Annotated in this window: 81 protein-coding genes and 2 pseudogenes (2 of these 83 running past the window's edge); 42 read left to right on the top strand and 41 right to left on the bottom strand. The window is 64.0% G+C overall.

Features of this window, described 5'->3' with window-relative positions:
- The 3 genes and pseudogenes from SAB01S_RS09825 to SAB01S_RS18830 all read left to right on the top strand — a co-directional run.
- On the top strand, nt 1-348 hold the final stretch of the coding sequence (locus tag SAB01S_RS09825; RefSeq protein ID WP_062732875.1) for a LysR family transcriptional regulator. It extends 537 nt beyond the left edge of the window; the window shows 348 of its 885 coding nt (coding positions 538-885); its start codon lies off the left edge, out of view; the stop codon is at nt 346-348.
- Between the two features lie 125 nt (nt 349-473).
- Nucleotides 474-1,162 (top strand): annotated as a pseudogene (locus tag SAB01S_RS18835) (UxaA family hydrolase); the annotation flags it as partial.
- 87 nt (nt 1,163-1,249) lie between these two features.
- Entirely contained in the window at nt 1,250-1,984 is a 735-nt protein-coding gene (locus tag SAB01S_RS18830; RefSeq protein WP_369405242.1) for a hypothetical protein, read from the top strand.
- Between the two features lie 55 nt (nt 1,985-2,039).
- Here the strand turns inward: SAB01S_RS18830 and SAB01S_RS09815 are convergent, their stop codons facing one another.
- The 4 genes from SAB01S_RS09815 to SAB01S_RS09800 all read right to left on the bottom strand — a co-directional run bounded on the left by SAB01S_RS09815 (nt 2,040) and on the right by SAB01S_RS09800 (nt 13,007).
- Nucleotides 2,040-3,668 carry a DUF5597 domain-containing protein gene (locus tag SAB01S_RS09815; RefSeq protein ID WP_062732874.1) on the bottom strand — a complete coding sequence of 543 codons (1,629 nt, stop codon included), beginning with the start codon at nt 3,666-3,668 and terminating at the stop codon, nt 2,040-2,042.
- Nucleotides 3,669-3,762: 94 nt separating this feature from the next.
- Complete coding sequence (locus SAB01S_RS09810; protein ID WP_062732838.1) at nt 3,763-6,804, bottom strand: glycosyl hydrolase family 28-related protein; 3,042 nt, start codon at nt 6,802-6,804, stop codon at nt 3,763-3,765.
- Between the two features lie 77 nt (nt 6,805-6,881).
- The gene (locus tag SAB01S_RS09805; RefSeq protein ID WP_245646451.1) at nt 6,882-9,782 is read right to left on the bottom strand and encodes a TonB-dependent receptor plug domain-containing protein; all 2,901 of its coding nucleotides are present in this window, start codon (nt 9,780-9,782) and stop codon (nt 6,882-6,884) included.
- A 195-nt stretch (nt 9,783-9,977) separates the two neighbouring features.
- On the bottom strand, nt 9,978-13,007 hold the full coding sequence (locus SAB01S_RS09800; RefSeq protein ID WP_062732873.1) for a glycosyl hydrolase family 28-related protein: 3,030 nt from the start codon (nt 13,005-13,007) through the stop codon (nt 9,978-9,980).
- 221 nt (nt 13,008-13,228) lie between these two features.
- Between SAB01S_RS09800 and SAB01S_RS09795 the strand changes: the two genes are divergently transcribed.
- Nucleotides 13,229-13,708 carry a gluconokinase gene (locus SAB01S_RS09795; RefSeq protein ID WP_174525639.1) on the top strand — a complete coding sequence of 160 codons (480 nt, stop codon included), beginning with the start codon at nt 13,229-13,231 and terminating at the stop codon, nt 13,706-13,708.
- 12 nt (nt 13,709-13,720) lie between these two features.
- Here the strand turns inward: SAB01S_RS09795 and SAB01S_RS09790 are convergent, their stop codons facing one another.
- Together SAB01S_RS09790 and SAB01S_RS09785 are read right to left on the bottom strand one after the other, a co-directional pair.
- Complete coding sequence (locus SAB01S_RS09790) at nt 13,721-14,398, bottom strand: FadR/GntR family transcriptional regulator (protein ID WP_021227314.1); 678 nt, start codon at nt 14,396-14,398, stop codon at nt 13,721-13,723.
- Between the two features lie 43 nt (nt 14,399-14,441).
- Entirely contained in the window at nt 14,442-15,788 is a 1,347-nt protein-coding gene (locus SAB01S_RS09785; RefSeq protein ID WP_062732835.1) for a GntT/GntP/DsdX family permease, read from the bottom strand.
- A 285-nt stretch (nt 15,789-16,073) separates the two neighbouring features.
- Here SAB01S_RS09785 and SAB01S_RS09780 point away from each other — a divergent pair, with 285 nt between their 5' ends.
- The 6 genes from SAB01S_RS09780 to SAB01S_RS09755 all read left to right on the top strand — a co-directional run bounded on the left by SAB01S_RS09780 (nt 16,074) and on the right by SAB01S_RS09755 (nt 23,818).
- Nucleotides 16,074-16,379, top strand: coding sequence for a response regulator transcription factor (locus SAB01S_RS09780; protein ID WP_083951265.1), 306 nt, complete (start codon nt 16,074-16,076; stop codon nt 16,377-16,379).
- Nucleotides 16,380-16,441: 62 nt separating this feature from the next.
- On the top strand, nt 16,442-17,542 hold the full coding sequence (locus tag SAB01S_RS09775) for a Gfo/Idh/MocA family protein (protein WP_062732834.1): 1,101 nt from the start codon (nt 16,442-16,444) through the stop codon (nt 17,540-17,542).
- Complete coding sequence (locus SAB01S_RS09770; RefSeq protein ID WP_062732833.1) at nt 17,539-18,546, top strand: SMP-30/gluconolactonase/LRE family protein; 1,008 nt, start codon at nt 17,539-17,541, stop codon at nt 18,544-18,546. Before SAB01S_RS09775 ends, SAB01S_RS09770 begins: the two co-directional genes overlap by 4 nt.
- Before the next feature lie 114 nt (nt 18,547-18,660).
- Complete coding sequence (locus SAB01S_RS09765; protein ID WP_062732832.1) at nt 18,661-20,316, top strand: glycoside hydrolase family 43 protein; 1,656 nt, start codon at nt 18,661-18,663, stop codon at nt 20,314-20,316.
- Nucleotides 20,313-21,887 carry a glycoside hydrolase family 43 protein gene (locus tag SAB01S_RS09760; protein WP_062732831.1) on the top strand — a complete coding sequence of 525 codons (1,575 nt, stop codon included), beginning with the start codon at nt 20,313-20,315 and terminating at the stop codon, nt 21,885-21,887. The genes SAB01S_RS09765 and SAB01S_RS09760 overlap by 4 nt, the downstream gene beginning before the upstream one ends.
- A gap of 35 nt (nt 21,888-21,922) precedes the next feature.
- Nucleotides 21,923-23,818, top strand: coding sequence for an NPCBM/NEW2 domain-containing protein (locus SAB01S_RS09755; RefSeq protein WP_062732830.1), 1,896 nt, complete (start codon nt 21,923-21,925; stop codon nt 23,816-23,818).
- Here the strand turns inward: SAB01S_RS09755 and SAB01S_RS09750 are convergent.
- The 4 genes from SAB01S_RS09750 to SAB01S_RS09735 all read right to left on the bottom strand — a co-directional run bounded on the left by SAB01S_RS09750 (nt 23,787) and on the right by SAB01S_RS09735 (nt 28,761).
- Nucleotides 23,787-25,022 (bottom strand): cation:proton antiporter, encoded by a 1,236-nt coding sequence (locus tag SAB01S_RS09750; protein ID WP_062732829.1) that lies wholly within the window; start codon nt 25,020-25,022, stop codon nt 23,787-23,789. The two genes, SAB01S_RS09755 and SAB01S_RS09750, sit on opposite strands and share 32 nt — an antisense overlap.
- 27 nt (nt 25,023-25,049) lie before the next feature.
- Nucleotides 25,050-26,960 (bottom strand): sialate O-acetylesterase, encoded by a 1,911-nt coding sequence (locus tag SAB01S_RS09745; protein WP_245646444.1) that lies wholly within the window; start codon nt 26,958-26,960, stop codon nt 25,050-25,052.
- A 95-nt stretch (nt 26,961-27,055) separates the two neighbouring features.
- Nucleotides 27,056-28,063: a cupin-like domain-containing protein gene (locus tag SAB01S_RS09740; protein WP_062732827.1), complete on the bottom strand. Its 1,008-nt coding sequence runs from the start codon at nt 28,061-28,063 to the stop codon at nt 27,056-27,058.
- Nucleotides 28,064-28,080: 17 nt separating this feature from the next.
- Entirely contained in the window at nt 28,081-28,761 is a 681-nt protein-coding gene (locus tag SAB01S_RS09735) for a SapC family protein (RefSeq protein ID WP_062732826.1), read from the bottom strand.
- Nucleotides 28,762-29,091: 330 nt separating this feature from the next.
- Here SAB01S_RS09735 and SAB01S_RS09730 point away from each other — a divergent pair, with 330 nt between their 5' ends.
- A complete protein-coding gene (locus SAB01S_RS09730; RefSeq protein WP_245646442.1) occupies nt 29,092-31,914 on the top strand; it encodes a TonB-dependent receptor in 2,823 nt (940 codons plus the stop codon).
- A gap of 63 nt (nt 31,915-31,977) precedes the next feature.
- Nucleotides 31,978-33,522: a tryptophan halogenase family protein gene (locus SAB01S_RS09725; protein ID WP_062732824.1), complete on the top strand. Its 1,545-nt coding sequence runs from the start codon at nt 31,978-31,980 to the stop codon at nt 33,520-33,522.
- An 18-nt stretch (nt 33,523-33,540) separates the two neighbouring features.
- Here SAB01S_RS09725 and SAB01S_RS09720 read toward each other — a convergent pair whose 3' ends face one another.
- Entirely contained in the window at nt 33,541-36,060 is a 2,520-nt protein-coding gene (locus SAB01S_RS09720; RefSeq protein WP_245646441.1) for a glycoside hydrolase family 9 protein, read from the bottom strand.
- Between the two features lie 227 nt (nt 36,061-36,287).
- Between SAB01S_RS09720 and SAB01S_RS09715 the strand changes: the two genes are divergently transcribed.
- The 3 genes from SAB01S_RS09715 to maiA all read left to right on the top strand — a co-directional run bounded on the left by SAB01S_RS09715 (nt 36,288) and on the right by maiA (nt 40,678).
- Nucleotides 36,288-38,906: a glycoside hydrolase family 3 C-terminal domain-containing protein gene (locus SAB01S_RS09715; protein ID WP_157078308.1), complete on the top strand. Its 2,619-nt coding sequence runs from the start codon at nt 36,288-36,290 to the stop codon at nt 38,904-38,906.
- A gap of 50 nt (nt 38,907-38,956) precedes the next feature.
- Entirely contained in the window at nt 38,957-39,934 is a 978-nt protein-coding gene (locus tag SAB01S_RS09710) for an alpha/beta hydrolase (RefSeq protein WP_062732823.1), read from the top strand.
- 108 nt (nt 39,935-40,042) lie between these two features.
- Entirely contained in the window at nt 40,043-40,678 is a 636-nt protein-coding gene (gene maiA / locus SAB01S_RS09705) for a maleylacetoacetate isomerase (RefSeq protein ID WP_157078307.1), read from the top strand.
- Between the two features lie 12 nt (nt 40,679-40,690).
- Here maiA and SAB01S_RS09700 read toward each other — a convergent pair whose 3' ends face one another.
- From SAB01S_RS09700 to SAB01S_RS09685, 4 genes are read right to left on the bottom strand one after another with little or no spacing between them, the layout of a single operon-like run.
- The gene (locus SAB01S_RS09700) at nt 40,691-41,560 is read right to left on the bottom strand and encodes a glucosamine kinase nucleotide-binding domain-containing protein (protein WP_062732822.1); all 870 of its coding nucleotides are present in this window, start codon (nt 41,558-41,560) and stop codon (nt 40,691-40,693) included.
- Complete coding sequence (gene dld / locus SAB01S_RS09695) at nt 41,557-43,257, bottom strand: D-lactate dehydrogenase (RefSeq protein ID WP_062732821.1); 1,701 nt, start codon at nt 43,255-43,257, stop codon at nt 41,557-41,559. Before dld ends, SAB01S_RS09700 begins: the two co-directional genes overlap by 4 nt.
- Nucleotides 43,254-44,405 (bottom strand): N-acetylglucosamine-6-phosphate deacetylase, encoded by a 1,152-nt coding sequence (gene nagA / locus SAB01S_RS09690; protein WP_062732820.1) that lies wholly within the window; start codon nt 44,403-44,405, stop codon nt 43,254-43,256. Before nagA ends, dld begins: the two co-directional genes overlap by 4 nt.
- Complete coding sequence (locus SAB01S_RS09685; RefSeq protein WP_062732819.1) at nt 44,402-45,457, bottom strand: SIS domain-containing protein; 1,056 nt, start codon at nt 45,455-45,457, stop codon at nt 44,402-44,404. Before SAB01S_RS09685 ends, nagA begins: the two co-directional genes overlap by 4 nt.
- A 114-nt stretch (nt 45,458-45,571) precedes the next feature.
- Between SAB01S_RS09685 and SAB01S_RS09680 the strand changes: the two genes are divergently transcribed.
- Genes SAB01S_RS09680 through SAB01S_RS09665 form a run of 4 tightly spaced genes read left to right on the top strand, consistent with a single transcriptional unit; the run spans nt 45,572 to nt 49,745 of the window.
- Nucleotides 45,572-46,474, top strand: a complete 903-nt coding sequence (locus SAB01S_RS09680; protein ID WP_062732818.1) for an N-acetylmuramic acid 6-phosphate etherase — start codon at nt 45,572-45,574, stop codon at nt 46,472-46,474.
- 3 nt (nt 46,475-46,477) lie between these two features.
- Nucleotides 46,478-47,212 carry a GntR family transcriptional regulator gene (locus SAB01S_RS09675; protein ID WP_009823566.1) on the top strand — a complete coding sequence of 245 codons (735 nt, stop codon included), beginning with the start codon at nt 46,478-46,480 and terminating at the stop codon, nt 47,210-47,212.
- Nucleotides 47,209-48,714, top strand: a complete 1,506-nt coding sequence (locus SAB01S_RS09670; protein WP_245646440.1) for an MFS transporter — start codon at nt 47,209-47,211, stop codon at nt 48,712-48,714. The genes SAB01S_RS09675 and SAB01S_RS09670 overlap by 4 nt, the downstream gene beginning before the upstream one ends.
- A 5-nt stretch (nt 48,715-48,719) precedes the next feature.
- On the top strand, nt 48,720-49,745 hold the full coding sequence (locus SAB01S_RS09665) for a serine hydrolase domain-containing protein (RefSeq protein ID WP_439646666.1): 1,026 nt from the start codon (nt 48,720-48,722) through the stop codon (nt 49,743-49,745).
- On the opposite strand, the gene SAB01S_RS09660 is transcribed toward SAB01S_RS09665, so the two are convergent.
- The 3 genes and pseudogenes from SAB01S_RS09660 to SAB01S_RS18825 all read right to left on the bottom strand — a co-directional run.
- Entirely contained in the window at nt 49,736-50,029 is a 294-nt protein-coding gene (locus SAB01S_RS09660) for a type II toxin-antitoxin system RelE/ParE family toxin (RefSeq protein WP_062732816.1), read from the bottom strand. The two genes, SAB01S_RS09665 and SAB01S_RS09660, sit on opposite strands and share 10 nt — an antisense overlap.
- Nucleotides 50,017-50,202 (bottom strand): CopG family ribbon-helix-helix protein, encoded by a 186-nt coding sequence (locus SAB01S_RS09655; RefSeq protein WP_236616892.1) that lies wholly within the window; start codon nt 50,200-50,202, stop codon nt 50,017-50,019. Before SAB01S_RS09655 ends, SAB01S_RS09660 begins: the two co-directional genes overlap by 13 nt.
- 21 nt (nt 50,203-50,223) lie before the next feature.
- Nucleotides 50,224-50,295: pseudogene (locus SAB01S_RS18825) on the bottom strand (hypothetical protein); the annotation flags it as partial.
- Between the two features lie 432 nt (nt 50,296-50,727).
- Between SAB01S_RS18825 and dacB the strand changes: the two are divergent.
- Complete coding sequence (gene dacB, locus SAB01S_RS09650; protein WP_062732815.1) at nt 50,728-52,170, top strand: D-alanyl-D-alanine carboxypeptidase/D-alanyl-D-alanine endopeptidase; 1,443 nt, start codon at nt 50,728-50,730, stop codon at nt 52,168-52,170.
- Between the two features lie 3 nt (nt 52,171-52,173).
- Here the strand turns inward: dacB and SAB01S_RS09645 are convergent, their stop codons facing one another.
- Nucleotides 52,174-54,558, bottom strand: a complete 2,385-nt coding sequence (locus SAB01S_RS09645) for a penicillin acylase family protein (RefSeq protein ID WP_062732814.1) — start codon at nt 54,556-54,558, stop codon at nt 52,174-52,176.
- A gap of 405 nt (nt 54,559-54,963) precedes the next feature.
- Here SAB01S_RS09645 and SAB01S_RS09640 point away from each other — a divergent pair, with 405 nt between their 5' ends.
- On the top strand, nt 54,964-57,810 hold the full coding sequence (locus SAB01S_RS09640) for a TonB-dependent receptor plug domain-containing protein (protein ID WP_062732813.1): 2,847 nt from the start codon (nt 54,964-54,966) through the stop codon (nt 57,808-57,810).
- A 143-nt stretch (nt 57,811-57,953) separates the two neighbouring features.
- On the opposite strand, the gene SAB01S_RS09635 is transcribed toward SAB01S_RS09640, so the two are convergent.
- On the bottom strand, nt 57,954-59,603 hold the full coding sequence (locus tag SAB01S_RS09635) for an N-acyl-D-amino-acid deacylase family protein (protein ID WP_245646439.1): 1,650 nt from the start codon (nt 59,601-59,603) through the stop codon (nt 57,954-57,956).
- Nucleotides 59,604-59,768: 165 nt separating this feature from the next.
- Between SAB01S_RS09635 and SAB01S_RS09630 the strand changes: the two genes are divergently transcribed.
- The 4 genes from SAB01S_RS09630 (at nt 59,769) to SAB01S_RS09615 (ending at nt 64,054) form a co-directional block, all read left to right on the top strand.
- Complete coding sequence (locus SAB01S_RS09630) at nt 59,769-60,653, top strand: LysR family transcriptional regulator (protein ID WP_062732812.1); 885 nt, start codon at nt 59,769-59,771, stop codon at nt 60,651-60,653.
- A gap of 94 nt (nt 60,654-60,747) precedes the next feature.
- Nucleotides 60,748-61,779, top strand: a complete 1,032-nt coding sequence (dgcN, locus tag SAB01S_RS09625) for an N-acetyltransferase DgcN (RefSeq protein ID WP_062732811.1) — start codon at nt 60,748-60,750, stop codon at nt 61,777-61,779.
- 5 nt (nt 61,780-61,784) lie between these two features.
- Nucleotides 61,785-62,777: an N-acetyl-D-Glu racemase DgcA gene (gene dgcA / locus SAB01S_RS09620; RefSeq protein ID WP_062732810.1), complete on the top strand. Its 993-nt coding sequence runs from the start codon at nt 61,785-61,787 to the stop codon at nt 62,775-62,777.
- 2 nt (nt 62,778-62,779) lie between these two features.
- Nucleotides 62,780-64,054, top strand: a complete 1,275-nt coding sequence (locus SAB01S_RS09615) for a dicarboxylate/amino acid:cation symporter (protein ID WP_062732809.1) — start codon at nt 62,780-62,782, stop codon at nt 64,052-64,054.
- Here the strand turns inward: SAB01S_RS09615 and SAB01S_RS09610 are convergent.
- The 5 genes from SAB01S_RS09610 to SAB01S_RS09590 all read right to left on the bottom strand — a co-directional run bounded on the left by SAB01S_RS09610 (nt 64,038) and on the right by SAB01S_RS09590 (nt 69,144).
- A complete protein-coding gene (locus SAB01S_RS09610; protein WP_062732808.1) occupies nt 64,038-65,456 on the bottom strand; it encodes an NAD(P)(+) transhydrogenase (Re/Si-specific) subunit beta in 1,419 nt (472 codons plus the stop codon). The two genes, SAB01S_RS09615 and SAB01S_RS09610, sit on opposite strands and share 17 nt — an antisense overlap.
- Nucleotides 65,456-65,740: an NAD(P) transhydrogenase subunit alpha part 2 gene (locus tag SAB01S_RS09605; RefSeq protein WP_062732807.1), complete on the bottom strand. Its 285-nt coding sequence runs from the start codon at nt 65,738-65,740 to the stop codon at nt 65,456-65,458. The genes SAB01S_RS09610 and SAB01S_RS09605 overlap by 1 nt, the downstream gene beginning before the upstream one ends.
- 85 nt (nt 65,741-65,825) lie before the next feature.
- Nucleotides 65,826-66,947 (bottom strand): NAD(P) transhydrogenase subunit alpha, encoded by a 1,122-nt coding sequence (locus SAB01S_RS09600; RefSeq protein ID WP_062732866.1) that lies wholly within the window; start codon nt 66,945-66,947, stop codon nt 65,826-65,828.
- A 234-nt stretch (nt 66,948-67,181) separates the two neighbouring features.
- On the bottom strand, nt 67,182-67,943 hold the full coding sequence (locus SAB01S_RS09595) for an SDR family NAD(P)-dependent oxidoreductase (RefSeq protein ID WP_062732806.1): 762 nt from the start codon (nt 67,941-67,943) through the stop codon (nt 67,182-67,184).
- A gap of 16 nt (nt 67,944-67,959) precedes the next feature.
- The gene (locus tag SAB01S_RS09590) at nt 67,960-69,144 is read right to left on the bottom strand and encodes an acetyl-CoA C-acyltransferase (RefSeq protein ID WP_062732805.1); all 1,185 of its coding nucleotides are present in this window, start codon (nt 69,142-69,144) and stop codon (nt 67,960-67,962) included.
- Nucleotides 69,145-69,247: 103 nt separating this feature from the next.
- Between SAB01S_RS09590 and SAB01S_RS09585 the strand changes: the two genes are divergently transcribed.
- Nucleotides 69,248-69,889 (top strand): TetR/AcrR family transcriptional regulator, encoded by a 642-nt coding sequence (locus SAB01S_RS09585; protein ID WP_062732804.1) that lies wholly within the window; start codon nt 69,248-69,250, stop codon nt 69,887-69,889.
- Between the two features lie 21 nt (nt 69,890-69,910).
- Here SAB01S_RS09585 and SAB01S_RS09580 read toward each other — a convergent pair whose 3' ends face one another.
- From SAB01S_RS09580 to SAB01S_RS09560, 5 genes are all read right to left on the bottom strand, one after another.
- Nucleotides 69,911-71,224: an oligogalacturonate lyase family protein gene (locus SAB01S_RS09580; RefSeq protein ID WP_062732803.1), complete on the bottom strand. Its 1,314-nt coding sequence runs from the start codon at nt 71,222-71,224 to the stop codon at nt 69,911-69,913.
- Nucleotides 71,225-71,241: 17 nt separating this feature from the next.
- A complete protein-coding gene (locus tag SAB01S_RS09575; RefSeq protein ID WP_062732802.1) occupies nt 71,242-73,932 on the bottom strand; it encodes an exo-rhamnogalacturonan lyase family protein in 2,691 nt (896 codons plus the stop codon).
- Nucleotides 73,933-73,952: 20 nt separating this feature from the next.
- Nucleotides 73,953-74,651: a DUF6250 domain-containing protein gene (locus tag SAB01S_RS09570; protein WP_062732801.1), complete on the bottom strand. Its 699-nt coding sequence runs from the start codon at nt 74,649-74,651 to the stop codon at nt 73,953-73,955.
- Nucleotides 74,648-77,347, bottom strand: a complete 2,700-nt coding sequence (locus tag SAB01S_RS09565) for a TonB-dependent receptor (RefSeq protein WP_245646438.1) — start codon at nt 77,345-77,347, stop codon at nt 74,648-74,650. Before SAB01S_RS09565 ends, SAB01S_RS09570 begins: the two co-directional genes overlap by 4 nt.
- 218 nt (nt 77,348-77,565) lie before the next feature.
- Nucleotides 77,566-79,035: a diguanylate cyclase domain-containing protein gene (locus tag SAB01S_RS09560; RefSeq protein ID WP_062732799.1), complete on the bottom strand. Its 1,470-nt coding sequence runs from the start codon at nt 79,033-79,035 to the stop codon at nt 77,566-77,568.
- Nucleotides 79,036-79,254: 219 nt separating this feature from the next.
- Between SAB01S_RS09560 and katG the strand changes: the two genes are divergently transcribed.
- Nucleotides 79,255-81,462 (top strand): catalase/peroxidase HPI, encoded by a 2,208-nt coding sequence (gene katG, locus SAB01S_RS09555; protein WP_062732798.1) that lies wholly within the window; start codon nt 79,255-79,257, stop codon nt 81,460-81,462.
- A gap of 45 nt (nt 81,463-81,507) precedes the next feature.
- On the opposite strand, the gene SAB01S_RS09550 is transcribed toward katG, so the two are convergent.
- From SAB01S_RS09550 to SAB01S_RS09535, 4 genes are all read right to left on the bottom strand, one after another.
- A complete protein-coding gene (locus tag SAB01S_RS09550) occupies nt 81,508-84,462 on the bottom strand; it encodes an LpqB family beta-propeller domain-containing protein (protein WP_062732797.1) in 2,955 nt (984 codons plus the stop codon).
- Between the two features lie 13 nt (nt 84,463-84,475).
- Nucleotides 84,476-86,350 carry a gamma-glutamyltransferase family protein gene (locus tag SAB01S_RS09545; protein WP_062732796.1) on the bottom strand — a complete coding sequence of 625 codons (1,875 nt, stop codon included), beginning with the start codon at nt 86,348-86,350 and terminating at the stop codon, nt 84,476-84,478.
- Between the two features lie 65 nt (nt 86,351-86,415).
- Nucleotides 86,416-87,372: a FecR family protein gene (locus SAB01S_RS09540; protein ID WP_062732795.1), complete on the bottom strand. Its 957-nt coding sequence runs from the start codon at nt 87,370-87,372 to the stop codon at nt 86,416-86,418.
- Nucleotides 87,308-87,895: an RNA polymerase sigma factor gene (locus tag SAB01S_RS09535; RefSeq protein WP_269078221.1), complete on the bottom strand. Its 588-nt coding sequence runs from the start codon at nt 87,893-87,895 to the stop codon at nt 87,308-87,310. The genes SAB01S_RS09540 and SAB01S_RS09535 overlap by 65 nt, the downstream gene beginning before the upstream one ends.
- 744 nt (nt 87,896-88,639) lie before the next feature.
- Here SAB01S_RS09535 and SAB01S_RS09530 point away from each other — a divergent pair.
- Together SAB01S_RS09530 and SAB01S_RS09525 are read left to right on the top strand one after the other, a co-directional pair.
- Entirely contained in the window at nt 88,640-91,699 is a 3,060-nt protein-coding gene (locus SAB01S_RS09530; RefSeq protein WP_062732865.1) for a TonB-dependent receptor domain-containing protein, read from the top strand.
- Nucleotides 91,699-93,531: a gamma-glutamyltransferase family protein gene (locus tag SAB01S_RS09525; protein WP_062732794.1), complete on the top strand. Its 1,833-nt coding sequence runs from the start codon at nt 91,699-91,701 to the stop codon at nt 93,529-93,531. The genes SAB01S_RS09530 and SAB01S_RS09525 overlap by 1 nt, the downstream gene beginning before the upstream one ends.
- A gap of 22 nt (nt 93,532-93,553) precedes the next feature.
- Here the strand turns inward: SAB01S_RS09525 and SAB01S_RS09520 are convergent, their stop codons facing one another.
- Entirely contained in the window at nt 93,554-94,015 is a 462-nt protein-coding gene (locus SAB01S_RS09520) for an Lrp/AsnC family transcriptional regulator (RefSeq protein WP_062732864.1), read from the bottom strand.
- A gap of 130 nt (nt 94,016-94,145) precedes the next feature.
- Here SAB01S_RS09520 and SAB01S_RS09515 point away from each other — a divergent pair, with 130 nt between their 5' ends.
- Entirely contained in the window at nt 94,146-95,198 is a 1,053-nt protein-coding gene (locus SAB01S_RS09515) for a Leu/Phe/Val dehydrogenase (protein WP_062732863.1), read from the top strand.
- A gap of 238 nt (nt 95,199-95,436) precedes the next feature.
- Complete coding sequence (locus tag SAB01S_RS09510) at nt 95,437-95,679, top strand: hypothetical protein (protein WP_062732793.1); 243 nt, start codon at nt 95,437-95,439, stop codon at nt 95,677-95,679.
- A gap of 59 nt (nt 95,680-95,738) precedes the next feature.
- Here the strand turns inward: SAB01S_RS09510 and SAB01S_RS09505 are convergent, their stop codons facing one another.
- Nucleotides 95,739-96,002, bottom strand: coding sequence for a hypothetical protein (locus SAB01S_RS09505; protein WP_031298633.1), 264 nt, complete (start codon nt 96,000-96,002; stop codon nt 95,739-95,741).
- A gap of 38 nt (nt 96,003-96,040) precedes the next feature.
- The gene (locus SAB01S_RS09500) at nt 96,041-96,715 is read right to left on the bottom strand and encodes a DUF4197 domain-containing protein (RefSeq protein ID WP_062732792.1); all 675 of its coding nucleotides are present in this window, start codon (nt 96,713-96,715) and stop codon (nt 96,041-96,043) included.
- 138 nt (nt 96,716-96,853) lie between these two features.
- Between SAB01S_RS09500 and SAB01S_RS09495 the strand changes: the two genes are divergently transcribed.
- The 5 genes from SAB01S_RS09495 to SAB01S_RS09475 all read left to right on the top strand — a co-directional run bounded on the left by SAB01S_RS09495 (nt 96,854) and on the right by SAB01S_RS09475 (nt 100,630).
- Nucleotides 96,854-97,720, top strand: coding sequence for a 2-dehydro-3-deoxygalactonokinase (locus tag SAB01S_RS09495; protein ID WP_062732791.1), 867 nt, complete (start codon nt 96,854-96,856; stop codon nt 97,718-97,720).
- On the top strand, nt 97,717-98,349 hold the full coding sequence (locus SAB01S_RS09490; protein WP_062732790.1) for a 2-dehydro-3-deoxy-6-phosphogalactonate aldolase: 633 nt from the start codon (nt 97,717-97,719) through the stop codon (nt 98,347-98,349). Before SAB01S_RS09495 ends, SAB01S_RS09490 begins: the two co-directional genes overlap by 4 nt.
- A 147-nt stretch (nt 98,350-98,496) precedes the next feature.
- On the top strand, nt 98,497-98,799 hold the full coding sequence (locus SAB01S_RS09485; RefSeq protein WP_062732862.1) for a hypothetical protein: 303 nt from the start codon (nt 98,497-98,499) through the stop codon (nt 98,797-98,799).
- Nucleotides 98,796-100,307, top strand: a complete 1,512-nt coding sequence (locus SAB01S_RS09480; protein WP_062732789.1) for a PepSY-associated TM helix domain-containing protein — start codon at nt 98,796-98,798, stop codon at nt 100,305-100,307. Before SAB01S_RS09485 ends, SAB01S_RS09480 begins: the two co-directional genes overlap by 4 nt.
- Nucleotides 100,304-100,630, top strand: a complete 327-nt coding sequence (locus tag SAB01S_RS09475) for a DUF3325 family protein (protein WP_062732788.1) — start codon at nt 100,304-100,306, stop codon at nt 100,628-100,630. The genes SAB01S_RS09480 and SAB01S_RS09475 overlap by 4 nt, the downstream gene beginning before the upstream one ends.
- Before the next feature lie 4 nt (nt 100,631-100,634).
- On the opposite strand, the gene SAB01S_RS09470 is transcribed toward SAB01S_RS09475, so the two are convergent.
- Nucleotides 100,635-101,999 carry an ATP-binding protein gene (locus SAB01S_RS09470; protein WP_062732787.1) on the bottom strand — a complete coding sequence of 455 codons (1,365 nt, stop codon included), beginning with the start codon at nt 101,997-101,999 and terminating at the stop codon, nt 100,635-100,637.
- Nucleotides 101,996-102,724, bottom strand: coding sequence for a response regulator (locus SAB01S_RS09465; RefSeq protein WP_021227251.1), 729 nt, complete (start codon nt 102,722-102,724; stop codon nt 101,996-101,998). Before SAB01S_RS09465 ends, SAB01S_RS09470 begins: the two co-directional genes overlap by 4 nt.
- Nucleotides 102,725-103,092: 368 nt before the next feature.
- Here SAB01S_RS09465 and SAB01S_RS09460 point away from each other — a divergent pair, with 368 nt between their 5' ends.
- The 3 genes from SAB01S_RS09460 to SAB01S_RS09450 are packed head-to-tail and all read left to right on the top strand — an operon-like array spanning nt 103,093 to nt 108,732.
- Nucleotides 103,093-104,223 (top strand): efflux RND transporter periplasmic adaptor subunit, encoded by a 1,131-nt coding sequence (locus SAB01S_RS09460; protein ID WP_174525636.1) that lies wholly within the window; start codon nt 103,093-103,095, stop codon nt 104,221-104,223.
- Nucleotides 104,224-104,230: 7 nt separating this feature from the next.
- Nucleotides 104,231-107,371 carry an efflux RND transporter permease subunit gene (locus SAB01S_RS09455; protein WP_062732786.1) on the top strand — a complete coding sequence of 1,047 codons (3,141 nt, stop codon included), beginning with the start codon at nt 104,231-104,233 and terminating at the stop codon, nt 107,369-107,371.
- Nucleotides 107,368-108,732 carry an efflux transporter outer membrane subunit gene (locus tag SAB01S_RS09450; RefSeq protein ID WP_062732785.1) on the top strand — a complete coding sequence of 455 codons (1,365 nt, stop codon included), beginning with the start codon at nt 107,368-107,370 and terminating at the stop codon, nt 108,730-108,732. Before SAB01S_RS09455 ends, SAB01S_RS09450 begins: the two co-directional genes overlap by 4 nt.
- 252 nt (nt 108,733-108,984) lie before the next feature.
- Here the strand turns inward: SAB01S_RS09450 and SAB01S_RS18645 are convergent, their stop codons facing one another.
- Together SAB01S_RS18645 and SAB01S_RS09445 are read right to left on the bottom strand one after the other, a co-directional pair.
- The gene (locus tag SAB01S_RS18645; RefSeq protein WP_169802555.1) at nt 108,985-109,287 is read right to left on the bottom strand and encodes a hypothetical protein; all 303 of its coding nucleotides are present in this window, start codon (nt 109,285-109,287) and stop codon (nt 108,985-108,987) included.
- 42 nt (nt 109,288-109,329) lie between these two features.
- Nucleotides 109,330-110,823, bottom strand: a complete 1,494-nt coding sequence (locus tag SAB01S_RS09445) for an MFS transporter (RefSeq protein WP_062732784.1) — start codon at nt 110,821-110,823, stop codon at nt 109,330-109,332.
- Between the two features lie 235 nt (nt 110,824-111,058).
- On the opposite strand from SAB01S_RS09445, the gene SAB01S_RS09440 reads away from it, so the two are divergent.
- The 3 genes from SAB01S_RS09440 to SAB01S_RS09430 form a co-directional block, all read left to right on the top strand.
- Nucleotides 111,059-113,020 (top strand): glycoside hydrolase family 127 protein, encoded by a 1,962-nt coding sequence (locus SAB01S_RS09440; protein ID WP_062732783.1) that lies wholly within the window; start codon nt 111,059-111,061, stop codon nt 113,018-113,020.
- Nucleotides 113,021-113,154: 134 nt separating this feature from the next.
- Nucleotides 113,155-115,314 carry a catalase gene (locus SAB01S_RS09435; protein WP_062732782.1) on the top strand — a complete coding sequence of 720 codons (2,160 nt, stop codon included), beginning with the start codon at nt 113,155-113,157 and terminating at the stop codon, nt 115,312-115,314.
- Nucleotides 115,315-115,339: 25 nt separating this feature from the next.
- Nucleotides 115,340-115,343: the 5' portion of a hemerythrin domain-containing protein gene (locus SAB01S_RS09430; protein WP_062732781.1), read on the top strand. 536 nt of this gene lie beyond the right edge of the window; the window shows 4 of its 540 coding nt (coding positions 1-4); its start codon is at nt 115,340-115,342; its stop codon lies beyond the right edge, outside the window.

Below are 115,343 nucleotides of genomic sequence, written 5' to 3'. Positions count from 1 at the left end.
GTTGAAGATCTCGACCGCCATGACTGCGTCGCTGGCACAAGCCCGACATGGCATTTCAAAGTCGACGGCAAAACGCTGCTTTACCGGCCCAACGCTCGTTTTCGCTGCAATAGCGGCCATGCGGTGGTGGATGCGTGCCTCGCGGGCATGGGCATTTGCCAGCTTCCGGAATTTTATGTTTTGCCGCATATTCGCAGCGGACAGCTGAGGCTGGTCCTTCCTGGCTTAAGGCCGGACGAAGAACCGATTTGGGCCGTTTATCCCCGACGCCGGCATTTGATGCCAAAAATTCGGGCGGCCATCGATCATATCCGCGATCAGATGTCGGCGGAGATGCGCTGCATCTAAACGCGACCGCGGCGCGGTCGTAGCAATCACGTATGAGAACATATCGTCTGGAAGAATGGGGTTTGTCGTCGCGCACTTGCCTTTGCCCTTCCTATATGTGAACCGATGGTCCGATATGGAGGACGATGACCGTGGTTCCTGCGCTGCGCATAGCGACTAATGACGACGTCGCCGTCGTAACCCAGACCGTGGCTGCGGGCGACGCTGTTCTGGGCGTGGCCGTGCTTGACCCGATTCCATCGGGCCATAAGCTGGCGTTGCGCGACCTTGCTGTTGGTGAACCGGTGCGCAAATATGGGCAGGTCATCGGCCAGGCGTCCCGGTTCATTCCGGCTGGTGCGCATGTGCATTCCCACAATTTGACAGTCAGCGGCTGTGCAGCGACGCCATCAACGTCACTTCCGCCCTCCCCCGCCTGCCCGGTAGCGCGCCCTTGTCCCGAAAGGACGACGTTCGATGGCTATCTGCGCGCCGATGGACAGGTTGGGACGCGCAATGTCATTGGCATCATCGCCAGCGTCAATTGTGCGGCGACGGCGGTGCGCCGGATCGCGCGCAAGTTTGAACGGGACCTTCCCGGCTCCATCGACGCCGTCGCTCCCTTCACGCACAGCAGCGGCTGCGGCATGGCGAAGTCCGGGGACGGCTTCGAAGTCCTGGAACGGACCTTGGCCGGCTATGCCCGCCACCCGAATTTCGGCGGTATGCTGATGCTGGGGTGGGATGCGAAGTCGCCCAAATCGACGAGTTGCTGGACCGTCACGGCTTGAGCGCCGGCCCGCGCCTGCGCAGGCTGACGATCCAGGACGCCGGCGGCACGGCGGCGGCTATCGATCAGGGAACCGCCATCGTCCAGGAACTGATCGAGGAGGCTGCGGCCGATAGTCGGCAGACCCGCCCGGTGTCCGACCTTGTTCTTGGTCTGCAATGCGGGGGATCAGACAGCTGGTCCGGCGTGACCGCGAATCCGGCGCTTGGGGTCGCGACCGACCTGCTGATCGCGGCCGGCGGATCCGCCTATCTGTCCGAAACCCCCGAAATTTATGGGGCGGAGCATCTGTTGATGGCACGGGCAGCTGATCCGACCGTCGTCCGCGCGCTTCAGGACAGGATTGCCTGGTGGGAAAGCTATGCAGCGCGCAACGGCGCCAGCCTCGACAATAATCCTTCGCCCGGCAACAAAGCGGGCGGCCTCACGACTATTTTCGAAAAGTCGCTGGGCGCGATCGCAAAGGCGGGCAGTTCTCCGCTGGCGGATGTGCTGCTCTACGGAGAGCCGCGGCGCGCGCATGGCCTGAGTTTCATGGACTCGCCAGGCTACGACCCCTGTTCGGCAACCGGTCAGATCGCATCGGGCGCCAACGTCCTGGCTTTCACGACCGGGCGGGGGTCGGTGTTCGGGTCACAGCCTGCGCCATGTCTGAAACTGGCCTCCAACGCCGCTCTTGCGCGCGGAATGGCGGACGACATCGATATCGATTGTTCGCCCATCCTGGACGGCATGTCGCTCGAAGACGTAGGCGCTTGGATCTACGAGCGCATCCTATCCACCGCGTCCGGCGAACCGACCCGCTCGGAGATTATCGGCGTTGGCGATTTCGAGTTCGTGCCCTGGCAACTGGGCGCGTGGATGTAATCGCCAGTGCGAGAGATGATAGGGACGGCTTTGGCATGCCCCCCCTGTCGCTCCGTTATCGATAATGGCCCATTATGATTTTCAGAACCTGCGGCCGGTCCGTCAGGTTCAAACCATAGTCGGTCTGGTCGCCATTCCATATCCGCTTCATCTGCCAAGTCCCTTGTTTGAAGCGGCCTTCCTCGACCCGAAGCATGATAGCGTTAGGCGGAGAGCCAGGCGCGGGTTCGAACGTGACACGCACATGATCACCGATCAGCAGGAATTCGTCGGCCGATAATTGAATCAGGGCAAAACCGCCAACCGGCTCAGCGGCCGCAGGCGGCGGTTCGGCGGCAAAGGCTTTCCATTCCTTCATGCCGAACTGCCATTGGTCCCACTCCCCAGTGATTTTCCAGTTTCCCATGATGGCGGATACAGCCGACCCATCGTCAGGCTTTGCGCGTCCCCAGGTCGGGTGGGCATAGGACAAACGCGCCCAGTCCCGCATCATCGATCCGACCATGGCGTACGGCAAAGCAAATGCGCCGATAATCTCATCATCCAACGCCTTGGCCCCAAGAGGGTAATTGAAATAGCCGCTGCGATCCATGCCGAAAGGCGCAAAGCCGATCGCCCCTCGCCCGATCGCCTCGTAAAAATACCGTGCGAACGGAAGGGAATTGCCGATTTCCGGCACCATCAGCGCATTGTCAGGCCGCGCATATTTGTCGAGATATTGGACGACGTTGGCACTTTTGGCGTCATAGATGTCCGGCGCCTGGAAATCGACGGATGGGGCGGCGGCCTTCCAGATATCAAGAACATCCTGCTGTGGCCCGCCGCTCGCCACGCCGGTTGGATCGGGGACGTTTGACGGCCCCGCCAATGACGCATTGACATACATTGGCAGAGCCTTGATCGCTTTCCCCGCGCGCGCGACCTCCTCGACATAGGCTGCGATATACCAGCTGTTGAATGCGCGGTCAGCCTGATCTCCAAAAGCGCGTGCCCATGTGCCTCGTTTACCCGTCGCGCGTGACAATGGCTCCGGTATCGGCTTGGCGAAAAGGCGATTGCCCTCCGCACCATAGTCGCGCGGAACACGGTAGCTGCCGGTTTCATTTTCAACCTGAACCATGATGACGCTGTTCTGCGCATCATGATCGCGCAGATATTCCATCAGCTTGACGAAAGCCGTCCGATCGGCGGCCATTGTCTGCGCGCCATGGGGGCTCAGCACATCATGGTCTTTGCCCTCTTTCGTCTTCATCCGCGGAAAGCGCTTGCTGTCCAACTTCACCCAGTCTGGTGTGTAACCGTATCCGGTGTTTTTCCAGGTTCCAAACCACAGCAAAATCAACCGCTTGTCATGCTCTCGCGCCTGCTTCAGCAGTGTATCGAGATAGGAAAAGTCGAACTTGCCCTCGACAGGCTCGATCTGCTGCCACGCAACCGGGATCTCCAGCGTATTGGCGTGAATTTCGTCCAGCACGGGCCAGACCGTATCCAACATGGTCGGATAATTGACGGCATTATTGGCCTGAGCGCCCAGAATCAGAAAAGGGGCGTCATCGACCAGGAGGGCGTGTCGGCCGTCCCCGCGTTCCAGCCGCGGCAAAGACGTTGCTGCATCCGCCGACTGTGCGGCTGTGGCGAGGGAAAAGAGCAGGGCCATCGCGGCGAGGCCAAAGACACGGTGCATCATCTTTCTCTTCGCCGCTTGCCTGCGCTATGGATCAGCGTGATTTCGCATGGGCAGTCATGTGATGACCGCTTTCGCATCGCAGCCTGTCCCTTTACGCCTCAGGCGTCCGCGTGGCGTACAGGGCATGATGCGTGAGGATGTAGAGCGTCCTGCCGTCCTTGCCGCCAAAGACCAGCTGCAAAGGTCGCTCGGGCACGTCTATCCGTCCAATCTCCTTGCCGCCGGGCGCGTAGACGAAAATCTGGCCATTGGCGACATAGACGCGTCCCTGCGCATCGGTGGCGACCCCTTCCCCGCCACGGTTTGCGAAGGGCTTGAGATCGGTCAATGTGCCACCTGCACCCACCACCCCGCTATAGGTGCGGTTCTCCGATCCGTTGGTGACGAACAGCCTTTCGCCTGGCGGCGCCTGAACGAAGCCATAGGTGTCGAGTGCATCGGAAAAGCGGCGGCCGCGATGATCCGTCGGACCTTGGGAAAAGACGCGAAATGCCGGAAGCGCGACAGAGCCATCGGGCGAGACAAACTGAAGCGCCTTGGGCTTGGCCATGTCGCGTGCGAACATTTCCTGGAGCGTCGTGAAACGATAGGTGTCGGGGTCGATCTGGTCGCGAAATTCGCCGTTGTTCCACCAATTGACGGGCATGGTGACGATCGCGTCCTTGCCCTGCGCGACCGGTGTCGGCGCAATGACGGTTATCTGCGTCTCGGGCGTGCCGGGCTTGAAGCTGTAGACCGTACCATTGCGTCCCTGCGAGGAGAGCACCAGCAGATTGCCGGATTTGTCGATCGTCAGATTGACAGGGTCGAGCGCGGCGTCGCGGACGATCTCCAGTCTCCCATCCTCGGACCAGCGCCAGATGCGCTGAAACTGCCGATCGATGAAGTACAGCCTGCCCTCTTCATCCACTGCGCCGCCGCCGATCGAATGAAAGTCATCGGCCAGTTTTTCGACCGGCGCGCCAAGGCGGGACGGTTCGGGAGCAGCAGGATTATCCGTCACGTCGAGCACGGCAAATTCGCGTTCGCGCACGTCGATGCCGTGGGTCACGTCTTGAATCGCGTTGGAATAGGGAAATTTGGTGACGCGCAGGAATGTCGCGCAGCCATTTTCGTCGCAGGTGCCAAGGCCGCTCTCGCCATTCACATGAACATTGCGAAAACGAATGTCGCGCACATTATACAAGGTGACGGCCGCCGGCGCGGCCTTGCGCGTGCGGGTGACGCGATAGCCGTGAAAATTGGCAACCAGGATATTGTCGGAGTCACGAATTTCCAGCGCAGTGGCGTCACCGCTTTCACCCCCCTCACCTTCGGTCTGCGGGGCCAGCAATTCCCAGTTGGACACCCGGTTCAGCGTAATCTCGCTGCGGACATGATGTTCGACAGACGCCTGAATGATCCGTCCGGGCGTTTTCGTGTCGGAAATCAGGATGCCGGGATGCGCGAAGGTGCTGGGACTCCATATATTGGCGAAGGTGCCGCCGCCGCCCTGCGTCACCCACAAGCTGGCATATTGCCCGTCCCAGCGCCGCGCCGCATCGGGGTCGCCCGTCGCGTTGTTGTTATAGGGATTGACGCGCGTGCCATCGAACAGGTTGGTGCCATGCCCGCCCTGGAATTTGACGTCATTGACCATCGACTTCTCGCCGGCCTTCCACAGCAGGGCGGTCGCCCGCTGGTTGGCGCCGTTGCTATTGATGCCGATGCCCTGGACGATCGCATCGCCGCCCTGTGCGCTTTCGATGACGGCCTTGGGCGCGCCGACGCCTTGAAACCCTGGCGACCCGTCCGGCAGAACGATCTGCGTCAGGCTGGGGTGCAGGCCCACCAGTACCGTGTCGGGGCGCAGGCGCAAAGTGTCACTGACGCGATAGAAGCCGGCTGGCAGGTAGACGACGCGATGCGTGTCGATCGCCCGTTGCAACGCGTCGGTGTCATCCGTCCGGTCATCTCCCTTCGCGCCCAGCGCACGCACGCTGACCCAGTCGCTGACCGGGGGCAGCGCGCGGATCGCGGTATCGCTCGCTTTTGGCAGGGCATTGAGCGCTGTCGCCTTCATGGCGGTTTCATAGGTGCCCATGCGCCCCGTGCCGGGCAGGGTCAGCCCATAGGTGAAGCTGTCGACCTTATAGGCGGCGCCCGCTCCTTGCTGGGTGCGGCCACTGTCCCGGAAATGCGCGAACACAGGCATGTTGGCGACCACCACATTCTGGAAGCCAACCTGCGTGTAGACATTCTCCTCGTTGGAGATGATGACGCCGGCCCTGGAGACATTTTCAAAGCGCATGTCCTGGCCCCACAGCCAGTCGCCATAGCCCTTGTCGATTTCGATGCCGACCGGCGTGTCGCGAATTGATACATTGACCATGGTCAACCCGGCTTCATGCTCCCGAATGGCGGCGTCGCGCTGCCCTTCAAATGTGGAGTCGACAAGGGCAAAGGGCCAGGCAGGGGAGGTTTTCTCGGCCAATATGCCATAGCGTCCGCCATAAAAGTGCAGATCCTCGGCTTCATTGGCGACATGATAGAGCCCGGCCAGCCCGGACCCGATGTGGAAGTCCGCGTGGGACACGAAACTATGCTGTGCCGAATGAAATCGGATTGCCGTCGCGGCCGGATTGCCATCCAATATGCGAAAATCGACATTGGCGAGCGCGGAGTAGAAGGTGCCGGGGTTGGCGTCGGCAATATCCTTGTTGAACGGAACGCTGCCCGCTGGCGGAAACGCCGCGGCCGGCGTGCCCTTGTCGGTCTGGCGCTGGCTGCCAGTGAACATCAGCATATGGGCGACGCCCCGCTGAAATCCGGGCGTGTTCGCGCCAAGGAGGATGACGGGTCGCTGCGCGCCGATGCCGAAAAGCCGCACGCCGGGATAAAGGAACAATGTCCGGCTGATGCGATAGGTGCCGGCGGGCAGGAAAACGATACCGCCCCCGGCAGTCGCGGCCTGGTCGATCGCCTGCTGGATCGCGGCGCTGTCATCGGCGCGGCCGTCGCCTACGCCCTTCACCGTCACGGCACGCGGCTCGTCCGGGGCCGTCACATAGACGGATGGCGACGCCAGCACCGGCTGCGCGCCCGCCAGGCACAGCAGCATCGATGCGCAGGCTCCACTCAATCCGTATTTCATGCAATGCTCTCCACTGGGAAAAATATGTCCCGGCCGTGCAGGGCCGGGACAGGTGGGTGGGGACAGGGAATATCAGATCAGAAGTTGAAACGGACGCCTGCACGATAGATGCGGCCCAATGTGTCATAGAGCGCCGGGTTGATGTCCAGACCGGTGTTGGTCTGCGGCGATGCCACGGGATCCTTGTCGAACAGATTGTCGACCTTGCCATAGATCGATACCTGATCCGTGATCTTGTAGGTCGCGCCAACGTCCATGTAGAAGGCGCCCTTCATTTTGTTGTAGTTGATCGTCGGGTGGTTGCCGGTCGATGCGGGGCAGCTGGACTGACAGACGATATATTGATTGCCGAAGGTGCCGTCGCTGAACCAGCGTTCCTGCACCGTCAGTGTCAGCTTGCCCGTATCGTAGGTCTGGACCGCCAGCCATTTCCAATCGGGCGTGGCGCCATTGTTGGCGCCCGCCTGATCCACCGGATCGACGCCGGCGATGCCGGCATTGACGATGAACTCGCGGATGTGGGTGCCCAGCGCACGGACGGTGAAGGTGCCGGGCAGGCCGAGCGGCTGTTGCCACTGATAGCTTGCCTCTATGTCAAAGCCGCTGGTCTTCCACGACGCCAGGTTGAACGGCTGGACGTTGACGAAATTCTGCTGCTGGTTCGCATTGTCGAGGCTGAAGCCCCCGCAGAAGGCTTGATTGCCTTCGAAGCAGAATTGCACGATCTGCTGCGCGGACAGGCTGGACACAACGCCATTCAGCTTGATGTTGTAATAGTCGAAGGACAGGCTGAGGCCCGGCGCCCAGGATGGCCGGGACAGGACGATGCCGACCTCGGTGTTGCGCGCAATTTCCGGCTTGAGGTTCGGATTGCCGATCGTGTTCTGGAAGGTCGACACAGCGACGTTGCGGAACGGATCGTTGAAGTTGGGCAGCGTCGTCACCGTCGGCGCGGCGAACAGCTCCGACAGGTTGGGCGCACGCACGTCGCGCGACGTGACGGCGCGCAGGCGAATGCCATCCAGCGGCGTGTCCCAGGTGCCGCCGACCTTCCAGGCCCAGACCGTGCCCGACGTGCTATAATGGGTGCCGCGACCCGCCGCGTTCAGGTTCGCGCGGCCCGCCCCCTGGCTGTCGAACAGCGGCAGGTTGATTTCAAGGAAGCCTTCATAAACTTCATATTTGCCGCGGCCATTTTTATAATTACCCGCCGCCCAGTTGCTGCCAAGGTCGGAATTGAGCAGCGGATCGGCGGGGTAATTCTCGTCATTCGGACTGAGTGGCGACACGCCTGCGCCATAGGGATCGGCGTTGACGCGATAAAATTCGCGCCGATATTCGCCGCCGAACGCCACCGCGAGCGGCCCTGCCCACAGTTCAACCGGTTCACCCGAAAAGTTGGCGCTGACCACGTCCTGGGTCAATTTGGTGTGCTGGAAGGGGCCATTTTCGTGCGGCGCGACATAGGCCAGCGCTGAGGCGGAGGGGGTGAAGTTGCCAAAGATGTTCATCGGCACGCAGCCATTGGCCCGCGCCACCGGGTCGCGGCATACGACCGCACCGTTCAGCGTGATCGCATCGGCCGCCGCGACATAGCGATTTTGCAGGACGATATCGCGTACCCGAATGTCGGAGATCGTGATGCCATGTTCATAATAGGCGTCATAATTCCAGTCCGTGCCGCCGAGGCCGAACTGCCCCTTAAGGCCGCCAACGAAGCGATATTGCTTGCGATCGGTATAGACCTGCGGGTCGGGCAGTTGGGCGTTGGAAGAGCCGAAACCGAAGCTGGTGATGCCAGCCGCCGCGCACTGATCGCGGATCGTCTGCGGCAGGAAGGCATTGTCGCACTGGACGGTCAGGTTGGCGCGCCCATAGCCGGGGCTCGGCTGGTTGTTGGTCTTCACCTGCGCGATATTGACCGTCAGATAGGCTTCATTGTTATCGGCAAAGTCATAGCCAAGGCGCGTATAGCCGTTGATCCGCTCCAGCGATGATTTAAGCGATGCGCCCGAACCGGGCGCGCCCGACAGGTCGCCACCCTGGCAGAAGCTGTTCCCCTGAAAACAATTGCTGACCCGGCCATTGCCGAGCGGCTGACCATTGGATCCATATTGGAAATTATAGGGCGTGCCGTTCGCGTCGAAAGCGATGCCCTGAAGCGGACCATTGTTGATCAGGCCATAGCGGGCATATTGGTAGGGCTGCGCATAATCGCCATAGACATATTGCGGCAGGCCGTTGTTGGTCTGGCCCGTGTTGAACAGCGTCGTGGCGCGATACCAGTCGCGGCTGCCGGCGAGATCGGTGCCGAAGTCGCCTGCGCCCACGCCTCCTTCATGGTCATATTCGCCGCTGACGACGAAATGCAGCCGACCATCCATCGCCGATGTGCCATAGGCCGCCTGGACGAGCGCGGTTTCATCGTCGCCATATTTGGTGATGCTGCCCAGGATATTGCCCTTGAACCCTTCAAATCGGGTGTCGGTGATGAAGTTGACGACGCCGCCAACCGCGTCCGATCCGTAGGAAGCCGATGCGCCGCCCGTCACCACGTCGACCCGCTTCACCAGCAATTGCGGGAACATCGAAATGTCGGGGACGCCGGTCACGTTTGCGCCGACAACACGCTGGCCGTCGAGCAGTGTCAGCGTCCGAATGGTGCCAAGGCCGCGCAGCGAGAAGGACGAAAGGCCCTGCTGACCGCTCGACGTGCTGAATGTCCCGGTGGCTGCGCCGGTCGACCCTTGCAACGAGGGCAGCTGCGCGATGGTGTTGAACACATTGGGCTGCGCGTTGTTGGCGATCTGCTCTTCGCCGATCACCGTGGTCGGCGTCGGCGCGGTGAAGCCGCTGGTGGTGATGCGCGACCCGGTAACGACAATGTCCGCGGCGCTCTGCGCCGATGTCGCTGCGGATTCGTCCTGAGGGGCGACGTCGGCGACACTTTGTGCGTGCGCCAGGCCCGACAAGGACATGATCGTTACCGCTACCAAACTGGCGCCCATGCAATGGCGGATAATGGACTTCCTCACCTTCCTTGATCCTTCCCTCTGTCGGCCACCCTCCCCGGGTTGGCCACGCCTTGTGCGGCGATTATCGGTTTCCCTATCGTAACAGGGCTTCTAGGGCACTTACGACATAGGTCGTAGACGCTACGAAACCGCCGTTTTTCATGGCTTTGCTGCGTAAAGCGCGTGATGCGTCAGGATGAAGAGCGTTTGCTTGTCAGGACCGCCGAACAGGATTTGAAGCGGACGATCCGGCACGTCGATCCGACCCTTCTGCGCGCCGTCGGGACCGTAGACGAAAATCTGTCCATTGGCGACGAAGACGCGCCCCTGCCCGTCCACGGCAACGCTTTCGCCGCCGCGATTGGCGAAGGGCTTGATATCAACAAGCGACCCACCCTTCCCGATCGTCCCGCTATAGGTCTTATTTTCCGAAGCGTTGGTGACGAATATCCGTTCACCCATTTTACCGCTCACGAAGCCATTGGCGTTAAGCCCGTCGGACCAGCGCCAGCCGGTATGATCGATCGGCCCCTGTTGCCAGACCCGAAACGCCGGGAGCGCCAGGCTGCCGTCGGGGGAAACATATTCCTGCGCCTTGGGAGTGCCAACATCGCGGGCGAACATTTCGGCCAGTGTCGTGAACTCATAGCTTTTGTGATCCAGCTGGTCACGAAATTCGCCATTGTTCCACCAGTTGACGGGCAGCAAGGTACGCTTCTGGCTGGCAGGCCGCACCGGGGTCGGCTTGATGAGCGTCAATGCGTCGAGCGGTCCTTCGGGATCGATCGAATAGACCCCGGCCTTGGGGCCAAGCGAGGAGAGTATGAGCAGATGCCCTGATGCATCCACCGCCAGATTGACCGGGTCCAGCGCCTGATCGCGCACGATCTCCAGACCCTTGCCCTCGCTCCAGCGGTGAATGCGCTGGAACCGTCGGTCGATGAAATACAGTGCGCCCTTGGTGTCCACAGCCGCCCCGGAAATGGACCAGAAGCCATCCTCCAGCTTCTCGACCGGGGCCATGCTGGGTGTGGGCGCTGGAATCGCCCGGTCGGCCGCGCCGATGTCGAGCTTGGCAAACTCCCGCTCCTGCACGAACAATTTGCGCGAGACATCCTCGATCGCATTGTCGAACGGATATTTGCTGGCGCGCAGGAAGGTGCCGCATCCTTCATCGTCGCAGGTCGCATAGCCGCTTTCGGCGTTCACATGGACATTGCGAAAGCGGATATCGCTGGAATTATACAGCTTCACTGCGCTCTTTTCCGGCGCGTAGGTCCGGGTGACGCGATAGCCGTGATAATTGGCGAACAGCAGGTTTTTCGAATTGCGAATGTCGAGCGACACGGCGTCCGGTCCGTCACCCACTTCCTGCTCGGTCTGGGGCGCCAAAAATTCCCAGTTCTGCACATTGTCGAGCACGAACTCATTGCGGGCATGATGTTCGACCGACATTTCATAGACATGGCCGGGCGTGCTGGTGTCGCTGATGTAGAAGCCGGCCTGGGCGAAGCTGTTGGGGCTCCATACGTCCGCAAAAGTGCCGCCGCCGCCGTCCGTCACCCAGATGCTGGGATATTGCGCATCCAGCCGATGGTCGGTCACCGGGTCGCCGGTATGGACCGTCAATGTCCCCAGCATCTTGCCGTCTGCGGTAGGCGTGCCGCCACCGCCCATGATCTTGAGGTCTTCCACCAGGCTCTTTTCGCCTGACCGCCACAGCAGCGCCGACGCGCGCGGATTGACCCGACCCGTAAACAACCCCAATCCCGACAGGATATTATCCCCGCCCTTGCGGCTCTCCAAGATCGGCAGCACCGATCCCAGCCCGGCATGGCGCGGGTTTTCGTCGGGGATATAAAGCTGCGTGATGGCGGGATGCAGACCGATGAGAATGCTGTCCGGCCGCAAAGTCAGCTTGTCCGTGACCTTGTAGAAGCCGGTTGGAAAATACAGGATCGGATGGGCATTGATCGCCTTTTGAATAGCGGCGGTATCGTCTGCCTTGCCGTCGCCTACGATTCCCAGCGTTCGGACATTGACCCAGTCTTGCATGGGCGGCAGGTCGCGAATGGCAGGCGTGCGTCGCGCCGGCAGTGCGGGCAGCGCCTCGATCTCGGCATCGGTGCGATATTCGCCGACATGGCCCAGGTCCGGCACCATCAAGCCGTAGGAAAAGGACGCGACCTTATAGGCATCGCCCTTGCCGTCGACCGTGCGTCCGCTTTCGCGGAAGCGCGCGAAAACCGGGCTGTTCTTTGCCAGCGCATTTTCAAAGCCGATTTGGGTGAAAACATTGTTTTCGTTCGAAATGACGACGCCCGCCCGGCTGACATTTTCAAAGCGGACATCCTTGCCCCACAGGCTGTCGCCATAGCCCCGGTTTACTTCGATCCCCACCGGCGTATTGCGGATGGCCACATTGACCAGGGTCAGGTCCACCTCATGCTCGCGGATCGCGGCGTCGCGCTGACCATCGAAGGTCGAATCGATCAGCGTGAATTGCCAGGCGGGGGAGGTCTTTTCCGTCACGATGCCATAGCGGCCGCCCTGGAAATGGACATTTTCGATGATGTTGCCTGCCTGATAAACGCCGGCAAATCCGTCCCCCAGGCGAAATTCCATATGGCTGAGGAAGGCGTGCTGCGCCATGTGGAAACGCACGCCGGCCGCTGCGGGATTGCCCGCGCCAATCTCTATGTCGACATTGCTCATCGCCGAATAGAAGGTGCCGGAATTGGCGTCGCGTACGACCTTGTCGCGGGGAACGATGGTGGGCACCGGCACGGGCACATCGCCGACGCGATATTGATCCCCGCCGCCAAAGACGATCATGGTCGACACACCCTGCTGGAACCCGGGAGTCCTGGCTCCTAGCAGGATGACGGGCCGCGTCGGACCCACGCCATAGATGCGCACGCCGGGAGGCACGACCAGCGTGCGGCTGATGCGATAGGTGCCCGACGGCAGGAAGACCATGCCATGACCCGTCTTGTCCCGCGCGCTATCGAGCGCTCGCTGGATTGCGTCGCTGTCGTCCGCGTGGCCGTCGCCCTTGCCCGCAACCGTAATCGCGCTCGGTTCCTGGGGGGCGGTGGGAAAGACCGATGGCTCGGCGGCGTGAGCCGAACTTACACCCGCCATCGCGGTTGCGGTCAAAAGCGCCGCCATGATGCTGCGTCCGATCATCATCGCCTCTCCCAAAATCATTGCATCCAGGGATCAGGGCTAAAGGAGCATGATGACGGGGGCACTTGCGACAAAGGTCGTAGTTTTCAGGGGTTGGCCCGCGCTCCTATAGCATGATCCCACATAGCGACGCCTGTGCAGGGGTTTCGCACCGATTGCGAGGACCTGCTTTGCCGCCCCTACCAGACCCTGCTGCCACGCCGAATTTTGCCGCCATCGTGATGGGGGTCAGCGGCTGCGGCAAGTCCACACTCGGATCGCTGCTGGGGGCGGCACTCGACGCGCCCTTTCTGGAAGGCGATGACTTCCACGCGCCCGAGGCGGTGGCCAAGATGCGCGCGGGCTGCCCCCTGACCGACGAGGATCGCTGGCCCTGGCTCGATCGCATCGGCTTGGCTGCCAATGCCGCCGTTGAAACCCAAGGCCGCACGGTGATCGCCTGTTCCGCGTTGCGTGCGGCCTATAGGGCGCGGCTGCGCGCCGCCATTGCAGCGCCCGTGCGGTTCATCCTGCTGGAAAATAGCCGCGAACGCCTGCTCGCAAGACTGAAGTCTCGGGCCAACCATTATATGCCTACCAGTCTGCTCGACAGCCAGCTGGCAACATTGGAGCGGCCAGGTCAGGATGAAGACGCCATGATCCTGAATACAGACGCGGACCCCGCCGCATTGCGGGATGCAGCGCTGCACTGGCTGCGCTGATCGACCAGAGCGTCAGGGCATCAGACGCCGGCGTCCCTCCCACAAATGCCAGCGCATCGCCAGCGCCGCGCCCTCAGGGTCCTGCGCGCGAATGGCGGCGACGATCACTTCATGTTCTCGCAGCATCGTTTCAACGACCTCCGGGGGCCGGGACCGGGAAATATCGACGCCTGCGCGCATGATCTTTTCGACATCGGGCCACAGCGCATCGAACGCCTGGATGAAGGCGGGATTGCCGGTCGCCGCCGCGATCCGCCGGTGCAGGTCCATGTCTTCGGCATGGGCTGGCTCACTGGACAGCAAAGCCTCGCGCAGCAACGCCATGCCTTCCTCCACATGCGCCATTTCCTGCGCGGTTCGGCGGGTTGCCGCCAGCCGGGCCGCCTCCGCCTCCAGCACGAAACGAACTTCATAACTGCCCAGCGTCGTGGACAATTCGCTCATCGGCATGAAGGCTGCCAGCCGCTCGGAAGGCCGGCTCTTGACGAAGGACCCGGCGCCTCGCCGCGCCTCCGTAATGCCGTCCGACGCCAGCCGCACCAGCGCTTCGCGCACGATGGCGCGCGATACGCCAAAGGTTTCCGCGAGCTTCGCCTCTGACGGCAGGCGCGCGCCGACTTCCAGATCCTCCGACTTGATGATCTCGACGATGCCGGCATAGGCCTGATCGGACAACCGGATCTGGCTCATGACGTCGCTCGTCCTGCTGCGATGGCCATTGCGGCTCCGCTCCCTACATTATGCTGCTCGCCAGCATTACCAGCAGCAGGCCGACCACCGCCACCACAGTTTCCATGATGGACCAGGTCTTGAACGTCCCTGCCATATCGGTGCCGAGATAGCTTTTCACCAGCCAGAACCCGGGATCGTTGACATGGCTGAAAAATAGCGATCCCGCCCCGATCGCCAGCACCATCCATTCAGGGTCCACGCCGGACGCGGAAACCAGCCCTTGCATCACGCCGGCCGTAGTGATCGTCGCCACCGTCGCCGAACCGGTCGCCAGGCGGATGCAGACCGATACGCCCCAGGCCAGTACCAGCGGCGAGATTGCGCCGCCGTCTGCCAACCTCACCAGAAGGTCGGACAGGCCGGCGGTCACCAGCACCTGCTTGAGCGCGCCTCCTGCGCCGATCGCCAGGATGATGCCGCCGGCCGGGGTCATCGCCTCGGTCCAGATCGCGCCCTGAATCCGGCTTTCGGTGATGCGCCGACCAAAGAGCAGCGGCAAGGCCACCAGCGTCGCGACCAGCAACGCTACGACGGGATCGCTTACCCAGGCCAGCCAGGTGAAGTGCGCGGCCACGGGCGCGGGCATCAGGGCAACCGCCTGTCCTGCGGCGATGAGGACGACGGGCAGCAACACGGCCGTCAACGCCCGTCCCACTGATGGCGTCGGCACATCGGCCCGGACCGGATCAAGCAGGGGGGGGCTGAGCTTCACGCCCGGGGCGGTGAAGCGTGCCAAGAGCGGACCCGCGATGATCGCGGTCGGAATCCCGACGATCAGCCCATAAAGAAGAGTAAGGCCCAGATTGGCGCCCAAAGCATTAACGGCCAGCAAAGGCCCCGGATGCGGTGGCACCAGTGCATGAACGACGGACAGGCCCGACAGCGCCGGCAGCATGAGGCGCAGCTTTGCCGTGTCGCCATTCTGACCGGCCGGCAAAGCCGCCGCCGCTGACGCGACGATCGGCAATAGCAATACCAGCCCGGTCTCGAAAAACAGGGGCAGGCCTATGACGATGGCCGTCAGAAGACTTGCCCAGGGCGCGCCGCGCGCGCCGGAGAGTCGCAACGCCGCGCGGGCAAGACCGCCGGCGCCATCGGAGAGTTGCAACATGGCCCCGAGCCCGAGGCCGAGCGCGACCACAAGTCCGGTGCCGCCAAGGATCGCGCCCGCGCCTTTTTCGACGGCCTTGGCTGTTTCCTCCATGGGAAGTCCGGCCAGAAGGCCAACCGTAAACGCGCCGCAGAGCAATCCCACGAAGGGATGCAGTCGTCCGCGGATGATCAGGATGATGGAAAGCGCAATGCCGATGATGGCCGCTGCGATCAGCCGATAATCGGCCGGAGTCACAGCCGCAGCCCTTTCAGACAGTGCAGGCCGCGATCAAGTCGACGCAATGCCATCGTCATCCTCTCCCCCAATGTTGTCGCTATCCTCAGACTCGCCGCAAACCGGTGATTAACGGTTGAACCTGTTGGACAGGTTTACTGCGTTTCAGGACGATATCCAGATAAAATATGCTTTTCTGCAATATTTCTGCTTGAACCTGTATGACTAGTCCTCATAAGATATCGCTAACGAGTCAGGTTCAGAAGCTCATTGATATTTTCCGGATCGGAAACAGGGAGAGGGAAGATGCACGTCGCCTCGAATCCGCACGGCTATCGCGTTCACGACAACGGCGCACCCGCGCCGGCAGCTGTCACGCCGCCTCGCCTGACGCCCACCCAGATGAAAGTGATGCGCTGCGTCCACTCAGGCCTGCTCAACAAGCAGATCGCCTATGAGCTCGGCATGGCCGAAGCGACGGTGAAGGTCCATATGACTGCCCTGATGCGCAAGCTCAACGTGCGCAACCGCACGCAAGTCGCGATCATCGCCAATTCGCTCGCCTGGCTGCCGGACGCCTCCGATCGATCGCTCAGCAAAATGGCTGACTGAACGGGTCGTTCCAACCTGTTACAGGGCGAAATAAGGCGCTTGGCGCAACGGGAGGATAAGTCATGGACGGATCGCGACGATCGGCATTGAAAACGGTTGGCGCGGGTTTGGCCCTCTCCGCCATCGGCGCGGGAGCAGCCCGGGCCGCGCAGCGACCGATAGGCTATGCGATAGTCGGGCTTGGCACTTACGCGACGCGACAGATCATGCCCAATTTTGCCGGCTGCGAACATGCGCGCTTGGTGGCGCTGGTCAGCGGCACGCCCGAGAAATTGCAGCGCTATGGCGAGCAGTACAATATCCCCGCTACGCACCGCTACAACTACGCTAATTATGATCGCATCCGCGATAATCCCGACATTGACGTGGTGTATGTCGTGCTGCCCAACAGCATGCACGCGGAATATAGCATCCGGGCGGCGCAGGCGGGCAAGCATGTCATGTGCGAAAAGCCGATGGCCATATCCGTGGCCGAATGCCACGCGATGATCGACGCCAGCCGCAAGGCGGGCAAGCTGTTGATGATCGGCTACCGGTCGCGCTTCGAGCCCTATAATCGTCTGGCCATTGACCTGGCGCGGCGCGGGCATGTCGGGCCGACGCGCATCATCACCTCCGAACATGGTTTCCCCATCCAGCCCAACCAATGGCGGCTCGATCGCCCGTTGTCGGGTGGCGGGTCGCTGATGGACATCGGTATCTACAGCCTCAACGCAACGCGCTATCTCAGTGGGGAGGAACCTGTGTCGGTCAGCGCGATCGAGGCGACCGACCGGTCCGACCCCCGCTTCCGCACCGTGGAGGACCGGATCAGCTTCCTGCTGCGCTTCCCATCGGGTATCGAGGCGACCTGCGTGTCGAGCTATAGTTCGGCGCATAATGCCTATCGCGTGGTCAGCACCCAAGGCTGGATCGACATGGAGCCGGCAACCCCTTATGAAGGCCATGCCATGCGCATCCGGAAGGACGGCATTGTCACTCCGCGTGTCCTTCCTGCCCCGGCCAAGAACCAGTTTGCCGGGCAGCTTGACCATCTGGCCGAATGCATCGTGAATGGCACCACGCCGATCGTGCCGGGAGAAGAAGGCCTCGCCGACCTGCGCGTTATCGAAGCCATTTATCGTTCGGCGGCGGAGGGGCGCACCATCGCCATGACCGCATGATCGGCCGCCGGACCATCCTCGCCGGCTTGGCCACGAGTCCGCTCACGCCCATGCTGGCACAAGCGGCGGGCGGCATGGCCGCGCCCCGCATTGACCGGCTCGATCCGGCGCTCGATCGCATCCTTGCGCCGGACGCGCAGGTAAAGGTCATCGGGCGTGGCTATCGCTGGGCCGAAGGGCCGGCCTGGGTGCCTCAGGGCGATTATCTGCTGTTCAACGATCCACCGTCCAACATCCTGTATCGCTGGACAAAGGCGCAGGGCGTCACGCCCTTCCTGTCCCCGTCTGGTTTGCAGACAATTGTGCCAGAGGGAATAAGGGAGCCGGGCCTCAACGGCATTGCGATCACGCCTGGCGGCATGTTGGTAGGCGCGGACAGCGGTACGCGCGCCATCGTCCAGATCGACTTGCGCACTAAGCAGCGCACGATCCTGGCGGATCGTTATGAAGGCAAGCGTTTCAACAGTCCCAACGATCTGTGCGTAGCGCCGTCAGGGGCCATCTATTTCACCGATCCGCCCTATGGCTTGGCGCAGGCGGACGAATCGCCGCTGCGCGAGCTGGATTTCTGCGGGCTGTTCCGGCTTGATCCCGACGACGCCGTCACATTGCTCGATCGCAGCCATCGCCGCCCTAATGGCGTTGGCCTTTCGCCCGACGGCGCCACGCTTTATCTGGCGCTGTCCGACGAGAAACGTCCGCAAGTGCTGGCCTATCCGCTCGATGCAAAAGGCCAGGTGGGCAGCCCCCATCTGTTTCTCGACATGCATGCCCAACTTGCCGCCGGCGAGCCGGGATTGCCAGATGGCATGGATGTGGCGCCGGATGGTCATGTCTTTGCGACCGGGCCGGGTGGCGTCCATGTCTGTGCGCCCGATGGCCGACGTCTGGGTGTCATACGTACGGGCAAGGCGATCGCTAATTGCTGCATCGGAAACACGGGCAAAAGTCTGTTCCTGACGTCCAGCGATATGCTGGCCGTCGTTCCTTTGCGTCTATCCTGATTGACGGATCGCACTGGCCCGTTCCGCTCGACAAGCGAAAGTGATAGCGCTATCAGTCTTAGCGGACGCAGTTAAACGGGAACCGCCGCGCCGTCCGAAGGGGAGAACATGCCGATGCGCCATCGCAGGAAAGCCTTATGTGCAGCGCTCTTGCTGAGTATATCGAGCGCCCTTCCTGCCGCCCCAGCGCGGTTTGACCAGTTTCGCTACAGTGGCGAGGCGGATAAAGGCGTCGCGCCGCAAGAGGGCGAATTTCGCAATCCCATATTGGCCGGCTACTATCCCGACCCTTCGGTGACGCGGGTCGGCGACGACTATTATCTCGTCAACAGTTCCTTTGCGCATTTTCCGGGTCTGCCGATTTTCACGTCGAAAGACCTTGTGCACTGGACCCAGATCGCCAACGCAATCGACCGCCCCAGCCAGCTCGACTTTTCCGGCCGGCGCATCTCGCAGGCCGTCTTCGCGCCTGACATCAGCTGGCACGACGGCCGCTTCTACATCGTCAACACCTGCGTTGAATGCGGCGGTAACTTCGTCATCACAGCAGACGATCCGGCCGGTCCCTGGTCGGACCCCGTCTGGCTCCCCTTCGAAGGCATCGACCCGTCCCTCTATTGGGAGGGGGACAAGGCCTATATCGTCAATAACCGCGCGCCCGACGAGCCGCCCCGCTATGACGGCCATCGCGCCATCTGGATCCAGGAATATGACTGGCGCGCCGGCAAAATGGTGGGCGACAGTACGCAACTGATCACCGGCGGTGTCGACATCAGCAAAAAGCCCGTGTGGATCGAAGGTCCGCATATTTTCCGCAAGGACGGCTATTATTATCTGACCGCAGCAGAGGGCGGCACCAGCGTCAATCACTCGCAGGTCGTGTTGCGCGCCAAATCCCTGCGCGGCCCCTATGTGCCGTTCGACCAAAACCCCATATTGACGCAGCGCGACCTTGATCCCGCGCGCCCCGACGCCATCGGGTCCGCCGGTCATGCGAAGCTGGTGCAGACGCAAAAGGGCGACTGGTGGGCGACATTTCTGGCGGTCCGGCCCTATGCCGATGATTATTATAATATCGGCCGCGAAACATTCCTGCTGCCCGTGACATGGAAGGACGGCTGGCCGATCATCTTGCCGAAAGGCGAGGCCATTCCCCATACGCTCAAAGCCCCCGACCTTCCCCCGCAATCCGCCCCGGCGCTCCCCACCAGCGGGGACATCGCCTATACCGAAACATTCGATGGCCCCAAGCTGCCGATGCAGTGGATCGGCATTCGCACACCCAAACAGCCTTTCTATCGCCTGAGCAACGGCATGCTGGAACTGGACAGCGGGGCGCCGCTCGGCGACCTCGATGGCGTGCCGGCGTTCATCGGACGGCGGCAGCAACATATAAACGCCACTTTCTCAACGACGCTGCGCTATGTTCCGGAAAAGGATGGCGACCGCGCGGGCCTGGCGGCGGTGCAAAGCGATCGCAGCAACCTCTTCTTCGGCGTGACCCAGATTGCGGGTCGACCTATGCTCGCGCTCTATACCCGTGATGCGGCGGATGCCGATAGGCTGGTGCAATCGGCCCCTCTCACGACAGACCGCCCCATCACCCTGACCATTCGCATGACCGGTGGAACGATGGGATTTGATTATAGTGTCGGCGGCCGCGCTCAAACGCTGGCGGACGATATCGATGCCACCTTGCTCAGCACCAAAAAGGCTGGCGGCTTCGTCGGCACGGTGGTCGGGCCTTATCATTATACGCCCGCGTCATGAGCGGACGGACATGGGCCCACCTCTGCGCGCTGTTGCTGGCCGCCGGCCTTGCTGCCCCGTTGCCCGCGCAGGTCTGGCGCTCGGATCAGGGCGATGGCACCTATCGCAATCCCGTGCTCTACGCCGACTATCCTGATCCCGACATCATCCGGGTTGGGGAAGATTTCTATTTCGTATCGACCACCTTCGCCAATGCGCCGGGCGTCACCATCCTTCATTCGAAGGATCTGGTGAATTGGCGGATCGCAAGCCATGTTGTCGATCGGCTGGATGGCGATCCGCGCTATGATCTGACCCAAGGCAATGCCTATCGCCGGGGCTTCTACGCCGCCAGCCTGCGCTATCATGATGGCCACTTCTACGTCGCGGTGACGCCCGTCGGGCACAAGACCCGCATCTATCGCGCAAAGACGATCGCCGGTCCCTGGACCTACAGCGAACTGGACCGCGAGGCCTTCGATCCCGCTCTGTTCATCGACGATGATGGGACCGCCTATCTTGGCACCTCCATCGGCAGCGACGGCACTGTCACGCTGTTGACGTTGACCAAGGACCTGACCGCGGTCACCGCCGCGCGCAAAGCCTATTACAACAAGGGCGCGGAAGGATCGAAGATCATCCGCCACAATGGCTATTATTATCTCTTCAACGCCATACCCGGCAAGCTGGCGATGACCGTATCGCGCGCGCGCAGCCTGTGGGGTCCTTGGGAAACGAAGCCGTCCATCGACGACAGGACCGGGGGCCATCAGGGCGCGATCGTCGATATGCCCGATGGCAGCTGGTATGGTTTCGTCATGGTCGACGCGGGCGCGATCGGCCGCATGACCAATATCAGCCCGATTTTCTGGAAGGATGGCTGGCCCTGGTGGGGAACGCCCGATCGACCCGATGTCGTCCCCGAACGATCGCCCAAACCGATTGCAGGGCATGGCTTTTCCGAACCGCCGTCGTCCGATGATTTTTCGGCCAAAAGACTAGGATTGCAATGGCAGTGGAACCATAATCCGGATGACAGCAAATGGTCGTTGACCCAGCGGCCCGGCTTTCTGCGGCTCCACGCCACACGGTCCGACGGCATCTGGACGGCACGCAATACGCTGACGCAAAAGGCGCAGGGACCGCGCATGCGTGCGATTGCAAAGGTCGATGTGCAGGGCCTCCAGCCGGGCGATCTCTGCGGTTTCGGCAGCTTTGGCAAATATAGCGCGCAACTCTCCGTGGTCGGAGCTACCGACGGCCAGCGCAGTGTGCGGATGCAGATCACGGAAAGCACGCAGGACGGTCCGCAAACCGACGTCCGCGTGCCCGCGCTTTCCCTGGATGCGGCGAGGGTCTGGCTACGCGTCGACCTGGATTTTCAGTCCAATTTCGGCCGGTTCGCCTATAGCAGCGACAATCGGCAATGGCGCGATGTGGGCAGCCCCTTTCCGCTCGCTTTCGATTGGCGAACGGGTACCTTTCAGGGCCAGCAGATTGCCCTGTCCTGCTATAATCCGGGTTCTTCCGGAGGCTATATGGACGTCGACAGCGTCACGCTCATGCCGCTCGCTGACGCTATCCAGCCATAGGCACCGGTCGCCCCGCCACATTGCAAGGACCTTGTATGACGTTGTTCCGCTCTGTTCTGCCGCTCACCCTGCTGGTCGCTGGCACGACGCTCTCCGCGCAAAGCCCGGACCCGCTCGCGCCCACCGCGCGTTGGACCGCGTACCAGGGAGGCAACGCGCAATTGCCGCCGATGGGATGGAACAGCTGGAACGCCTTCTTCACCGAAATCGACGAAGAAAAGCTGATGGGGTCGGCGCAGCGCATCGTTGACACGGGCCTGGCGAAAAAGGGCTATCGCTACATCAATATCGATGACGGCTGGTGGCTGAAGCGCCGCACCAGCGATGGGCGCCTCATCATCCGCGCCGACAAATTCCCGTCCGCGCAGACGGGCCAGGGCGATCCGACCTTCCGCCCGCTGACCGACCGGTTGCACGGCATGGGCTTCAAGGCCGGCATCTATTCCGATCTTGGCCGCAACAGCTGCTCCCAAGCCTATTCGGAAGGGCCAGCGCAGCTGCCCGAAGGCAGCGTGGTCGAACGAGAGGTCGGGCTCTATGGCCATAGCGACCAGGATTTGCGCCTGTTCTTCGCGGAATGGGGTTTCGATGCGATCAAGGTCGACGGATGCGGCATCCGCGCCTTCGCCGCCGACGCCCCCCGTGTACGCAGCGGTCAATATCGCGCCCTGCCGCCGCTCATCGACCAGCACAGCGTCGCCCGGTCGAACATCCCGGCTGTCAAGGCGCTGTTCGCCGACATCAACCAGTCGCTCGCGCGTTACAATCCGGACGGCGACTATATGCTCTCCCTCTGTATCTGGGGCAGCGCCAATGTCCGCGCCTGGGGCAAGGATGTCGGCAATATCTCCCGGACCAGCGACGATATTACGCCCGACTGGAGCCGGATGTTGACCAATTATGACAGCGCCGTGCGTCGGGCATTCTACGCGCATCCGGGCAGCTGGAACGATCCCGATATGCTGTTCATCGGCAAGGGCGATTTCGATGCCGCGCATCTTACCGAAGCACGGTCGCATTTCGCGCTCTGGGCGATGATGAACGCGCCCCTGCTGATCGGTGCGGACCTGCGCACCGTGCCGCAATCGTTGCTCGACATTTTCGGCAATGGCGACCTTATCGCCATCAATCAGGACGCAGCCGGCAATCAGGCGACGATCGCCTTCGACAGCGACGATGTGCAGATTTTGGTCAAGTCTCTTGCCAATGGTGACAGGGCCGTGGCGCTCTTCAACCGCACTGCGACACCGATGCAGACCGTGTTGACGGCCGAACATCTGAAATTCAGCGCGAACAGGCCTATCGCGCTCAAGGATATGTGGACCGGCGCCGCCAACCAGTTCTCCGGCGAACAGGCCTTCGACCTTGAGCCGCACCAGACGCTTGTGTTCAGGGCCACCGGCGAGCGCCAGCTTCAGGACGGGCTATATTTGTCCGAACAACCTGGTAGCGTGAACCCTGCGGTCGATGGCGTCAGCCATCCCGAACCCGATCCGACCATTCATCGATCGATCCCCGGCTGGCGCGGCACGCGCGGCGTGGGCGAACGCCCCCTCTATGCCGGCTGGGGCGGCGCCATGCCGGACGCCACGCCCTATAATCAGCCGCTCGCCATTGCCGGGAAGGCTTTCGGATCGGGCGTCGGTGTGCTCGCAAATTCCCGGCTTGAAATTCGCAATGAGGGCTTCAGCCGCTTCACCGCACAGGTCGGCGTTGATGATAGCGCGCGCGATGCCGCCCATCCCGTGCGCATTACCGTCTATGGCGATGGTCGCAGGCTGGCGAGCGCAAGCGCGCGCCGGGGCGAGGCTGCAAAGCCGATCGACGTCGACGTGCGCGGCGTCGCGATCGTCGAACTGGTCGCACAGGCGCCGGACGCCCCTGGCGAAATGCTGCCGGTCAGTTGGGGCGACGCTGCCCTAAGGCGCTGACAGGCGGATCGTCCTGCCTCTCAAGCGCGGCTAGAGCGCGCAAGCCGCGCCGCGCCATCGGGGTGGTCAGCATGGTGCTCGCCAGCGCCATCAGCAACAGGGCGGTGAAGGTGCCGCCGCTGATGACTTGCCGGTCGAGCAGGATGTTGACGAAGATGATCATGATCAATGCCTTGGTCTGCAACAACCAGCCAATGACGCCAGCTTCCCCGCGCCGCCATTGCAGCCAATGCCCGGCGACGCGCAGACCGATCAGCTTGCCGCCGACCGCTGCCGCCAGCAGCAGCGCCGCCACCGCGATCAGGTCCACGCCCCCCATGGACCAGGCAGTGCGCAACCCGGTGCTGAGGAAGAAGATGGGCATCACGGTCAGCAGCAGCATGTCGCGCAGCCGGTCGAGCGCCTGCGCATCGAACCAGGATCGATCGAGGATCACGCCGGCCAGAAAGGCGCCGACCATGAAATGCAGCCCGGCCCAGTCGGCCGCCAGTCCTGCCACCGCCAGCCAAACCATCGACGCGCGCAATCGCTCTGCTTCTGCAAGTCGGCGCATCAGGAGGCGGATGCCCCAGGCAACGAAGGGAAAAGCGCAGATGAAGGCAAGCTGGCGTTCCATGCGCGGCCAGTCGAGCAGAATCACCGCCAGCACGGCCCAGATGGCAATATCATCCAGGCTGGCATAGCGCAGCACGCGCTGGCCCAGCGGCGTGCGCAGGATCGCCAACCGTTCCATCAACAGGATCAGGATCGGCAACGCTGTTACCGCGCAAGCCATGCCGATGCCCAGTATCGCCTGCCATGGCTCCCCCTTCGGTCCGATCCAGCCCGGATGCATCAGGATCAGCGCGCCTGCCGTGCTGCCAAGCGCGAGCGGGGTCAGTAGCGCCATCCCCGCCGTCACCCAACTGTCCCGCCGCGCGGCCCATGCCGCGCCAAGATCGAGCTCGATCCCTGCCAGCCAGACGAATAGCATGACCGCCCATAAAGCGATGCCATTCAGCATGGTGATCGCGGTCGGCGTGAATATCTGTGCATGAAGCCCCGGCGCGGCGGCGCCCAGCACACCTGGTCCCAGCAGCACGCCGACCACAATCTGCACCACCACCAATGGCGCATGATCGGCATCGCCCAGCAGCCGCCACGCAATCCATGGCAGCCCCATGACGAGCACGAGGATCAGCAGAAATAGCTCATTGTCCGTCATGTCCGCCCCAAACCGCCCCGTAACCCATCACCGCGCGATCGGCATCTCGAATGGCCCGATCGGCAGCGGCGTCCCGTCGTACAGGTTCATGACAGGATAATCGGCCCAGGCATAGCGCACGCGCTCCGCCGACTTGCCGTCTCCGGTCAGGATGACCTGATCCCCCTGCACCGTCGCGGGAACATAGCGGCAGGATTGGTCGTCCGACCCGCAAAGTTCAAACCCCAGCGCCTGCCCCCCGCTTCGCAGGTGCAGCCCTCCTTCGACACCAGAGAAACGAAGGATGACGGTTCCGTCGCCGCCCTTGACCGCACTGGCCGCCTGCGGCCCCGCCCGCGCGATGGGCGCGTCATACGCCAACGCGCGCATCACCCGCGCCAGCCGCCGCCCCAGTTCCTGCTTCTCGCCCGGATGAATATCGAAGGGATCGCCCAGATCAATGGCCGTCGCCAGTCCCGCATGCTTATCTGCCACGACGGCCTGACGTTGCGCCTCCCGCAGCCGTGCCCAGCCGCTATTCTCCGGCTTCGTAGCCGGCTCGCCATAGCCGGCCAGCTGGACGATCGCAAAGCTGAGGTCCGGTTGCCCGAACTGCTGCCGCCAGTCCGCCATCATCGCCGCCAGTCGATCGGCGTAGCCCGGAATGTCGGTGTCGGATTCCCCCTGATACCAGGCGACGCCCTTCAGCTTGATCGCCCCGATCGGCGCGATCATCCCATTGTACAGCGTGCTGGTGCCAGTCACATCGCTCCACGGCACGCGCGGCGCGCCGGGGGGAGACATGCGCGCGACCGCGTAAGCCCAGCCGTCGCCCAGCGACAGCGCATCGCCCTGCGCCGGGCGCAGCGCCATGTCCGCCGCCGGCCCCAGCAGGCCGCCCTTGGCATAATTGTCGACGACATTGACGATCAGCACATTGCGTCCGGCCTTGAGGATACTCGCCGGCACGTTCAGCGTCGTGGGCTGCCAGGCGCGCGCACCCATGCCGATCGGCTGCCCGTTGATCCAGGCGCGTCCCACATCGTCCAATGTGCCGAGCGACAGCGCCGCTTCGCCCCTCGCCTGCTCCGCTGTCAGGGTGAAGTCACGCCGAAACCAGACCATCCCATTATAGTCCGCCAGGCGGGGGACATTCCAATCCTCCCACGCGCCGATCGCCGGCGCGTCGGTCCAATCCATCTTCGCATCCGCCTGCCAGGGCTCCGCGCCGGCGCGATCACCGGTCGCCGCCCGCCACCAGCCTTCCCATTGCGCGCTGGCCGCCCTTTCGCCCTCTGTGGCGTTGCGGGCGTGAAGCGCCAGCAAAGCGGATTGCGCACTATTGCCGACCGCCGCCTGTGCGCGTCCGCCCATCCACGGGCTGATCTGCGACCCGCCCCAGCTGCTCGCGATCGCGCCGATCGGGACATCCGCACTCTTGCGCAGGGTGCGCGCCATATAATAGCAGGCGGCCGAAAAATCGGGGACGCTGTCCGGCCCGGCGGCTTTCCACAGGGGCGTTTGGGCGAAGGTGTCGAGGGGCTGGTCTGCTACGGCGCGAGGGATCGTCATCAACCGAAGCGCCGGATCGGCCGAGCTGCTTATCTGGCCCATCGCGTCCTGCGCATGGCGCACTTCCAGTTCCATGTTGGATTGGCCGGAACAGAGATACACGTCGCCCGCCAACACATTATGCGACACCACGCGACCCGACGGGCTGCGCGCCTCGATATCGAACGGCTGCCCTGCGGTGACGGGAGGGAAGGTCGCCGCAAAGCGACCATCCCTCCCTGCTCTGACCGAACGCTCCGCGCCACCCACAGATACCGTTACCAGCTTCCCGGCTGGCGCGGAACCGGTGATGGTGACGGGCTCGTCCCGTTGAATCACCGCATTGCTCCTAAACATGGGATCGATGCTGAGCAAATTGTCGCCCTGCGCCAAGGCGACCGATGGCATCGCCGCAGCCAAAAGAATTGATATCGTCCGCGCCTTCCGCATCGCCTTCTCCCAAATTCAAGTTTGTAAACATGATATCGCTACCACATTAGCCGTTATCCGCCCCGCAACATGCGCATGACGAGCGCGCGGATACGCCCGTAATTGCCCTCTTTCAGCGGCCCTAATATCCCGTGCCGCTCGGCGGGCAGGTGTGCCAGCGGATGGCCATCCGGCCTGAACACATAATGATCGAAAAAGGCGCGCCACGCCGCCCGTTCCGGCTCCGGCCGCTCGGCAATGGCGATCATCGCCAGCAACATCGCAGCATAGGGCGCATCGGGACCCGCTGCGGACGCATCCCACCAGTAATTGGTCAGGATATTGATGCCATCGCGCGCCCTCACGCCGTGCCACCATAATTTGGGCAGATACAATGCATCGCCCGGGTTCAGTTCAACATGAAGCCTGCGCTGCGCTGCGGCCTCGAAACGCGGAAAGCGCTCTTGTGCGCCGGGGTCTATCGCTGCGAGCGATACCGGCTGGCCCGCCATAGTATGGTCGATCGGCCCCACATACAGGTCGCCAATCGCATCAGGCGGATACAGGGTAAATTGCCGTCGCCCCGCAACCGCGATCGCCAGATTGTCGAAGCTGTCATAATGGCAGGCAATGTCGGACGCATTGCCGATCCATAGGCGGGGCCGGACGGTGGTCGGCAGCAGCGCGCAGCCATGATCCCGCGCGAAACCGGGGAAATAGGTATCGGATGGCAAGGAGCCAATATAGCATGTCTGTGCGCCATCATGCGCGTTCGCCGCAATGCGATCGAGCGCTGCGCCCATCTCGCTGCGCTGACGCGTGAAGTTGAACCCATCTGGTCCCTCTCCATAGGCGTAGCGCCCGCCCAGCTTTGCATCGGCAACGAAATAGTCGACACTGCCGTCGCTGGCATAACGCCGCAGATGATCGAGCGCCGCGCCATTGCCGCCGCCCTGCGCCACGCGCACGATCGGCCAGTCCCTACACAAACCGCGAATGACGGTCGGCCGGCATTGGTCAATTACCGGCCGCAAATCCTCAGGCTGCCGGATCTGCGCGCCCTCTATTTCCTCGATCTGCATGGCACGCTCCAGCCCCGTCAGCCGATTTGCGTCAGTCGGGCATTGCGCCGCCGGGCCATCAAGCCGACATGATGCAGCGACCCGGCCAGGGCGAACGCCGGCTGCAAGTGACCGGAACGAAACAGATCCACCACAACCGAGTCCGGCAATTCGCTCAGCGCGTCCAGGCTGACCGTATAAAGTCCGTCCAGCCGCAACGTGTCACCATCGTCGAACGACAGGCTGATGTCGACGGGTTCGATCAGGCGATGGGCCAGCATGGCCGCGATGAAAGCGTCCGTCGCGGCCGCCCCAGCCATCAGTCCGCCAATCGCCTTTTGAACGGCGCGCAGCGCTGCGGTGGGGGTCCGATCGGGATGGAAGAGCGCTTCGCTGCCGCCCACGGCGAAACGCGGGTGATCCGGGTCGAGCGCAATGCTGTCTCCCGATGCAAAGAAGCCCTGCCGGTCGATTTCGAACGGCCGAAATGCCCAGCGGCCATCGGGCGAATCGATCAGCGGTTCGCCCCGTCGAAAACCGGTCAGCGCGCCGACGTAGAAGGCGCCGCTTTCGGCATGTTTGGAAAAAAATACCGGGCATGCCGCTGCTGCGGTCGCGATTTCACTGATAACAATGCGCACCAGCGGGTCGCTCATCGCATCGCCCGGGTGCATGCGTACTGTTGCATGTGTGTCACTATTAAGCAGTTCCAAAGTCATCCTCCCACCTGCGTCCCCCTGCGCCGATCCGCATATTTGCGTGAATTTCGGCCAGTCCGGCAAACATGATCATGGCGCATATAATTTCGCTTGAACAGCAGTTTCGATAGCGCTAACATTTCCATCCATAAAAAGAAGCATTGGGTGAGGGTGAAGGCCGCCGAACCGGCGGAAAAAATCACCCCGGATAAGACTATGGGATCGTCGCGGCGATGGTGTCGCGGCGTTCGGGCGAGATATTGTCTGGACTAGGGGAGGATCATGACGTCAATTCCACTTCGTGCCGCAAACATGCGCACTCGCATCGGCCTGGCCATGACGGCCAGTTGCATGGCTTTGGCTATCGCCATGCCCGCATCCGCGCAGCAGGCGGGTCAGGGTGACATTGCCGACGGTGTTAGCACCGCCGATATCGTCGTCACGGGCATTCGCGGATCGCTGCAACGCAATCTCGACATCAAGCGCGAATCCTCGGGCGTCGTCGACGTCATCTCGGCGGAGGATATCGGCAAGTTCCCCGATTCCAACGTTGCTGCGTCGCTTCAGCGCCTGCCCGGCGTATCGATCCAGCGCTCCGGGTCGCGCGGTGAACCGCAGGGAATTTCCGTGCGCGGCTTTGGCGGCGACTTCAACGAAACGCTCATCGACGGACGGCGCCTGTCGACCGCGTCCGGCGGTCGTTCGGTCGATTTCACCACCGTGGGCGCGGACTTTGTCGGACAGTTGGCGGTCTACAAGACGCCCGAAGTGTCGCTGTCCAGCAGCTCGATCGGCGCCACGCTCAACATTTCCTACCCCAAGCCCTTCGACAAGCCCGGCACGCGCATGGCCTTCACGGCGGCCGGGTCGGTGCAGGATGAAGCGGGCAAGGTCGTGCCGACCATCGGCGGCCTGTTCAGCACCACCTTTGCCGACGATACGATGGGGATTCTGGTCGACGCGGTCTATACCCGCCGCGATACGCAAGCGAACCGCGTCTATGTCTCGGGCTGGCAAGGCGGGCTGTTTGCGCCCTGTCAGCTGGCCGGTAGCGGAGCCGCCAGCTGCGCGCCTACCGATGATGTGGCGGCACCCGCATCAGACCGCAAAAGCGTCGTGGGTTGGTATCAGCAACAATATGGCGCGGACCAGCGCTATACCAAGGATGAGCGCATCGACGGCCGCATCGCCTTCCAGTGGCAGCCGTCCGACGATGTCGTGCTGACGATCGACGACAATTATTCGCGGCAAAAGGTCGTTACCGATATTTCGGGCTTTGGCATCTGGTTCAACCAGGGCGACCTGCGCAATGTCGAACAGGACAGCAATGGCACGACCATCAACTTCCTGCAGGCCGGATCGCCGACCGACTTCACCGCCGGCACGGATACGTCGGTTCTTGAAACCAACCAGGTCGGCCTGAACGTCAAATGGGATGCGACGGAAAATCTCCAGATCGACGCTGACGCCAGCTATTCCAAGAGCCGGCTCAATCCCGATGGCCAGATCAGCAGCGAAAATGGCGATATCGGCTATGGCGGCCTGATCGGCACGACTCTGGGCGTCCGGGTCAATGGCAACAGCAGCAGCAGCTTCCCTGAACTCACCACCTATGGCCCGGCCGGCAATGAAGCAGCCTGGACCGATCAGGCGATCATTGGATCGCACGTCACCGTCCGCCAGCAGCAGCTCAACAGTGACGAGATCAAGCAGTTCCGCCTTGGCGCAACCTGGAAACAGGATGATCTGACGATCAAGCTGGGCGGCCGCTATATGGAGGATGAATTCGCCCTCGAAAACCGCAACACCTTCGCCAATAATTTCTGGCAGGCTTATGCGGGCTATGGCGCACCGTCGGGCCGCGACACCGGCGTGCCCATCCCGGCCAGCCTGATCGACGGCACGATCAGCACCAAGAATTGGCTGCCTGGCTTCTCCGGCAATCTCCCGCCGGTGCTGCTCAAATATGACGCCCGCGCCTATCAGCGCTATCTTGAAGGCCTGTGGCAGGGGCCGACCACGCCAGGTTACAATGCGGGCTGTTGCACTGGCTTCAATGGCACGTTCGACCTCGCGCTTGACCCCGGCAGTGTTCAGCGGATCACGGAAAAGAACTGGTCGGCTTATGTCAGCGTCAATTTCAAGGCTGACGTCGCCGGCATGCCTTTCCACTTCAACGCCGGCGCGCGCGAGGAAATCGTCAAGGTGATTTCGCGCGGGATCGGCCGTGTGCCCATCTCGATCACGCCCAGCACCGCGGACCCGACGCTGCTCACGGTCAACTTCTCGGATTCGCAGGCGGTGACGGAAAGCAGCAGCTATTCCTACTTCCTGCCCGCACTGGATATGAAGCTGGAGCTGACCGACAGCCTGCACCTTCGGTTCGACGCGTCGCGTACCATGACGCGGCCGCGCCTCGACTATCTGGGGCCGGTGCTGAACGTCGGCGCGGGGCAGCGTGTTGGCGCGCTGACGGCGACGGGCAACAACCCGTTCCTGAAGCCCTATCTGGCGGACAATTTCGACCTCGGCCTGGAATGGTACTATCAGCCAAACTCCTATGCCGCGGTGAACCTGTTCCTCAAGGATGTGTCCAACTTCATCGTAGCGGGCACCGATCGGCAGACGATCAACGGCGTCATCGACCCGTCGACCGGGCAGGAAGCTGTCTTTACCGTATCGCGTCGCATCAATGGGCCGGAAGCGACCGTCAAGGGCATCGAACTTGCATGGCAGCATGTGTTCGGCGACAGCGGCTTTGGCTTCAACGCCAACGCCACCTTCGTCGAAACCAACAAGCCCTATGATGAAAGCGACCTGTCGCAGAGCGGCTTTGCGGTAACGGGTCTCGCCAATTCGGCCAATCTTGTCGCCTTCTACGACAAGGACGGCATCGAATTCCGCACCGCGGTCAACTGGCGCGACAAATATCTGCTCCAGTTCGGCCAGGCCCAGAATAATTCGGCCTTCGGCGCGGAGCCGACCTTCGTCAATTCCGCCTTGCAGATCGACCTTAGCGGCAGCCTGCGCCTGACCGAGCAATTCAGCCTGTTTGGCGAAGCGCTCAACATCACCAACGAAACCTACAGCACCCACGGCCGCTTCTCCAACCAGCTGCTGGATGTTTATGGCTATGGGCGGCGCTTCACCGCCGGCGTGCGCTACCGCTTCTGACGGTTCTCGCCTTGGAAGGGATGTCGGTTGACATCCCTTCCCTTTTAATGGTCCCACAGACATATGGTCAGACCGGTTCGTAACATCGTGATCGTTGGCGGTGGCACCGCCGGATGGCTTACCGCGGGCGTCATCGCGGCGCGCCATCGTACCCGCATCGGCCAGGATTTCAGCGTGACGCTGGTCGAATCACCCAACACCCCGATCATCGGCGTCGGCGAAGGCACCTGGCCCACCTTGCGCACCACCCTGTCGCGCATGGGCATTTCGGAAACCGACCTGTTCCGGCAATGCGACGCCGCCTTCAAACAGGGTGCCTGGTTCGCGCGCTGGACCGACGGCTCAGCCTCCGATGGCTATTATCACCCACTCATGCTGCCGCAGAATTTCGGTCAGGTGAACCTTGCCCCGCACTGGCTGGCGCAGGATGGAGACGAGAGTTTTTGCGACGCCGTCTGCGCGCAAGGGCGCATCTGCGACGACGGCCTTGCGCCCAAGACGATGGCGACGGCGGAATATGACGCGCTCGCCAACTATGCCTACCATCTCGACGCTGGCAAGTTCGCGCCCTTTCTCCAGCGCCACTGCTGCGAGAAACTGGGCGTTCGTCATGTCCTGGCCGATGTCGAGCAGGTGGTCCTGCACGATGATGGCGACATTGCCGCTGTCCGCACGACACAGGCCGGGCTGGTGGAGGGCGACCTGTTCGTCGACTGCACCGGCTTCAAGGCATTGCTGATCGAGGGCGCGATGGGCGTGCCCTTCCGCGACTGCAACGACGTGCTGTTCTGCGACACGGCGCTCGCGATGCAGGTGCCCTATGCCGCGCCCGACAGCCCGATCGCATCGCACACCATTTCCACCGCGCAAAGCGCCGGCTGGATCTGGGACATCGGCATCCAGACGCGGCGCGGCGTCGGCCATGTCTTTTCCAGCAGCCATATCACGGACGAGCAAGCCGAACGCGAACTGCGCGCCTATGTCGGTCCGGCCAGCGACGGGCTGACCGCGCGCAAGATCAAGATCCGCTCGGGCCACCGCGAAACCTTTTGGAAGCGCAACTGCGTCGCGGTCGGCCTTGCCGCCGGATTCCTGGAGCCGCTCGAAGCGTCGGCAATCGTCCTCATCGAATTGTCGACCAAGATCATCGCCGAACAAATGCCCGCTTGCCGCGAAGTGATGGACATCATCGCATCGCGCTTCAATGCGACGACCCACTATCGCTGGGGCCGAATTATCGATTTTCTCAAGCTCCATTATGTGTTGACGCAGCGTACCGACAGCGATTTCTGGCGCGACAATGTGCGTCCCGAAACCATGCCGGATCGCCTGCGCGAACTGCTGCATCTCTGGCGCTACCAGTCGCCCTGGTTCCATGATGAATTTGATCGCGCGGAGGAGGTGTTTCCCGCCGCCAGCTATCAATATGTCCTCTACGGCATGGGATTTCGCACGCAGGTTCCGCCAGCAGCCCTGGGGCGCGACGCCCATCTCGCCAGCCGGGCGATGCGCGAAAACGCCTCCGCGACCGCGCGGTTGCGCGCCGGCCTCCCCCGCCATCGCGACCTTATCGACCGGATCGTCTCGCACGGCCTGCAGCCGGTCTGACCGGCCGCAGACGCCCCTTCACTCCGACCGCCGACTGGCGCTTGCGGCTGCATTGGCCAGTTCGATCCACGCCGCGCCCTCGGGGATGACATATTCATTTTCGCCCCAGAAGAAGGGCCAATCCTCGTGATTTTCGGGGAAATCGGGTTTGACGATCAGCACGCCGGGCACCACGCCGCCCGCGATGAAGGAAAAGTCCGCGCGGTTATTGCCGTAGGCGACTTCCTTTGACCGCGCGCCCACGCCCGACACGAAACTGATGTCGGAACCGGGATGATGCCCGGTCAGAAATGCGACCCCGCGATACATTGCGTCGCGGCCGACAATTTCTGGAAAGGCGCGATGCAGGGCATCGGCGGTCAGCGCATGGCCCAGCACCGTGCCCGATCCCGCCCAGCCTCCGGTGGTGATCGGCACGCCAAAGGGATTGGCCTTGGCCATCGCCGCGTTCTGCGCCTGCCATTGGCGCACGGCCGGGACCATAGCCGCGCGATAGGCTGCGGGCATATGGGGTATCGCCGCCACTGCCGTCTGCGCATTGGCGGCGAAATGCGGTTCTATCTTGGGCCATAAATCCATAACCGAATTGGCATAGATCGGCTTGTTCGTGGTCCGCAGCAATTCGACGGCCGCGCCGAACATTTCGGCCTCCAGGGGCCCGCCCGTGGTATTGCCGTGACGGAACAGGTCTGGCGCCTGGCTTTGCTCCTGTGCCCAGACCCGCTCCGCTATGGCAAGCGCGCGCTTCGCAAGCGCATCATCCTGACCGACAAGCACCCGCGCCGCCGCCGCCAGCCCGGCGATCGACCCATAATTCAACGCCGACGATTTGCTGGTAAAGGCCCAGCGATCGTCCGGCGTGCCGCTTCGGCCATCGCGCACCTGCCCGCTTTTCAGCGTGGGATCATAAGGAAGGCCGTCGGTCTTCGTCACGGCGTCGCCCAGATGCGTATATTGCGCCACATCCGGCTCGACGATGCCATGGATCGCATGGCCCACCGCATCGAATTGCGCCAGCAACTGCAACGTCCCATGGCCGACCTGCTGCACGATGTCGGGCTTGCCGTCGGGCACATGCATTTCCACATGCCGCCGCGCCTGATCGACGCTTACCGTATCGCGTGTCAGGCCATAGCGTTCGGCTGCATCGGCCAGCGACCGGATGACCTGATATTGGGATTGGGTCCGAATGTCGAAATCGCCCGCATCATACCATCCCCCGACATTGAGGCCTGGAATATGCTCGCCCGGCGCAAAGCGCGTGTCGGTGGTCGGCCCCTGGCGATAGAGGTCGATATGCTCATGATCGACCGGCGCCTGCCGCGCATCGTCGCGATGGGAATCCCCATGCCATGTGCGATAGGCTTCGTTGACCGACATATGATCCATCGCGACCGGGAAATAGACGTCATTGGTCGGGTGCCAGGCATCATCATAGACATGGGCATCGATCCGGAACGGCGCCGTGCGCACATCGCCATATTCCAGCATATAAAGGCCCGGTTCGCGCACCGCGCTGAAATCCAGTTGCAGATAATGATAACGCAGATAATCGCCCCATTCCTGCGCGCTTTTCGTCAGCACAGGCTGCGTCCCCCCATCGGCGCCGACACGCAGCAAAGTGACCGGCGGCCGTCTTTTGTCCTTCGGGTCTAATTCGATCGTCGCGGTCTTGGGCGCGTCGGGGGCATAGCCCAGTTGCGAATGCGCGATGACCGGCGTGCGCAGCCAGGCGGGGTCAGCCTGCGGCGTGATCGTCCATTGCAGCACCGTGCCCGTTCGCCCTGCGGGCAGGATCGATCGCAGGACGAACCACCCATTTTGCGCCTGGTTACGCCCGTCATACAGTGCGATGGGCTGGTCGCTCTGAACCGTGACCCTTTTTGCCGCATCTTCTGGCGACAGGACGAACCGACGGCCCTGAGCGATCGGCAACGGCTCTGCGCCAGGCCCTTCGCTGCGGCCGCTCGCGGCGTTGCGGTCCGGGGTGCGCGTCATGTCGCTGGCGGGATAGAGCGGAAATAGCCCGCTTTGCCCATCGGCCATATAGGCGTGATGAAAATAGGCCGACGGCAGGAATTCCAGATCGAAACCGGCCTTTCCAACCAGCGACGCAGGCAGCGGCTTGTCCAGGATCACCTGCACCTGCAGGGCACTGCCCTGACGCTGGGCCCGCACGCTATAGCTGAAATCCTGCGCGGCGTAGCGCAACCGCGTTTCGATGACGCCAGCCTTCGCATCGACCTTGCGCTCGACCAGCGCGGCCGCTGGATCCCATTGTCCCGGCGTCGCGGACAGCCTGACATCGCCATTGGTGGCACTGCGAACGCCGCGCTGGATGATTTCCACTCCGCCGATCTTCGCGTCAGCGAACAGACCGTCATACCAGTTGGAAAAGGCCAGGATGTTGACCGCCGGCGCTTCGAAATAGCCCTTGTCATTGATCTGCAAGCCTTCCGGCGCACCCGCTTGCGCACTTGCAGGACCGCTTATCATTACCGCGACGAAGGCCGCCAGCGAACCCATGGTCTGCCTCATGTCATCCCCTCATGATTGCGCTATCACATCTTGGCGGCGCATTATCTGAAGTCATTCTGTCATTTGAAGTGCGACCGATCAATGGCGAATGCAGCCTTGCAAGACAATATTGTTAGCGCTATCCATTTGTTGAGAAAACAGAACCGACTCCTCGGATCGCGCTGGCGCACCATGGAAGTAGGGAATCTAGATGTGCGCACGCGCATCGGAACGATTGGGGAGGACGGATGAAGCGCAGGCTCGCCATCACGATCGCCATTGCCGCCGCGCCATGCTCGACTGCATGGGGTGCACCCGAAACGGATGCCTGGGCGCAAGCCGACGACAAGGCGCGTGCCATCGTCCGCCAACTCACCCTTCAGGAAAAAACCGAGCAGTTACTCAACACCGCGCCCGCCATTCCGCGCCTTGGCATACCGGCCTATAATTGGTGGACGGAATCGCTCCATGGTGCGATCGGCCCAGTGCCGACCACCAATTTCCCCGAACCTATCGGCCTTGCCGCCACCTTCGATGCGCCCCTGGTCCATGCGGTTGCGTCCGTCATCAGCACCGAAGTGCGGGCGCTGCACACGCTGGGCCGCCAGACCGGCCATTTGGGTCGCATCGGCACCGGGCTTGATACCTGGTCGCCCAATATCAACATCTTTCGCGATCCGCGTTGGGGTCGTGGCCAGGAAACCTATGGCGAAGATCCCTATCTGACCGCGCGCATGGGCGTTGCCTTCATCCAGGGGATACAGGGCGACTATCCCGATCTGCCCGACGTCGTCGCCACGCCCAAACATTTCGCGGTTCATTCCGGGCCGGAACCCAGCCGCCACACTGACAATATTTTCGCGACCAAGCGCGATCTGGAAGACACCTACCTACCGGCCTTTCGCGCCGCCATCGTCGAAGCCAGGGCCGGTTCGATCATGTGCGCCTATAATCGCGTCGATGGCGAACCGGCCTGTGGCAGCACGATGCTCCTTACCGACTATCTGCGCGATGCCTGGGGTTTCAAGGGCTATGTCGTGTCCGACTGCGATGCCGTGGTGGATATCTATGCCCATCACAAATACGCGCCCAGCCCTGCGACCGGCGTATCCGTCGCTCTGCGGCGCGGCGTCGACAGCGAATGCAACAATGCCACTTTGTCGGGTCAGGCGGGGCTAGGCGATCGTTACAGGGACGCTCTGGCGGCCAACCATATCAGCATCGGCGACATAGACAGCGCGCTGGTCCGCCTGTTCTCCGCCCGCCTGCGCAATGGCGACCTGCCGGGCCTTTCCGCCCGCAAACCCAACAGCACGCCCGTGTCGACGATCGGCACGCAGGCGCACAGCGCGCTGGCGCTCGACGCTGCGGTCAAAAGCCTCGTGCTGCTCAAAAATGAGGGCGCGCTTCCTCTGAAGCCCGGCGTCCGGATCGCACTGGCGGGGCCGCTGGCCGACGCAACCCGCGTCCTGCGCGGCAATTACAGCTCGACGCGAAGCGCTCCGCCTGTCTCGGTAGCGGACGGGTTACGGCAGGCGATGCCGGATGCGACCGTCACACTGATCCCCTTTTCACCCTCCATCACGGATGGCGATCCAGTCCCCGGCACGGCGCTTCGCACGCCCGATGGCCGACCGGGCATTCGCGCGGAATATTATAACCGCGTCGATGGCGACCGCTATACGGACAAGCCTGCCCTGGTGCGCACCGAAGACAGCATTGTGTCGCGTGCATCGCAATATCGCCAGGTCGCCGATGACCACAAGGTCATCTGGACCGGCTATCTCGTCCCGCCGGAAACCGGCCTCTACCGTCTGGCGCTGACCGGGGTGAAAGGGCAGGTTTCCCGCAAGGGGCAGCCGATCGTTTCCGCCACCGACTTTTCGCGCTGGGCGGAACCGCTGAAACTGGTCGATGTGCGGCTGACGAAGGGCGAGCGCTATCCTATCCGTCTGGAGGGGCAGAGCGGCGTCGCGGCCGCACCCGCCATCTTCTGGAAGCGCGTCACCGACGATCTCGACGGCGATCTTGCCTCGGGCGCGCAGGATGCCGACGTCATCATTGCGGTCATGGGCCTCACCTCCGACCTGGAAGGGGAGGAAATGCCCGTCAAGGTCGATGGCTTCGAAGGCGGCGACCGCACGACACTCGCCCTTCCCGCGGATCAGCGTATGTTCCTGGAAAAGGCGAAAGCGACCGGCAAGCCGCTGATCCTGGTAACGATGAATGGCAGCGCGATCGACCTTGGCTGGGCGAAGGACAATGCCGCCGCCATATTGGAGGCCTGGTATCCCGGCCAGTCGGGCGGCCTTGCCATCGCCAACATCCTGTCGGGCAAGGCCGATCCGGGCGGCCGACTGCCGCTGACCTTCTATCACAGCGTCGATGATCTGCCGCCGTTCAACGACTACAGCATGGAAGGCCGCACCTATCGCTATTTCAAGGGCGCGCCGGTCTATCCATTCGGCCACGGCCTCAGCTACACGCGCTTCGCCTATGCGCCGCTTGTCGTCGAACCCGTCGATGGCGCGGTGGAAAAGGGGCTTCGCGTCACGACCCGGATCACCAATGTCGGTCAGCGGCCGGGCGACGAAGTCGCGCAGCTCTATATCACCCCGCCCGCCTTTGACGGCGCGCCGCGCACCGCACTTCGGGGATTCCAGCGGCTGACGCTCAAACCCGGCGAAAGCCGCACGCTGTCCTTCACCTTGTCGCCCCGCGACATGAGCTTTGTCACCATGGCGGGCGATCGCATGCTGATCCCGGGCGACTATGACCTCAGCGTCGGCGGCGGCCAGCCAGGTACGCAGGCGCCCGTCGAGCACGCGCGCTACACCATCGGCACGGCCATGCCCTTGCCGAAATAGGAAAGACATAAGCGGCCGCCAATCGGCCGGATCGAAAGGGAGAGTGAGATATGTCATCTAAGTCATGGATTTCCCGCCTGTCGCGGCATCCGCTCCGGCGCGCCGCCTTGCCGGCCATCGCGCTGGGGATCGTGGCGCTCCCGCCCGTCATCGCCGTCCCGTCCGCATGGGCGCAGGACGACAAGATGACGCCGATCGCGATTCCCGCGCAGCCTGACGCCATTCCCCTCAACACCGGCCCGTTGCCCGGCGCCACGAACAAGGAAAGCTGGCACAGCCAATATGGCAGCGTCTTTGCCCGCAATGTGACCGAAGCGACGCTCACCCCCTTCCTGCCGGACCCTGCCAAGGCCAATGGCACGGCCGTCGTGGTGACGCCCGGCGGCGGCTTTCGCACGCTGTCGATGGAAAATGAGGGCTGGGACGTCGCGCGCGCGCTGGCGGCCAAGGGGGTCGCGGCCTTCGTCCTTAAATATCGCCTGAACCAGACGCCGGCCGACATGCCCGCTTTCGAGCGCTCCATGGCCGAGATGTTCTCGGGCGTCGCCCGCCGGCCCCGGATGGACCCGGAACGCGCGATGGAGGACATCGCGCCACAAATTGCTGACGCCCGCGCCGCCTTCGCCCTCATCCGTAGTCGCGCGGCTGAATGGCATGTCGACCCGCAACGCATCGGCATGGTCGGCTTCTCGGCCGGCGCGATGCTGACACTGGCAACCGCGCTCAAGGGCCAGGACGCAAAACCGGCCTTCATCGGCGACATTTACGGTCCGCTCTCTCCCGTCACCGTGCCCGCCGATGCCCCGCCGATGTTCGTCGCGCTGGCCGCCGACGATCCCTTCTTCGCCAATGGCGGTTTTGGCCTCATCGACAGCTGGAAAAAGGCCGGAAAGCCCGTGGAATTCCATCTTTATGAGCAGGGCGGCCATGGCTTTGGCATGTATCAGAAGTCCACGACCAGCACCGGCTGGTTCGACGCCTTCACCCGCTGGATGGACATGCATGGCTGGCTGACGCCCAAGGGCTGACGGGGTGGCGGGTTGAACAACGTCGCTGACGCTGCGACAAGGATGGGATGGTCGGGCTGGTCCCGCCACCCCGCCTGATTGGAGACCCAGCTATGATCCGCAGCGCGCATGAGTGACATTCTTCTCCACGGCTATTACCGGTCGACCGCCAGCTATCGCGTGCGCATTGCCCTTAATCTCAAGGGCCTGCCCTATCGCCAGCAATCGCATCATTTGCGCAAGGGCGAGCAGAAAGCCCCGGCCTATCGCGCGCTCAACCCGCAGGCCATGGTCCCTGCGCTGGAAATCGACGGCGCGGTGCTGACGCAGAGCCTTGCGATCTGCGACTATCTGGACGAGCGTCAACCCAATCCCCCGCTCCTGCCCTCAGACCCGATCCTGCGCGCCAAGGTTCGCGCCTTCGCGCAGGTGATCGCCTGCGACATTCATCCGATCCAGAATCTGCGCATCCTTGATCGCCTGCGTGACGCGGGCCTGGACAATGCCGCGGTCAAACTCTGGGCGGCCACCGTGATAGAGGATGGGCTTGACGCCTGCGCTGCCATGATCGCGGATCAACCCGGTCCCTATTGCTTCGGGTCGCAAGTCACGCTGGCGGACCTGTTCCTCGTGCCGCAACTGGTCAATGCCCGCCGCTTCGGCGCCGATTTGCGCTGGCCCCGGCTGCTGGACATCGAACGCGCCTGCCTGGCCCTGCCAGCCTTCGCCGATGCCGCGCCCGAATGCCAGCCGGACGCGGAATAGCGGGTCGAACCTTCAGCGTCCGTTGGCGCGATAACCCGCAAGGAACAGCGCGCCGTCCAGGGCATCGCCCGCTGCCGGGCTGAGGCTCGCGACGGTCCGCGCCCGCAACCATGGCTGCATGCGCGGGGCCAGCCCGCCCAGCAACGCGCACCGCTCCGCACCCCGTTCGAAGATCGTCTCGATGAACCGCTCGATATGCTGGACCGCATCCTCGACGATCGACCGGGCGATCGCGTCATCGGCTTCGGCATGGTCCATGACCAGCGGCGCGAAACTGCCATAATCCTTGGGGCTGGCCGCATCCATCCACGCGATGGCGCGCGCGGTGTCATGGTCGAACCGCTGCGTCACGGCGCGGCTGAGCGGCGTCGCCTGTGTCCGCCCATCGAGCGCGCGCAGCGCGTGGCGCATCGCGCTCAGCCCCAAAGCCGCGCCGCTGCCCTCGTCCGAAATCGGAAAGCCATAGCCCCCGATGGTGAAATCCCGCCCCTTCGCCCGCACCTGCGCGATGCTGCCCGTCCCCAGGATCAGGATGGCTCCATCCCGCCCGCCATGCGCGCCCAGATTGGCGATAAAGGCGTCGGTTTCATAGGCCACCGATGCGAAGGGAAAGGCAAAGCCTTCCAACGCGTCGCGCACGCCGGGCCGCGATATGCCCGCTATCCCCATGCCCGCGCGGATCGTCGCGACCTCATCGGTGCCGAGACCCGCTTGCGCCACGGCCTGGTCGCATACATCGCGCAACCTGTCGTAAAGCGCGTCGAGGCCGATCCGCGCATTGGCAGCGCCACCGTGACCGGTGCCGATCACTACACCATCGCTACGCACCAAACGCACGCGGCAATGGCTGCCGCCAGCGTCTATTCCCAGATAATAGGTCATGGACGCGCCGCCTCCTTCTGCTGCTCGCCCCAATATCGCTCTCGGCTGGTCTGGCCAAGGCCCGGATTGCACTGGTTACGCGGATCGATACGGCGGTAGAAATGCTCCAGCGCGGGCTTGGCGCGATACAGATGCCCGACATTATGTTCCGCCGGATATTCCGCGCCCCGCGCGTCCAGCAGCGCCCAGATATGATGTTCGAACGCCAGCGGATCGACCCCGGCGCGCACGATATAATCCTGATGAAAGACGTGGCAAAAGAAATGGCCGTAATAGAGGCTGTGGACACATTGCTCTGCCAGGTCGGGCGGCAGGATTTCCTGCCATTCGCTAGCGTTGCGCGGCAGCGCGATGTCCAGCGCCACGATATCGGCCACCGTTCGCCGATGCACCGCGCGATAGCGCACGGCCGCCCCCGCCGCGACGAAACGATGCAGAAAGGCCTTGGCCGCCAGCTGCGGTGTGCATTCAAAATGATCGGCCTCGTCCCCTGTGCAGTCGGCGCTCAGCAAGGCGCGCGCCTCGCTCACCCCGCTTGCAGGCATTTTCAGTAGCAGATGATGGGCGAAACGATCGCGAAAGCGCCGCATTTGGGGCGGCAAATGATCGGGGAGTAGGCGGCCCGCCCGCTGCATCATCCGGTCGCTCGCCCCCGGCCTGACGAAGGGCAAGGCGTCTACCCACGCCTTGGCGGCGAATAACCGGGGCAGGCGCGCGGTGCCCAAGCGCTCGATCGCGACGAACATGTCCTTGCCATAGCGGTCGGCAATATCGAACGCATCGCGATGCATATATTCGCCGGCGATGGGGAGGGCCGTAAAATCACGCAATATCGTGCGACGCAGCCGCGTCAGCCGCGCCGGATCATTGGTGCCGATATAGAAAGTGACCGCGTCTTCCTCCTTGGGAAAGCTGTCGACTCGAACGGCAAAGACGATCGCCTTGCCCGCGCTGCCCGACGCCTCGAACAGCCGCCGGGCGTCAGCATTGAAGCGCGCGGGGCTGGCGCTGTCGATGTCGCGCACATGGGCGGCATAATCATGGTCATGCGCCCAGCGATCCGCCGCATCCTCGACATCGGACGCGTCGAAATCGCCCGCATCCAGGCGTCGCAAAATGGTTTCGGGATCATCGCCCAGCGCCACGCCCAGATGATTGACGAGGTCCAGCGCCCCATCGGCACGCACGACCGCATGGAGGCTCAGTTGCGTGAAAGCAGGGCCACGCTGCACCAGCGATCCGCCGCTATTGTTGCAGATGCCTCCCACTACCGACGCACCGAAACAGGATGATCCGATCACCGAATGCGGCTCGCGCCCCAGGGGTGCCAGCGCCTGTTCCAGCGCATGCAGGGTCGTGCCGGGAAGGCAGATGGCTTGCCGGCCACCGTCGATCAGGTGCAGCGCCGCGATCCGCGTCGTGCTGATGATGACGCAGCCACCGGGATAATCGTCGCCATCGGGGGTCGATCCGCCGGTCAGCCCGGTATTGGCCGCCTGCATGATGATCGACACATCCGCCGCGACGCAGGCCTTCGCGACCCGCCATAGCTCGACCAGGCTCCCCGGCCGCACCACCGCCAAAGCCGCGCCTGATCCGGTGCGGTATCCCGCCCGATAGCGCGCCGTCTGGCGGTCGCCGGTCAGGACATGGCGATGCCCGACAATGGCCCGCAACCTGGGCAGCAGATCGCTCACTCGCCTTCCTCGCTGATCGCGCCGGCAATCCAGGTCCGGCGCACCCGCCGCTGCGCGTTCAGATGCACCAGATCGGCGCGCAATCCGGGCAGGATGGCTCCGGTCTGCCGCTCGATCCGCAGGAAGCGCGCGGGATTGCCGCTCGCCATGCGGGACGCCTCCACCATGGAGCAGCCCAACATGTCCATCGCATTGCGAAGGGCCTGCGCCATGCTAAGCGCCGATCCGGCCAGCGTGCCGTCCGGGCCTCGGCAGGTGCCGTCGACCACATGAATATCCTGCCCCATCAGAGAAAAGCGCCCTTGCGTGCCGCCAACGGGCGGCATGGCGTCCGTCACCAGCATCGCGCCGTCCAACCCCCGCGCCGCCAGCGCCACGCGCAAGGCGGCCGGATGGACATGCAGGCCATCGACGATCAGCCCGAAATAACTGTTCCGATCCAACAAAGCGGCGGCAACCATGCCGGGCTCCCGGCTACCCATCTGCGTCATCGCGTTGAACAAATGGGTAAAGCCGGCCAGCCCCTCCCCCAAAGCCATAACCGTCTGGTCATAATTTGCCAGGCTATGGCCGGCGGCGACGATCACCCCAGCTTTCGCCAATGCCCGAATCGCGCCGGGTGGCGCAAGTTCGGGCGCCAGCGTCACGATGCGCCGTCCACCCGTCGGTCGCGTGTATCGTTCCAGCACGACGGCATCGATCGGCGTGAACTTGGCCGCATCATGAATGCCTTTCTTGCCGGGGTTCAGGTGCGGCCCCTCGACATGTACGCCCCATATGCCCGGCACCGATTGCGCGATCGCCGCCTCGCCAGCGGCCATGGCGGCGTCGACGACGTCCGCATCATCGCTGATCAATGTCGGCATCATGCCGGTGGTGCCAAAGCGCCGATGCGCCTGGGCGATCGCGCGGATGCCCTCGACATCGGGACGATCGTTGAGCAGCACGTCCCCGCCGCCATTGACCTGCGTATCGATGAAGCCGGGCAGCAACCACCCGTCCTGCAGCTCGATCTCCCCGCAACCAGACGGCAGCGCGTTCCTCGGCACCACATCGACGATATGCGCGCCCTCTATCAGCAGCGCATGATCCTGCGCGATGCCATGCGGCTGCACGATTTCCGCGCCGACAAGGGCGGTAACGCTCATAGCGTCCGCGTCACCTTGGCCAGATGCGGCGGCTGGTCGGGATCAAGGCCCCGCGCCAGCGCCAGCGCATTGGCCAGCCCGTAGAAGCTCTGCACCTGCGCGATGGCGGCGAGCACGGGATGGTCCGTCGCCACGCCGGGCAGCGCCAGCGTCGCGCCGGCCATATCCTCGTCCAGCCCTGCCGCGATGACCTTCGCCCCGCGTGCGCGAAAATCCGCCAATCGGTCGTGCAGCCCTTCGCGCGCCACATCCACTGGCCCGAACGCCAGCACCGGATCGCCCTCCCCGATCAGCGTCATCGGGCCGTGCGCCACCTCCGCGATGCTGAAGGCTTCCGCATGCACGCGCGACGTTTCCTTGAGTTTCAACGCCGCCTCTCCCGCGATCGGCAGCGTCAGCCCGCGTCCCAGCACCAGCATCGCCCGCGCGTCCTTGAACAACGGCACCGCGCCGGTCCAGTCGGCCGCCAGGGCATCCTGCAAGGTCGGGCCGATCGCCGGCAGCGCGTCGAGCAGCGCCTTATCGCCGCTCCATTCCGTCACCAGATGCGTCAGCGCCACCAGCGTCGCAATGAAGCTCTTGGTCGCGGCCACGCTGGTTTCCGGCCCGGCATGGATCGGGATGCAGATATCGGCGAGCTGCGCCAATGGCGCTTCGGCATCGTTGACGATCGCGATCAGCAGCGCGCCCTGGCGTTTGGCATCGCGCGCCGCCGCGATCAGGTCTGGGCTGCGGCCCGACTGCGAAATGGCGATCAGCGGCACGTCCCGGAAATGCGCGGACGTCGCGCCATAGAGCGACCCGATCGACGGGGCATGGCTCAGGGTCGGGATGCCCGCCCGCGTTTCCAGCAGTACTTTGGCGAAGGCGGCGGCATGGTCCGAACTGCCGCGCGCCAGCGTTGCCGCAAAGGGCGGAGCCAGTTTCCGCAATCTTGCGCCCGCCTCCCGCATCAGGTCGGCATTGCGCGCCAGTTGCTGCGCACAGCGGTCGGGCGCCTGCGCGGTTTCACGCGCCATCAACGTCCCGATTGCGTTGGAGTGATCGGTCATACGGCCACCATACCAAATAGGCGATCCAGGGCAATTGGATTTAATTTGGTTGCATCATGTCGTAAACTGATAATACCAATGTGACGACGCCGATGCCCTCGCCCCGGAGCCTCTATGAGTACCGAAGCCATTGATCCCCGCTATGTCGATATCGACCAATGGCCGACCACGCTCGCGGTCGAAGCGATGCTGGAAGGGCAGATGGCCGCCATCGCCGCGATAGGATCACAGACCCTGGCCATCGCGCAGGCGGCCGAAGCCGCCGCCACGCGCCTCAGCCAAGATCAGGGCCGCAAGGGCCGGCTGGTCTATGTCGGCGCAGGAACCTCCGGCCGTGTCGCGGTGCAGGACGGCGTCGAACTCTACCCCACCTATAACTGGCCGGAGGAACGCCTGCTCTTCCTGATGGCGGGCGGCCTCGACGCGCTGACGCAGGCGGCCGAAGGCGCGGAGGATGACGCCAACGCCGCCCGCGCCGCCGTTGCTACTGCGCAAATTGCCCCCAATGATGTCGTGATCGGTGTCGCCGCCAGCGGCCGCACCCCCTTCACCTGCGCCGCCATCACCGCCGCTCGCGAAGCCGGCGCGCTCACCATCGGCATCGCCAATAACGCCGCCACCCCGCTTCCGGACGCGGCTGACCATGGCATTGTCGTGGACACCGGCACCGAGATCATCGCCGGGTCGACGCGGATGAAGGCGGGCACGGCGCAAAAGGCGGTGCTCAACATCCTCTCGACCGCGATCATGTTGCGGCTGGGCCTCATCTATCGCGGCCGTATGGTCAACATGCGCATCTCCAATGCCAAGCTGCGCAAACGGGGCGAAGCGATGATATGCGACCTCGCTCAGGTCGATCAGGCCGCCGCGGCGCAGGCGCTCGACTTGGCCGGACAGGATATCAAGCTGGCCGTGCTGATCGCTAGCGGGCTTGATCGCCACGCCGCCGAAGGCCTGCTGGCGGCGCATGGCGACAATCTGGCCGACGCAATCGGAGCAATGCAAGGGGGGGCATAAGCGATGCGAGACAAGTTGGTGGCGCGCAGCGACGACGGGACGCCGCTCTACCTGCAATTGGCGCGCAATTTGCGCGACCATATCGACAGCGGCGGCATCAGCCCCGGCAACGCCCTGCCCTCCGAACGCGACCTCAGCGAAATGGCCGGCATCTCGCGCGTCACCGTGCGCAAGGCGATCGAGCAGCTGATCGAGGAAGGCGTGCTATTCCGCAAACAGGGTTCAGGCACCTTCGTCGCCCGCCGGATCGAGGCGCCCGCCTCCGTCCTTTCCAGCTTCACCCATGATGCCCGATCGCGCGGCGAAGATCCCGGCGTCATATGGATGATGAAAAATTACGCCCAGCCGACCGAGGAGGAAGCCGCTGCGCTCGCCCTCTCCCTGTCGGCCCGCGTCGCCCGCCTGGGCCGCGTGCGCCTGTCTGGCGGCGAACCGCTCGCGATCGAACATGCCGTCGTGCCCGCCGATTGTCTGCCTGACCTGTCGACCATCGGCGACTCTCTCTACGAAGCCATGGGCCGCAGCGGCTTTCGCCCGACATCGGGCACACAGCGCGTGCGCGCTTCGCTCGCCACCCCGACCGAAGCGGGATTGCTCAGCGTCCGACAGAATAGCGAAGTGCTGCGCATCGAACGCCTCACCCGCATTCCCGGCGGCCGCGTGGTGGAATTCACCCGCTCGGTCTATCGCGGCGACCGCTACGACTTCGTGACCGAACTCAAGGAGATCGACGGATGAGCGCCCCCGCTCCGGCCATATCCGCGCCTGCCTCGTCACCTGTGGCGGATGTCCCCCGCCCGCCGATGCGCACGCTTGGCCTCTATCTGCTGCTCGGCTTTTCCGCCGGCCTGCCCTTCTACATGTTCAACGCGGTGCTGACGCTGCGGCTCGCCCGCCATGGCATCGACATCGTCATCATCGGCTTTTTCGCATGGATCGCGCTGCTGCCGACCTTCAAATTCCTTTGGGCGCCGCTGCTTGACCGCTACAGCGTGCCCGGCTTTTCCCGCTTCTGGGGCAGGCGGCGCGGCTGGATCATGCTGTCGCAGCTTGGCATTTTCCTCTCGATGGTCGCCATGGCCTTCACCTCCAGCGACCAGAGCCTGCCCCTCACCGCCCTCTTCGCCATATTGCTCGCCTTCTGGACCACCACGCTGGAAGTTGCCGCCGATGGCTGGCGCATCGAACTCGCGCCGACGCAGGCGCAGCAGGGGCCAATCGTCGCGGCTAATCTGTGGGGCTATCGCAGCGCCATGGTCGCGGCGGGCAGCGGCGCGGTGCTGGTCGCCGCTTGGGCGGACTGGGCCTGGGCCTATCTGGTGATCGCCGCCGCCGCCTTTCTCCCCTTCCCCATCCTCGCCGCGATGCGCCCGGAACAGGATGGCGCGCGCGGCCGCGCCGGCGCATTGCTGGGCGGCACCCTCTTCGCTTTTCTGATCCTGACCGGCACCGGCGTGGCCACCGCAATCCTGGGTTGGGGCATATTGTCCGCTGTCCAGGGCGCTGGCTTTTCGGCCGAAACCAATGTCACGCCCATTGTGCTCGCTGTCGCCCTGCTGCCTTTCGTCGCGCTCGCCATCGCTTTGCCGCGCATCCGCCGCCTGCCCGCCGACGCGCCGGCGAAAATGCCAACCTTCATCGCGCCCTATGTCGAGATTTTCTGGCGCTATGGCTATGCCGTGCTGCCGGTGCTGGCCTTCGTCTCCTTCTACCGAATGGGCGACGTGCTCACCCTCACTTTGTCGCATCCGCTCTGGAATGCAGCGGGCTACAGCCTGGAACAGATCAGCATGGCCGACGGCGTGGTCGCCTTGACCTGCTCGATGGCGGGCGTGGCGCTTGGCGGGCTATGCGCCGCGCGCCTGCCGATGACGGCCGCGCTCATCATCGGGGCCTGCGCCTCGGCGATCGGCAATTGGGTGTTCGTCTGGCTCTGGTATGCCGAACCCTCCGCCTTCGTCCTCTATGTCGCCGCCGGCGTCGATCAGTTCGGCCATGGGCTGGAGGGGGCGGTGTTCGTCGTCTACCTCTCCATGCTGGTCAGCCCGCGCTATCCCGGTACGCAATATGCGTTTCTGTCGGGCTTTGCCTTCCTTCTCCCCCGCCTGATCGGTGGCGCGGCGGGCGCGATTCAGAAACAGATCGGCTATGACGGCTTCTTCATCCTGTCTGGCGCTTTGAGCTTTGCCGCCATCTTCTTCCTGCCCTTCGTGATGCGCGTTCGCGCACGCACGGCTTGAGGTCCATGACCATGATCGAGCAATATTGCGAAGCCGCCTTCGCGCCCGCCGCCCGGGCCGTGGCGGATGGCCGCATCCCCGGCGCAACCCTCGGGATCGTCACCGCCGACGGGCGCAGCGCAGTTCGCTTTGCCGGGTCGGCCGCGATCGTGCCGGATCGCGAAGCCCTGACCCGCGACCATTGGTTCGACCTCGCATCGGTGTCGAAAGTGATCGCGACCACGACGATGATCCTCACATTGGCGGAGCAGGGCCGGCTCGACCTCGACCGACCGCTGACTGACGCCATTCCCGACCTGCGCCAATATGATGTCGCTCATGCGGCGGAGCGTCGCCTCACCTTCCGCGATTGCCTCGCCCACCGCACCTTCCTGCCTGCGGTCGAATCGATCTACACCTATGGCGACGATCCCGCCCGCCTGCGCGCTTTCGTTCTCCAGCGCGAATGGCGGCAGGGGCCGGCCGTCTATTCCGACATCAACTTCATCCTGCTCGGCATCGCGATCGAACGCATCACCAGCGCGCCGCTGTCGAACTGGCCGCTTGGCGAAGGCCTCTCCTTCGGACCGCCGCCCGGCCCCGCCGTTGCCACCGAAGCGTGCAGCTGGCGCGGCCGGGTGCTGAAGGGCGAAGTCCATGACGAAAACGCTCACGCACTGGGCGGCGCGCCCGGTCATGCCGGGCTGTTCGGCACGGTCGATGGCGTGCTGGCCTTCGCGCGCGCCATGCTCGACGGGTCGATCCTGTCTCCTGCGATGATGGCGCAGGTTCGCACCGCACAGGAAGGGCACCGCACCTGCGGCTGGGAACTCGCCTTTCCCGGATGGTCGGGCGGCGACGCCTGCTCGGCGGAAACCATCGGCCATACCGGCTTTACCGGCACGGGCCTGTGGATCGATTTCGACCGCGGCCTGGCCTGGACCCTTCTCACCAACCGCGTCCACCCGACGCGCCACGCCGACAGCGGCATCTTCACCCTGCGGCCCGCCGTGGGCGATGCGCTGGTTAGGACGTGGGACACTCAGCTGTAGCCGGCTTCCCTCTGATGGCGGATCGCCAATATGGCGACTATCCTGTCATCAACGCGATACAGGGCGACATAGCCACTATCGCCGAACTTGATCAGCCTCTCCCGATATTCGAGGTCCATATTCTCTACCGGGCGACCTATATGCGGCGATGTCGCCAATATGCCTATTTCCGCCCGGATTGTCGCAACTGCGCGCGACGCGGCTTCTGCATCCTTGGGCAACAGCCAGTGATAGAGGCGCTGAACATCCTCCAGCGCAGCAGCTGTCCAGATCAGCCGTGGCACGTTGGCGGCTCGACATCCTCTCCTGCTTCGAGCTTGCCCAACCAAGCATCGGCTTCCTCATGAGACAGATGCAAGCCGGTCCGGCGATACTCTTCCCAGGCGCGGATGGCATCCTGTCGGAAAGTCTCTCGCTTTTCCTCCCGCTCGACATATTGCGCGATGGCTTCGCGCATGATCGACTCCGAACTGCGTCGACGGACTTCCGCCAATTGCCGGAGACGCCCTTCCAGGGCATCATCGAGTTTGATGGATGTCACCGCTGCCATGGCATAGCTGTCACTCAAAGAATTGGCTTGCGCTAGATTATCCTACCGGTGCGGCGCTGTCCATATTTCGGCAAAGTGACAGCCGCAGCCGATCCCGAAGCGCCGATCCCTCATTTCTCTTCCAAAATAGGATTTTGTCTGATCTACAATTCGAAATGAGTGCCCCTCCTGATTTCTGCGCATCCACCGGAACGTTCCCGCGACGGCCCTCATCTTTCCGGTGTCGCTTCGCGGTCGCGTTCCTGTCGCCTCGTGGTCGCGTGATGGTCGCTTCGCGCCTGAAAAAAGGCCCATGACACTGTGAACTTCGACGCTACCCCTCATGACTCGCATCGGGCCGGATCTGCCCTGGCAGGGGCATTGCCACAGGTTATGGCTTGCGCCGTGCGCGCATCTGTTCAACCGGTCTGCTTGCGGTCTAGGATCGGCCTCATGCGCCTCCTCCTTTCCCTCGCCGCTCTCGCCCTGCCATTCGCTGGCGCTGCCGCCCAAAATGCGCCGCCGCCGCTGTTGGCCAGCATCGAACAGCAATTGGAGCAGGGGCCAAAAGGCACCCGATACGGCCTGTTGGTCGCCACGCTGGATGGCGCGCCAATTCTTGCCATCGCGCCAGACGAACGCTTCATCCCTGCCTCCAATACCAAGATGTTCACGACTGCCACCGCCTATGCCGATCTGCCCGCGCTGGATCGGGCGGCGCAGGGCACGGGCGTGCGGCTCGATCAGGGCGACGCCATATTGGAAGGACGTGGCGACGCCCGCCTCTCCAGCGCGCCGGATTGCACCGTCGATTGCCTCGCGACGCTGGCCGACGCCATTGCCGCCCGCACCCGGCGCGTGCGCGATGTGGTGGGCGACGACAGCTGGTATCCAGATGAACGCTGGGGTCCGGGCATGAGCTGGAACAATATCCAGTCCCGCTATGGGACCGGCACTTCGGCGCTGACGCTGGACGATAATCAGCTGGCCGCCACCATCACCGCCGGCGCGATCGGCGCGCCGCCGGCGGTGCAGGCAACGGGCTACTATGCCATCGATAATCGCATCATCACCGTTCCGGGCAAGGAACAGGCGATCGTTGCGGACCGCGCACCCAATGGCCGGCTGGTCCGGCTGACGGGAACCATCGGCCAGGACGCCGCACCCGACACGCTCTATTTCAGCGTCGATGATCCGGCGCATTATGCCGCCTGGCGGCTGCGCGACTTGCTGGTTGCGCGGGGCGTCACCGTCACCGGCACCATCCGCACGCGCCATCGCCCGCTCAGTCCGGGCGATGATCCCGCCACCCGGCGCGCCGCACCGGCCTCGCGTCCGCCCGCAGCGCCGCTGCTCGCGCAATTGCCCGCCCTGCCGCTGGCCGATGACATGCGCATCATCAACAAGCAGAGCCAGAATCTCCATGCCGACCTGATGCTGCGACGCGTGTCTCGGGCGAAGGGCAGCGGCTCCATCGCCGACGGCCAGGCCGCGCTCGACCGGCTGATGGTCCAGGCAGGCGTCGACAAGGCAAGCTACAGCTTCGCCGACGGGTCGGGCATGTCATCCTATAACCGCATTACGCCCCGCGCAGCCGTCACGTTGCTTAGCTGGATTGCACGGCAGCCCTGGGGCGGGGCATGGCGGGACACGCTGCCGATCGCCGGACAGGACGGCACCCTGCGAAATCGTTTCAAGGGCACCGTGCTGGAGGGGAAATTGTTCGCCAAGACCGGATCGCTCAACGCCTCGCGCGCGCTGTCGGGCTATTTCATCACGAAAAGCGGTCGTACCCTCGTCTTTTCCGCCCTCGCCAACGACATGCCCGATGGCACCGACGCGCAGGCGAGCGCCACGGTCGACCGGGCGCTCGTCGCTCTTGCCGAAGCGATGTAGCGATCAGCCGGGCGTCACCAGCGTGCGCGCCACGGCATGGCGCTCCACCGCCTCCCGGCTGAACCAGAGCGGTTGCATCTCTCCTGCCAGCCAGCGCGGATAAAAATCGCGGTAACGTGGCGAGCGGGGATCGGCCGACTGGCCGGGGAGAAGGAGGAAGCGGCTATTGTCCCACGCCCCCACGTCCGCGACGAGCAGATAGCTGGCGCCGTGCGACACCTGATAGCCACGCTTGGCATTGAACCCGCGCGCCATGGGCGTGTAGCTGTCACCTCCCGAACGCCCACCTTCGATCGGCGGAAATGCGGCCGCGATCGCCGGCACCGACGACGCGAGCGGATGGGTGATCCTGACCCGGTGCAGGTCGCCCCAACGCCATGCCGCCGGGTCGCCGCCCGCCTGCGCCTGCGCCTTTTTCCACCCTTCAGCCAGCGCGCCGTCGATAAGCGCATCCCGCGCCGCAACGGGGTCGGCGCCCAACCGTTTGTCAGGCTTGGCCAATATGCTCAGCATTTCGTAGAGATTGACCGAGGGGATGAAAGCCTTTGCCGCCTCCGGCACCACCGCGTCGCGAAAATCGCTCAGCAATTGCGGCATCACCATTTCATACAGCAGCGCCGCCGCGCTATCCGCCTCGATCCCGCAATCCCATCGCCGCAGCAGCCCGGCGGCCTTGGCGGCATCGGGCGACAGCTTGGCCGGAATCAGCGCGATCAGCGATCGGGCCGGCAGCGACTGAACATCATGCTGCAACGCGATGCTGTCCGCGATACTGTGCCGGGGCTGCGCGTTCAGCACTTCGGAAATGCGATCATATCGAAACGGATCGCTCCAGTTGAAGCTGATGATCCTCTTGTCGTAGGGATAATCGGCAGGAATATTCATCTGGTTGGCCGAGGCGAACCACCCTTCCTTCGGATTATGGACATGGGGCATTTCCTCGACCGGCAAGATGCCCGCCCAGTCATATTCGCCGTCGCCCGGCGCGGGGAAGAGGCCATCATGCTTGGGTCGGATCGGCGTATAGCCGATGGTCTGCCATCCGGTATTCCCGTCAATATCGGCATAATGGAAATTGGTCGGCGAAGTATGGATGCGGAAGGCCCGGCGCAGGCTGGTCCAGTCCTTCGCCAGATTGATGGCGATGATGGCAAAGCGCATATTGCCGCCGGGCAGCATCGATACGGTGGCGAAGGCGCTGGCGCGCTGACGCTCGGGATCCTGCGCCACGATCGGCCGGCCTTGGGCGTAACGCTGCACCACCCGCTGCGGTGGCGCATCCTTGACCTTGATCTCATCCTCGAAGGTTTCGAACCGCTTCCATTGCCCCTTGTGCCAGTACAGCTCGGGGTCTTCCTTCGCGGTCCGCAGGATGAACAGGTCGGTCTGGTCGATATGGAAATTGGTGCGGCCAAAGGCGAATCGGTCGGTATGCCCCTGCATGATGCCAGGAAGGCCCGGCGCGCCCGCGCCGATAACATCGAGGCCCGGCGCGGTCAGATGCACCATATGGCGCGGGCTGAACCCGCCAATGCCCAGATGCGGATCATTGGCCAGGATCGGCCGTCCGGTGGTACTGCGCGACGGCGCGATGGTCCAGGCATTGCTGCCTTGGGCGAAGCGATCGGTCCGGCGTTCGGCCGGATCGAGGGCGGCTTCCTGAATGGCGTCGAACGGCACCGGCCGCGCCGATGGCAGCAATATGCCAAGGTCCGCCTCGCTCACGGCAGCACAATCCAGCCCCTCGGGCACCGTATAGGACCAGGCGGGCCGCAGCGGCGCCATCAACTGATCCGCTTCCAGCAGTCCTTGCGCCTGCATCTGCGCGCGGCGCACCTCGTCATCAGCGTCGCCCATGCCGATGCCGCGAGCCCGGACAAGGTCGCGCACGTCCCACCGCATCGGGCTGATGCCCAATATGCCATATTCCAGCGGCATCTGCGCCGGATCGGCCTCCAGCTCCGCGATGCGCGCGTTGACGCCAGCGACATAGCCTTCGGCACATTCCAGCACGCCCGGCGGCAAGTCGGCAAGTTCGGTGTCGATATCGCCGCGATAGTGGAACAGGCGCGCCGCCTTGTCCGCCGCGACGAAGGCTTCGCCAAAGGCTTCGGCCATGCGCCCCATGTCGCGGCGATGGTCGATATCGATCTGGAACAGCCGATCACGCGCGACCAGATAGCCCTGGCCGAAATACGCATCATGCAGCGAATTGGCGCGCACATGGGGCACACCCAGTTCGTCCTCGACTATGTCGAGTGGCGCACGCGCTCCGGTCAGTCGCGCGCGGGTAGACCGGCCCTTTACCAGCGGCCTGCCCCACGCGGACACAGCCGGCACGGTGAGAGCGGCTGCGGTAGCCAACAGAAATGCACGACGCTGAAGCAATACAGCCTCCCTTTTTCTTATCCGTATGAAATTCCCAGTGCGAAGCCCATGAAACCTATCGCAGGTTCGCCGGCCAGAGCTATAGCAACCCACCTGCGAGGCATAACCCTGAGCTATCCTGCCTGTAGCATCGATGGAGCCATGACCCTCCATTCCGCAGGGCTATACCTTTATGCGATCAAAGTAATACCAAAACTATTGACCAGCCGCGACCGGCCTGTAACCTTCATGTCATGGAACCGGTCATGACCGCCAGTCGGCGGCAGGGCGCGGCGCCTCGGCGGCAGCTGGCGGACAGCGCCTCGCTACGCCGTCGTCATCGCTAGAATGGGTCGGGCAAGACGGCGCTCTGACGCTGCGCACGCTGCAACCGCGTGCAGCTCCTCCCTGGCAGAGGGGGTTTATATGGGTGATTTCGGAAAAACTCGCCGGCCGATCGGCCACCGGCATAGCCTGGGACTGGCGATGACCGCCATCGCCCTTGTCCACGCAGCGCCATCGATCGCGCAGGATGCCATTGCGCCGCAGGAAAGTGCAGAAGCCGCCACGGCCGACCAGATCATTGTCACGGGCACCCGCATTGCGCGGGACGGGTTTCAGTCGCCTACCCCGCTGACGGTCGTCACGCAGCAGGAAATACTGAACCAGTCGCCGACCAACAATCTGGCCGACTTCATCAACCAGATTCCGGCGCTTGCCGGCAGCACCCGCCCCGCCAACTCGCGCTTGGCGATCAGTTCGGGCCTGGCGGGCATCAACACGATGAACCTGCGCAACCTGGGCGAGGTCCGCACGCTGGTGCTGCTCGATGGCCGCCGTTCCGTAGGCTCGACCATCACTGGCCTCGTCGACATCAACACCTTCCCGCAGGCGCTGGTGAAGAATGTCGAGATCGTGACCGGCGGCGCATCGGCGGCTTATGGGTCGGACGCGGTCGCGGGCGTGGTCAACTATGTGCTCGACAAGAAATATACCGGGTTCAAGGTCAATGCCGATGTCGGCATCACCGACCGGGGCGACGGGTTCAACTATAGCTTCTCCGGCGCGGCGGGCATGGATTTCGCCGATGGACGCGGGCACATATTGGTCGCGGGCGAATATGCGCACAAGGATGGCATATTCGAGGTGGATCGCGGCTGGAACCAGATCGGGTACAGGACCTTGTCCAACCCCGATTATACCGCCGACAATGGGCAGCCCGCGAATATCGTCGTGCGCGGCGCGGGCACCTGGAATTCGACCCCCGGCAGCATCATCCGCTCGCAAGTGGGCGGGACCACCGCCTTGCGCGGCACCTATTTCGGACAAGGCGGCGTCGCCCAGCAATATCAGTTCGGCAGCATCACCGACAGCAGCCAGACGGTCGGGGGCGACTGGCAGATCAACGACACGTCGCGCCGCATCGGGCTGGACGCGACCGACGACCGGCGCGGCGTCTATGGCCGGCTGAGCTATGAGCTGGCCGACTGGGTAGAGCTATTTGCCGAAGCATCCTACAACTGGAACAAGACGCTGTTCAATGCGGGGCCGCAGGCTGCGACCTTCACCCTGCAATCGGACAATGCCTATCTGATCCAGGCGCTGGGACCAGCGGCCCTGGCCGGGGTGACGTCGGTTTCACTCGGCACGTCGGCGGCGGACCTCCCCTATCGCAAGAATAACAGCAGCCGCGAAGTGCAGCGTTATGCGCTGGGCGCGGGCGGCGAATTCGCCGCGTTCGGCAACAAGGCGGTGTGGGACGTCTATGCCCAATATGGGCAGACCGATACGCATGAACAGCTGCGCGACATCATGAACACGTCGCGCCTGGGCTTGGCGACCGATGCCGTCTTCGCGCCCGACGGGTCGATCGTCTGCCGCTCGACATTGACCGATCCGGGCAATGGCTGCATTCCGCTCAATCGCCTGGGCATCGGCGTCGCCAATGCCGCAGCGGTCGACTGGATCATGGGCGATCCCTATCGCAACCAGCGGTTCAAGCAGACGGTCGCAGGCGCCAACCTGTCCGTCACGCCGTTCGCCACTTGGGCAGGGGACGTGAGCGTCGCGGTGGGCGGCGAATATCGCAAGGAAGAAGTGTCCGGCTATGTTCCGCCCGAGTTCCAGTCCGGCTGGTCGGTCGGCAATTTCCGTCCAACCTTTGGCAGCTACAATGTCAAGGAAGCCTATCTGGAAACGCTGATCCCACTGGGCTTCGGCGCGGAATTTAACGGTGCGGTGCGCGCCACCGACTATTCGACGTCGGGATATGTGACGACATGGAAGGCAGGCCTGACCTGGCAGCCGATCGAGGACATCCGCCTGCGCGGGACGAGGTCGCGGGACATTCGCGCGCCCAACCTCAACGAACTGTTCCAGTCGGGCACGTCGCGCACCAACACCTTCGCCACCAATACGGCGGTGGGGCAATATGCCGGCGCGACCTTCCGCGAGCTGACCACGGGCAATCTAAACCTCGACCCGGAAAAGGCAGATACGCTGACATTGGGCGCGGTGCTCCAGCCGCGCTTCCTGCCCGGCTTTTCCTTCTCGGTCGACTGGTTCCGCACCAAGGTATCTGACGCGATCAGCCAATTCTATGCCGACGATATCGCCCAGCGCTGCACCGAAGGGTTCCAGAGCTTCTGCGCGGCGATCGTGCCGGACCCCGAAGGGGTGCGCGATTATTTCGTGTCAGCCAGCCCCTTCAACTTCGCGAAGGTCAAGGTGCGCGGGATCGACTATGAAGCCAGCTATCGCGTGCCGCTCGACAAGATATTCAACGGCAGTTCGAGCAACCTGACGCTGCGCGGGACGGCGACCAACTATCTGGAGAATACCGTCGACAACGGCATTTCCGTGCCGGTCGACACCGTTGGCCAGAATAGCGGCCAGTCGAGCACGCCGGACTGGATCTTCCGCATGTCGGCGACGTTCGACACGCCGACCTATTCGATCACGGCAGTCGGGCGCGGGGTGAGTTCGGGCACCTACAACAATACCTATATCGTGTGCACCACCGATTGCCCGACCAGCACGGCGGCCAACCCGACGATCAACAGCAATCATATCGACGGGACATTCTACACTGACCTCAATTTCACCGCGAAAATCAATGTCGGCGGGGCGGACGGGCAGTTCTTCCTGAACGTCACCAACCTGTTCGACACCGATCCGATCCTGCTGCCGGAAACCGGCCTGTCGGCCAATTCGACCTATAGCGACTTGCTGGGCCGGGCCTTCCGCGTCGGGGTGCGGTTCAAGACCAACTGAGAAAAAACAGCATAGACGAAAGGGCGGGGAACCACAGGTTCCTCGCCCTTTTTCATGTCTGGTGCAGTTCACCGCGACAATGATAGCGACAAGTGAAAATTTATGCCGGAATGATTAGTTAGCTAACTATATATAGGAGATGGTCATTCCGGCGGGCAATGGGCCGGCGTGGGACGGAGAAGAGCGCGCCCGGCGGTCGTGCCCGTGGCCTGGCTGTCGCTGACGGCAAGCGCGCCGTTCACGAACAATTTAGCGACGCCAACGCTGAGTTCGCGCGGGTGCATATAATCGGCGCGCGGCGCATAACGCGCGGGGTCGATCACCACCACATCGGCATAATAGCCCGGACGCAGATAGCCACGATGGTCGATGCGATAAATGTCGGCGGTGCGCCCCGTCGATTGCCGTACGAACGTGCCAAGGTCGATCACCTTGCGGTCGCGGACGTAACGGACATATTTTTCCGGGAAGGTGGCGAACATGCGCGGATGGCCGTTCGATCCATCCGACGACGTCACCATCCATGGCTGGCGCATCAGCAGATCGACGTCGGCCTGCGCCATGTTGAAGGAGGCGACGGCGGTGCCCCGGCCCGCATCCTTTTCAACGCTTTGCCGGATGATGCGCAGCGCGGCATCGCGCGGGTCGAGCTGCCACTGCGTCGCGACCTCCTCCAGCGTCTTGCCGGTCCAGGGAAAGCCCTGCGCGATCAGCAGCAGGGATTTGGCGCCCCCGCGCCGACGCATATTTTCGGCCATTTCCCGCCGGATGCGCGCCAGCGTCGTCGCATCATCGAGCCGCTTCAACAGCGCGTCCCCGCCGCCATCTACGGCCCAGCGCGGCAGCAGCGACGCATCGAGGCTGGAGCCGGAGGCGAGCCAGGGATATTGATCGGCGGTGACGTCATGCCCAGCCTTCCGCGCGGCGTCGATTTCCGCGATCACGGCCGGGGCCTGCCCCTGTACGTCCACGCCCAGCGCCTTCAAATGCGCGAAGTGAACCGGCATCCCTGCCTTTTTGCCGATCTCGATCGCTTCGCGGACGGAGCCGAGCAAGCCGATGGAATAGCTCGATTCGTCGCGCTGATGCGTGTCGTAGAGGCCGCCCCGAACCGCGGCTTCGCGAGCGACGGCGATCACCTCGTCCGTCTTGGCGAAGCTTTGCGGCGCATAGAAGAGGCCAGCGGAAAAGCCCGTCGCGCCTTCGCACATGCCCTTGGCCACCAACGCCTTCATCGCGCTGAGTTCCTGCGCGTTGGGCGCGCGGGCGTCCTGGCCCAGCACGCGCTGGCGCACCGCGCCGAAGCCGACGAAGGGAATGAAATTGGTGCCGACGCCCGACGCTTCGATCTTCGCCGCATCAGCGCCGACGTCGGGCGTGCCATAGCCATCGACGCCGATGACCACGGTGCTGACGCCCTGGTCCAGCCAAGCGGGATTGACCCGCTCCGCCGCATCGGACGAGCGTAGAAAACCATCGGCATGGGTGTGGGCGTCGATGAAGCCAGGCGCGACGATCATCCCCTTGGCGTCGATACGCTGCGCCGCCTGCATCGGCGCCGCGCGGCCGACATAGACGATCCTGTCCCCTTTCAGCGCCACGTCGCCGACATAGGGCTTGCCCGTCCCGCCGTCATAGATGGTCCCGCCGGTAATGAGTATGTCCGCCCTGTCCGCACCCGACGTGCCGGCAGGCGCGGCGCCGGTGGCGGCGGGCAGCAGCATGATGCTGCCCGACAGCAGCAAGGTGCGGGCCGCCTGGCGGGCGCGGCGGCGGACGGGAAGAAACGGCATGGGCAAGGGTCCTTGGCTTGAAGGCGCAAATCGGCACCATGGGCCGTCTTTATCCCCTGCGTCCAGAGCGGGTCTGTTGCACATGCCATAACCAAATGGCATAGCGGCCATGACAAGCCGGATCGTCGCGCCGGACGGCAAGCGACAGCCGAAGAAAGTGAACCGATGAACCTGCGCCAGATCGAGATTTTTCACGCCGTCTATCTGCACGGCACGGTCAGCGCCGCGGCGCGCGCGCTTAACGTGTCGCAGCCCGCTGTGACCAAGGTGCTGCGCCACGCCGAACGCTCCATCGGCCTGCCGTTGTTCGAGCGGGCCAAGGGGCGGCTGATCCCGACGCAGGATGCACGCACGCTGTTCGACGAAGTGGCCGACATTCAGGAGCGCGTGCGATCGCTGCGGCAGGCGACGCAGAATATGCGGCATGGCCGGGGCGGGTTGCTGCGCATATCCGCCCTGCCATCGCTGGGCCTGGGCGCGATTCCCGACGCGGTCGCGCGGTTCCTGCGCGGGCATGAGGATATCATGTTCGACCTGCAGACGCTGCATCATGATGAAATGGTACGCAAATTATATGAGCGCGAAACCGACATCGCGGTCAGTTTCGAAGTGCCGCTGTCGGCGCCGGTGGCGCATCAGGTGGTCGGTGAAGGCGAATTGGTCGTGCTTTATCGTGAGGAGGACATGCCCGATGCGCCGAGCCGGCTGCATCTGGAGGAATTGCGCGAGCATAAATTCATCAGCCCGGTGCAGGGCGGTCCCATTGGCCGGATGCTGTCGAGCGAATTGAAGCGGCAGGATGTCGAATTGAACGAGGTGGTGTCGGCGCGCACCTATTATATCGCCGCCGCGCTGGTGCGCGCGGGCGTCGGCATGGCCATAGTCGATAATTTCACCGCCCATGCCAGCGTTTCGCCGGGCCTGTCCAATCGGCCGCTGCAACCGGCGATCACATTCGACATCAACGCGGTCTATTTGCAGAACCGGCCGCCATCCAAGACGGCGTCGGAATTCCTGACGCTGTTGTCGGAGGTTATCGAGAGCCTATAGCAAAAGGCTATAGCCTATGCGGCCATGGATATTGGGGAACGGCTCGGGCGGGCGATAAGGTCGCGGTCCCATATCCAAGCAGGTTCATCCATCCATGATCGCGACGCCCTATCTCCTCTACCTTGGCCACAGCAATGACGAGATTGGAATCAAGACGTCGCGCGGGCTGGCGGTGTTTCGGCCCGACATTTGCGTCGGCGAATTTCGCCATGACGATTGCGGACTGACACTGAACCTGCCGCGCATGGATTTTGCGCAGGCCCATGATGCGGGCGCACGCACGCTGGTGCTGGGCATCGCCAATGCGGGCGGGCGGCTGGGCAGCGATCTGGTCGAAGACGCGCTGGCGGCGATGGAGGCAGGGCTGGATATCGCGTCGGGCCTGCACCAGCGACTGAAGGACGAGCCGCGACTGGTCGCAGCGGCGGCGCGGCTGGGCCGGACGCTGCATGACGTGCGCGATCCCCGGCCCGACATTCCGGTCGGCACCGGCAAGCGGCGCGCGGGCAAGCGGCTGCTGACAGTCGGCACCGATTGTTCGGTCGGCAAAATGTATACGACCTTGTGCCTGACGCGGGGGTTGCAGGCGCGCGGGGTGAAGGCGGACTTTCGCGCGACCGGGCAGACGGGCATCCTGATCGCGGGCGACGGCGTGCCGCTGGACGCGGTGGTGGCCGATTTCATTTCCGGCGCGGTCGAGCAGATTTCGCCCGACCGTCATGATGGCGGATGGGACCTGATCGAAGGTCAGGGGTCGTTGTTCCACCCGTCCTTCGCCGGGGTGTCGACCGGATTGATCCATGGTGCGCAGCCCGATGCGCTGGTGCTGTGTCATGACCCCATGCGCCAGACGATGCGGGGGCTGCCCCACTATGCGCCGCCGTCGCTGGAGGACTGCCTGGAGGCGAACCTGCGCGCCGCGCGGCTGACCAACCCGGATGTGCGCGCGGTGGGCATCGCGCTCAACACGTCGGCGATGGAAGACGGCGCGGCGGCGGCGCTATGCGCCCGCACCGCCGACCGGATGGGCCTGCCCTGCTGCGACCCCTATCGCATGGGTGTCGACGCGATGGTCGATTTGCTGATAGCCATGGAGGCGCCCGCCCCCGCCACGGAGACGATCTGATCCCCATGCCCCGTTCCCTGTCCGTCACGGGCGAGACATTCCCGCTCGCCACCCCCTTTCGCATATCGCGCGGCGTCAAGACGGCGGCCGATGTCGTCACCGTGACGATCGCGGAAGGCGGGGTCGAGGGGCGCGGCGAAAGCGTCCCCTATCCGCGCTATGGCGAAAGCGTCGCGGGCAGCATCGCCGAGATCGAGGCGGTGCGCGCGGCGATCGAAGCTGGGGTGAGCCGGCGCGGGCTGCTGGAAATTCTACCGGCGGGCGCGGCGCGCAATGCGGTCGATTGCGCGCTATGGGACCTGGAATTGCGGCTTGAAGGGCGGGATTTAGCGGCGGCGACGGGGATCGCGACGCCATTGCAACCAATCGCCACGGCGATGACGGTGGGCCTCGACACGCCGGACAATATGCGGCTGGCAGCGGCGGCGCTGGCCGATGTGCCGCTCATCAAGGTGAAGGTGGACGCCAGCGACCCGGTCGCGCAGTTGCGGGCGGTGCGGGTCGCCGCGCCGGGGCCGCGCATGATCGTCGATCCCAATGAAAGCTGGACCATCGCTGAGGTCGAAACAATGCAGGGCCTGGCGCGGGAATTGCGCATCGACCTGCTGGAACAGCCATTGCCAGCGGGAGCCGATGATGCGCTGCGCGGCTATGCATCGGTTATCCCGATTGCAGCGGACGAGTCGGTCCATGTCGCCGCCGATCTCGACGATTTGCCCGATGGCTATGGCGTGGTGAACATCAAGCTGGACAAGGCCGGCGGGCTGACCGCCGCCCTGGCGCTGGCGGAAGCGGCGCGGGCGCGCGGACTGGGCGTCATGACCGGCTGCATGATCTGTTCATCGCTGTCGATCGCCCCGGCCTGGGCGATCGCGGCGCAGAGCGACTTCGTCGACCTGGACGGGCCATTATGGCTGGCGGCGGACCGGGCGGGCGGCCTTGCCGGCGACAAGGGCTATTTACTGCCGGCGCAGCCGGGCTTCTGGGGCGGCCTTTGACCATGGGGGCGGCGCGCCGCTGGTTCGCCATCCCCTTGTGGCAGCGGGTGGTCGGCGGGCTGGTCCTGGGCGTCGCAATTGGACTGTTCTGGCCAGCCGCCGCGCCATGGATCGCCTTCATCGGCGAATTGTTCGTGCGGCTGATCCGCATGCTGGTCGTACCGATCGTGTTCGTGTCAATCGTGTCGGGCGTGACGGCTCTTGGCGATCCCCGGCGGCTGGGCGCGGTGGGCGGACGCACGCTCTTGCTGTTCGCGGCGACGACGGCCTGCGCGGTGTCGATCGGCATGGCGCTGGGCCTTATCGTCGAACCGGGCGGCGGCGCGGCGTTGGGGGGCGCGGCACCCCATGCGCTGGGCGTCGCCAAATCGGTGCATGACCAGCTGATCGGCATCGTGCCGGTCAATATCGTCGCGGCGCTGGTCGAAGGCGACATGCTGGCGATCATCTTCTTTGCGATGCTGTTCGGCTTTGGCGTCATCCTGTCGGGCGAGGATGGGCGCCCGATGGCGCGCGTGCTGGAATCGGCCGGGCGCGTGCTGTTTCACCTGGTGCGGATCGTGATGGAGGTGACGCCCTTTGGCGTGCTGGCGCTGATCGCGCAGGCGGTCGCGGACAATGGCGTTGCGGTCTTCACCAATATCGGCTGGCTGGCGCTGTGCGTCGTGCTGGGCGTGGTGGCGCAGATCCTGCTGGTGCATCTGCCGCTGATCGGGCTGGCGGCGCGCCTATCGATCCGCCGCTTCTTCCGCGCTTCGGTCGACCCGTTGCTCGTCGCCTTTTCCACCGCATCCTCGGCCGCGACGCTGCCGGTCGCGCTGCGCGTCGCGCAGGAGAAGTTGGCAATCGAGCCTGCGGTCGCGTCTACCGTGCTGCCGATCGGGGCGAGCATCGGCAAGGACGGGACGGCCATGTATGTCGGGCTGCTCAGCGTTTTCAGCCTGCAGGCGCTTGGGGTTCAGGCCGATGGCCCGATGCTGGCGATCATGCTGCTGACCGGATCGCTCGCCGCCTTTGGCACCGCACCCATTCCGTCGGCTTCGCTGTTCATGCTGGCGGCGGTGCTGTCGGCTGTGGGCGTTGCGCCCGAACAGACGACGCTGGTGGTGGGCTTTGTCCTGCCGTTCGACCGGCTGCTCGACATGACGCGCACGGTTGCCAGCGCCAGCGCCAATTTGACCGTCACCGCCGTCGTCGCGCGGCAGGAGCGCAAGTCGCTGGCCGGCGGGAGTGTCCCCGGACCGGCCAGCGACGTGCCGATCAATCCAGCGACTTGACGATTTCCTCCACCATTTTCTTGGCGTCGGCCAGCAGCATCATCGTATTGTCCATGTAGAACACCTCGTTGTCGACGCCGGCATAGCCAGCGCCGCCCATGGAACGCTTCACGAACAGCACCGACTTGGCGTTGGCGACGTCGAGGATCGGCATGCCGTAGATGGGCGAGGTCTTGTCGGTCTTCGCCGCCGGGTTGGTCACATCGTTCGCGCCGATGACGAAGGCGACGTCGGCCTGGCCAAACTCGCCGTTGATGTCCTCCAGCTCGAACACTTCGTCGTAGGGGACATTGGCTTCGGCCAGCAGCACGTTCATGTGGCCCGGCATGCGGCCCGCGACGGGGTGAATCGCATATTTGACGCTGACGCCAGCCTTCTTGAGCATGTCGCCCATTTCGCGCAGCGCATGCTGTGCCTGGCTGACGGCCATGCCATAGCCCGGCACGACGATGACGCTGTCCGCCTGGCTCATCAGGAAGGCCGCATCCTCCGCGCTGCCGCGCTTATAGGGGCGGTCCATCGCTGCCGCGCCACCCGACGCGCCCCCGCTTTCCGCGCCGAAGCCGCCGGCAATGACGCTGATGAAGCTGCGGTTCATCGCCTTGCACATGATGTAGGAAAGAATCGCGCCCGACGATCCGACCAGCGCGCCGGTGATGATCATCGCGCTGTTGCCCAGCGTGAAGCCCATGGCGGCGGCGGCCCAGCCCGAATAGCTGTTGAGCATCGACACGACGACGGGCATGTCCGCGCCACCGATGGGAATGATCAGCAGGAACCCGATGACAAAGCTCAGCGCCGTCACCGTCCAGAACACCCAGGGGCTCTGGTCGGTCACGAAATAGGTGACGAGGCCAAGGATCGCCGCCAGCGTGCCCAGGTTGACGAGGTGGCGCGCGGGCAGCATGATCGGCTTGCCCGACATATTGCCATTGAGTTTCAGGAAGGCGATGATTGACCCGGAAAAGGTGATCGCGCCGATCGCGACGCCCAGGCCCATTTCGACCCGGCTGGCCTGATGGATCTGGCCGGTCAGCATGTCGAGGATGCCAAAGGCGCCGGGATTGAGATAGGCGGCCGCGCCCACCAGCACGGCGGCAAGGCCAACGAGGCTGTGGAACGCCGCGACCAGCTGCGGCATGGCAGTCATGGCGATGCGGCGGGCGATGACGAAGCCGATGCCGCCGCCGATCAGGATGGCGCCGATGATTTCGGGCAGGCTGGCAATGTCATGGGTATAGAGCGTCGTCACGACCGCAATGGCCATGCCGATCATCCCCATGCGATTGCCGCGCCGGCTGGTCGCCGGGCTGGAGAGGCCGCGCAGCGCCAGGATGAAGAGGACGCCCGCAATCAGATAGGCGAGCGCAACGAAGGGCGAGACTGGAGCAAGCTCGTGCATCACTTGCGCTCCTTCTTCTTGTACATGGCGAGCATGCGTTCGGTGACGGCAAAGCCGCCGAAGATGTTGACCGAGGCAAAGACGACCGCGAGCAGGCCCAGATATTTGGCCGCCGTGCTGCCTGCTTCGGCCGATGCGACCAGCGCACCGACGATGATGACGGATGAAATTGCATTGGTGACCGCCATCAGCGGCGTGTGCAGCGCCGGCGTCACCGACCATACCACATAATAGCCGACGAAACACGCCAGCACGAAAATCGACAGGATGGAAATGAAGTCCATCGTTCCTACTCCCCGTTCACCCTGTTTGAGCCAGGGCGTTATCACGCGGTCCGCACCTAATTGGCCGGACGCGCCCAAATGATCGTCACCCCAGCAGCCGTTCGTTGACGACCTTCCCGTCCTGCGTCAGGCGGATGGCATTGCCGATCTCCTCGTCCAGCACTGGCGCATTCCTGTCCTTGTCCCAGAAGGCGGAGAGGAAATTATAGAGGTTGCGCGCGAAGAGGGCGGAGGTGTCGGCGGCGAGGCGCGAGGGAACATTGCGATGGCCGACGATCTTGACGCCGTGACGCTCGACCACGTCGCCGGCGACCGCGCCCTCGACATTGCCGCCCTGTTCGACCGCCAGGTCGACAATCACGCTACCCGGCTTCATCGTAGCAATCTGAGCGTCGCTGATAAGGCGCGGCGCGGGCCGGCCCGGGATCAGCGCGGTGGTAATGACGATATCCTGCTTGGCGATATGGCCGGACACGAGTTCGGCCTGCGCGGCCTTATAGTCGTCGGACATTTCCGTGGCGTAGCCACCGCTGCCCTCACCCTCAATCCCTGCGACCTTTTCGACGAAGATGGCCTTGGCCCCCAGGGATTCGATCTGTTCCTTGGTCGCGGCGCGCACGTCGGTGGCGCTGACCTGCGCGCCCAGCCGCTTGGCGGTGGCGATGGCCTGAAGCCCCGCGACGCCGACACCCATCACGAACACCTTGGCCGCCGACACCGTGCCGGCGGCCGTCATCATCATCGGAAAGGCGCGGCCATATTCGGCGGCGGCGTCAAGGACAGCCTTGTAACCCGACAGATTGGATTGCGAGGACAGGATATCCATCGATTGCGCGCGGGTGATGCGCGGCATGAACTCCATCGCCAGAGCCTCGAAACCCGCAGCAGCATAGGCATCGACGCGGGCGCGCTCTCCAAAGGGGTTGAGGCCAGCCACGATCCACGCGCCCGGCTTCGCACCGGCCAGGCTGTCGGGCGATGGCCCCTGCACGCCCAATAGAATGTCGGCGCCTGCGACCGTGGCGGCGCGGTCGGCGACTGCCGCGCCAGCGGCTGCATAATCAGCGTCGGCGATCGAAGCGGTAAGCCCTGCCCCGGATTCGATGGCGACGTCCGCGCCAAGCGCCTTGAATTTCTTGACGGTTTCCGGCGTGGCGGCGACGCGGCGTTCGCCGTCCGCCTGCTCCCGCACGATCGCGATTTTCACTATCCCCTCTCCCTTATCCTGTACCGGCGCGCCAGACGCGCCGGTCAATCGCGGGGAAAGCAAGATGCGCCCATGCTCTAAGCGCGTCTCGATACCCCCGATCTATCGTTACCCCGCCTCTATTTCTGTCCTGTGGCGGCGGCAATACGCATCATGCGCATCGTTTCTATCAGCTTCCAAGCAATATCTTTATGCGACTTTTCGTCAGTTGCCTGAGGACAGGGGCGCAGACATTCAGCGCGGTTGCATCCGGATCGCCCCGTCCAGGCGGATGACCTCGCCGTTCAGCATAGGGTTGCGGATGATCGATTCGACCAGCTGCGCATATTCGGCCGGGGCGCCCAGACGGCTGGGATGGGGCACCTGCGCGCCCAGCGCATCCTGCACATGCTGCGGGAAACCTTCCACCATGGGCGTGCAGAAAATGCCCGGCGCTATGGTCATGACGCGGATATGATGTTGCGCCAGATCGCGCGCGATCGGCAACGTCATGCCGACGACGCCGCCCTTTGACGCGGCATAGGCGGCCTGACCGATCTGGCCGTCATAGGCGGCAACGGACGCCGTATTGACGATGACGGCGCGCTCCCCCTCCACATCCGGTGCAGCGGCGGCGCGGGCGGCGAATTTGGATATGAGGTTGAAGCTGCCGATCAGGTTGACCTCTATCGTCCGGCGGAAAATGTCCAGGGGGTGGGGCGCATTTTCCTTTCCCACGGTCTTGCTGGCCGGCGCGATCCCCGCGCAGTTGACAAGGATGCGGGCGACCCCGTGGGCCTGTTCCGCCGCTTCGAGGGCGGCGGCTACGGCAGCGTCATCGGCGACATTGAGCGCAAAGGCGGCAGCGCCGATATCCTGCGCGGCGGCGTTGGCGGCATCCTCATTCAGGTCGAGGATCGCGACCTTCGCGCCATTGGCGACCAGCATCGCGGCCGTAGCCTTGCCAAGCCCCGACGCGCCGCCCGTGACGATGGCGGCCATATTGTTGATGTCCATGGCTTTACCCCTTTGTTCAGATCAGTTCGACGGCCATGGCGGTGGCTTCCCCGCCGCCGATGCACAGGCTGGCGACGCCGCGCCGCAGGCCGCGGTTTTCCAGCGCCGCAATCAGCGTCGTCAGGATGCGCGCGCCCGACGCGCCGATGGGATGGCCGAGCGCGGTCGCGCCGCCATTGACGTTAAGCTTTTCAGCCGGGATCGATAGTTCACGCGCCGCGATCATGGCGACGACGGCAAAGGCTTCATTGACTTCGAACAGGTCGACGTCATCCACCGACCATCCGGCCTTGTCGAGCAGCTTGCGCATCGCAGGCACGGGCGCGGTCGTGAATTTGGATGGCTCGTGCGCATGGGCGGCGGTCGCCACAACCTGGGCCACGACGGGCAGGCCAAGCCGGTCGGCCACGCTGCGCCGGGTCATCACCAACGCCGCAGCGCCATCAGATATGGACGAGGCATTGGCGGCGGTGATCGTGCCATCCGTGGTAAAGGCCGGGCGCAGCGACGGGATCTTGTCGGGCTTCGCCTTGCCGGGCTGTTCATCCGTGTCGATGATCGTGTCACCGCCGCGCCCCGACACGGTCACGGGAGTGATTTCGCGCACGAAAGCGCCCGACTCAATCGCGTCATTGGCGCGGGAGAGCGAGCGGATCGCATAGTCATCCTGATCCGCACGGCTAAACTGATAGTCGCGCACGGCTTCTTCGGCGAAAACACCCATCGCCTTGCCCGGCTCATAGGCATCCTCCAGCCCGTCCATCATCATCGTGTCGATGATGCGGTCATGGCCGATACGCGCGCCGGCGCGATGCTTGGGCAGCGCATAGGGGGCGTTGGTCATGCTTTCCATGCCGCCCGCCACGATGATGTCCGCCGCGCCGGCCGCCAGCGCCTCATGCGCCATGATCGCGGCCTGCATGCCTGATCCACACATCTTGTTTACGGTCGTGGCCTCCGTATTGAGGCCAAGGCCAGCGCCGAGCGCCGCCTGGCGCGCGGGCGCCTGGCCCAGGCCGGCGGGAAGGACGCAGCCCATATAGATGCGATCTACGGCGTCGGCGGGGAGCTTAGCGCGCTCGATCGCCGCCCTGACTGCCGCCGCGCCAAGATCGGTTGCCTTCAAGGGTGACAGCGCACCTTGAAAACCGCCCATGGGGGTGCGGGCATAGCCGGCGATGACGATCGGGTCCTCTTGCATTGGCGCGTCCTCTTCCTTGCAGCGTCGCTGACGCCGTAAATCTACTGATGAGTATATTGCTTATCCACGCGTTTTTTGTCAAGCTGACGGACGGAGACAGACAGTGCAAGTAGACGTGGATACCAAGCCCGCTTCCCCGTTTCGGACACGGGCGGAAAAGGCGCAGGAGCGCGAGCAGAAACGGGACGCCGTGCTGACGGCGGCGGTGCGCATGTTCAACGCGCGCGGGTTTCATGCCACGTCGCTGGATGATGTCGCGGCGTCATTGGGGATCAGCAAGCCCACCATCTACCATTATCTGGGCAATAAGGAGCAGGTGCTGATCGAATGCGTGACGCGCGGATTGGAACCGCTGCGGATCGCTGCCGAGCAGGCGCAGAGCGAGGGAGGGCGGGGCATTGATCGGTTGCGGCGCTTCCTGATCGCCTATGCGCGCACCAACATGGACGATTTCGGGCGGTGCATGGTGCGCACGGGTGATGAGTTGCTGTCACCGGCGAGCGCGGCGGAAATTCGCGCGCGCAAAAGCGAGATCGACAAGACGCTGCGCGCGCTGATCGCTGATGGCATAGCGGACGGGACGATCGCCCCGGTGGACGTCAAGATGAGCGCCTTTGCGATTGCCGGCGCGCTCAACTGGCCGGCCCGCTGGCACGACCCCAGCGGGCCGAGCGGGCCGCAGGACATTGCCGTCGCGTTGGTCGATACGCTGATCGGCGGTTTGGCGCCGCGCCCCCCAGTCTGAATCAGCAACCCGCCCCAGCGCCTATTTCTTCACCCTGACGGCATAGACCTGATTGCTGCCATCCATGTTGGAGCGGAAGATCATCCAGGCGCCATCGGGCGTGAAGGTGATGTTGGGCTCCAGCCGATAGTCGTGCCGCGCCATGTCGACGATTTTTTCGGCGTCGAACGTGCCGGGCGCGACGAGGTCGGCCGCATTGTCGGCATGGATGCCCGCCACGTCGGGAATGTCCCTGGGCGTGAAGAGATAGAGATATTTGCCGTCGGGTGCATGGGCGACCATTTCGCTGTCGCCGCCATCGCCGGAGAAACGTTGCAGATCGGGCGCCTGGTTGTAATGGACCGACCACATATTGCGGTCGACATGATACCAGCGGCGATGGCCGGTCGCCAGTTCATAGCCCGCAAGCCAGAACACTTCCCCACGCGGCGTCTGAAGATCGTACCAGATCCATTTGCCGTCCGGCGAGAAAAATTCGTGACCGGCGATTTCCATGTTCATGAAGCGCTTGTGGACAAGTTGCTTGCCGGTGCCATCGGTGCGGATGGTCCAGATGCGGTCGACCTTGTGCCAGGGGCCTTCGTGGCAATACATGATGAGGCCGGGGTCGGTGGGCGAGAATTGGACATGGTTCAGCCAGTCGGTCGAGGCGACCACCACCTTCCGCTCGCCGGTGCGAATGTCGATGGTGAAGATTTCCATCGGGATTTTCGCCTCCAGACGTTCGTTGAGGCGCACTTCCTTGGCCTCGGCGAAGGTCAGCGGCTGGCCGTCGGGGCCGGTGGCGGCGTAGTTGGCCTGACCGAATTGCTGCTTGATCTCAGGTTCGCTCCCCTTCTTGGTGCCATCGGGCTGAAGGGGCTTGTCGCTAGCCGCCCATTGGCCAAGCAGCAGGGTTTCGTCAGCGTTGATCGATCCGATCGAGCCCTTTGCCACGGTCGCGATGCGCCGCGTCCTGCCGCTGTCTATGTCGGCCGCGAAAATGGTCGTCGCCCCACCCGCATCATCGCGGCGGCGGCCGGCATAATAGGCCGTGCGTGTGCGGCGGCCAGTGAAAAGCAGTTGCAGGTCGCGCCCTTTGACCAGCGGCTTCACGCTCCAGTCGGCCAGCGTCACGACGCTGATGCCATCGGGCGTGGAAATGACCATCTTGTCGCCTTGGGGCGTATAGCTGTTCTGGTGGAAATAGAGGCTGGCCGCGCCGCCGGGCGCATCGGTGATCTGGACGATCTCATGTCCGGTGGTGGCGTCGGTCCACTGCTTCACCGGTTTGGCCAACGAAGCGCCGGTCCAGGCGAGCCCCGCCAGTGCGAGGAGCGAGATGCCACTTTTCATGGAGATATCCTTCTTCTTCAGCCTTGGGCCGGCAGGGCATCGGCGATGAGCGCCAGATTTTCGATCGCCGCCAGCCCCCATTGGGCAGCGGCATTGGTGGAGACATGGGGCCATTCGACCGTGGGACCAAGGATTTGCGGCCCCTTCAACGTCACGCGCGGATCGCCCTGCGAAAGGCCAAGGCCCGCTTCGCCCGAGAAGAATTCTTCCCAGGCGCGCCGCGCCATGGCGGGATCGCGGGTTTCATGGGCCAGATAGGCTGTCAGCCGAGAATGGCCTTCGCGCAGATTGCGGCCGCGATAGGGCACGGGGAATTTCGCCTCCCATTCCGCACGCGGAGCGTTGAACCAGCGGCAATAATCGAGCCAAGCGGTTCGATAGGTCGGCACGTCCAGCAGGTCGATCAGTTCGGCATTGAGTTCGAGCGCACCGAACACGGCATTGAGATGCGAAACCGATATGTCGTCGCCCTTGCCCAGGAAGCGGCCCGTCGACAGGTCGAACGGCGCGGTCCCGGTCAGCCAGCCATATTGGAGGCCGCCAATGCTGGTCATGCCGGCAAGCAGCCGGTCGCGCCATTTGCGATCCCCGGTCCGTTCCCACTCGGCAAGCCAGGAGGAGGCGACCGCGCACCAAGTGGTGCCGAAGGTCATCTCTATGACGCCCTCGGGCAAAGTCTTGCGCTCCGCCCCCGGCACTTTGCGGCCGATTTCGACATGGGCGAGCGTCTGGTCGGACAGCAGCAGATCGCGCATCAGGTCGCCGACCCGTTCGTCGCCGGTCAGATAATAATAGATGCGCCGATAGATGGCGTTGGAAATGCGTGGCTGCTTGCTGCTGTCGCTCCAATGCTGGACGCCATGGCGGGTGCCCAGCCCCTTGAAGCGGCCGAGGTGATAGACGTCGACCTCTCCGGTGTGGCGGGTCATCGCCTCGGCAAAGCGGAACAGGCCCGCATCGCCCGTGCGCAGGACGCTCAGCCACAGCCACAAGTCGGGCGACAATTCGCTGTTATCCCAGGCAAAACCGCCAATGTCGTAACGCCATTGGTGCCGGTCTGCGTCATAGGTGTGCATGACGTCGCCATGATTCCAGAAGCCATACCAGCGGCGACGGTCGACCTCCGCCTCATAGAAAGCGGCGAGATTGGCGATCTGGTCCTCGATCCGCGCCTTCATCGGCGTCGATCGATCGGGCAGCGCCCAGGGACCAAAGACGTTCGCGGCGTGGATTCGCTGCGGTACGACCATCAGTTGCGGCGGAACGGCATTGGCCTGCGCCATGGCCGCGAGCCGGTCAGCGTCGGGCGTCGCGGCGCAGGCCCAGAGTGTCAGTTCGCTGGTGCGGGCCGTGCCGGTCGCGCTGTCCCAGCCCGGCTCATAATCCTCATAGGTGATGGCCAGCCCTTCATTCTGGGCGTCGTAACCCTCCATGCCGAGCACGCCGCGATAGGGGCGCATATCCATGGGACGCGCTTCGGGCGACCACAGCCAGAGCGTCAGGCGCGCCTCATCGGCCGCAGCGTCCCTGACATCGATCTGGGTCGGGTGCCGCTGCCAGAAATAGCGCGCCGCGAGCGCCACGCCGCCTGCCGGCGAGCCGACATAGCCGAGTCCCAGCGCGCGGGTTCCTGCGGTTGCGTCGACCCAGGCATGGCCGGCCTGCGTGCGCTTCACGATGGCGAAACCATCGGCGCTGAGCTGGCTGAGGCTGAAATCGCTCCATGTCGGAATCCGGTCCAGCAGGGGACGGACGCTGTCCGCCATCGCATCCATCGGCACGGCGCGACCGGCAATCTGGGCCTCGCGCACCGCTTCACCCGGATCACGGCGCAGGCCCGTGAGCGGGAGGACGGCTTCGGAAAAGAGATGCCCCTGCGTGGTAGCAAGGCGGACATGGCGGTCATGCGGCGCGCCGGTCATCGGGACAGCGGCGGCGAGGCCCAGGCTGCTGACAAAATCCTTCTCCGGATCGCCATCGAAGATGAAACTGTGCACCACGCGCACGTGATCCCCGCCGGCATAGGCATAGAAACGCACGGAGAAGGGCAGCAGACTGCGCCCTGCCCCCTCATGCATGCCCTCTATCCTGACAACCGCGCGCACCGGGCCTTTCTGCTCGACGGTCACCCGGGCGATCCGGCCGATTAGCGGAGTGCGGCGGCCGTTCTCTGGCGCGTCATCGACGCTGGCAACCAGCGTCAGCGGCCCCATGACCTGGCGATTACCCGACCAGGCGCCGGCGACCACAACCGCACCTTTGCGCGGGAACCGCCAGCGGGTCGCGCCGCTGACGATTTCCACCGCATCTTCCTGTTCACGGACGAAAAGGCCCGGCTGGGGGACAGGGGCGCGGCCAAGGGCGACATCTAGGGTTGCGGGCTGGTCCATGCCGGCCGGAAGCGCATGCGCCGACCATTTGAGCGAGCCATCGGGCCAGGTGGCGAGCGTCCAGTGCTGGGACGAAAGCGGCTTGCCGTCGCTGCGCACCACCAGAGGCGCACCCGGCTTCACGGCTCCACGCGGCCAGGGCACGCCGAAGGTCTGCCCGAGGCTGAGCATGGGCGCTTCGCCGTCGATCCAGCTGACGGGCGTGCTGCGCGGTACGGTCGACGCGGCGCGGGCAGCGGTGGGGAGCAGCGCGGCGGCACTGCCCATCAGGCTGGCGCGCAGCATATCGCGACGGCCGATGGTCAAAATGCGGTTCATGTCCCCTCCTTTTCCGGGCTTTAAAGCCGGGTGATCGAGAAATTGCGAAGCTGGATATGGCTTTGGGTCGTGCGCACGCCGAAATGGCCACTGCGATAGGGGTGTTGATCCGTCATGGTGAAGAGGGTTTCGCGGTCGCGCTCCACCGCGATATGGCTGCCGTCCGCAATCAGGCGCAGATGGAACCAGCGGTTGGGCGTCAGCATTGTGGCGGGATCGGTCCGGTCATGCGCGGGCAGCAGCGGGCGATCACCGGCGCGGCCGACGTAACGACGCATGCGCGTGGTGCTGTTCCGATTGCCGCCGATGCCGACATAATAGGTGCGCAGACTGTCATAGTCCTCGAACACGCCGCTCCTGCGGGCGGCGAGCGCCGATCCGCCCGGCATGGCTGGGTCCTGCGCCATCCAAAAGGCATTGACATCGCTGACCGCGTCCTGCGGCCCGCCGGCCTCAACCGCGCGGACGTCATAGGCGATTGCGACCGGCCCGTGCAGAAGCCGGCGAAACCATAGGGTAAGGCCGGCAGGCGTATCGATGTCGAGCACGCCCTGCGCGGCGGAGACGCGGGCCTGTGGAGACGCCGCTTCCAGCTGCCATTGGTCGAGGCCGCGCGAGAAATCGTCTTGAGCGATCAGCTCACGGGCAGCGCACGCCGCGACTGGCGTGGATGCCAGCGCGGCGAGCAGTGTCCGGCGCGAAAGGCCGGTCCCGATCACAGTTTCAGGCGGACACCGCCATAGACACGGCGACCGAAGGTTTCGATGATCGTACGGCGATAGACGCTGTTCGCATTCTCCTTGCGCGTGGCGTCGAGCAGATTGACGCCTTCGAGGAAGAAGGCGACGCCCGGCATCACCGTGATGTTGAGCGATGCGTCCAGCTGGCCATAGGCTTCGCCAAATTCCGGGTTGCCACCGCGGCCGGCCGCATTGATCAGATATTTGGACCGCCAGTTATAGGCGCCGCGCAGGCTGACCACATCATCTTCATAATAGGCCGACAGATTGTAGCTGTGGCGCGAGAGGCCCTGGAACGGCAGGGAGTCGCCCGTGAAGCGATCCACGCCTTCGTAGCCGCTATCCTTGGAATAGGTGTAGTTGGCGATCACACCCATCTGCTTAAGAACCGGCACGTCAAGGAAGTCGAAGGCAAGCTGCGCGCCGGCCTCAACGCCATTGATCGTCACCTTCTGCGTGCCGTTGGTGGGCACGGTGATGGTATAGGTGACGTTCGTCGCCGGATCCGTGTAATCTTCCGTCGTGTTCTGGATGAAGCTACTGATTTCCTTGCGGAAATAGGTCACAGACGCAAAGCTGGTGCGGTTGATATAATATTCCAGGCCCGCATCATATTGGCGTGCGCGGAAGGGCTGGAGCCCCGGATTGCCGCGCGATCCGGTGAGGCCCACGACATCGAGCGTGAAGCGCGGCGCAAGCTGCTGGGGCAGCGGGCGCGCCATGACTTCGGTCGCCGTGACGCGCGCCATCAGCTTGTTGGGAATAAGCTCCGCCTTCATATTCAGCGATGGCAGGAATTCGGTGTTCTTGCTGTCATAGGCGACCGGGGAGACGATGCCGCCCTGGCTCAGATAGCCTGAGGTGTCGACCTTTGTATTGACGACGCGCGCGCCGATGACGCCCGTGACCGGCACAGCGCCGACGTCGAAGGCGAAGGCGGCCTGTGCATAACCGGCCAGGTTTTTCTCACCCACCTTCCACGTGTCGGTAAATACCTGACAGGTGCCTCCCGGCCGTGTCGGACAGCCATTGGCTTCGAACGGATCGGGCACGCCGATCGCATCGGCCACGCCCTGCGTCATGTTGAGCCAGCCGCGATAACCGTCGCTGAAGCCGAGATCCCCGGTATGGAAGAAGGGCGCAGTACCGAGCGAGGCAAAGCCGACCGCATTGTCGATCTGTTGCTGCACGGCGGGGTCGGAAAAGCCGTTGAGCACGGTCGACCGGTTGAAGAATTTGCTCGTGACTTCCAAATCGCGATACTGGCCGCCGATCTTGATCGAGGTCAGGAAGCCGCCATCGGGCTTATATTCCGCGTCCAGCTTGGCCATTTTCTCCGACTGATCGTCGTAGCGCGGGCGGCGTAGGACGGTCAGCTGGTTGATCCCCGCGCGGGTGGTGGGATCGTTGGGCAGGATGATGTTGGGCGCATTCTGGCCATTGGCATAATCGACGATCAGGCTGTCCATGCCGGTGACGGCGGCGGTCGCGTTGATCTCGTTATTATAAGCCTTGGCCTTGGAATAGGAGATTTTCGGCGTCAGCGTCAGGTTGCCGGTCGTCCATTCCGCACCCAGCGCCAGATTATATGTGGTGCGGCGAATATCGCCAAGAATGTTGCGGTAGGAAACGCCCAGCTGGCTGGTCTGCGCCAGCGCGGGATTGTTGGTCATTTCCAGATGCTGGACGGTATTGTCCGGTCCGATGATGGTGTTTTCGGTATCGACGATGCCGCCGCTGGTGCCGGTTTGCAGATATTGCGAGGTGACGGACTGGTTGGACCGCGTCCAGTTTCCTTCGAAATAGGCCTTGAGGTCATCGCTCGGCTGCCATTCCAAGATGCCGTTCAGCGCGTAGCGGCGGGTTTCCAGACGATTGATGACATAGCGGGGAATATCCGGGAAGAAATCGCCCATGCCATCGTCGTTGAGATCATAGAGATCGCCATTGGGATCGCGAAGCTGGACCCAGCCGGTGGTTCGGGCCTGATGGCTTTCGACATTGCGGTTTTCAAACGTGCCCGACACCAGGATGCCGATCGTGCCATCGGCGAAGGTGTCGCTGCCGATCAGGGCGAGGCGCGGGTCCATATGGTCGCCGATATCGGCATAAATGGCTTGCGCCGATCCTGCGAGATAGGGCTTGCCGCCATTGTCGAACGGACGACGGGTGATGATGCGCACGGTGCCGCCCACGCCGCCTTCGGTCATGTCGGCCGTGGCGGACTTCACCACTTCCACGCGATTGACGAATTCGGAAGGCAAATCGCGGAAATCGACATCGCGGCCACCGCCGACCGTAGTCGACAAGGCGGTGGTGCCGTTGATTTCGACCCGGTTCAGGCTGGGATCGGCGCCGCGAATTGTGACGCCCGACCCTTCACCGTCCGAACGGGTGATCTGGACGCCGGTGACGCGCTGCAACGCTTCGCCGACATTCTTGTCAGGGAATTTACCGATATCTTCCGCCGAGATCGCGTCCAATACAGTCGGCGAATTGCGCTTCGCATTGAGCGCGCCCTGAAGGCTGGAGCGGATGCCGGTGACGACGATGTCGGCAACGTCGTCATCCTGGGCCGCTTGAGGAGCAACGTCCTGTGCAGCAACGGCAAGCGGCGCCACCGCCGCGAGAGCCGCATAAGAGATCGTAGCAAGTTTCACATAACGCAACCGCACCAGTCATCCTCCCTTTCCAATATTCCACATATTGGGCTTTGATTGCGTTATTTGGAAAGAAATGATGGTTGTTGTCAAGCGTCCCTTTTCGGCGCGTCGACAGGATCGCGCAAAAGGGGTCGTTAAATCAGCGACTTGATTGTGAAAAATGCGGCGAGACGAAGCTTTAATGACTTGTCCGATCGTCCCTCAATGTGGCCGGTAGCATCGCGTACGGCCTAGGAAATCGCGACTCCGTCCCGCATGATCGGTTCGTCTGACCCAAATATCCTGCCAGTGCCCCGCATATGTCGTTTGGCCTGATACAAGGCCAGGTCGGCACGCCGCATCAAGTCCATTTGCGTGGTGCCGGGGCCGTCGGCGAGCGTCGCGCCGACCGTGGCCGACACACGCCGCGTCTGGCCATCCTGGGTGATGGACACCTGCAACTGATCCAGAACCTGCCGGACATAGGATTGCAGATCAGCGCAATCGCGCGGGCGCGTCACCAGTAGCGCAAATTCGTCGCCGCCTAGTCGCGCCGCAAAGGCGTTCGCCATGCATCCCTCGCGCATACGCGCCGCCATCGCCCGAAGAATGTCGTCGCCCGCGGCATGGCCGAAATTATCGTTGACCGCCTTGAACCCATCCAGATCGATGAGCAGGAGAGCGAGGGGTTCGGACCGTCGGTTCGCCCGCGCCAAGACATCGGCCAGACGCTTTTCGAAGCTCGCGCGATTGGACAGGCCGCTCAAGCTGTCGGTGCTGGCGTCGTGACGCAATTCCTGCTCGCGCAAATGACGGTCGGTCACGTCCTGAAACACGCCAACAATGGCGGCAGGCCGATCATGCCGGAACTCTACTTCGCCGATACTGCGCACCCGCCGCATCTGTCCGTCGGCCGCGATCAGGTCGGTTTCAAAGTCGAAGCCCTGCCCGGTCCGCATGGCCTTGCGCAAGTGCTTTTCGATCATGCGCCCGTCTTCGGCTGAATAGAAAGCGAGTGCTTCCTCCAGCGGCGGGGCGGACCCGACCGGCAGGCCATGGATGACATAAACCTGATCGGACCACTGGATCGCGCCATCGTCGAGCGATACGCGCCATGATCCCACACCGGCGAGCTTTTCCGCCTGGCGCAACAGCCGGTGCTGACCGTCCAATATGTCTGCCCGCTCCTCCGCCAGTTCCGCGAGATAATGGGCATCCTGCGCCGTGGCATGCGCGCGCAGCAGCGATTCCGCGACCGTTGCCAGATCGCGCAAAATCGCCTGTTCCTCATCCGACAAGGTGCGCGGCTGCGTGTCGAGGACGCAGAAGGACCCAAGCCCCGGGAGGGTACCGGAAAATCCGTCATGATGCGGGCGCAGCGGAACGCCGGCGTAGAAGCGAATATGCGGATTTCCGACCACGAGCGGATTGTCCGCGAAGCGGGGATCGGCGCTGGCATCTTCCACCACCAGCATATCGTCATTATGGATGGTGTGCGCGCAAAAGGCCTGGTCGCGTGGCGTTTCCCGCACCTTGCCCAGACCCTGCGCCGATTTGAACCATTGCCGGTCCTGATCCACCAGCGAGACCAGAGCGATCGGGCAACCCAGCAACCGCTGCGCCAGCGCGGTCAGCGCGTCAAAATCCCGCTCCGGCGGCGTGTCGAGGATGTGGAAACTCGCCAGCTTGCGCAGGCGGGCGTCCTCCAGCGTCTGGTGCATGCGCCCTTTCCTTCTTAGCCAATAGTTTAGCGCCTAATCCTAAGATTTCCTTACCAAAGCCGGCAAATCGCCGCCTTATCGGCTCGAACGGTCGCAGGGACTGTTCGGTTGCGCTTGTCACTGTCAGCGGTTTTTCCGATTTTCCTTCCCCTACGCGTGGGGCGTATAGGTTACCGGCCGCTGTTCCCCCGAGCGGCCGATTGAGAGAGGAGTCAACCCATGGACGCAAGGACGAGTGGAAGCCCCCTGAGCGATCCGGGCAAGGAGCCTGCCGCGATGCGCAGCCTGCTGGGCCGGACCAACCGCGACTGGTGGCCCAACCAGCTGTCGCTCGACATTCTTCATCAGCAGGGCCGCACCGGCGATCCGATGGGTGACGATTTCGCTTATGCCGCGGAATTCAAGACGCTGGACCTGGCCGCGGTGAAGCGCGACCTCACCGCGCTGATGACCGACAGCCAGCCTTGGTGGCCGGCCGACTATGGCCATTACGGCCCCTTCTTCATCCGCATGGCCTGGCACAGCGCGGGCACCTATCGCACCGGCGACGGACGCGGCGGTGCATCTTCGGGTACGCAGCGCTTCGCGCCGCTCAACAGCTGGCCCGACAACGCCAATCTGGACAAGGCGCGTCGCCTGCTGTGGCCGATCAAGCAGAAATATGGCCGCAAGCTGAGCTGGGCGGACCTCATGATCCTGGCGGGCAATGTCGCGATCGAATCGATGGGCGGCCCGGTATTCGGCTTTGGCGGCGGACGCGCGGACATATTCGAGCCGGAAAAGGATATTTACTGGGGCACGGAAGAATTCTGGGTCGGCCAGGAAGGCAATCTGACCCGCATCGACGAAGAGGAAGGCCGCGCGCTGGAAAGCCCGCTGGCCGCCATCCAGATGGGCCTCATCTACGTCAATCCCGAAGGGCCGGGCGGCAAGCCCGATCCGCTCCAGTCGGCGCGCGACATTCGCGAAACCTTTGCCCGCATGGCGATGAATGATGAGGAAACGCTCGCGCTGACGGCGGGTGGCCATACTTTCGGCAAATGCCATGGCGCAGGCGACGCATCTCTGGTCGGCGCGGAACCCGAGGGCGCGGACATCGCGCAGCAGGGGCTGGGCTGGCAGAGCGGCCATGAAACCGGCATCGGCGATCATACCATCACCAGTGGCCTGGAGGGCGCGTGGACGCCAACGCCGATCCAGTGGTCGATGAACTATTTCCGCATGCTGCTGGACTATGAGTATGAGCTGGTGAAAAGCCCGGCCGGCGCGCAGCAGTGGCAGCCGATCAACCAGAAGCCCGAGGATATGGCGCCCGGCGCGCACAGCCCGGACAAACGGTTGCCCACGATGATGACGACCGCCGACATGGCGTTCAAGATGGACCCCGAATATCGCAAGATCGCCGAGCGATTCTATGCCAATCCGGACCAGTTTGCCGACGCCTTCGCCAGAGCCTGGTTTAAGCTGACCCATCGGGACATGGGCCCCAAGGTTCGCTATCTTGGTCCCGACGTGCCGGAAGAGGATCTAATCTGGCAGGACCCGGTTCCAGCCGGCCCCGTGCTGAGAGACGCCGACGTGTCGACGCTCAAGGGCAAGATCACCGATAGTGGCCTCAGCATCAGCCAGCTGGTCAAGACCGCCTGGGCATCGGCCGCGACGTATCGCGACTCCGACAAGCGCGGCGGCGCCAATGGCGCGCGCATCCGCCTGGCACCGCAAAAGGACTGGGACGTCAATGAGCCCGACGAACTGGCCAAGGTGCTGGCGATTTATGAGGGCATTCAGCGCGACTTTGGCGGCCGTGTCAGCATCGCCGACCTGATCGTGCTGGGCGGCAATGTCGGCGTCGAGCAGGCGGCGAAGGCAGCCGGGCACGATCTGCACCTGCCCTTTGCCTCGGGTCGGGGTGATGCGACGAACGAGCAGACCGACGCCCATAGCTTTGAGCCGCTGGAGCCAAAGGCCGATGGTTTCCGCAACTATCTGCAGGTGCGCTTCAACGTGCCGACGGAGGAACTGATGGTCGACCGTGCGCAATTGCTGGGCCTCAGCGCGCCGGAGATGACCGTGCTGGTCGGCGGCTTGCGGGTGCTGGGCGCCAATCATGGCGGCACGCAGCATGGCGTGTTCACCGACCGGCCGGGGCAGCTGACCAACGACTTCTTCGTCAATCTGCTCGACATGGGTACGGCGTGGAAGGAAGTGGACGATCGCGGGGACGAGGTGTTTGTCGGCACCGATCGCGCCAGCGATGAAGAGAAATGGACCGCGACGCGGACCGACCTGGTGTTCGGGTCCAATTCGCAGCTGCGCGCGCTGTCGGAAGTCTATGCCGCGTCCGACGCAGGCGACAAGTTCGTGGCCGATTTCGCCCGCGCCTGGACGAAAGTCATGAACGCCGACCGGTTCGACCTCAAGGCCTGACGATCAGCCGCCGGGGTGCGCGACGCATCCCGGCGGCCTGTTCCCTTATTGCACGGCGGCGATCAGGTCCGCCACCTGGTGGACCACGCCATTGGCGACCACCGTCTTCACCTTGAACGTATTGGCGATGTCGGCGCGCGGATCCCCTTCGATCAGGGCGATGTCGGCCAGCTTGCCCGGTTCCAGAGTGCCCGCATCCAGATTGAGCGCGCGGGCCGAATTGACCGTGGCGGTCTGCAACGCCTGAAACGGGGTCAGCCCGCCATCGACATAGGACGCGATTTCCGCATGAAGGTTGGTCGCGATCATCGTATCGGTGCCGGCCACGACCTGCGTGCCCGCGTCATACATCTTCTTCATGGAGGCAAGGCCGCCCTTGAGCAGCGGGCCGACGATGCGCGCGATCGCATCATCATCCTGCGTCACGCTCTCCTGCGCCCAGCCGGGATAGAGCTTGACGCGCGGATCATTGCGATAGTCGGGATGCCGTTGCAGATAGCCGGTGAGCGCGCCGAAATTGGTCGGCGTGAGCGTCCGCCGGCTTTGCCCGAACAGCTGGATCAAATCCTCATAGGCCATGCCGCCCGGCCCCTGTTTGGGCGAATAGCCGCGCCGGCTGGTCGCGCCCATATGTTCGGTGCCATCGACGCCCGAATAAGCGGCGGGGAAGATTTCATGGCCCGACACCGGAATACCCATGGCGTGCGCCGCCTCCACGATGCGCCGCTGATACAGGTCGGGCATGCGCACATAGCTTTTCTGAATGTCATATCGGAGCGCGCGGGCGCGACCGAGCTCGCGTTCCAGATGCGCGGGGCTGGAGACGGCGATGCCCATCTTGTAATAGACGCGCTGCCATTCGAGCAGCGGGCCGCCGGTGTAAAGACGCGGGCTGATCCGCACGCCCGCTTCCGCCGCTTCCCGATCCTCGATCGCGTCATAGACTTGCGTGCCGGGGTCGCGCACGGTGGTGATGCCATAGGCCAGCCAGGCTTTTTCCAGGTTCGATCCGAAATCCTTCTGGATATGGGAATGATATTCGATGAGGCCGGGGATGGCGGTCAGGGTGCTGGCGTCGACATAGCGCGCGGTCTTGTCGCTTTGGGCCGGGTCATGATCGCGAATGGCGGTGATCCGGTTGCCGTCGATGACGATATCCTTGTTGGTCTGCGTTGCGTCGGTGACGGAATCAACGAGCGCCCCCACATGGATGATGGTGCGCCCGGTCGGCTTGGCGAGACGGTACGTAAGGTCGATCGGCACGTCGGTGATGACGCCGGTTTCCAGGTTGACGGTCTTTAGCGCGTCGTTCGACTGAATTAGAATGGTTTTGCCATCGCCGCTCCAGGTGGGGAAGAAGGCGATGTCCGACGTGTAGCTGCGCGCCGGGCCGAGCGGCTTGGCGTCGGCCGCGACCGGCCAGACCTTGAGCAGGCCTTCGTAAATCCCCGCCATGCGGGTGCCGTCCGGCGACCACACCGGACCGCTGCCGCTGCGCGTGTCGAGCGACATATTGTCCTGCGGTATCTGCCAGAAGGGTTTGGTCGTGCCGTCGACCGGAATGACATAGACCTGATTGGTCCCTTCGCGGAAGCTGTTGGAATATTTGTAGGACAGACTGATGACGACATATTTGCCGTCCGCCGACCAGCTGGGGCTGCCGGGCTGGCCGAGCGATCCCTGGAGTCGCGTCACCTTGCCGCTCGCGACATCGACCACGCATACGCCCGCCACGCCCCAGCGGCCATCCACGTCGATGAAGGCGATCTGCTTGCCATCCGGCGACCAGGCCGCGCCCAGCGGTTGCGTGTCCATGCTGGTCAGTTGCCGGTCCTTGCCGGTCTTCAGATCCTTGATGAAGAGCTGTGGCAGGCCGCCGACCCGGTCAGAGGAAAAGACGATGCTGGTTCCATCGGGCGACCAGTCGGCGTCGGCGTCGAGCGCGGCGTCATTGGTCAAGTTTTCAGGTTTTCCGCCCTTGGATGAGACAATATAAAGGTCGCCGAGCGCGACAAAGGCGATGCGGCTGCCATCGGGCGACAGGCGTGGATGGGTGATACCCAGCGCCTTGCGCGGCGCGGTCGAATCCCAGTCGCGTTTGGCACGCGCATAATTGGGCCGCACGACTTCCAGCGTTGCTGCAAAATCGACGGTGGATTTCCGCGAACCGCCCTGCCGGATCTTGCCGTCCGAGACATAATGATAGCGCCCGCCCGGCCCCCAGGAGATACGGAAGGGAAAGACATTTTCGGTGCCGCTGACTATCTTGTCATCGATGACCAAATGGCTGCCGCTTGCATCCTGCACGACATAGGCAAGCGCGCCGTCGGGGCCGAAGGAGGGGGCGTCGACCTTGCCCTCACCCTGTTTCAGCAGCGTTTCCGCGCCGTCGCCCAGGCTGGTGACGTAGATGGCGGTGCTCGCTCCGTCCGCGCCCGCATAGGCGATGCGCTGGCCGTCGGGCGACCAGGTCGGCATCCGGTCTTCGCGCGGATTGCTACTGATCTGCTTCATCGCCCCGGTCGCGACGTCCATCGTCCAGATGTCGTAATTGCCACTGCGATCGGAGGAAAAGGCGATGGTCCTGCCGTCAGGCGAATAGACGGGTTCCCGATCGTCATAAGCGCCTTGCGTCACCTTACGCATGTCGCTGCCATCGGGCTTGATGGTCCACAGGTCATAGCCGCCGTCGCGATAGGCGAAATAGAGGAGATGCGATCCGTCCGGCGCCCACACAGGCTGGCGCGCGTCGTTGAAATAGTCGGTGATGCGCTGCGCCTTGCCCCCGGCGGCCGGGATGATCCAGAGACTGCCCTGCAGGTCGACCGCCAGCCATTTGCCATCGGGGGAGGCCGATACCGCCATCGACGTGCCTTCATGCACGTCGAACACGATCGACTTTTCGCCGCCGGGGGGCGGGAGGTTGGCGGGCTGGGCCAGCACCGGCGCGGCCGTGCCGAGCCATGCGAGGAGGGCCATGGCCTTGAGCGACACTGTCATCCTATATTCCCCCTTACCAACCAAAGACATAACGTTCGCGCCGCACGTCCGCCGCGCCGCGCAGGGTGCCGGTTTCCGGCACTACGCCCGCCGCGACGATGCCGGTCGACACGCCGAACGGCCCCAGCACGTCGAGCTTGTGCCCGCGCGCGGCCAGCCCGTCGCGCACCGCCTGCGGCACCCGATCCTCAATCTCCAGCACGCCCGGTTCGTCCTTCTTGATCGCGAAGGAGCCATGGAAATGACTGGAATTGATGCGCGGCGCTTCGATCGCCACCTGTAGCGGCTGGCCAAAGGCGAGCACGCGCAGCAGCACATTCATGATCTGCTGGTCCTGATTGTCGCCGCCCGGCGTGCCGATGGCGAGATAGGGCGCGCCATCCTTCATCACCATCGACGGCGACAGGGTCGTGCGCGGCCGCTTGCCCGGCGCCAGGACATTGGGGCTTTCCGGGTCCAGATCGAACACGGTCATGCGATTGCTCATCGGCACGCCCGTATCGCCGGCAATATAGGCGCCGCCCAGCATCCAGCCGGAACTGGGCGTGCAGCTGAACAGATTGCCATGCCGGTCCACCACCTCGATCGCGGTCGTGTCGGCGGTGGGAACCGGCGGCTTTTTGAGCATATGGGGCGTGAAGACCGGCGTTGGCCGCGCGCCGCCCTCCATCGCCCATGGGTCGCCATAGCGATGCTCCAGCGACGCCTTGGGTCCGATCAATTTCGCACGCTGGGCGGCATAGGCCTTGGACAACAGGGTCTTGGCCGGCACCTTGGCAAAGTCGGGATCGCCAAAATAGGCATTGCGATCGTCGAAGGCGAGCTTGATCGATTCCGCCAGCGTGTGGAGATAGTCTTCGCTGCCCGGCTCCATCGCGCCGATGCCGGCTGCTTCGGCGATGTTGAGCGCGATCAGCAGCGCTGGGCCCTGGCTCCAGAAGCCGCCCTTGCACACGGTGTAACCGAACACGTCCGTCGTGACCGGTGCCTCCGTCTTGCCCTGGTAGCTGGCAAGGTCTGCATAGCGCATGAGGCCGCCATCCGCTTCCATCGACGCGCCGATCCGCCGCGCAATATCGCCCTTGTAAAATTCATCGCGCCCGGCCTGGATCGCGGCCTTGCGATCCTTGGTCCGGGCGAGCGTCGCCTTGTCCGCCGCGGCGATGGCGCGCATCGTGCGCGCCAGGTTGGGCTGGCGAAATATCTCGCCCACCCTGGGCAGCGCGCCGCCGGGATAATAAGTGTCATAGGCGGTCTTGTATTTTGCCGTCGCCTTCTGCTGGCTGACAAACACCTCGGCCAGGAAATTATACATGACAAAGCCGTCGGCCAGTTCGATCGCGGGCTGCATCACCTGATCGAGCGACATGGTGCCATTGAGTTGCAACGCGCGCGCCATGGCGTCGACCATGGCGGGGATCGTCCCGCCCATCGGGCCATTGCCCGGGATCATGCCAAGGGACGCAAACCTGTCGGGCGTGGCAAGCGCCGGAGCGGTCCCCTGCCCGTTGATGACCGTCACGTCCTTCGCGCCGCTGTCATAGATGATCGTGGGCGCTTCGCCGCCAAAGCCGAAATGCGATATTTCGGTGACGGCGGCGGCAAAGACGGCCGCGACGCCCGCATCGGTGGCATTGCCCCCCGCCATCAAAATGCGGGTGCCCGCCGCCACGGCATAATGGCGACCGGCCGCGACGATGCCGAAATTGCCGACGATTTCGGGCCGCAGCGTTTCGCCTGCGCTTTTAAGGCGCGTGGGTTCGGGCGGCGGCGGGGGTGTCTGGGCGGCGGCCTCCGACAGGCCTGCGACCATGGCCGCGCCGCCGCCCACAGCCCATGCGCCGAGCGCGCGACGGCTCAATCCCGTTACCGGGTCCTTTGTCCTCATGTCTGCTTCTCCCCCTTTTCTCCATGCGCGTGCAGGAGAAACGCGTTTGCGCTTGCCCGAACCGGTCAGGACGGGCTCAAGATGATCCGACCAGCGTCGATCCGCGTCACCACGCCCAGGCTTTCGGCCACTGCCTGGGCAAAGCCGCGCGGATCATTGGCGATGAACAGGCCGGTAATGGTTTCCTGCGCCAGCACCGGATCGGTGATGACGATATGTTCGTCATTGTAACGGGCAAATTGCGCGGCTGCGCTGGCCAGCGTGGTATCGCGAAAGGCGATCTTGCCTTCGCGCCAATAGAGTTCCTGTTCGATCATGTCGGGCGCGATCGCCGCAGTCTCGATCGGGGTCGCGGCGCGGGGATCGACCATCGCGCGCATCCCTTGGGATACACGGACCGGCGCCGCCTTGGGCTCGCTCACCTCCACCACGCCTTCACTAACGATGACGTCGACCGGACGGCGCGCTTCGTGACGGACGGTGAAGGCCGTGCCCACCGCGCGGACCCGCGCATCACCGGCAATGACGACGAAAGGCCGCGACGCATCCTTGGCGACGGCGAACAGCGCCTCGCCACCACGCAGGACGATCCTGCGCTGCTGATCGGTGAACTGCACGTCCATTTCGCTGGCGGTATTAAGATTAACGATGCTGCCGTCCGACAGGGCGATGCGCAGCATTTCGCCCTTGCCGGTCGCATAATGATCGCCGTCGCTCCACAGGCCGAGGGCGACCGCCCCGACCGCCGACGCCGCCAGCGCCATGCCTGCGCCGCGCAGCAGGAATCGACGGTTCAGCCATGGGATGCGTCCGGGGGTATGAGTGTTTCCGGACGCCTGCGCCAGCTCCACGCGCGCCAGCGCCGCCCGCGCCATCGCCCAGGCGCCCAGCCTACGGCTGTCGCCGGCAAGCCAGGCATCCAGATCCGCCTGTTCCGCCGGGGTCAGCGCGCGCGCGTCAAGACGGGCCGCCCATATGGCCGCCTGTTGCTCGATCTGCGCGCTGCTGTCCCTGGCTGTCATGATGCTCCGTATCCGGGATTTGGTCGTAAGACGCGGGCTGACCGGATTTTCCGCCACGTCCGAAAATATTTATCAGGTGCCGGATGCCGCGACCGACATGCTTTTCCACCGTGCTTTCCGACAAGCCCAGCCGCTGCGCGGTTTCTCGCTGCGACAATCCCTGCACCTTGCGCAACATAAAGGCCTCGCGGCACCGCGCCGGCAACTGGTCGATCGCGTCGGCGACCAGCCGAAACTCCTCGCGCTGTTCAGCCTGAATGTCGGGTGGCAGATCGTCGGCGGCGAACGTCATTCGCTCGACCTCGCTAAGCGTTTCCATCGATACGACCGGCGCGCGGCGCAATTCGCTCGCCACCACCGACAGCGCGGCGCGGAAGAAATAGGCGCGGGGATTTTCGATATGGTCGACGGCGGCCAGGCTGGCGAGCTTGGCATAGGTTTCCTGAATCACGTCGTCGATCAGAACGCCATGCTGAATACGGCCCGAAAGCCAGCGCCTTAGCGCCGGTTCGTGCGGACATATGTGGCGCGCCAGCCAGAAAGCCCTGCTGTCCTGAATCGGTCGATCCCTTCCCCAAGACGATCATCGCTGTTCAACGAAGGGGTGGGGCAAATCCGCCGTATCGGATGAAAAAAGGCGCCATGTAAAAAATGTGACGGCGCCATGGCGGATAATGCGCGCGCCGCTGTCTTTCCTCATGTGACCGGCGGCCATGAAGCCGGGCGCAGGGAGGGGATGCCGCCGCTTTCCGCAAGGAAGGTGCAGAGAGGCGTCAGCCGGCAGCGATACCGGCATCGAAGCAGTGGGATTTTCTTGTCGATCTGCCAGTCCGGTGCACGGTGCGAGCCGTGCGCCCGGGGGAAGGCGCGCGCCCATGGCGCGTCATGAGGGGGAAGCGAAGACATGATCAGATTGAAATGGACGGCCATGATCCTGGGCGGGGCGAGCGCGCTGGCGCTCAACAGCGGCACGGCGATGGCGCAGCAACGCAATTTCGACCTGCCCGAAGGCCGCGCCGCCGACATATTGCCATCCTTTGCCCTGCAAAGCGGATTGCAGATCATCGCCCCGGCGCGCAAACTGCGCGATACCCGTACGCCGCGCCTGCAGGGCGCCTATGATGCGCGACAGGCGCTCAAACGCCTGATCCGCGGCACCGATCTGGTCATCGCGTCGGATCGCAATGATGTGGTGACGCTGCGCGACAGGAATTTGTCTGCGCTGCGCGGCGACAATAAGGCGCAGCGCCCTATCGCCTTTGCCGAAATGCAGGTGGCAGGCGCCATGTCGGATGCCGCGCCCGCACCCCTGCCCGCCGAACCGCAGGGAACGGACGGCGCAGAAATCGTCGTCGTCGGCACGCAGATCAAGGGTGCGAAGACCACCGGCGCGCTGCCGGTCAGCGTCGTCGGTCAGGAACAGGTGGATGCGGTAGCGGCCGTATCAGGTGGCGACCTGTTTCGGTCCATCCCGCAATTGGGCGGCGTCACCTTCAACGAGCAGGTGCTGGGCGGCGGTTCGGGCAACGCGGCGCGCGGCGACGTGTCCACCGTATCGCTGCGCGGCCTGGGCCAGGGCAATACCCTGCTGCTGATCAACGGCCGCCGCACGGTGTTGCACCCGACATCGCAGGCGATCACCGGCGTGGTCGATTCCGGCGTGCCGACCTTTGGCTTTAACGCCAACACCATTCCGGTGGGCGCGATCGAGCGGGTCGAAGTGCTGCGCGATGGCGCGGCGGCGCTTTACGGCTCCGACGCGGTCGCGGGCGTCGTCAACAATGTGCTGAAAGCCAACTTCACCGGGGCCACTTTCGACGCACAATATGGCGCGGCCGAAGGCACCAATTTGCGAGAATTCACCGTCAACGGCCTGGTCGGCTTCAACTTCGGCGGTGGGCGCGGCAACATCTCGCTCTTTGGCGGCTATGCGCAAAAGTCGAAACTCTATCTCAGCGATCAGAACTATACCGCCAATCTCGACCGGCGGCCCTATGTCGTGGGCACACCATTCGAAGGCAATGCCGCGTTCAACGGCACATCGACCAGCACGCCCTGGGGCACGTTCCAGGCGACCGGATCGGGCATCATCACCAGCAATGGCGTCGCCCTGACCAATGCGTCCCAGCAATTTCACATCCAGCCATCGACCAATCCGGGGTGCCAGGTCGCGGCCACGACGCCGGGCATGTGCTGGGACGATGCCAGCGGCACGACACAGATGGCGACGGTCGATTCCAACCTGCGCTACGACGCCAATCAGACATTCCCGGACCTAACGACCCAGCCGTCGGTCAGGCGCATCAACCTGTTCAGTTTCATCAATTACGAACTGACCGACAATCTGGATTTCTTCGGCGAAGTGGGTTTCTACCGGGGCAAGACCGAAGCCATCATCGGCAGCGGCGGGTCGCTGGGCAATATCCCGATCACGGTGGCCGCCGACGCCTATTGGAATCCGCTTGGCCCGACCTTGCTGGCCGACGGATCGGCCAATCCCAACCGTTTGCCCGGCCTGGTCGGCGTGCCCGACGAAGGGCTGCCGGTCACGATCCGCAGCCTCAACTATGTCGACGCTGGCAAGAAGATGGTGAACGTCACCAATTATCAATATCGCTTCCTAGGCGGTCTGCGCGGCAGTTTCGGCGAGTGGAACTGGGAATCGGCGGGCCTCTACACCTGGGCGACGGTGAAGGACGTTATGGACGGCACGTCCAGCACGCTGTTGCAGGCGGCGATCAACAAGACCACGCCCGACGCCTATAATCCCTTCAACGGCGGATGCGTCGATACGCCATCGGTCGGCGATTGCACCCCCAATGACGAAGCGGTCGTGGACAGTTTCCGCATCCAGTCGACCCGGCGGAACAAGACCACGCTGGCCTTGTGGGACCTCAAAATCTCCAACGCCAACCTGCTCGATTTGTGGGGCGGCAACAGCATCGGCATCGCCAGCGGCGTCGAGTTCCGGCGCGAAACCTACCGCGATGATCGCGATCCGCGCCAGGGCGGGGTCGCGGGCGTCGACATCACCTATACCGACGCTGTGACCGGCATTTTCTACGGGTCGGACCTGATGGGCGCCAGCCCCAGCCCGGACGTGTCGGGCAGCCGCAAGGTCTGGTCCGCCTATGCCGAACTGGCGCTCCCGCTGGTCAGTCCGGAGATGGAAATCCCGATGATCCGCTCCTTCGACATTCAGGTCGCGGGCCGATATGAACGCTACAGCGATGTCGGTGACGTCGCCAAGCCCAAGGTCGCGGCAAGCTGGGACCTGCTTCAGGGGTTCCGCCTGCGCGGCTCCTGGTCGCAGGGCTTTCGCGCCCCCAATCTGGAAGTGCTCAATACCGCGACGCTGGATCGCGTGAACGGCGGCACCGAATATATATTGTGCGAGGCGGACCTGCGCGCCGGGCGGATCAGCAGCTTTTCCCAATGCGCCCGCAACGTGTCGGTGCTGCGGCGATCAGGCGGCAATCCCGACCTGAAGCCCGAGGAATCCACCAGCTGGAATTTCGGCGCCGTGCTTCAGCCGCCGCTGCCCGACGGGCTGGGCCAGGTGACCTTCACCGTCGATCGGTGGCGGATCAAGCAGAAGGGCGTCGTGGGCCTGCTCGATTATCAGAATGCGCTCAACCTCGACTATCTGCTGCGGGTGCAGGGCAGCAGCAATCCGGCGGTTGTCCGGCGCGAGCCGACGGCGGACGATATCGCGCTGGTCGCGGGCACCGGATTGGCGCCGGTGGGCGAGCTGCTCTACGTCACCGCGCCGTTCCAGAACCTTCTGCCGATCCAGGTCGACGGCATCGACTTCAATCTGGACTATCGGGTCAACACCAGTTCGTTTGGCAATTTCAGCCTGAACGTCAATGCCGCGCGGCTCATCAAATATCAGGTTGATGCGCCGGCTGCGGTACAGGCGGTGATCGACGGACAGGCCGACGGCACGATCAACGCCGCCGTACCGGTGTCGGGCGGCGGCGACGTGGTGAAGCGCGACGGCCAGCCACGCTGGCGCATATCGGGCAATCTGACCTGGGACTATGGCCCGGTGCGGATCGGCGCCTTCACCCAGTTCATCTCCGACGTCTATCAAAATGGCGTGTTCGACGCGGCCGGCAATAATTTCGTGGTCAAGGGGCAAACGACGGTCAATCTTTACGCCACCTACAAGTTCGACCAGGGCATGATGAAGGGCACGGCGATTACGATCGGCGCGCGCAACATTTTCGACAAGAACCCGCCGCTGGCATCGACCGGCTATCTGTCCAGCCTCTACCAGCCGCAGGCGCGTTACTGGTATACCAGCATCAAAAAGAGCTTCTGATGCAGGATAAGGGCCTTGCCCGCCGCGAGTTGATCGCGGCGGGCCTCGCCAGCGCGGTCGCGGGCCTGCCCATGCCCGGGCTGGCGCAATCGGGCACGCTCGCGCCCGATGCGCCGCGCAGTGCGCCGGCCACGGTCCGCGCCCACCGCGTCGAAGTGCCCATGCCCCATGGCGGCGTCGCCGCCGGGCACCCCCTGGCCGCGATGGCCGGAACGCGGATGCTGCTGCAGGGCGGCAGCGCGGCCGATGCGGCGGTCGCGGCGATGGCGGTGATGAACGTCGTTGAACCCTGGGCGTCGAGTGCGGCGGGCAATGGCTTTGCCACCTGCCTCGACCGCAAGGCGGGACAGGTCCATTCGCTCGCCTTCACCGGCGGCGCGCCGGCCCTATTCGATCCGGACGTCGATCCGGCAGAGCTGGACAGCGGGCACAAGGCGGTGACCGTGCCCGGCGCCTTTGGCGGCTGGATCGCGCTGGCGCGGCGGTTCGGCAGGTTGCCGCTCGCAACCCTGCTGGAACCCGCTATCGGCTATGCCCGCGATGGTCACCCGCTCGACGCGTCCATCGCCATGTTTATCGGCCGGCAGCAGGCGGTGCTCGCCCGCTATCCGACCAGCGCCGCGATCTTCCTGCCCGGCGGCAAGCCCCCTGCCCCGCACGCCCTGTTCAAGAACCTGCCCCTTGCGCGCACATTGCAAAGCCTGGCCGACGCGGAAACACGTGCGCTGCAAGGCGGCGCGGATCGCGACGCGGCGTTGAACGCCGCCTATGACTATTTCTACACCGGCCCGGTCGCGCAGGAGATGTCCCGCTTTTCCGCCGCCAATGGCGGTTGGCTGCGCATGGCGGACATGGCGGCCTACAAGCCGGTCTGGGACGCGCCGGTGTCGACCCGCTATCGCGGACTGGACGTCTATTGCAGCCCGCTCACGTCCCGCACCGGCCTTGAACTGTGCGAGCAGCTCAACATTGTCGAGGGGTGGGACCTGGCCGCCCTGAATGCCACCGACCCGCTGCTGACCCACTGGCTGATAGAAGCGATCAAGGTGACCAAGGCGGACGTCTACCGTCATGCCGGCGATCCGCGCTTCGTCACCGTGCCGGTCGACCGCCTGCTGTCCAAGGATTTCGCCGCCCAGCGCCGCGCGCTTATCGACCGCACGCGCGCCATCGCCCTTCCACAAGGAGCGGACATCGCCCAAAGGGGCAGCCCGCCGCTGTTGGCGATGGCGGACTCGCGCTCGCGCGGTGGCGACACGACCAGCCTGTCGGTTGTGGATGCCGATGGTAATGCGATTGCCGTCACGACCACCGTCGGCGGCGGATTTGGCACATCCGTCGTGATGGGCGACACGGGCCTGCTGTGCAACAACGGCCTGCGTATCGGATCGACCGCGCCCTATGACGGTCATCCCAACCGCGCCGCGCCGGGCAAGCGGGCGTTGCTGGGCAATGGCCCGATCATCGTGCTGGACAAGGGGCGGCTCAAGCTGGTGTGCGGAACGCCTGGTGGCGAAACGATCGGCCAGACGCAATTCCAGTTCCTGGTCAATGTCATTGACCGGGCCATGCCGATACAGCAGGCGATCGAAGCGCCGCGCTTCGCGCTGCATGCCGAACCCAGCTTTTACAAGGCGGGAGCAGCGATCAGCGTGCAGATGGAAAGCCGCTTCGATCCCGCCATCACGCAAGGGCTGGCAGCGATGGGGCACAGGCTGGACATGGTCAGCCCTTATGCAATTGGCAGCATTCAAGGCGTGCTGGTCGATGCGTCGGGCGCGCGCATGGGCGGCAGCGATCCCCGCCGCATGGGCTATGCGGTGGGCTATTGATGCCGCTGAAACGGGACCTGGATCAAATCGGTAGTTCGTTGGTGGATTTGATTTCGGACAGTGCGACGGTCGAATGAATTTCCTGAACGCCCGGCAATTTGCTCAACCGTTCGAAGAAGAAACGCTCATAGGCGTCGATATCCTGCGTGACGATGCGCAGCATGAAATCCATCGTGCCCATCAGCACATAGGCGTCGAGCACTTCGGGGAAGGCGCCGATGGTGGCGCCGAATTCGTCCAGATTGGCGCGGCCATGAGCGTTGAGCTTCACTTGCGCGAAAATCTGCGCATTGAGCCCGACCTTGCGCCGGTCGAGCAGGGCCACGCGCTTGCGGATCAGCCCTTCGCGCTCCAGCCGGTCGATCCTGCGCCAGCACGGCGAAGGCGTCAGCCCCACCCGTTCGGCGATCTGCGCCGTGGTCAGGCTGGCATCGCGTTGCAGCTCGCGGAGAATCTTGCGCTCAAACGGGTCGAGGTGGATCATATTTACCTTGTTAGCAGCAAATTCGGGATAAATCACCCCAAACAGGGCAATGCTCACCCGATTTCGAGCAAGACTCTTCGCACGACTGCGTCCATAAGCCGCCTCCGAAATGCCCCCACAGGAGAATATGATGGTCGATCACGCCCCTTCCCCCAGCCAGATGATGCGCACCGTGCGGCTGCGCGATGCGGCGAGCGGTCTTGACGGCGTGATCGCCATTCATTCGACCGCGCTCGGCCCGGGCGCGGGCGGCTGCCGCTTCTGGCGCTATCCCGATATCGAGGCGGCGACCCAAGATGCCTGCCGCCTGGCCAAGGGCATGAGCTACAAGAACGCCATGGCCGAATTGCCGCTCGGCGGGGCGAAGGCGGTGCTGCGCTATCCTGACGGTGATTTTGATCGGGCCGCCCTGTTCCGGGCCTTTGGCAAGGCGGTCGAGGCGCTTGAGGGGCTTTATGTGACGGCGGAGGATGTCGGCACCAGCGTGGCCGATATGGAGCAGGTGTCGACCATGACCCGCCATGTCGCGGGCCTGCACCCGGCGCAGGACATGGCTGGCGGCGATCCGTCCCCTTGGACGGCGCTCGGCGTGTTCGATTCCATGCGCATGGCCGCGCAATTCGCGCTGAAGGCGGACCTTGATGCGCTCACCGTCGCCGTGCAGGGTGTCGGCAATGTCGGCGCGAGCCTGTGTCGACAATTAGCTGAGGCTGGCGCGAAGCTGGTCATTGCCGACATTGATGCGGATCGCTGCCGCGCGCTGGCGGACGAACTGGGCGCGCGCATGGTCGACGTGGCGGAGATCGCCGCGGCGGAGGCCGACATCTTCGCTCCCTGCGCCCTTGGCGGGGCGCTGACGCAGGACAGCGTCGCGGCAATGAAGGCCAGGCTCGTCTGCGGCGCGGCCAACAACCAGCTCGCGACGCCGGACGTCGCCGATGCCCTGCTGGCGCGCGGCATCGTCTACGCCCCCGACTATGTCGTCAATGCGGGCGGCATCATCAGCGTGTCCGCCGAATATCTGGGTGAGGACGAAGCGAGCGTTCGCACCCGCGTCGCCCGGATCGGCCCGCGCGTCGCGCGCATTTTGGAGCAGGCCGCGCGCGAAGGCCGGTCCCCGGCGGTCGTGGCGGATGAAATGGCCGAAAGCATCATCGCGCGGGCGGCCGACAAAGCGGCATGAGAATTTTGGCCGACGGCGTGCGCGCCGTCGGTCAGCCACCTTTCCCGCAACGTAGTGCGCCAAATTCACGAACACTCGACATTTTATCCGAGCATATGGTGATTTACACACAGAGTATTACGGCTTTATTTTAGTAATCGGCGCAAATCCGGGCTTTTCGCGAAGTTGGCACACCCCCTGCAATGCTGTTGGCACGATCCACAAGGGACCGTGACATAGCCAGGGAAGGAACCATATCATGAAGACCATCATCATCGCCACCATCGCCGCCGCTTTTGTAGCCACCCCCGCTCTGGCGCAACCCGAAGGCACTTTCGGCCGCGCCAAGGTCAGCTATCACGAACAGTCCGACACCTATTGCTTCCGCGAAACGCCCGCCGGCTCCATGGTGCCGCGCACCGAATGCCGCACCAAGGCGGAATGGGCGCAGGCCGGGTTGACCATCAGCCGCAAGTCCAGCATGCAGCTGGCTCAGCGTTGAGCGGACCGGGCAGGCCCGGCGCGGCGGATTGGCCGCAAAGCCGGGCCTGTTGGCCAAGTCTAGTTGGTTTCGCGCTTCAATCGCTCGGCCAGAGCCTCGATCTCCTCCGGCTCCAGCAACCAGGTGCGCGTCTTGCGTCCTTCGCGGTGCACGGGCTGGGTCAACAGCACGCGAGCCTGCGCGCGGGCGGCAGGCTTGTACAAGCCGAAATGCACCGCGCAATCGCGGATCGTGCCAATGAGCGGCGGTTTTCCGTCCAGGTCGATCATGGTCGCGGCCTGATCCCAGGGGATGGACGCGACGCCGGGAAATTTCTGTTCCATCATGTTGCGTCACCACGGCGCGCGCGCGAAATCAAGGCCTAACCCAGCAGGGCGATCAGCACAGGATCGCCTGTGGCGCGCGGATCGCGGCGGATTTCCGCCTCTTCCCGCCCGATCGCACGAAAAATGGCGTCACCTATCTGGTTCGAGATATTGGTGGCCATGGCCGCATAATCCCGGCCCCCGCTGGCCGACAGCGCGGCAGACACCATTTCGAACATATCCGACCGAAGCGCGCGCGACGCACCGGGGATCAGCGCATCGACCACTGCTCCGCGCGTTTCCCGGGCGAGCAGGTCGCTGGCCGCGGTCGGGCCGCCACGCAGCACCGACACGGCATCAGCCACTGTCATGCGCTGCACCGCGTCCATGACGATCGGCGCTGCATTGTCGGCGAGGTCGACCGCCACATCGTTCAGCGCCATCGCCACGCGATTGCGCACCGCATTGGTGCGCAGCAACGCCGACAGGACCGCGCCGCCCTGCCCACCGCCCAGATCGGGCGGACTGATGCGCGTCAATTGATCGTCATAAAAACCGCCCGGCTCGGTCAGGCGCGCAAAGGCGCGCTCGCTCGACAATTGTAGCAGCCGGCGCACCGCCTGCTCGACGGTATAGCGCCCCATCGGCGTCGCGCAGGCGGCAAGTGGCAGCAGGGCCAGCGCCGCGACAAGGCTGCGCCGGTCGGAAAGAAGAGCATGTGTCGAGGGCATGGCGTGTCTCCCTGAAGTGATTGTCGGCGATGAACCGGGCCGCTTTGACCAAAGCTGAACGCAGCAACGTCGAAGGATGCTTTTGCGTTGCACCCTCGCGCGGTTGCCAAACGCAGAGGCGCGATATACTCGGACAATATGGGCCAGCAGGACTTTATCGCCGTCGATTGGGGAACGACCAACCGGCGCGCCTATCGCCTTCGCGACGGCGCGGTGATCGACAGTATTGCCGACGGCCTGGGCGTCACCGCCGTCGCGCCTGGCGGCTTTGAACAGGCGGTGGCGCAATTGCGCGCGCGCCTTGGCGATGTGCCGATGCTGCTCGCGGGCATGGTGGGGTCCAATCGCGGCTGGGTGGACGCGGGCTATGTGGCGACGCCCGCGACCCTGGAGCGGATTGCCGCCGCCATGGTCACGCCGATGGAGGACGTGCGCATCATTCCTGGCATATCCCATGTCGCGGACGGGCGCGGCGACGTGATGCGGGGCGAGGAAGTGCAATTGCTGGGCGCGATGTGCGCGGGACTTGCGCCGCGTGATGCCTTGCTGTGCCAGCCGGGAACCCATTGCAAATGGGCCTGGATGACCGATGGTGCGATCGCTCGCTTTGTCACCGCCATGACGGGGGAGATGTTTGCGCTGCTCAAGAATCACGCGCTGATCGGGCAGGAAATGACGGGCGACGTTAGCCCAGGCGACGCCTTTGCCGACGGTGTGCGTGACGGCGCGCGCGGCGATGTGCTGGCGTCGCTGTTCGGCGTGCGTCCGGCGAGCCTGCTTGGCCTGCGCGCCCGCGCGGACGCCGCATCTTATGTCAGCGGCCTGCTGATCGGTGCGGATTGCGCCGCGCACGCTGCGGGAGAAAGGGTGCATCTGCTCGCCGACCCAGCACTGGGCGCGCTCTATGCCAGCGCGATCGCGCAATTGGGTGGGGAAGCGGTGCGGATCGACAGTCAGGCTGCCTTCATCACCGGCGCCACCCGCCTTTGGGAGACTATGACATGAACCTTGATTTCGCGACCGCCTTTGCGCGCTGCCCGCTGGTCGCCATTCTGCGCGGCGTGCGACCGGACGAAGTCGAACCGATTGGCGACGCCTTGGTCGACGCCGGCTTTAGCTTGGTCGAAGTGCCGATGAATTCGCCCGATCCGCTGGACAGCATCGGGCGGCTGGCACGTCGGTTGGAGGGCAGAGCCCTGGTCGGCGCGGGCACGGTGCTGACCCCCGATCAGGTGGATGCCGTGCAGCAGGCCGGCGGCCAGCTCATCATTTCGCCCAATAGCGACCAGTCGGTGATCGGCCGGAGCGCGCAGGCGGGCCTCATCTCCATGCCGGGCTATTTTACCCCGACCGAAGCCTTCGCGGCGGTGCAGGCCGGTGCCCGCGCGCTCAAGCTCTTCCCCGCCGAAGCGGCAACGCCTGCGGTATTGAAGGCCCAACGCGCCGTGCTGCCCAAGGATCTGCCAATCCTGGTCGTGGGCGGAATCAACCCCGGCAACATGGCCCCTTGGATCGCAGCGGGCGCCGATGGCTTTGGCCTGGGTTCGGCGCTTTACAAGCCCGGCGCGAGCGCGGCTGATGTGAGTGAAGCAGCACAGGCTTTTGTGCGCGGATGGCGGGCCGTGCTAGCCTGACATATATGCTAATGCGATTGACTCGCATCTGATGATTTCCTATCGCGCCAATAGGCCGGTTGCGCGAAGGATCGTGATAGAATGTTTTCTCCGCCATCATCAGGGATGCTTGCTCCTGGCAGCGGCGCCGGGCGGAGCCGGGAGCGCGTGACGGTATCGGCGCGGCGGCATACGGGATGGCGCTATCGCGGCAATGTGGCGCTGCGCACGCTGGCTGGATCGGTCGGCGCCTATCTCGTCATGGCCCTGACCGCAGCGCTCCTGGCGCGAACCCTGCCGATGAGCCGGGTGGAAGCCGTCGCCGTTGCGACGATGATCGCCTATCCGGTCGCGCCCGCCGTCACCATCTGGGCCTTTATGGCGTCCGGGCCGTGGCGCGCACTGGCGGGCGTTGCCGGCATTGCGGGCCTGCTTGCGCTTGGCGCCTGGGTCGCGGGGCAACCGGCATGAGAGGATCGGCGCCGGCGGCAATTCGCGATGGTGCGCGCCAGTCCATGGCCTGGCTGCATGGCTGGACCGGGCTGTTGCTGGGCCATGTGCTGTTTATCATGTGTCTCACTGGCACGCTGACCGTCTTCAAGGACGAAATTGGCCGCTGGATGCGCCCGGAAACGACCGCGATCGCCAGCCCGGCTGATGCGATCGTCGCGGCAACCCGATGGCTGGAAGACAATAGCAAAGGTTCCGCCGGCTGGTATCTGACCGCCCCTCATGCCCATCAAAATGTGGTGCAGGCGACGTATGACAGTGATGGCGCTTATCTCACCCGCGCGCTCGATCCGGTAAGCGGCGCGCCGGTCGCGCGCGAAACGCTGGGCGGGGAGTTTTTCTACCGCCTTCATTTTGAATTGGAATTGCCCTATCCATGGGGCCGACTGCTCGCGTCGCTCGCCGCCATGATGATGCTGATCGCGTTGGTAACGGGCATCATCGCGCACAAACGCATCTTCAAGGACATCTTCACCTTTCGCCCAGCCAAGGGGCAGCGCAGCTGGCTCGACGGCCATAATGCGCTGGGCGTCCTGGCCTTGCCATTCCACATCATGATTACATTCACGGGGCTGCTGACGCTGGCGTCGATCAACCTGCCCTGGGGCATTGTGGCGGGCTATGGGACGGACGTGGCCGCCATGTACAGCGACCTTGCGCCCGGCTCCGTCACCCGCGCGGCCACGGGCGAGAAAGCGCCGCTCGCCCCCATCGCACCAATGCTCGCGACTGCGCAGCGCCAGTTCGGAGAAGCGCCGATCGGGCGCGTCTATGTCTTCAACCCCGGCGACACAGGGGCGGTGGTGGTGGTCTATCCATCGGACGCCAAGGCGATCGGCTATATGCCCGGAGAAGTCAGTTTCGACGGCGTCACCGGCCGGATGATAAAAGGCTGGACCGAAAACCGCCCGGGCGTGCGCGCCTTCCAGACCGTCTATGGCCTGCATATGGCGCGCTTCGCGCCGGACGTGACGCGCTGGCTCTATTTCCTTGGCGGGGCGATGCTGACCATGGCGATCGCGACCGGCATGATATTGTGGACGGTGAAGCGCCGCGAACGCGCGCCCCTGTCACTGGGTAATCGCCTGTTGGAACGGATCAATATCGGCATGCTGACTGGCGTGCCGATCGGCGCGGCCGCATTTCTGATCGCGAACCGCCTGCTGCCGCTCGACATGGCCGCGCGCGCGGAGGCGGAGGTTTCGGTCGCGCTCTGGAGCGCCAGCGGGGCGGTGCTGGCCGGGCTGCTGCTGCCATCGGCGCTTGGCTGGCCGCTGTTGCTTGGCCTGCTGGCGCTGGCCTGCACAGTGGCTGCGCTGCTGGGACCGATCTGGGCGGTCGAGCCAGTCATGCTGACGATGAACCTGATGCTGCTCGCCGTCGCTGCCGCGCTGGCGCCGGTGATCCTGCGCCATGTCCGGCGTCGCGTGGCAGCCGCTCCCGTGCGCCGCCGGGCGGTGCCGGCATGATCGCGGCGGCGGGCTTTCTCTATCTGGGGCTGTTCGCACTGGCCGCGAGCATGAACCGGCACCAACGCGCGCTTGCCGGCCCCTGGCACCAGCAAGCGGCTGCGTCGCTGCTCGCCCCCGGCGGCTGGTTGCTGATCCTTTGCTCCCTGATCGCGATGCTGCCACATTGGCAGGGGGGTATCGGGCTGGTCAGCTGGATCGGGCTGCTGCCGCTGGTCGGCGGACTGCTGCTGCTTGGCCTCAGCTACCGGCCGCGATGGCTGGTGCAGGGTCTAGGCGGCGCGATCGCGATCGTCATCCTTGGGATCATGACCGGCGCCTGACGCCTTATCCCTTCATGTCGATAGTGGCGACAACCCCGCCTTCGGGCGCATTGCGCAAGCGCACCGACGCCTCGAAACTCATCGCCAGCGACCGCGCGATGGTGAGGCCAATGCCCGTGCCATGCCGCCCGCCCGGCTGACCGCTCGGCCCACGTGTGAAGGGTTCGAACATCTGGTCGATCTGGTCGGCGGGGATGCCGGGGCCATGGTCGCGCACATGGATCATCAGCCGGCCGTTTGCGCGCGTGCAGCTGATGTCCGCGCTGCCGCCATATTTGACGCCATTGTCCACCAGGTTGGAGATGCAGCGCGTAAGCGCATTGGGCTTCACCCGCACCGTGCCGCCACATCCGCTTACGAACCGCACGGGCGCGCCCAGATCCTCGGCATCCTCGGCCATGCTGGCGAGCAGGGAATCGATGTCGATGACCGACCATTCTTCGCGCGATTCGGTGCTGCTCGCCAAGTCCAACCCTTCGCGCACCAGCGTCAGCATTGCCTGATGATCGGCCAGCAGCCGTTCGCGAAGTTCGACATTGTCGACCAGTTCCAGCCGCAGCCGCATGCGGGTCAGCGGCGTCTGGAGATCATGGCTGATCGCCGCCAGCAACTGCGTGCGTTCGGCAAAGCCCGCCCGCGCCCGGCGTTGCATCAGGTTGAAGGTAAACAAAGCGGCGCGCACCTCCTCCGGGCCGCGCTCGGGAATTTCTTCAGGGTCGAGCGACAGCGAGAAGGCTTCGGCCGCGCGCTCCAGCCGCCGTAGCGGCTCGGCCACCGACCGCGCGACCAGGATCGCCAGCCCCGCCGACGCTGCGATGATGACCAGCAAATAGGCCGGATTGAAGATGGTGCTGGGCGGTTTGACCAGCCGGGGGAAGCTCAAGGCCATGGCGCGCCGCGCGCCACGCACATCGGTGAAGCGCACGATCCAGCAATCCGGGCGCGGCGCGTCGATCACGCCGGCCGCGCGTTCCTTGTTGCCGCTGGGAAAGCACAGGCCGGCCGGCACCTGCCCCGCTTCGGGCTGCGAACGCCTGCCGAGCCGTTCGGTCAGGATCGATTCCAGTTCGGTATCCGTGTCGCTGAGCGCTACCCCGGCCGGCGCCATAGCCGCGCCGATGATGCGGTGGTTGGCCATCATCACCTCTACGCGGGCGGGATCGCGTTGCAGCCGGTCGGCGATGTCGACCGCGCTCGCCACTACCCGCGCGCGCCGTACCCGTTCGAAATCATGATGCCGCGCCTGTTCCGCGACCAGCAGGGCGATGATCGCGGCCACCGACATGCCGAGCGTCAGGATCAGGAAAATCTGCCCCGCCATCGTCCCGAAAAAGGCACGGATTCGCTCCACAGGCCGCATGCCCGTCATAGCTGCTCCACCGCGCTGGCAAGCACATAGCCTTCGCCCCGGACCGTCAGGATCAGTTCGTCCCCGCCCGGCACCGTCGCCAGCTTTTGACGCAGGCGGCTGACCTGCAAATCGATCGACCGGTCGAAAGCGGCGGTCGCGCGCCGTTCGGGCACCAAGGTCTCGCGCGACAGCACGACATTGGGTTCCTCGATGAACCGGGACAGCAGCCGGAATTCGGCGGAGGAAAGCATCACCAGACTGTCGTCGGGCGCGACCAGTCGCCGCTGTTGCAAATCCAGTCGCCAAGGGCCGAAGCGGGTGAAGCGCGCGGCAGCCGGACGCGCCGCCGGCTCATTGCGCCCGCGTCGCAACAGGTTGCGGATGCGCACCAGCAATTCGCGCGGCTCGAACGGCTTGGTGAGATAATCGTCCGCACCCAGTTCCAGCCCCAGCACCCGGTCTATCGCGCTGCCGCGCGCCGTCACCATGATGATCTGCACCTCCGTCCCCTCAGCGCGCAATTCGCGGCACAGCATCAACCCGTCGCCATCGGGCAGGTTGAGATCGAGGACGATCAGGTCCACCGCCTCCTCCTTCAGCGTGCGGCGCAGATCGGCCAGGCTGGCGGCGGCCAGCAGGCGATAATTTTCCTGATGCAGCTGACCAATGATGAGGTCACGGATATCCGCGTCGTCGTCGACCACCAGCACGGTGGCCGGGCGGGCAGGGATTGAGTCCAGCATGCCCTTTCCTACCGCGTGATCCCGGCAAAGTCTGCGCTTCTTCGCGCGCGATACAGGCTGATACAAAGGGATACGAAGGGGCACGGGGCTGCAACAGTTGGAGCGCAAGCGAAAACAAGTCCCACTATGACGTGACGTGCAAACTCCCGAAGAGGATGCGGTCGGCCGACCCCCTGTGGCCGACGCAAAGCGGAGCTTCTGCGATGACCCCTCGCCGCTGATGCGGCCGGAAAAACCGAACGGACAGGCCTGATCGACCAGGCGCGCGCCCCCACCCTTCCCCCCTGCGCGCCCGATCATCCCCCTGTTTCCGACCGGCGGCATCGCAGGAGCCCGTAACGCCGATGCCAAGGAACGACAGCCGATCCATGCCGACCTCCGCACGATCCCATGGCCTTCGGGTCGCACCGATTGCCCTGATGATGATGCTGGCCGCATGCAGTCAGGAAAAGGCCCCGAAAAAGGGACCGGTGGAGGTCGGCGTGGTCACGCTGACGACGCAAAATGTGACGGTGGCCAGCGAACTGCCTGGCCGCACGGTGTCCACGCTGATGTCGCAAGTGCGGCCGCAAGTGTCTGGCATCATCCAGAAACGCCTCTTCACCGAAGGCGCGCTGGTGAGCGCCGGCCAGCCGCTCTACCAGATCGACCAGCGCCTTTATCGCGCATCGCGCGACGAGGCGCTCGCCACGCTTGCCAGCGCACAGGCCACCGCCGCCGCCGCGCAGGCCAAGGCGCAGCGTTATCGCAGTCTGGGCGACACCGAAGCAGTCAGCGCGCAGGACCGGGATGACGTGATCGCCACCGCGCGTCAGGCGCAGGCGGCGGTGCAGCAGGCGCGCGCCACGCTGCAGACAAGCAACGTCAATCTGGAATTCACGCTGGTGCGCGCGCCGATCAGCGGGCGCGCCGGCCGCACGCTTTTCACGCCCGGCGCGCTGGTCACTGCCAGCCAGGCCGATCCGCTGACCACGATCCAGCAACTGGACCCCATTTATGTCGATGTGACGCAATCCAGCGCGCAATTGCTGGCGCTGCGCCGGTCGTTAGCGTCGGGCAAGACGCTGCCCGCCAGCGCGACGATCCGGCTGAAACTGGACGATGGCAGCGACTATCCGCTGGAGGGCCGCATCGAATTCGCCGAACCGATCGTCGATCCCGACAGCGGCACGGTGACACTGCGCGCGCGCTTCCCCAATCCCGACGGCCTGCTGCTGCCCGGCATGTTCGTGCGCGTGGTCGCGCCGCAATCTGTCGTCCCCAACGCGATATTGGCGCCGCAGCAGGGGATTGCGCGCGACGCGAAGGGCAATGCGACCGCTCTGGTCGTCGCCGCGGACAACAAGGTTCAGCAGCGCACTGTGACGGCGGCGCAGGCGATCGGCGACAAATGGCTGATTACCGCAGGGTTGAAGGCGGGCGACCGGCTGATCGTCGAAGGCACGGACAAGGTGCAGCCCGACGCCTTGGTGAAGCCCGTGCCGGCCAGCGTGAAATAGGGCCGTCATGCTCAGTCGTTATTTCATCGACCGGCCGATCTTCGCCTGGGTCATCGCCATCGGCATCATGCTGGCGGGTTTGGGCGCGATGCTGTCGCTCCCCATCGCGCAATATCCCGACATTGCCCCGCCCGCCGTCGGCATCAGCGCCACCTATCCCGGCGCCAACGCCGAAACCGTGGAAACCAGCGTCACGCAGGTCATCGAGCAGCAGCTGACCGGCATTGACGGCCTCATGTATTTTTCGTCCTCCTCCACCAACAATGGGCAGGCGCGGATCACCGTCACCTTCCAGAAGGGCACCGACCCCGACACCGCGCAGGTGCAGGTACAGAACAAGGTGCAGCAAGCGCTCAGCCGCCTGCCCAATGCGGTGCAGCAACAGGGTCTGACCGTCACCAAGCAGCAGACCGACTTCCTGCTGGTCGTTGGCCTCTATGACGAAACCGACACGGTCACGCAGGCCGATGTCGCGGACTATCTGGTCAATAATTTCCAGGACCCGATCGCGCGGATCGACGGCATCGGCGCGACCCAGGTTTTTGGGTCGCAATATGCGATGCGCATCTGGCTCGATCCGTTCAAGCTGGCGACCGTCAAGCTGATGCCATCAGACGTGCAGAGCGCCATCCAGTCCCAGAATGTCGAGGTATCGGCGGGTCAGATCGGCGCTGATCCCGCACCCGAAGGCCAACAGCTGAACGCCACCGTCCGCGCGCGCTCGCGGCTGCAAACCCCCGAACAATTCCGCAATATCATTGTCAAGACGCAGTCGGACGGGTCGGTGATCCATCTGTCCGACGTGGCGCGGGTGGAACTGGGCAATGAAAGCTATACGACCTCGGCCCGGCTGAACGGTCATCCGGCATCCGGCATGGCATTGCAGCTGGCGCCGGGCGCGGATGCGCTCAAGACCGCTGAACTGGTGAAGGCCAAGGTCGCCGACCTGTCGGCCAACCTGCCCCATGGCTACAAGGTCGTCTATCCGCGCGACACCACGCCCTTCATCCAGCTGTCGGTCGACGAAGTCATCCACACGCTGATCGAGGCTGTGGTGCTCGTGGTCGTCGTGATGTTCCTGTTCCTGCAAAGCTGGCGCGCGACGCTGGTGCCCGCCATCGCCGTGCCGGTCGTATTGCTCGGCACCTTCGGCATCCTTGCCCTGTTCGGCTATTCCATCAACACGCTGACCCTGTTCGGCATGGTGCTTTCGATCGGCCTGCTGGTCGATGACGCCATTGTGGTGGTGGAAAATGTCGAGCGACTGATGGAGGAAGAAGGGCTTTCCCCGCGCGACGCGACCATCAAGTCGATGGGGGAAATTGGTGGCGCGCTAGTCGGCATCGCTCTGGTTCTGTCCGCCGTCCTGTTGCCCATGGCCTTTTTCGGCGGGTCGACCGGCGTCATTTATCGCCAGTTTTCCATCACCATCGTATCGTCAATGCTATTGTCAGTGCTGGTCGCGCTGATCCTGTCGCCAGCGCTGTGCGCCACCTTGCTCAAGGCGTCGGCGCATGACCAGCGGGGCCGCGGCTGGGCGGGCAAGTTCAACCGCTGGTTCGATCGCCTGACCCATGGCTATGTCCGCCGGACCGAGCAGGTGCTGGGCAAGCGCATGCTGTTCTGGGGCGCCTATGTAGTGATCCTGGCGGTGCTGGCGCTGCTGTTCACCCGCCTGCCCACCAGCTTCCTGCCGGTCGAGGATCAGGGACAGGTCATGGCGCAGGTGTCGCTGCCAGCCGGCGCGAAGTCCAGCCGCACGGCGGTCGCGGCCGAACAGCTGCGGCAATATTTCATGAATGACGAAAAGGACAATGTCGCCTTCGCCTTCATCCTCACCGGCTTCAGTTTCCAGGGTCAGGGGGAGAATGTGGCGCAGGGCTTCATCAACCTTGCCCCGTGGGATGATCGCAAGGGCAGCGCCAATTCCGCCAGCGCCATCGCCCAGCGTGCCAACAAACAGCTCGGCGCAATCCGCGATGCGAAGGTGCTGGCGATGACGCCGCCCGCCATTCGCGGTCTTGGCCAATCCAACGGCTTCACCTTCGAACTGCTCAACAGCGGTGGACTGAGCCGCGACCGGTTCCTGGCGCTGCGCAACCAGTTGATCGCCGCCGCCGCGAACGACCCGATCCTGTCGGGCGTGCGCGCCGCCACGCTGGAGGATACGCCGCAGCTTCAGGTCGATATCGACTCCGAAAAACTGGCGGTTTTGGGGCTCACCCAGTCCAGCGTCGACAATGTGCTCTCCTCCGCCTGGGGCAGCACTTATATCAATGACTTCATTGATCGCGGACGCGTGAAGCGCGTCTACATGCAGGCCGATGCCCCTTATCGCGCGCTGCCCGACGATCTCGACAAGTGGATGGTGCGCCAGAGCGCGACGGGTGAAATGGTGCCTTTTTCCGCCTTTGCCACGACCCATTGGGTGATGGGGCCGACGTCCGTGTCGCGGTTCAACGGTCTGTCGTCCTTCGAGATCCAGGGACAGGCCGCCGCAGGCGCGAGTTCGGGCGAGGCGATGGACCGGATCGTTGAACTGCAAAAGCAACTGCCTTCCGGCACCAGCTATGCGTGGAGCGGCCTATCCTATCAGGAACAGCTGTCGGGCGGGCAGGCGCCTTTGCTCTATGGCCTTTCGGTGCTCGTCGTCTTCCTCTGCCTTGCGGCCCTGTATGAAAGCTGGTCGATCCCGCTCGCGGTCCTGCTGGTCATCCCGCTGGGCCTTGTCGGCGCGGTCATCGCCGTCTGGGCACGGGGCCTGGAAAACAATATCTTCTTCCAGGTCGGTCTGCTCACGACCATGGGCCTAGCCGCCAAAAATGCCATCCTGATCGTCGAATTTGCCGAGCTTGCCCATCATCAGGGCAAAAATGCCTGGGACGCGGCGCTGGAAGCCGCGCGGTTGCGCTTTCGCCCGATCCTGATGACCAGCCTGGCCTTTATCGCGGGCGTGGTGCCGCTGGCGATAGCGACAGGGGCCGGCGCGCAAAGCCGCGTCGCCATCGGCACCGCGGTGATCGGCGGCATGACGACCGCGACGCTGCTGGCGATCTTCCTCGTACCCCTCTTCTTCGTCACGATCCTGCGCCTGTTCGGCAAGGACAAGCCCGCCGGCCCCGCCGCTGGAACGGAGGCCATGGCATGACCCGCGCCTTGTTCGGCATCACCACCCTTCTGCTGGCAGGATGTTCGATGACGCCCGCTTATAAGCGGCCGGCTGCGCCCATCCCTGCCGCCTTGCCGCAGGGCGAAGCCTATGCGCCCCAACCCGACGGAACGCGCGCGGGCCTTCCCTGGACGCAGCTGGTGCAGGACCCGCGCCTGCGTACCATCATCGACCGCGCGCTCGCCAATAATCGGGATTTGCGCGCCGCCATCGCCAATGTGCAGTCGGCCCGCGCACAGTATCGCGTCCAGCGCGCCGCGCAGCTGCCTACCGTCACGGCAGACGCAAGCGCCAGCATCAGCCAGCGCAATGACGCCCGGTTGGACAACTACAGCGCCGACATCGGCTTCAGCGCGTTCGAGATCGACCTGTTCGGCCGGGTCCGCAGCCTGACGCAGGCCGCGCTGGAATCCTATCTGGCGACGGAGGAAGGGGCGCGTTCGACCCGCATCGCGCTGATCGCGGAAACCGCCAGCGCCTATGCCACGCTGGCGGCGGATCGGGACCTGCTGGCGCTGGCGCGGCAGACGCAGGCCAGCGCGCAGCGAACACTAGACCTCACCCGGTCCCTGAACGCCGCCGGACTGGCCGGGAAGCTCGACGTGCATCAGGCCGAAACCATCGTGGAGCAAGCCGCATCCGATGTCGCCGCCACCGTGACGCAGGTAGCGCAGGACCGCAATGCACTGGACCTGCTGGTCGGTGCGCCGGTGGAGGACGCGCTGCTGCCCCAGTCGCTCGACAGCCTGATCCCCGGCATTGCGCGCGTGCCCGCCGGCCTGTCATCGGACATATTGCTCCAGCGACCCGATGTCCTTCAGGCCGAACATCAGCTAAAGGCCGCCAATGCCGATGTCGGCGCGGCGCGCGCGGCGATGTTCCCGACGATCAGCCTGACATCGGCGATCGGCGTGGCGAGCACCGCCTTGTCCTCGCTGTTCAGCGGAAACGCCTTTGGCTGGTCGGCCAGCCCGTCGGCCAGCCTGCCGATCTTCGGTGGTCCCAATCGCGGCAATCTGGACTATAGCAAGGCGCAGCGCGACCTGTATCTCGCGCAATATGAAAAGGCGATCCAGACGGCGTTTCAGGAAGTGGCGGACGGATTGGCGCGCGCCGGAACGATCGACGCGCAGCAGGCGGCGCAGCGGCGGCTCGTAACGGCGAATGCCCAGGCCTATGATCTCGCCGAACAGCGCTATCGCGCCGGGATCGACACCTTCCTGACGGCGCTCACCAGCCAGCGATCCCTCTATAATGCGCGGCAATCGGCGATTGCCACGGACCTGGCGCTCATCACCAACCGCATCCTGCTCTACCGCGTCATCGGCGCGGACCAGTAAATATCCGAGCGCCTGAAGCCAGCCAGGTCGAATGGTCTGTTTGTCAGTTGGCGGCGTTCATTCGATCATGCCACTCTGAAGATTGGGGCCTGGTTGATGCGATCCCGCATAAGGTTGCGCGTCCCGATCGCGCGGAAAGTCACCCATATCGTACTGTGCCGTATCATTTGCGTCGCGTCGCGCCCAATCTCTTTTCATCAGGGCGTCATATGATATCATCGAGCCATAAGAATGACGGAGAGGATCATGCTTTTAATGGCACGATTTCTGGATTGGCTCTTCGGGCTGTTCGCATCGGGCGCGCAGGATGCGCTGCGGATAAATCAATTGATTTGCCCATTTTCGCATCAGGGCGATGGATCGGACGGCAAGCGTCACTGACATTTCGCGCGAACCTAAGCTCCTAAAAAAACGGGCTGATCCGAAGACCAGCCCGTGAAAGTTTTTAGGAGAGGATGCCTGAAAGGCAGGTTGGTTTTCATCTAAAATGAATTTTACCGCAAGTGCGAAAGCTGTTTGGGCGGTTGCAAAATGTGCAATCGTAGCAAAGTGCAACCTTTTCCGTAGCGAAAAAGACGTCGGTATTTTCCGCCAGCCTCACCCGATTCGCGCTGTCCGCTCCGCACCGACTCGCAAGGATGCAGCCGCCGCGACCAATAGCGTGACGGCGGCAAACGCCATCGTCCAGATTGGCGCACCGGGGAAAAAGGCCTTCATGATCGACCCCATCACCGTCGCGACCAGCAGCTGGGGCAAGACGACGAAGATGTTGAACAGGCCCATGTAGATGCCGATCTTGGCCGCGGGCAGGCTGGACGCCAGCATGGCATAGGGCATAGCCAGAATGGACGCCCAGGCGATGCCGATGCCCACTTCGCTCAGCAGCAGCCAATGGGGATCGCGCACGAACAGGAAGCTCGCGAAACCGGAAGCGCCAGCGGTCAGGCACAGCGCGTGCGTATGGGCCTGGCCGATGCGCCGAGCGACCCAGGGCAGCAGCGTCAGCGCCGCCACCGCCGCCACGCCATTATAAACGGAAAACAGGACACCCACCCAGTTGCCGCCGGCCTGATAGGCGGCGCTCGCCGGATCGGCAGACCCGAACATATATTGGGCAACGACCGGGGTGGTATGGATCCACATGATGAACAGAGCCGACCAGCTGAAAAACTGGATGACCGCCAGCCGCCGCATGATCGGCGGCATGGCGGAAACGTCGCCCACGATATGCGCCAGCATAGTGTCGGCGCGCCCGGCGCGAGCCAGCGCGATCGCGGCCATGCTCGCAAAACCATAGCCCGCAAGTAACGCGGCGAGCAGATAGACTTCCTTTTCTATCCCCCACGCATAGACCAGCATGGCGATCATCAGTCCCGCGCCGACCCAGGCCCAGCAGGGGGCTATGCTGCGTCCGGCCAGATCGGGGGCGGCAGGCACATCGGCCCCGCCGTCAAAGCCACGCAATTGGTCGGGGGTGTATTCGCGCGTCGTCAGGACGGTCCAGAGCACAGCGCCGAACAGCGCCGCGCCCCCCGCCCAGAAGCTGTAGCGCACCGTGTCTGGCACCTCACCCGCCGCCGCGACATTGGAAACGCCCAGATGTTCGAGCGCATAGGGGAAAAGCGACCCCACCACCGCGCCGGTGCCGATGAACGCGGTCTGCACCGCATAACCCGCGACATGCTGGTCCTTGCGCAGCATGTCGCCGACAAAGGCGCGAAACGGCTCCATCGAGATATTGAGGCTGGCGTCCAGCATCCACAGCAGAAGGGCGGCCATCATCAAGCCGTGGCTTTGCGGCATCGCCAGCAGCGCGATTGCGGCCAAAATCGCGCCGGCCAGAAAATAGGGCCGCCGCCGCCCCAGTCTTCCCAACCAGGTGCGGTCCGACAAGTGGCCGATCACCGGCTGCACCAGCAGCCCTGTCAGTGGCGCGGCGACCCACAAAGCGGACAGATCATCGATGCTGGACCCCAGTGACTGGAAGACGCGGCTCATATTGGCATTTTGCAGGGCAAAGCCGATCTGGATGCCGAAAAACCCGAAGCTGATATTCCACAGCCCGGCAAAGCCCTGACGCGGCTTGTCCATGCCTTTCCCTTCCCGTCCCTTCGCGGCCGGCCTTGCGCCGCCTGCGCCAACCCCAGGCGCTGGCACGGGCGATCACGGGACACAAGGACGCATACGAATACATCGGGCCATTGAGCGGGTCGCTCCCATCCGATTGAGCGCCGCTGTGCCACCGCCGAAGCCTTGTATTATGTATGAGTAATGCGTTAGTGTTGTTCCAAGGCCGCACCACGCGCCCGCCAGAAGGAGAGTTTCCGTGCCCAAGACCCCATGCTGTGCCGGCCCGTCGCGGCGCGACCTTCTGGGCGGCGCTGGCGCGGCGGCCGTCATGGCTGGCGCGGGAACAATGGTCTGGCCAGCATTCGCCCTTGGGCTAACCGCGCCCGCCCCACCGGCGCGCCCCGCCCGCCTCAAGCCTTTCGACATAGCCAATGTCACGTTGACCGATGGGCCGTTCCTCCATGCCCAGCGCATGACGGAGGCCTATCTGTTGCGGCTGGCGCCCGACCGGATGCTGCATAATTTCAGAATCAACGCCGGCTTGAAGCCCAAGGCGCCGGTCTATGGCGGATGGGAATCCGAGCCGACCTGGGCAGAGATTAATTGCCACGGGCATACGCTAGGCCATTATCTGTCCGCCTGCGCCCTGGCCTATCGCTCGACGCAGGACCGCCGCTTCAAACAGCGCATCGACTATATCGCCAGCGAATTGGCCGCCTGTCAGGATGCGGCACGGTCGGGCCTGGTATGTGCCTTTCCCGACGGCCCTGCCCTGGTCGCGCGGCACATCAATGGCGAACCGATTACCGGTGTGCCCTGGTACACGCTGCACAAAATTTATGCCGGGTTGCGCGACGCGGCGCTCCTTGCCGACAGCAGGGAGGCCCGCGATGTCCTCTTGCGCCTGGCCGACTGGGGTGTCGTTGCAACACGCCCGCTAAGCGACGCGCAGTTCGAAGCAATGCTGGCGACCGAACATGGCGGCATGAACGAAATCTATGCCGATCTATACGCCATGACCGGGACAGAGGCGTATCGCACGCTCGCGCAGCGTTTCTCGCACAAGGCGGTGATGGAGCCGCTGGTTGCGGGCAAGGACTTGCTCGACGGCATGCACGCCAATACGCAGGTGCCCAAGATCGTCGGATTCCAGCGCGTCTATGAGGAAACGGGCGACGATCGCTATGCCAAGGCGGCCGACTTCTTCTTTCGCACCGTCGCCCATACCCGATCCTTTGCCACGGGTGGACATGGCGACAATGAACATTTCTTTGCCATGGCCGACTTTGAAAGCCACGTCTTTTCGGCCAAGGGTTCCGAAACCTGCTGCCAGCATAACATGCTCAAACTGGCCCGCCTGCTGTTCATGCAGAACCCGCAGGCCGACTATGCCGATTATTATGAGCGCACGCTCTACAACGGTATCCTCGCCTCGCAGGACCCCGACAGCGGCATGGCCACCTATTTCCAGGGCGCGCGGCCGGGATATATGAAGCTCTACCACACGCCCGAGGACAGTTTCTGGTGCTGCACCGGCACGGGCATGGAAAATCACGTCAAATATCGCGATTCCATTTATTTCCATGATGATCGATCGCTTTATGTCAGCCTGTTCGTGCCCTCCTCCGTCCGGTGGGCGGACAAGGGTGCCCAGCTGGAGCAGACGACGTCCTTCCCCGAAACGCCAACGACCAACCTGCGATGGACGCTGCGCGCGCCGGTCGAGATCGCGTTGCAGCTGCGCCATCCGCGCTGGAGCCGCACGGCCATGGTGCGCGTGAACGGCCGGGAGGTCCTGCGATCGACCGCGCCGGGACGCTTCCTGGAGGTTGCGCGGCTGTGGCGGGATGGCGACCGGGTCGAACTTATCCTCGACATGATGCCGGCGGTCGAACGCGCACCGGCCGCGCCGGATATCGTCGCCTTCACCTACGGTCCGCTGGTCCTGGCTGGCGCGCTCGGCCGGCAGGGGCTTGAACCCGGCGCCGACATCATCGTCAACGAACGCAAATATGGTGACTATAATGATGGGGCCGTAGCCGTGCCCGATATTGCTGGCGATCCCGAGCGACTGGCCGAGCAGGTCAAGCCCGGTGGCGGTCCGCTGGAATTCACGATCCCGGCGGCCGATGGCGCGCCGGTGCGCCTGATCCCCTATTACCGCATCGCCCATGAACGCTACGCAACCTATTGGAAGGTGCAGCCAGTCACCGCCTGACCGCATCGCCTGAGCGTCTCGGCCAGGACAATCGTCCTAACCTCCATCAATATCGCCGTATCTGTCGGAAACATCGGTCATCGCGGGTTGTTCGTGGTCGCAGGGTCATCACGACCGACAGGAGATCGATTTCCATGGCGACGAACACAGGCAGCAATGCAGTCCCCACCGGTAACAAGGGGAAGGATGCCGCGCCCGATCAGTCGGACAGCTACCAGGAAAAGCAGGGACAGGGCGGCGAAACCCGCCAGAGCGTTCGGGACGACGGCGCGACACTCACCACGTCGCAAGGGGTTCCAGTCGCGGACGACCAGAACAGCCTGAAACAGGGTGCGCGCGGCCCGACGCTGCTGGAGGATTTTCACTTTCGCGAAAAAATCTTCCATTTCGATCATGAGCGGATTCCCGAGCGCGTCGTCCATGCCCGCGGCTATGGCGCGCATGGCTATTTCGAACTGACCGAAAGCCTGTCCGACGTCACCCGCGCCGATATTTTCCAGCGCGTCGGCGAAAAGACCGAGGCCTTTGTGCGCTTTTCCACCGTCGCAGGGTCAAAAGGGTCGCCAGACGTGGCCCGCGACGTGCGCGGCTTCGCCGTCAAACTTTATACCAGGGAAGGCAATTGGGACATTGTCGGCAATAATATCCCGGTCTTCTTCATCCAGGACGCGATCAAATTCCCCGACCTGATCCACGCCGCCAAGCCCGCGCCCGATCGCGGCTTTCCGCAGGCGCAGACCGCCCATGACAATTTCTGGGACTTCATCAGCCTCAGCCCCGAAAGCATGCACATGGTCATGTGGATCATGTCGGACCGGACGATCCCGCGCTCCTTCCGCATGATGGAGGGCTTTGGCGTCCACACCTTCCGTCTGGTCGATGCCGACGGCCAATCCTCCTATGTCAAATTCCACTGGAAGCCCAAGCTCGGCCTTCAGTCGGTGGTCTGGAACGAGGCGGTCAAGCTGAACGGCGCTGACCCAGATTTCCATCGCCGCGACCTGTGGGACGCAATTGACGCCGGGGATTTCCCGGAATGGGAGTTGGGCGTCCAGATTTTCGATCAGGACTTTGCCGACAATTTCGACTTTGACGTGCTCGATGCGACCAAGATCATTCCGGAGGAACTGGTGCCGGTGCGGATCGTCGGCCGCCTGGTCCTCGACCGGCTGGTGGACAATTTCTTCGCCACCACCGAACAGGTCGCCTTCTGCACGCAAAATATCGTGCCTGGAATCGACTTCACCAATGACCCGCTGCTCCAGGGCCGCAATTTCTCCTATCTCGACACGCAATTGAAGCGACTGGGCTCACCCAACTTCACGCACCTGCCGGTCAACGCGCCGCGCTGTCCCTTCGCCCATTTCCAGCAGGACGGGCACATGGCCATGCATAATCCCGCCGGCCGCGCCAACTATGAGCCCAATAGCTGGGGCCCCGCGCAGGGCGGACCGCGCGAATACCCGGCGCGCGGCTTCACCAGCGTGGCTGCCAGGCCCGATGGCGACAAGCTGCGCATCCGCCCGGAAAGTTTCGCCGACCATTACAGCCAAGCGCGGCAATTCTACGTCAGCCAGACGGCGATCGAACAAAAACATATCGGCGACGCGCTGGTGTTTGAATTATCGAAAGTGGAACGGCCCGACATCCGATCGCGCATGCTGTCGCATCTGATGCATATCGACGATGGCCTTGCCGATACGGTCGCCAACGGGCTTGGCCTCGCCTTGCCCGAAAAGGCCAAGGCTGCCGTTGCGCCCAAAACCGACCTGCCGCCGTCCGACGCGCTCAGCATCGTCAAGAACGGCCCGCAGACATTCGCCGGCCGTAAGCTTGGCCTGCTGGTGAGCGATGGCGCGGACGCGGGACTTGTGAAGGCGCTGATGGATGCAGTGAAGGCGGCGGACGCCCTGTGCGAAGTGATCGCCCCCAAAATTGGCGGCGCGACGCTGAGCGATGGCACACTGCTCCTCGCCCAGCAGAAGATCGATGGCGGACCCTCCGTCCTGTATGATGCGGTCGCGGTGATCCTGTCGGACGAAGGCGCGCGCCTGCTGTCGAAGGACGCGCCGTCCAAGGACTTCGTTGCCGACGCCTTTGCCCATTGCAAATTTATGGGCCTGTCGCCCCAAACCAGGCCACTGCTGGTCAAGGCCGGGATAGCGGACGATCTGGACGATGGCTGCATGGGCCTTGAATCCGCCGACGATGCCAAGGCCTTTGTCGCCGCGCTGGGACCGCTGCGCTTCTGGGACCGCGAAGCCAAGGTCGACCTCGACGCCATGACAAGCTGAAACGCCAACGCAAAGGAGGAATATCATGT

The sequence above is a fragment of the Sphingobium abikonense NBRC 16140 genome (genome assembly GCF_001598335.1).
GTDB classification, from domain to species: Bacteria; Pseudomonadota; Alphaproteobacteria; order Sphingomonadales; family Sphingomonadaceae; genus Sphingobium; species Sphingobium abikonense.
The sequence above is the reverse complement of the archived record's forward strand: the minus strand, read 5'-3'. Positions and strand labels throughout refer to the sequence as shown.

Coding starts and splice junctions, on each gene's coding strand:
- SAB01S_RS09815 (WP_062732874.1), bottom strand. CDS start 3,668: ATGCACCGTGTCTTTGGCCTCGCCGCGATGGCCCTGCTCTTTTCCCTC.
- SAB01S_RS09810 (WP_062732838.1), bottom strand. CDS start 6,804: ATGAAATACGGATTGAGTGGAGCCTGCGCATCGATGCTGCTGTGCCTG.
- SAB01S_RS09805 (WP_245646451.1), bottom strand. CDS start 9,782: ATGTCCTTGTCGGGCCTGGCGCACGCACAAAGTGTCGCCGACGTCGCC.
- SAB01S_RS09800 (WP_062732873.1), bottom strand. CDS start 13,007: ATGATCGGACGCAGCATCATGGCGGCGCTTTTGACCGCAACCGCGATG.
- SAB01S_RS09795 (WP_174525639.1), top strand. CDS start 13,229: ATGGGGGTCAGCGGCTGCGGCAAGTCCACACTCGGATCGCTGCTGGGG.
- SAB01S_RS09790 (WP_021227314.1), bottom strand. CDS start 14,398: ATGAGCCAGATCCGGTTGTCCGATCAGGCCTATGCCGGCATCGTCGAG.
- SAB01S_RS09780 (WP_083951265.1), top strand. CDS start 16,074: ATGCACGTCGCCTCGAATCCGCACGGCTATCGCGTTCACGACAACGGC.
- SAB01S_RS09775 (WP_062732834.1), top strand. CDS start 16,442: ATGGACGGATCGCGACGATCGGCATTGAAAACGGTTGGCGCGGGTTTG.
- SAB01S_RS09770 (WP_062732833.1), top strand. CDS start 17,539: ATGATCGGCCGCCGGACCATCCTCGCCGGCTTGGCCACGAGTCCGCTC.
- SAB01S_RS09765 (WP_062732832.1), top strand. CDS start 18,661: ATGCGCCATCGCAGGAAAGCCTTATGTGCAGCGCTCTTGCTGAGTATA.
- SAB01S_RS09760 (WP_062732831.1), top strand. CDS start 20,313: ATGAGCGGACGGACATGGGCCCACCTCTGCGCGCTGTTGCTGGCCGCC.
- SAB01S_RS09755 (WP_062732830.1), top strand. CDS start 21,923: ATGACGTTGTTCCGCTCTGTTCTGCCGCTCACCCTGCTGGTCGCTGGC.
- SAB01S_RS09750 (WP_062732829.1), bottom strand. CDS start 25,022: ATGACGGACAATGAGCTATTTCTGCTGATCCTCGTGCTCGTCATGGGG.
- SAB01S_RS09745 (WP_245646444.1), bottom strand. CDS start 26,960: ATGCCATCGGTCGCCTTGGCGCAGGGCGACAATTTGCTCAGCATCGAT.
- SAB01S_RS09740 (WP_062732827.1), bottom strand. CDS start 28,063: ATGCAGATCGAGGAAATAGAGGGCGCGCAGATCCGGCAGCCTGAGGAT.
- SAB01S_RS09735 (WP_062732826.1), bottom strand. CDS start 28,761: ATGACTTTGGAACTGCTTAATAGTGACACACATGCAACAGTACGCATG.
- SAB01S_RS09730 (WP_245646442.1), top strand. CDS start 29,092: ATGGCTTTGGCTATCGCCATGCCCGCATCCGCGCAGCAGGCGGGTCAG.
- SAB01S_RS09725 (WP_062732824.1), top strand. CDS start 31,978: ATGGTCAGACCGGTTCGTAACATCGTGATCGTTGGCGGTGGCACCGCC.
- SAB01S_RS09720 (WP_245646441.1), bottom strand. CDS start 36,060: ATGAGGCAGACCATGGGTTCGCTGGCGGCCTTCGTCGCGGTAATGATA.
- SAB01S_RS09715 (WP_157078308.1), top strand. CDS start 36,288: ATGAAGCGCAGGCTCGCCATCACGATCGCCATTGCCGCCGCGCCATGC.
- SAB01S_RS09710 (WP_062732823.1), top strand. CDS start 38,957: ATGTCATCTAAGTCATGGATTTCCCGCCTGTCGCGGCATCCGCTCCGG.
- maiA (WP_157078307.1), top strand. CDS start 40,043: ATGAGTGACATTCTTCTCCACGGCTATTACCGGTCGACCGCCAGCTAT.
- SAB01S_RS09700 (WP_062732822.1), bottom strand. CDS start 41,560: ATGACCTATTATCTGGGAATAGACGCTGGCGGCAGCCATTGCCGCGTG.
- nagA (WP_062732820.1), bottom strand. CDS start 44,405: ATGAGCGTTACCGCCCTTGTCGGCGCGGAAATCGTGCAGCCGCATGGC.
- SAB01S_RS09685 (WP_062732819.1), bottom strand. CDS start 45,457: ATGACCGATCACTCCAACGCAATCGGGACGTTGATGGCGCGTGAAACC.
- SAB01S_RS09680 (WP_062732818.1), top strand. CDS start 45,572: ATGAGTACCGAAGCCATTGATCCCCGCTATGTCGATATCGACCAATGG.
- SAB01S_RS09675 (WP_009823566.1), top strand. CDS start 46,478: ATGCGAGACAAGTTGGTGGCGCGCAGCGACGACGGGACGCCGCTCTAC.
- SAB01S_RS09670 (WP_245646440.1), top strand. CDS start 47,209: ATGAGCGCCCCCGCTCCGGCCATATCCGCGCCTGCCTCGTCACCTGTG.
- SAB01S_RS09665 (WP_439646666.1), top strand. CDS start 48,720: ATGACCATGATCGAGCAATATTGCGAAGCCGCCTTCGCGCCCGCCGCC.
- SAB01S_RS09655 (WP_236616892.1), bottom strand. CDS start 50,202: ATGCGCGAAGCCATCGCGCAATATGTCGAGCGGGAGGAAAAGCGAGAG.
- dacB (WP_062732815.1), top strand. CDS start 50,728: ATGCGCCTCCTCCTTTCCCTCGCCGCTCTCGCCCTGCCATTCGCTGGC.
- SAB01S_RS09640 (WP_062732813.1), top strand. CDS start 54,964: ATGGGTGATTTCGGAAAAACTCGCCGGCCGATCGGCCACCGGCATAGC.
- SAB01S_RS09635 (WP_245646439.1), bottom strand. CDS start 59,603: ATGCCGTTTCTTCCCGTCCGCCGCCGCGCCCGCCAGGCGGCCCGCACC.
- SAB01S_RS09630 (WP_062732812.1), top strand. CDS start 59,769: ATGAACCTGCGCCAGATCGAGATTTTTCACGCCGTCTATCTGCACGGC.
- dgcN (WP_062732811.1), top strand. CDS start 60,748: ATGATCGCGACGCCCTATCTCCTCTACCTTGGCCACAGCAATGACGAG.
- dgcA (WP_062732810.1), top strand. CDS start 61,785: ATGCCCCGTTCCCTGTCCGTCACGGGCGAGACATTCCCGCTCGCCACC.
- SAB01S_RS09615 (WP_062732809.1), top strand. CDS start 62,780: ATGGGGGCGGCGCGCCGCTGGTTCGCCATCCCCTTGTGGCAGCGGGTG.
- SAB01S_RS09610 (WP_062732808.1), bottom strand. CDS start 65,456: ATGCACGAGCTTGCTCCAGTCTCGCCCTTCGTTGCGCTCGCCTATCTG.
- SAB01S_RS09605 (WP_062732807.1), bottom strand. CDS start 65,740: ATGGACTTCATTTCCATCCTGTCGATTTTCGTGCTGGCGTGTTTCGTC.
- SAB01S_RS09595 (WP_062732806.1), bottom strand. CDS start 67,943: ATGGACATCAACAATATGGCCGCCATCGTCACGGGCGGCGCGTCGGGG.
- SAB01S_RS09590 (WP_062732805.1), bottom strand. CDS start 69,144: ATGCAAGAGGACCCGATCGTCATCGCCGGCTATGCCCGCACCCCCATG.
- SAB01S_RS09580 (WP_062732803.1), bottom strand. CDS start 71,224: ATGAAAAGTGGCATCTCGCTCCTCGCACTGGCGGGGCTCGCCTGGACC.
- SAB01S_RS09575 (WP_062732802.1), bottom strand. CDS start 73,932: ATGAACCGCATTTTGACCATCGGCCGTCGCGATATGCTGCGCGCCAGC.
- SAB01S_RS09560 (WP_062732799.1), bottom strand. CDS start 79,035: ATGCACCAGACGCTGGAGGACGCCCGCCTGCGCAAGCTGGCGAGTTTC.
- katG (WP_062732798.1), top strand. CDS start 79,255: ATGGACGCAAGGACGAGTGGAAGCCCCCTGAGCGATCCGGGCAAGGAG.
- SAB01S_RS09550 (WP_062732797.1), bottom strand. CDS start 84,462: ATGACAGTGTCGCTCAAGGCCATGGCCCTCCTCGCATGGCTCGGCACG.
- SAB01S_RS09545 (WP_062732796.1), bottom strand. CDS start 86,350: ATGAGGACAAAGGACCCGGTAACGGGATTGAGCCGTCGCGCGCTCGGC.
- SAB01S_RS09540 (WP_062732795.1), bottom strand. CDS start 87,372: ATGACAGCCAGGGACAGCAGCGCGCAGATCGAGCAACAGGCGGCCATA.
- SAB01S_RS09530 (WP_062732865.1), top strand. CDS start 88,640: ATGCAGGTGGCAGGCGCCATGTCGGATGCCGCGCCCGCACCCCTGCCC.
- SAB01S_RS09525 (WP_062732794.1), top strand. CDS start 91,699: ATGCAGGATAAGGGCCTTGCCCGCCGCGAGTTGATCGCGGCGGGCCTC.
- SAB01S_RS09520 (WP_062732864.1), bottom strand. CDS start 94,015: ATGATCCACCTCGACCCGTTTGAGCGCAAGATTCTCCGCGAGCTGCAA.
- SAB01S_RS09515 (WP_062732863.1), top strand. CDS start 94,146: ATGGTCGATCACGCCCCTTCCCCCAGCCAGATGATGCGCACCGTGCGG.
- SAB01S_RS09510 (WP_062732793.1), top strand. CDS start 95,437: ATGAAGACCATCATCATCGCCACCATCGCCGCCGCTTTTGTAGCCACC.
- SAB01S_RS09505 (WP_031298633.1), bottom strand. CDS start 96,002: ATGGAACAGAAATTTCCCGGCGTCGCGTCCATCCCCTGGGATCAGGCC.
- SAB01S_RS09500 (WP_062732792.1), bottom strand. CDS start 96,715: ATGCCCTCGACACATGCTCTTCTTTCCGACCGGCGCAGCCTTGTCGCG.
- SAB01S_RS09495 (WP_062732791.1), top strand. CDS start 96,854: ATGGGCCAGCAGGACTTTATCGCCGTCGATTGGGGAACGACCAACCGG.
- SAB01S_RS09490 (WP_062732790.1), top strand. CDS start 97,717: ATGAACCTTGATTTCGCGACCGCCTTTGCGCGCTGCCCGCTGGTCGCC.
- SAB01S_RS09480 (WP_062732789.1), top strand. CDS start 98,796: ATGAGAGGATCGGCGCCGGCGGCAATTCGCGATGGTGCGCGCCAGTCC.
- SAB01S_RS09475 (WP_062732788.1), top strand. CDS start 100,304: ATGATCGCGGCGGCGGGCTTTCTCTATCTGGGGCTGTTCGCACTGGCC.
- SAB01S_RS09470 (WP_062732787.1), bottom strand. CDS start 101,999: ATGACGGGCATGCGGCCTGTGGAGCGAATCCGTGCCTTTTTCGGGACG.
- SAB01S_RS09465 (WP_021227251.1), bottom strand. CDS start 102,724: ATGCTGGACTCAATCCCTGCCCGCCCGGCCACCGTGCTGGTGGTCGAC.
- SAB01S_RS09460 (WP_174525636.1), top strand. CDS start 103,093: ATGCCGACCTCCGCACGATCCCATGGCCTTCGGGTCGCACCGATTGCC.
- SAB01S_RS09455 (WP_062732786.1), top strand. CDS start 104,231: ATGCTCAGTCGTTATTTCATCGACCGGCCGATCTTCGCCTGGGTCATC.
- SAB01S_RS09450 (WP_062732785.1), top strand. CDS start 107,368: ATGACCCGCGCCTTGTTCGGCATCACCACCCTTCTGCTGGCAGGATGT.
- SAB01S_RS09445 (WP_062732784.1), bottom strand. CDS start 110,823: ATGGACAAGCCGCGTCAGGGCTTTGCCGGGCTGTGGAATATCAGCTTC.
- SAB01S_RS09435 (WP_062732782.1), top strand. CDS start 113,155: ATGGCGACGAACACAGGCAGCAATGCAGTCCCCACCGGTAACAAGGGG.